This window comes from Actinoplanes flavus, from assembly GCF_017592555.1.
In the GTDB taxonomy this organism is placed as follows: domain Bacteria; phylum Actinomycetota; class Actinomycetes; order Mycobacteriales; family Micromonosporaceae; genus Actinoplanes; species Actinoplanes flavus.
In genome coordinates this window covers 1-109,630 of the sequence record NZ_JAGFNS010000034.1, presented here as the reverse complement: position 1 = coordinate 109,630, position 109,630 = coordinate 1, and the positions used below count along the sequence as shown (strand labels likewise).

General features: G+C 70.8%; 109 protein-coding genes, 1 tRNA gene, 3 pseudogenes and 1 riboswitch. Of the genes and pseudogenes, 51 read left to right on the top strand and 62 right to left on the bottom strand.

The genetic code is table 11. The features are described from left to right. Nucleotides 1-300 precede the first annotated feature (300 nt). Complete coding sequence (locus tag J5X75_RS37140; RefSeq protein WP_208472285.1) at nt 301-915, top strand: hypothetical protein; 615 nt, start codon at nt 301-303, stop codon at nt 913-915. On the opposite strand, the gene J5X75_RS37135 is transcribed toward J5X75_RS37140, so the two are convergent. The 4 genes from J5X75_RS37135 to J5X75_RS37120 all read right to left on the bottom strand — a co-directional run bounded on the left by J5X75_RS37135 (nt 889) and on the right by J5X75_RS37120 (nt 4,725). Continuing rightward, on the bottom strand, nt 889-1,782 hold the full coding sequence (locus J5X75_RS37135; protein ID WP_208472284.1) for a helix-turn-helix transcriptional regulator: 894 nt from the start codon (nt 1,780-1,782) through the stop codon (nt 889-891). The genes J5X75_RS37140 and J5X75_RS37135 overlap by 27 nt on opposite strands. 149 nt (nt 1,783-1,931) lie before the next feature. Beyond that, nucleotides 1,932-2,825: an alpha/beta hydrolase fold domain-containing protein gene (locus J5X75_RS37130; protein ID WP_208472283.1), complete on the bottom strand. Its 894-nt coding sequence runs from the start codon at nt 2,823-2,825 to the stop codon at nt 1,932-1,934. 13 nt (nt 2,826-2,838) lie between these two features. Beyond that, entirely contained in the window at nt 2,839-3,324 is a 486-nt protein-coding gene (locus J5X75_RS37125; RefSeq protein ID WP_208472282.1) for a YfbM family protein, read from the bottom strand. A 180-nt stretch (nt 3,325-3,504) separates the two neighbouring features. Beyond that, nucleotides 3,505-4,725 (bottom strand): DUF6461 domain-containing protein, encoded by a 1,221-nt coding sequence (locus J5X75_RS37120; protein WP_208472281.1) that lies wholly within the window; start codon nt 4,723-4,725, stop codon nt 3,505-3,507. Between the two features lie 136 nt (nt 4,726-4,861). Here J5X75_RS37120 and J5X75_RS45005 point away from each other — a divergent pair. After that, nucleotides 4,862-5,400 (top strand): annotated as a pseudogene (locus J5X75_RS45005) (transposase); the annotation flags it as partial. On the opposite strand, the gene J5X75_RS37110 reads toward J5X75_RS45005, so the two are convergent. The 3 genes from J5X75_RS37110 to J5X75_RS37100 are packed head-to-tail and all read right to left on the bottom strand — an operon-like array spanning nt 5,392 to nt 6,765. Beyond that, complete coding sequence (locus J5X75_RS37110; protein WP_208472280.1) at nt 5,392-5,838, bottom strand: nitroreductase family deazaflavin-dependent oxidoreductase; 447 nt, start codon at nt 5,836-5,838, stop codon at nt 5,392-5,394. The pseudogene J5X75_RS45005 and the gene J5X75_RS37110 sit on opposite strands and share 9 nt — an antisense overlap. A 49-nt stretch (nt 5,839-5,887) precedes the next feature. Continuing rightward, nucleotides 5,888-6,421: a histidine phosphatase family protein gene (locus J5X75_RS37105; RefSeq protein WP_208472279.1), complete on the bottom strand. Its 534-nt coding sequence runs from the start codon at nt 6,419-6,421 to the stop codon at nt 5,888-5,890. Beyond that, nucleotides 6,418-6,765, bottom strand: coding sequence for a DoxX family protein (locus J5X75_RS37100; protein ID WP_208472278.1), 348 nt, complete (start codon nt 6,763-6,765; stop codon nt 6,418-6,420). Before J5X75_RS37100 ends, J5X75_RS37105 begins: the two co-directional genes overlap by 4 nt. A 29-nt stretch (nt 6,766-6,794) precedes the next feature. Between J5X75_RS37100 and J5X75_RS37095 the strand changes: the two genes are divergently transcribed. From J5X75_RS37095 to J5X75_RS37080, 4 genes are all read left to right on the top strand, one after another. Beyond that, nucleotides 6,795-7,652, top strand: coding sequence for a CPBP family intramembrane glutamic endopeptidase (locus J5X75_RS37095; protein WP_208472277.1), 858 nt, complete (start codon nt 6,795-6,797; stop codon nt 7,650-7,652). Further along, a complete protein-coding gene (locus tag J5X75_RS37090) occupies nt 7,624-8,100 on the top strand; it encodes a macro domain-containing protein (protein ID WP_208472276.1) in 477 nt (158 codons plus the stop codon). The genes J5X75_RS37095 and J5X75_RS37090 overlap by 29 nt, the downstream gene beginning before the upstream one ends. Before the next feature lie 44 nt (nt 8,101-8,144). Beyond that, entirely contained in the window at nt 8,145-8,837 is a 693-nt protein-coding gene (locus tag J5X75_RS37085) for an alpha/beta fold hydrolase (RefSeq protein ID WP_208472275.1), read from the top strand. A gap of 61 nt (nt 8,838-8,898) precedes the next feature. Next, on the top strand, nt 8,899-9,450 hold the full coding sequence (locus J5X75_RS37080) for a thymidine kinase (RefSeq protein WP_208472274.1): 552 nt from the start codon (nt 8,899-8,901) through the stop codon (nt 9,448-9,450). Here J5X75_RS37080 and J5X75_RS37075 read toward each other — a convergent pair. After that, nucleotides 9,447-10,178: a Rossmann-fold NAD(P)-binding domain-containing protein gene (locus J5X75_RS37075; protein ID WP_208472273.1), complete on the bottom strand. Its 732-nt coding sequence runs from the start codon at nt 10,176-10,178 to the stop codon at nt 9,447-9,449. The two genes, J5X75_RS37080 and J5X75_RS37075, sit on opposite strands and share 4 nt — an antisense overlap. Before the next feature lie 48 nt (nt 10,179-10,226). Here J5X75_RS37075 and J5X75_RS37070 point away from each other — a divergent pair, with 48 nt between their 5' ends. Beyond that, nucleotides 10,227-10,595, top strand: coding sequence for a winged helix-turn-helix transcriptional regulator (locus tag J5X75_RS37070; protein ID WP_208472272.1), 369 nt, complete (start codon nt 10,227-10,229; stop codon nt 10,593-10,595). Nucleotides 10,596-10,728: 133 nt separating this feature from the next. Here the strand turns inward: J5X75_RS37070 and J5X75_RS37065 are convergent, their stop codons facing one another. Then, nucleotides 10,729-12,198, bottom strand: a complete 1,470-nt coding sequence (locus tag J5X75_RS37065) for a hypothetical protein (RefSeq protein WP_208472271.1) — start codon at nt 12,196-12,198, stop codon at nt 10,729-10,731. 32 nt (nt 12,199-12,230) lie between these two features. Between J5X75_RS37065 and J5X75_RS37060 the strand changes: the two genes are divergently transcribed. Beyond that, a complete protein-coding gene (locus J5X75_RS37060; RefSeq protein WP_208472270.1) occupies nt 12,231-12,617 on the top strand; it encodes a VOC family protein in 387 nt (128 codons plus the stop codon). Nucleotides 12,618-12,633: 16 nt separating this feature from the next. Here J5X75_RS37060 and J5X75_RS37055 read toward each other — a convergent pair whose 3' ends face one another. The 5 genes from J5X75_RS37055 to J5X75_RS37035 form a co-directional block, all read right to left on the bottom strand. Continuing rightward, nucleotides 12,634-13,662 carry an adenosine deaminase gene (locus J5X75_RS37055; protein WP_208472269.1) on the bottom strand — a complete coding sequence of 343 codons (1,029 nt, stop codon included), beginning with the start codon at nt 13,660-13,662 and terminating at the stop codon, nt 12,634-12,636. A gap of 224 nt (nt 13,663-13,886) precedes the next feature. Continuing rightward, nucleotides 13,887-15,233 carry a M20/M25/M40 family metallo-hydrolase gene (locus J5X75_RS37050; RefSeq protein WP_208472268.1) on the bottom strand — a complete coding sequence of 449 codons (1,347 nt, stop codon included), beginning with the start codon at nt 15,231-15,233 and terminating at the stop codon, nt 13,887-13,889. A 39-nt stretch (nt 15,234-15,272) separates the two neighbouring features. Beyond that, nucleotides 15,273-15,779 carry a DUF4240 domain-containing protein gene (locus J5X75_RS37045; protein WP_208472267.1) on the bottom strand — a complete coding sequence of 169 codons (507 nt, stop codon included), beginning with the start codon at nt 15,777-15,779 and terminating at the stop codon, nt 15,273-15,275. Between the two features lie 51 nt (nt 15,780-15,830). Next, the gene (locus J5X75_RS46235; RefSeq protein WP_208472266.1) at nt 15,831-16,235 is read right to left on the bottom strand and encodes an HflX-like GTP-binding protein; all 405 of its coding nucleotides are present in this window, start codon (nt 16,233-16,235) and stop codon (nt 15,831-15,833) included. A gap of 9 nt (nt 16,236-16,244) precedes the next feature. Next, complete coding sequence (locus J5X75_RS37035) at nt 16,245-17,129, bottom strand: class I SAM-dependent methyltransferase (protein WP_238490610.1); 885 nt, start codon at nt 17,127-17,129, stop codon at nt 16,245-16,247. A 63-nt stretch (nt 17,130-17,192) separates the two neighbouring features. Between J5X75_RS37035 and J5X75_RS37030 the strand changes: the two genes are divergently transcribed. Continuing rightward, nucleotides 17,193-17,585, top strand: coding sequence for a VOC family protein (locus J5X75_RS37030; RefSeq protein WP_208472265.1), 393 nt, complete (start codon nt 17,193-17,195; stop codon nt 17,583-17,585). Here the strand turns inward: J5X75_RS37030 and J5X75_RS37025 are convergent. Then, a complete protein-coding gene (locus J5X75_RS37025) occupies nt 17,554-18,195 on the bottom strand; it encodes a hypothetical protein (protein WP_208472264.1) in 642 nt (213 codons plus the stop codon). The two genes, J5X75_RS37030 and J5X75_RS37025, sit on opposite strands and share 32 nt — an antisense overlap. A gap of 17 nt (nt 18,196-18,212) precedes the next feature. Here J5X75_RS37025 and J5X75_RS37020 point away from each other — a divergent pair, with 17 nt between their 5' ends. From J5X75_RS37020 to J5X75_RS37000, 5 genes are all read left to right on the top strand, one after another. Then, complete coding sequence (locus J5X75_RS37020) at nt 18,213-18,677, top strand: hypothetical protein (protein ID WP_208472263.1); 465 nt, start codon at nt 18,213-18,215, stop codon at nt 18,675-18,677. 66 nt (nt 18,678-18,743) lie between these two features. Next, nucleotides 18,744-18,839, top strand: a riboswitch (glycine riboswitch). Between the two features lie 127 nt (nt 18,840-18,966). Next, nucleotides 18,967-20,016 (top strand): glycine cleavage system aminomethyltransferase GcvT, encoded by a 1,050-nt coding sequence (gcvT, locus tag J5X75_RS37015; RefSeq protein ID WP_208472262.1) that lies wholly within the window; start codon nt 18,967-18,969, stop codon nt 20,014-20,016. A 10-nt stretch (nt 20,017-20,026) separates the two neighbouring features. Continuing rightward, nucleotides 20,027-20,389, top strand: coding sequence for a glycine cleavage system protein GcvH (gene gcvH, locus J5X75_RS37010; RefSeq protein ID WP_208472261.1), 363 nt, complete (start codon nt 20,027-20,029; stop codon nt 20,387-20,389). Further along, nucleotides 20,386-21,708: an L-serine ammonia-lyase gene (locus J5X75_RS37005; RefSeq protein WP_208472260.1), complete on the top strand. Its 1,323-nt coding sequence runs from the start codon at nt 20,386-20,388 to the stop codon at nt 21,706-21,708. Before gcvH ends, J5X75_RS37005 begins: the two co-directional genes overlap by 4 nt. A 107-nt stretch (nt 21,709-21,815) precedes the next feature. Next, nucleotides 21,816-23,480 (top strand): fused response regulator/phosphatase, encoded by a 1,665-nt coding sequence (locus tag J5X75_RS37000; protein WP_208472259.1) that lies wholly within the window; start codon nt 21,816-21,818, stop codon nt 23,478-23,480. Nucleotide 23,481: 1 nt separating this feature from the next. Here the strand turns inward: J5X75_RS37000 and J5X75_RS36995 are convergent, their stop codons facing one another. The 8 genes from J5X75_RS36995 to J5X75_RS36960 form a co-directional block, all read right to left on the bottom strand. Continuing rightward, nucleotides 23,482-23,901: a response regulator gene (locus tag J5X75_RS36995; RefSeq protein WP_208472258.1), complete on the bottom strand. Its 420-nt coding sequence runs from the start codon at nt 23,899-23,901 to the stop codon at nt 23,482-23,484. Between the two features lie 8 nt (nt 23,902-23,909). Further along, nucleotides 23,910-25,619: an ATP-binding protein gene (locus tag J5X75_RS36990; protein ID WP_238490608.1), complete on the bottom strand. Its 1,710-nt coding sequence runs from the start codon at nt 25,617-25,619 to the stop codon at nt 23,910-23,912. A 291-nt stretch (nt 25,620-25,910) separates the two neighbouring features. Then, nucleotides 25,911-26,567 carry a PAS domain S-box protein gene (locus tag J5X75_RS36985; RefSeq protein WP_208472257.1) on the bottom strand — a complete coding sequence of 219 codons (657 nt, stop codon included), beginning with the start codon at nt 26,565-26,567 and terminating at the stop codon, nt 25,911-25,913. Nucleotides 26,568-26,709: 142 nt separating this feature from the next. Further along, nucleotides 26,710-27,753 (bottom strand): hypothetical protein, encoded by a 1,044-nt coding sequence (locus tag J5X75_RS36980; protein WP_208472256.1) that lies wholly within the window; start codon nt 27,751-27,753, stop codon nt 26,710-26,712. 223 nt (nt 27,754-27,976) lie between these two features. Beyond that, nucleotides 27,977-28,414: a nitroreductase family deazaflavin-dependent oxidoreductase gene (locus J5X75_RS36975; protein ID WP_208472255.1), complete on the bottom strand. Its 438-nt coding sequence runs from the start codon at nt 28,412-28,414 to the stop codon at nt 27,977-27,979. 124 nt (nt 28,415-28,538) lie between these two features. Next, nucleotides 28,539-29,480, bottom strand: coding sequence for an inositol-3-phosphate synthase (locus J5X75_RS36970; RefSeq protein ID WP_208472254.1), 942 nt, complete (start codon nt 29,478-29,480; stop codon nt 28,539-28,541). A 41-nt stretch (nt 29,481-29,521) separates the two neighbouring features. After that, on the bottom strand, nt 29,522-30,658 hold the full coding sequence (locus J5X75_RS36965; RefSeq protein WP_208472253.1) for a hypothetical protein: 1,137 nt from the start codon (nt 30,656-30,658) through the stop codon (nt 29,522-29,524). A 2-nt stretch (nt 30,659-30,660) separates the two neighbouring features. Next, nucleotides 30,661-30,861, bottom strand: coding sequence for a hypothetical protein (locus J5X75_RS36960; RefSeq protein ID WP_208472252.1), 201 nt, complete (start codon nt 30,859-30,861; stop codon nt 30,661-30,663). Here J5X75_RS36960 and J5X75_RS36955 point away from each other — a divergent pair. After that, complete coding sequence (locus J5X75_RS36955) at nt 30,817-31,266, top strand: GNAT family N-acetyltransferase (protein ID WP_208472251.1); 450 nt, start codon at nt 30,817-30,819, stop codon at nt 31,264-31,266. The two genes, J5X75_RS36960 and J5X75_RS36955, sit on opposite strands and share 45 nt — an antisense overlap. On the opposite strand, the gene J5X75_RS36950 is transcribed toward J5X75_RS36955, so the two are convergent. From J5X75_RS36950 to J5X75_RS36940, 3 genes are all read right to left on the bottom strand, one after another. After that, nucleotides 31,253-32,200, bottom strand: a complete 948-nt coding sequence (locus tag J5X75_RS36950; protein WP_238490606.1) for an SDR family NAD(P)-dependent oxidoreductase — start codon at nt 32,198-32,200, stop codon at nt 31,253-31,255. The two genes, J5X75_RS36955 and J5X75_RS36950, sit on opposite strands and share 14 nt — an antisense overlap. Before the next feature lie 38 nt (nt 32,201-32,238). Beyond that, the gene (locus tag J5X75_RS36945) at nt 32,239-32,571 is read right to left on the bottom strand and encodes a TM2 domain-containing protein (RefSeq protein ID WP_238490605.1); all 333 of its coding nucleotides are present in this window, start codon (nt 32,569-32,571) and stop codon (nt 32,239-32,241) included. 74 nt (nt 32,572-32,645) lie between these two features. Continuing rightward, nucleotides 32,646-33,716, bottom strand: a complete 1,071-nt coding sequence (locus J5X75_RS36940; RefSeq protein WP_208472249.1) for an alkene reductase — start codon at nt 33,714-33,716, stop codon at nt 32,646-32,648. Between the two features lie 81 nt (nt 33,717-33,797). Here J5X75_RS36940 and J5X75_RS36935 point away from each other — a divergent pair, with 81 nt between their 5' ends. Next, nucleotides 33,798-34,214 (top strand): MarR family winged helix-turn-helix transcriptional regulator, encoded by a 417-nt coding sequence (locus J5X75_RS36935; protein ID WP_208472248.1) that lies wholly within the window; start codon nt 33,798-33,800, stop codon nt 34,212-34,214. Between the two features lie 101 nt (nt 34,215-34,315). Here the strand turns inward: J5X75_RS36935 and J5X75_RS36930 are convergent, their stop codons facing one another. The 5 genes from J5X75_RS36930 to J5X75_RS36910 form a co-directional block, all read right to left on the bottom strand. Then, nucleotides 34,316-35,023 (bottom strand): cupin domain-containing protein, encoded by a 708-nt coding sequence (locus tag J5X75_RS36930; RefSeq protein ID WP_208472247.1) that lies wholly within the window; start codon nt 35,021-35,023, stop codon nt 34,316-34,318. Continuing rightward, complete coding sequence (locus J5X75_RS36925; protein ID WP_208472246.1) at nt 35,023-35,946, bottom strand: DUF6807 domain-containing protein; 924 nt, start codon at nt 35,944-35,946, stop codon at nt 35,023-35,025. The genes J5X75_RS36930 and J5X75_RS36925 overlap by 1 nt, the downstream gene beginning before the upstream one ends. Further along, the gene (locus J5X75_RS36920) at nt 35,943-37,043 is read right to left on the bottom strand and encodes a Gfo/Idh/MocA family protein (protein WP_208472245.1); all 1,101 of its coding nucleotides are present in this window, start codon (nt 37,041-37,043) and stop codon (nt 35,943-35,945) included. The genes J5X75_RS36925 and J5X75_RS36920 overlap by 4 nt, the downstream gene beginning before the upstream one ends. Before the next feature lie 124 nt (nt 37,044-37,167). After that, nucleotides 37,168-38,112 carry a TIGR01777 family oxidoreductase gene (locus tag J5X75_RS36915; RefSeq protein ID WP_208472244.1) on the bottom strand — a complete coding sequence of 315 codons (945 nt, stop codon included), beginning with the start codon at nt 38,110-38,112 and terminating at the stop codon, nt 37,168-37,170. 183 nt (nt 38,113-38,295) lie between these two features. Beyond that, nucleotides 38,296-39,333, bottom strand: a complete 1,038-nt coding sequence (locus J5X75_RS36910) for a LacI family DNA-binding transcriptional regulator (protein WP_208472243.1) — start codon at nt 39,331-39,333, stop codon at nt 38,296-38,298. Between the two features lie 97 nt (nt 39,334-39,430). Here J5X75_RS36910 and J5X75_RS36905 point away from each other — a divergent pair, with 97 nt between their 5' ends. Next, entirely contained in the window at nt 39,431-40,465 is a 1,035-nt protein-coding gene (locus tag J5X75_RS36905; protein ID WP_208472242.1) for a LacI family DNA-binding transcriptional regulator, read from the top strand. A 104-nt stretch (nt 40,466-40,569) separates the two neighbouring features. Here J5X75_RS36905 and J5X75_RS36900 read toward each other — a convergent pair whose 3' ends face one another. From J5X75_RS36900 to J5X75_RS36885, 4 genes are all read right to left on the bottom strand, one after another. Further along, on the bottom strand, nt 40,570-40,923 hold the full coding sequence (locus J5X75_RS36900) for a hypothetical protein (RefSeq protein WP_208472241.1): 354 nt from the start codon (nt 40,921-40,923) through the stop codon (nt 40,570-40,572). A gap of 10 nt (nt 40,924-40,933) precedes the next feature. Next, nucleotides 40,934-41,506, bottom strand: a complete 573-nt coding sequence (locus J5X75_RS36895; RefSeq protein ID WP_208472240.1) for a LytR C-terminal domain-containing protein — start codon at nt 41,504-41,506, stop codon at nt 40,934-40,936. Then, nucleotides 41,487-42,002 (bottom strand): SigE family RNA polymerase sigma factor, encoded by a 516-nt coding sequence (locus J5X75_RS36890; protein WP_307798502.1) that lies wholly within the window; start codon nt 42,000-42,002, stop codon nt 41,487-41,489. Before J5X75_RS36890 ends, J5X75_RS36895 begins: the two co-directional genes overlap by 20 nt. 109 nt (nt 42,003-42,111) lie before the next feature. Then, complete coding sequence (locus J5X75_RS36885) at nt 42,112-42,495, bottom strand: hypothetical protein (protein ID WP_208472238.1); 384 nt, start codon at nt 42,493-42,495, stop codon at nt 42,112-42,114. A gap of 79 nt (nt 42,496-42,574) precedes the next feature. Here J5X75_RS36885 and J5X75_RS36880 point away from each other — a divergent pair, with 79 nt between their 5' ends. After that, a complete protein-coding gene (locus tag J5X75_RS36880; RefSeq protein WP_208472237.1) occupies nt 42,575-43,276 on the top strand; it encodes a hypothetical protein in 702 nt (233 codons plus the stop codon). Here the strand turns inward: J5X75_RS36880 and J5X75_RS36875 are convergent. From J5X75_RS36875 to J5X75_RS36860, 4 genes and pseudogenes are all read right to left on the bottom strand, one after another. Next, on the bottom strand, nt 43,266-44,570 hold the full coding sequence (locus tag J5X75_RS36875; RefSeq protein WP_208472236.1) for an aspartate aminotransferase family protein: 1,305 nt from the start codon (nt 44,568-44,570) through the stop codon (nt 43,266-43,268). The genes J5X75_RS36880 and J5X75_RS36875 overlap by 11 nt on opposite strands. 38 nt (nt 44,571-44,608) lie before the next feature. Then, nucleotides 44,609-45,196: a TetR family transcriptional regulator gene (locus tag J5X75_RS36870; RefSeq protein WP_238490623.1), complete on the bottom strand. Its 588-nt coding sequence runs from the start codon at nt 45,194-45,196 to the stop codon at nt 44,609-44,611. After that, nucleotides 45,139-46,536: pseudogene (locus J5X75_RS36865) on the bottom strand (methyltransferase family protein); the annotation flags it as partial. The pseudogene J5X75_RS36865 and the gene J5X75_RS36870, both read right to left, overlap by 58 nt. Next, a complete protein-coding gene (locus J5X75_RS36860) occupies nt 46,533-47,411 on the bottom strand; it encodes a hypothetical protein (protein WP_208472233.1) in 879 nt (292 codons plus the stop codon). The pseudogene J5X75_RS36865 and the gene J5X75_RS36860, both read right to left, overlap by 4 nt. 94 nt (nt 47,412-47,505) lie before the next feature. Between J5X75_RS36860 and J5X75_RS36855 the strand changes: the two genes are divergently transcribed. From J5X75_RS36855 to J5X75_RS36840, 4 genes are all read left to right on the top strand, one after another. After that, the gene (locus tag J5X75_RS36855) at nt 47,506-47,889 is read left to right on the top strand and encodes a hypothetical protein (RefSeq protein WP_208472232.1); all 384 of its coding nucleotides are present in this window, start codon (nt 47,506-47,508) and stop codon (nt 47,887-47,889) included. A 252-nt stretch (nt 47,890-48,141) separates the two neighbouring features. Continuing rightward, entirely contained in the window at nt 48,142-50,223 is a 2,082-nt protein-coding gene (helR, locus tag J5X75_RS36850; RefSeq protein ID WP_238490603.1) for an RNA polymerase recycling motor ATPase HelR, read from the top strand. Nucleotides 50,224-50,232: 9 nt separating this feature from the next. Continuing rightward, complete coding sequence (locus tag J5X75_RS36845) at nt 50,233-50,685, top strand: SRPBCC domain-containing protein (RefSeq protein ID WP_208472231.1); 453 nt, start codon at nt 50,233-50,235, stop codon at nt 50,683-50,685. 208 nt (nt 50,686-50,893) lie between these two features. Further along, nucleotides 50,894-51,343, top strand: a complete 450-nt coding sequence (locus tag J5X75_RS36840) for a hypothetical protein (RefSeq protein ID WP_208472230.1) — start codon at nt 50,894-50,896, stop codon at nt 51,341-51,343. A gap of 55 nt (nt 51,344-51,398) precedes the next feature. Here J5X75_RS36840 and J5X75_RS36835 read toward each other — a convergent pair whose 3' ends face one another. Further along, on the bottom strand, nt 51,399-52,376 hold the full coding sequence (locus tag J5X75_RS36835) for an NAD(P)-dependent alcohol dehydrogenase (protein WP_208472229.1): 978 nt from the start codon (nt 52,374-52,376) through the stop codon (nt 51,399-51,401). A gap of 95 nt (nt 52,377-52,471) precedes the next feature. Between J5X75_RS36835 and J5X75_RS36830 the strand changes: the two genes are divergently transcribed. Together J5X75_RS36830 and J5X75_RS36825 are read left to right on the top strand one after the other, a co-directional pair. Next, entirely contained in the window at nt 52,472-53,128 is a 657-nt protein-coding gene (locus tag J5X75_RS36830; protein ID WP_208472228.1) for a TetR/AcrR family transcriptional regulator, read from the top strand. Then, the gene (locus J5X75_RS36825; protein WP_208472227.1) at nt 53,125-55,443 is read left to right on the top strand and encodes a tetratricopeptide repeat protein; all 2,319 of its coding nucleotides are present in this window, start codon (nt 53,125-53,127) and stop codon (nt 55,441-55,443) included. Before J5X75_RS36830 ends, J5X75_RS36825 begins: the two co-directional genes overlap by 4 nt. A 15-nt stretch (nt 55,444-55,458) precedes the next feature. Here J5X75_RS36825 and J5X75_RS36820 read toward each other — a convergent pair whose 3' ends face one another. After that, complete coding sequence (locus J5X75_RS36820) at nt 55,459-56,010, bottom strand: dihydrofolate reductase family protein (protein WP_208472226.1); 552 nt, start codon at nt 56,008-56,010, stop codon at nt 55,459-55,461. Between the two features lie 30 nt (nt 56,011-56,040). Here J5X75_RS36820 and J5X75_RS36815 point away from each other — a divergent pair, with 30 nt between their 5' ends. Continuing rightward, the gene (locus tag J5X75_RS36815; RefSeq protein ID WP_208472225.1) at nt 56,041-56,472 is read left to right on the top strand and encodes a hypothetical protein; all 432 of its coding nucleotides are present in this window, start codon (nt 56,041-56,043) and stop codon (nt 56,470-56,472) included. Nucleotides 56,473-56,529: 57 nt separating this feature from the next. Here J5X75_RS36815 and J5X75_RS36810 read toward each other — a convergent pair whose 3' ends face one another. After that, nucleotides 56,530-57,411: a DUF4034 domain-containing protein gene (locus J5X75_RS36810; protein ID WP_208472224.1), complete on the bottom strand. Its 882-nt coding sequence runs from the start codon at nt 57,409-57,411 to the stop codon at nt 56,530-56,532. Nucleotides 57,412-57,604: 193 nt separating this feature from the next. Here J5X75_RS36810 and J5X75_RS36805 point away from each other — a divergent pair, with 193 nt between their 5' ends. Then, nucleotides 57,605-58,198, top strand: a complete 594-nt coding sequence (locus J5X75_RS36805) for a hypothetical protein (protein WP_208472223.1) — start codon at nt 57,605-57,607, stop codon at nt 58,196-58,198. Between the two features lie 10 nt (nt 58,199-58,208). Here the strand turns inward: J5X75_RS36805 and J5X75_RS36800 are convergent, their stop codons facing one another. After that, nucleotides 58,209-59,075: an ABC transporter permease gene (locus tag J5X75_RS36800; RefSeq protein ID WP_208472222.1), complete on the bottom strand. Its 867-nt coding sequence runs from the start codon at nt 59,073-59,075 to the stop codon at nt 58,209-58,211. 409 nt (nt 59,076-59,484) lie between these two features. Then, entirely contained in the window at nt 59,485-59,871 is a 387-nt protein-coding gene (locus tag J5X75_RS36795) for a VOC family protein (RefSeq protein ID WP_208472221.1), read from the bottom strand. Nucleotides 59,872-60,114: 243 nt separating this feature from the next. Between J5X75_RS36795 and J5X75_RS36790 the strand changes: the two genes are divergently transcribed. The 3 genes from J5X75_RS36790 to J5X75_RS36780 all read left to right on the top strand — a co-directional run bounded on the left by J5X75_RS36790 (nt 60,115) and on the right by J5X75_RS36780 (nt 62,010). Then, a complete protein-coding gene (locus J5X75_RS36790; protein ID WP_208472220.1) occupies nt 60,115-60,834 on the top strand; it encodes a DUF6348 family protein in 720 nt (239 codons plus the stop codon). Nucleotides 60,835-60,912: 78 nt separating this feature from the next. Continuing rightward, on the top strand, nt 60,913-61,431 hold the full coding sequence (locus tag J5X75_RS36785; RefSeq protein WP_208472219.1) for a barstar family protein: 519 nt from the start codon (nt 60,913-60,915) through the stop codon (nt 61,429-61,431). Nucleotides 61,432-61,521: 90 nt separating this feature from the next. After that, a complete protein-coding gene (locus J5X75_RS36780) occupies nt 61,522-62,010 on the top strand; it encodes a WapI family immunity protein (RefSeq protein ID WP_208472218.1) in 489 nt (162 codons plus the stop codon). Between the two features lie 19 nt (nt 62,011-62,029). On the opposite strand, the gene J5X75_RS36775 is transcribed toward J5X75_RS36780, so the two are convergent. The 5 genes from J5X75_RS36775 to J5X75_RS36755 form a co-directional block, all read right to left on the bottom strand. Then, nucleotides 62,030-62,584: an isochorismatase family protein gene (locus J5X75_RS36775; protein WP_208472217.1), complete on the bottom strand. Its 555-nt coding sequence runs from the start codon at nt 62,582-62,584 to the stop codon at nt 62,030-62,032. Between the two features lie 66 nt (nt 62,585-62,650). Continuing rightward, nucleotides 62,651-63,415 carry a phosphotransferase gene (locus J5X75_RS36770; RefSeq protein WP_208472216.1) on the bottom strand — a complete coding sequence of 255 codons (765 nt, stop codon included), beginning with the start codon at nt 63,413-63,415 and terminating at the stop codon, nt 62,651-62,653. 4 nt (nt 63,416-63,419) lie between these two features. Next, nucleotides 63,420-63,755, bottom strand: coding sequence for a nuclear transport factor 2 family protein (locus J5X75_RS36765; protein WP_208472215.1), 336 nt, complete (start codon nt 63,753-63,755; stop codon nt 63,420-63,422). A gap of 47 nt (nt 63,756-63,802) precedes the next feature. Further along, nucleotides 63,803-65,050: an SUKH-3 domain-containing protein gene (locus J5X75_RS36760; RefSeq protein WP_208472214.1), complete on the bottom strand. Its 1,248-nt coding sequence runs from the start codon at nt 65,048-65,050 to the stop codon at nt 63,803-63,805. A 78-nt stretch (nt 65,051-65,128) separates the two neighbouring features. Further along, nucleotides 65,129-66,322 carry an SUKH-3 domain-containing protein gene (locus J5X75_RS36755; protein WP_208472213.1) on the bottom strand — a complete coding sequence of 398 codons (1,194 nt, stop codon included), beginning with the start codon at nt 66,320-66,322 and terminating at the stop codon, nt 65,129-65,131. A 94-nt stretch (nt 66,323-66,416) separates the two neighbouring features. On the opposite strand from J5X75_RS36755, the gene J5X75_RS36750 reads away from it, so the two are divergent. The 5 genes from J5X75_RS36750 (at nt 66,417) to J5X75_RS36730 (ending at nt 73,789) form a co-directional block, all read left to right on the top strand. Further along, nucleotides 66,417-66,845: a YbaB/EbfC family nucleoid-associated protein gene (locus J5X75_RS36750; protein WP_208472212.1), complete on the top strand. Its 429-nt coding sequence runs from the start codon at nt 66,417-66,419 to the stop codon at nt 66,843-66,845. Further along, a complete protein-coding gene (locus J5X75_RS36745) occupies nt 66,835-67,161 on the top strand; it encodes a hypothetical protein (protein ID WP_208472211.1) in 327 nt (108 codons plus the stop codon). Before J5X75_RS36750 ends, J5X75_RS36745 begins: the two co-directional genes overlap by 11 nt. Before the next feature lie 4 nt (nt 67,162-67,165). Then, nucleotides 67,166-72,847, top strand: coding sequence for a toxin glutamine deamidase domain-containing protein (locus J5X75_RS36740; protein ID WP_208472210.1), 5,682 nt, complete (start codon nt 67,166-67,168; stop codon nt 72,845-72,847). Between the two features lie 2 nt (nt 72,848-72,849). Beyond that, the gene (locus J5X75_RS36735; protein ID WP_238490601.1) at nt 72,850-73,206 is read left to right on the top strand and encodes a hypothetical protein; all 357 of its coding nucleotides are present in this window, start codon (nt 72,850-72,852) and stop codon (nt 73,204-73,206) included. A gap of 262 nt (nt 73,207-73,468) precedes the next feature. Then, nucleotides 73,469-73,789 carry a hypothetical protein gene (locus J5X75_RS36730; protein ID WP_208472209.1) on the top strand — a complete coding sequence of 107 codons (321 nt, stop codon included), beginning with the start codon at nt 73,469-73,471 and terminating at the stop codon, nt 73,787-73,789. 36 nt (nt 73,790-73,825) lie between these two features. Here J5X75_RS36730 and J5X75_RS36725 read toward each other — a convergent pair whose 3' ends face one another. Beyond that, on the bottom strand, nt 73,826-74,488 hold the full coding sequence (locus tag J5X75_RS36725) for a response regulator (protein WP_208472208.1): 663 nt from the start codon (nt 74,486-74,488) through the stop codon (nt 73,826-73,828). Next, a complete protein-coding gene (locus J5X75_RS36720; RefSeq protein WP_208472207.1) occupies nt 74,481-75,464 on the bottom strand; it encodes a HAMP domain-containing sensor histidine kinase in 984 nt (327 codons plus the stop codon). The genes J5X75_RS36725 and J5X75_RS36720 overlap by 8 nt, the downstream gene beginning before the upstream one ends. Before the next feature lie 204 nt (nt 75,465-75,668). Between J5X75_RS36720 and J5X75_RS36715 the strand changes: the two genes are divergently transcribed. The 7 genes from J5X75_RS36715 to mnhG are packed head-to-tail and all read left to right on the top strand — an operon-like array spanning nt 75,669 to nt 81,995. Next, entirely contained in the window at nt 75,669-76,139 is a 471-nt protein-coding gene (locus J5X75_RS36715) for a cation:proton antiporter regulatory subunit (protein WP_208472206.1), read from the top strand. Next, on the top strand, nt 76,133-78,949 hold the full coding sequence (locus J5X75_RS36710; RefSeq protein ID WP_208472205.1) for a Na+/H+ antiporter subunit A: 2,817 nt from the start codon (nt 76,133-76,135) through the stop codon (nt 78,947-78,949). The genes J5X75_RS36715 and J5X75_RS36710 overlap by 7 nt, the downstream gene beginning before the upstream one ends. Continuing rightward, complete coding sequence (locus J5X75_RS36705; protein ID WP_208472204.1) at nt 78,946-79,338, top strand: Na(+)/H(+) antiporter subunit C; 393 nt, start codon at nt 78,946-78,948, stop codon at nt 79,336-79,338. The genes J5X75_RS36710 and J5X75_RS36705 overlap by 4 nt, the downstream gene beginning before the upstream one ends. Next, on the top strand, nt 79,335-80,825 hold the full coding sequence (locus tag J5X75_RS36700) for a Na+/H+ antiporter subunit D (protein ID WP_208472203.1): 1,491 nt from the start codon (nt 79,335-79,337) through the stop codon (nt 80,823-80,825). Before J5X75_RS36705 ends, J5X75_RS36700 begins: the two co-directional genes overlap by 4 nt. Then, nucleotides 80,825-81,355, top strand: coding sequence for a Na+/H+ antiporter subunit E (locus tag J5X75_RS36695; protein ID WP_208472202.1), 531 nt, complete (start codon nt 80,825-80,827; stop codon nt 81,353-81,355). The genes J5X75_RS36700 and J5X75_RS36695 overlap by 1 nt, the downstream gene beginning before the upstream one ends. Further along, nucleotides 81,352-81,630 (top strand): monovalent cation/H+ antiporter complex subunit F, encoded by a 279-nt coding sequence (locus J5X75_RS36690; RefSeq protein ID WP_208472201.1) that lies wholly within the window; start codon nt 81,352-81,354, stop codon nt 81,628-81,630. The genes J5X75_RS36695 and J5X75_RS36690 overlap by 4 nt, the downstream gene beginning before the upstream one ends. Then, nucleotides 81,630-81,995 (top strand): monovalent cation/H(+) antiporter subunit G, encoded by a 366-nt coding sequence (gene mnhG, locus J5X75_RS36685; RefSeq protein ID WP_208472200.1) that lies wholly within the window; start codon nt 81,630-81,632, stop codon nt 81,993-81,995. Before J5X75_RS36690 ends, mnhG begins: the two co-directional genes overlap by 1 nt. Nucleotides 81,996-82,046: 51 nt before the next feature. On the opposite strand, the gene J5X75_RS36680 is transcribed toward mnhG, so the two are convergent. The 5 genes from J5X75_RS36680 to J5X75_RS36660 form a co-directional block, all read right to left on the bottom strand. Continuing rightward, nucleotides 82,047-82,790, bottom strand: a complete 744-nt coding sequence (locus J5X75_RS36680) for a vWA domain-containing protein (RefSeq protein ID WP_208472199.1) — start codon at nt 82,788-82,790, stop codon at nt 82,047-82,049. A 114-nt stretch (nt 82,791-82,904) separates the two neighbouring features. After that, the gene (locus tag J5X75_RS46485) at nt 82,905-83,291 is read right to left on the bottom strand and encodes a ClpX C4-type zinc finger protein (RefSeq protein ID WP_208472198.1); all 387 of its coding nucleotides are present in this window, start codon (nt 83,289-83,291) and stop codon (nt 82,905-82,907) included. Nucleotides 83,292-83,397: 106 nt separating this feature from the next. Next, the gene (locus J5X75_RS36670; RefSeq protein WP_208472197.1) at nt 83,398-84,003 is read right to left on the bottom strand and encodes a hypothetical protein; all 606 of its coding nucleotides are present in this window, start codon (nt 84,001-84,003) and stop codon (nt 83,398-83,400) included. An 89-nt stretch (nt 84,004-84,092) separates the two neighbouring features. Continuing rightward, a complete protein-coding gene (locus J5X75_RS36665) occupies nt 84,093-85,364 on the bottom strand; it encodes an ABC transporter substrate-binding protein (RefSeq protein ID WP_208472196.1) in 1,272 nt (423 codons plus the stop codon). A 6-nt stretch (nt 85,365-85,370) separates the two neighbouring features. Then, nucleotides 85,371-86,462, bottom strand: coding sequence for a GlnX family signal transduction membrane protein (locus tag J5X75_RS36660; protein ID WP_208472195.1), 1,092 nt, complete (start codon nt 86,460-86,462; stop codon nt 85,371-85,373). 326 nt (nt 86,463-86,788) lie between these two features. Here J5X75_RS36660 and J5X75_RS36655 point away from each other — a divergent pair, with 326 nt between their 5' ends. From J5X75_RS36655 to J5X75_RS36640, 4 genes are read left to right on the top strand one after another with little or no spacing between them, the layout of a single operon-like run. Then, a complete protein-coding gene (locus tag J5X75_RS36655) occupies nt 86,789-87,646 on the top strand; it encodes an ABC transporter ATP-binding protein (protein WP_208472194.1) in 858 nt (285 codons plus the stop codon). A gap of 5 nt (nt 87,647-87,651) precedes the next feature. After that, the gene (locus tag J5X75_RS36650; RefSeq protein WP_208472193.1) at nt 87,652-88,305 is read left to right on the top strand and encodes an ABC transporter ATP-binding protein; all 654 of its coding nucleotides are present in this window, start codon (nt 87,652-87,654) and stop codon (nt 88,303-88,305) included. Beyond that, entirely contained in the window at nt 88,305-91,340 is a 3,036-nt protein-coding gene (locus J5X75_RS36645) for an FtsX-like permease family protein (protein WP_208472192.1), read from the top strand. Before J5X75_RS36650 ends, J5X75_RS36645 begins: the two co-directional genes overlap by 1 nt. After that, a complete protein-coding gene (locus J5X75_RS36640) occupies nt 91,337-93,985 on the top strand; it encodes an FtsX-like permease family protein (RefSeq protein ID WP_307798498.1) in 2,649 nt (882 codons plus the stop codon). The genes J5X75_RS36645 and J5X75_RS36640 overlap by 4 nt, the downstream gene beginning before the upstream one ends. An 11-nt stretch (nt 93,986-93,996) precedes the next feature. Here the strand turns inward: J5X75_RS36640 and J5X75_RS36635 are convergent, their stop codons facing one another. Beyond that, on the bottom strand, nt 93,997-98,046 hold the full coding sequence (locus tag J5X75_RS36635; RefSeq protein ID WP_208472191.1) for a CHAT domain-containing protein: 4,050 nt from the start codon (nt 98,044-98,046) through the stop codon (nt 93,997-93,999). A 131-nt stretch (nt 98,047-98,177) separates the two neighbouring features. Here J5X75_RS36635 and J5X75_RS36630 point away from each other — a divergent pair, with 131 nt between their 5' ends. After that, nucleotides 98,178-100,970: an AfsR/SARP family transcriptional regulator gene (locus J5X75_RS36630; protein ID WP_208472190.1), complete on the top strand. Its 2,793-nt coding sequence runs from the start codon at nt 98,178-98,180 to the stop codon at nt 100,968-100,970. A 57-nt stretch (nt 100,971-101,027) separates the two neighbouring features. Here J5X75_RS36630 and J5X75_RS36625 read toward each other — a convergent pair whose 3' ends face one another. Further along, entirely contained in the window at nt 101,028-101,645 is a 618-nt protein-coding gene (locus J5X75_RS36625; RefSeq protein WP_208472189.1) for a calcium-binding protein, read from the bottom strand. 265 nt (nt 101,646-101,910) lie between these two features. On the opposite strand from J5X75_RS36625, the gene J5X75_RS36620 reads away from it, so the two are divergent. Beyond that, a complete protein-coding gene (locus J5X75_RS36620) occupies nt 101,911-102,849 on the top strand; it encodes a S66 peptidase family protein (RefSeq protein WP_208472188.1) in 939 nt (312 codons plus the stop codon). Nucleotides 102,850-102,877: 28 nt separating this feature from the next. On the opposite strand, the gene J5X75_RS36615 is transcribed toward J5X75_RS36620, so the two are convergent. Further along, on the bottom strand, nt 102,878-103,471 hold the full coding sequence (locus tag J5X75_RS36615; RefSeq protein ID WP_208472187.1) for a TetR/AcrR family transcriptional regulator: 594 nt from the start codon (nt 103,469-103,471) through the stop codon (nt 102,878-102,880). An 84-nt stretch (nt 103,472-103,555) separates the two neighbouring features. On the opposite strand from J5X75_RS36615, the gene J5X75_RS36610 reads away from it, so the two are divergent. Then, on the top strand, nt 103,556-104,407 hold the full coding sequence (locus J5X75_RS36610; protein ID WP_208472186.1) for an alpha/beta fold hydrolase: 852 nt from the start codon (nt 103,556-103,558) through the stop codon (nt 104,405-104,407). A 1-nt stretch (nt 104,408) separates the two neighbouring features. On the opposite strand, the gene J5X75_RS46230 is transcribed toward J5X75_RS36610, so the two are convergent. After that, nucleotides 104,409-105,908, bottom strand: a complete 1,500-nt coding sequence (locus J5X75_RS46230) for a GGDEF domain-containing protein (RefSeq protein ID WP_208472185.1) — start codon at nt 105,906-105,908, stop codon at nt 104,409-104,411. 136 nt (nt 105,909-106,044) lie between these two features. Between J5X75_RS46230 and J5X75_RS36600 the strand changes: the two genes are divergently transcribed. Further along, nucleotides 106,045-106,872, top strand: coding sequence for a patatin-like phospholipase family protein (locus tag J5X75_RS36600; protein ID WP_208472184.1), 828 nt, complete (start codon nt 106,045-106,047; stop codon nt 106,870-106,872). Nucleotides 106,873-106,879: 7 nt separating this feature from the next. Here the strand turns inward: J5X75_RS36600 and J5X75_RS36595 are convergent, their stop codons facing one another. Beyond that, nucleotides 106,880-107,560, bottom strand: coding sequence for a maleylpyruvate isomerase family mycothiol-dependent enzyme (locus J5X75_RS36595; protein WP_307798497.1), 681 nt, complete (start codon nt 107,558-107,560; stop codon nt 106,880-106,882). A 112-nt stretch (nt 107,561-107,672) separates the two neighbouring features. On the opposite strand from J5X75_RS36595, the gene J5X75_RS36590 reads away from it, so the two are divergent. Then, a tRNA-Leu gene (locus J5X75_RS36590) sits at nt 107,673-107,755 on the top strand. Nucleotides 107,756-108,154: 399 nt separating this feature from the next. Further along, a pseudogene (locus J5X75_RS44985) lies at nt 108,155-108,283 on the top strand (IS3-like element ISTesp3 family transposase); the annotation flags it as partial. A gap of 253 nt (nt 108,284-108,536) precedes the next feature. On the opposite strand, the gene J5X75_RS36585 reads toward J5X75_RS44985, so the two are convergent. Beyond that, complete coding sequence (locus J5X75_RS36585; RefSeq protein ID WP_208472183.1) at nt 108,537-109,493, bottom strand: hypothetical protein; 957 nt, start codon at nt 109,491-109,493, stop codon at nt 108,537-108,539. Nucleotides 109,494-109,630 lie beyond the last annotated feature (137 nt).

Below are 109,630 nucleotides of genomic sequence, written 5' to 3'. Positions count from 1 at the left end.
CCCGGCGGTATCGACGACCTACTCCGCATCGCCAAGAACCGACTCAAACGCATGCAGTATCGGCCCACCCTCGCCTTCGGATTCCTCGCCACCAGCGGACTGGCACCACCCTGACCCTGACCTCAAAAGCTCAGTAGGCGCGTTTCGTGAGGACAGTGTCGGCGCGGCCATCCTGGACGGCGGCCCGCCTCCTCCGGCCGCAGCCCACATCGAGCGCGGGGGCGGCGGATCTCCGCCACGTCGGTGGTCCGCCACGCCGGCCCGCGCTGCCGGGCAGCTCCGCGGTTTTAGGGTGCGGCTGTGAAGCGAGCGATCATGGTGATGGCGGGGCTGGCGACGGTGGTCCTGGGCGGGTGCCGCAACGATGAGCCGGCCGCGGCCGGAGGCCCCGAAGCGGCCGGGGCGGCCGGCGGGACGGAGGCGGCGCCGAGCCCGGAGCTGACGGGTTCGGCCGAGCTGCGGTGCCTGATCGAGGGCAGCCCGTGGCACGTGTCCACGACGGACCTGGAGACCCAACTGCAGGGCGTGATGCGCGGGATCGACGTGACCGGCGTGCACATGACCGGTGATCAGACTCTGACGGTGACGCCGGCGCTCAAGGCGACCTTCACCGACGGCATCACCACGACGATCACGGCGGATTTGGGCGGCGGGATGACCATGAGGGTCATTCAGAGACACAGCGGGACCGCGTCCGGCGGGTGGCAGGCCGACGGGAACACGCTCACCCCGCAGGGCGCGTGGACCGGCGGCATCAAGATCGACAGCAAGGTCACGATCAACGGGCGGTCGGCGAACGCGCCGATCCCGGTGCCGGAGAACCCGCTCGGCGACGTCCCGATGACGTACACGTGCGTGGACGGCGTCCTCAATCTACAGGCGCAGGGATCACCCTTCGTCTACCTGTTCCGCTGACCAGGCCATCCCGAGCTCGAAGCGGGTGCCGACGGCGTAGTGGGCCATCGCCTCGGCGATCCGGCGCTCGACGGTGCGCTGCGAGGTGCACTGCGCGGTGGCGATCGCCCGGTCGGACATGCCGAGCGCGAGCATGCGCAGCACCTCGTGGAACTCCGGCTTCGGCGTCCGGTACGGCGCGGCGGCCCGCCAGACCGTCTCGCAGTACGCGGCGGTGAGCGCCCGGATCGCCGGATCGTGCACGATCATGATGCTGGGCGGCGGGTCCTCGCCCCAGGTCAGCGGCAGCGCGCACAGCACCTCGGGGTCGGAGTAGAGCCAGCTCTCCACCCGGCGGGCCAGCCGGACGCGCAGGCCCGTCCGGATCAGCACGTCGATCACGGCACGGTCGTCGTCGGTGACCACGGCCGCGGCCGGCAGCACGGCGCGGGCCTGCCGCATGCCCTCGGGGTACGGGCCGGCGACATCGGCGAGGCTCGGGGCGATGACGTCGCGCAGCACCTCCAGCGACGGGTAGAGGTTGATCGGGGCACGCGGCGGGGTCAGCGCGGCGTGCCGGGCCCAGGCCCGCCACTGCTCCTCGTGACCGTGCACGAGTTCGACGCCGACGGTGGTGCGCGGGTGGTTCCGCCACTCCCGGGCCAGGGCGGGCAGCACCGCGATCAGGTCGGCGGTCGCCCGCGCCTGCCGGGCGAGCACCGCGGCGGGCTCGTCGTAGCTGAGCCGGTCGCCCGTCTGCGCGACGAAGCCGGCCCGGATCAGCTCGTCGAGCGGGCCGTCGTCGAGGCCCAGGGCGGGCAGGTCGGCGCGGCGGGCCGGGCGGGCCCGCAGCAGGGAAACCAGCAGGCGCAGGGCCGGTTCGGTCACAGCGTCGGAACTTTAGCCGTTCCCGCCCCGGCGCGCGAGAGTCGCCGCCCGCGGGCCAGGCGCCCCCGCTGCTGTCCACCGGAGAACCGGCGGGCCGGCGCCCGGCCCGCTCGGCGAAACGTGGCGCCGGTCGACGTTCTGCGCGGCGGTCAGGGGTGGGTCAGGCGGGTCGTCGATTGAACATGGGTGACGACGGCCTCGCGGCCGGGGCGGGCCTCGGGGACCGGCAGCAGCGGATAGACGTGCAGGGCACCCGGCTTCTCGTGGTAGGTCAGGGGCACCGACGAGGGCAGCCGGTCACGGAGCAGACGGCAGTCCGGGAGGGTGATGTCGCGGGTGCCGACCAGGATCTGCACCGGCGGCAGGCACGACAGGTCACCGAAGAGCGGGCTCAAGCGCGGATCCTGCAACGACAGCGACCCCGCCCACGCCGCGGCCAGCGGGCGCAGGCCCGGGCGACGGAGCCACGGATCATGCGGCTCGACCGCGTCGATTTCCGGGTTGCTGATCGACAGGTCGAGCCACGGCGCGATCGCCGTCACGCCGGCCACTCCCCCGGCCTCCCCGGACACCGCCTGCGCGGCGAGCAGTGCCAGGCCGCCGCCGGCCGAGTCGCCGGCCAGGTAGCAGCGGCGGCCCTCGGCCACCAGGTCGGCGACCACCGCGGTGACGAATGACAGGGCGGCGAGACCCTGGTGGTCCGGCGCGAGGCCATAGATGGGCACGGCCACCTCATGCCCGGTACGCGCGGCGATGTGCCCGACCAGTGCCCAGTGCTGACTGACGATCTCGCTCGTGTACGCCCCGCCGTGCAGGTAGATGACCGTCACCCCGGTGTCCGGGCCGGACGGGCGCACCCGGTGCAGGTCGAAGCCGTGCGTCTGGGAGGTGCTCACGGCGTACCGTCGCTTGATCGCCGAAGGCGGCCCGGAAGGCCCCTTCGGGCGCGCGAGCGTCCGCAGCCCGGCCTCTTCGCTGATGAATCTGCGCTGGTAGGCGAGCCGCGTGAAGGCCGCCACCACACTCATCTGCCAACTCGCCACAGGTTCTCCCGGCTCAGGTCGCGGTGAAGAGGACGGCGCGTCCCGCGGCGGCGGCGCGCTGGTAGAAGTCGACGACCTCGAGGAAATCGGTCCAGAGGTACTCGAAATCGTCCTCGCCGAGCGGGCCGTCGTAGTCGCTGCCGGGCAGCAGGGTGTCGAATCGTTGTCGCAACCCGGCCCGGTCGATGCCGCGCAGCGCGACGGCCACGTCGCGGACCTGGGCGGTGTCGACGTAGATGACGTAGTACTCGTCGTGCATGTCGCGACCACCGAGGATGGCGTGTGACAGCGGGTAGTCGCCGCCGTCCTGGTCGAGGCTGCCGTCGGTGAGGCAGCGGTGGATCTCGTCCCAGGCCTTGTCGGTGTCGACTTTGAGCCGGTCGTCGTCCCAGTTCTCCTCGATGTCCCCGAGCAGCTCACCGACCGCGTCGTCGTCGCCGTCCGCGTCGAGCAGGACTTTCTCCTGATCCGCGGTGATCGCGAAATGTACCCCCAGCATGGGGCGATCATAGGGCCGACGAATGGCGGCGCCCAGCGACCCGGAGCCTGCCGCAAGGGGCTCGGGAAGGACTACGACGCCGGCCGGTCGGGTGCCGCCGGAGCAGCGCCGGAGGCTGAGCTTGCCGTTCAACCCTCCAGCGACGGTCGGTCTCAGCAGCGACATCCGTACCAGCGTGGGCTACCCGAGTTGAGGGAACCGCGCGCGCAAGTCGGCGAAGAGCTGCTGATCCCGTCCGTTGTTGACTACCACGGCCTTGAAGAGGGCATCACAGGCCGCTGCCAGAGGAACAGGATCCGTGGGGTTGTTGACCAGTTCCCATGCCAGGTGCTGGCGAGATCCCCGGTCCAAACTGCCGTCCGGGAGGTCCTCCGGTGACACCGGCAGTCGATCGAGCCGCTGCTTGGCGTGGTGGCGGGTCAGGTCGTCTGCTGCCTCACCGCGCCGTATCGCTTCGAGGATCGGCGTGAAGAACGGCTTGTCGATCAGCTCCGCCTTCGTGAACGCCCACTCCTGAGCCCACAACCACACCTGCCGACAGACCTCGTCGCCGGCACTGGCGAGCGCCAGGAGCAGGTTCATGTCGCGCCGGGCGAGAAGGGCACCGTTGTAGCCGCTGGAACGGATTCGTTCGTCCGGTACATCGATACCGGCCCACGCTGCTGCCAGATCGGCTTCCTGGTCGTACTCGTACTTGTCGTACTCGTACTCGTCGTACTCGTAATCCTCGACCGGTGGCACGACCACCGGAGCGAGCTTCGCCGGGTCGACGCCCTGCGGCGGCATGGCCACGGCGACGAAGGGCGCGGTGTTCAATGCCGCTTTGGTCAGGCGGATGCCGGTGACATGTTCGGCCAGGGCGAGGGCACGTTTGGTCGCGTTGTCGTCGTACACCCATCCGGGATCGTCGACCCATCCGGGATCGTCGGCTTCGTCCGTGCCGAAGTTGAAGCCCAGCCGCTGCATCTCGGCCAGAAGGGCGTCCGGCTGGCTGCCTTCGCGCCAAGCGGCGTGGAACGGGTCGAAGTCGACACGGCAATCGCCGTCAGCAATCCACATGAAGCGGGCGTCGTTGTTCTCGCTGCTATAGACGACGGCGAGGCTGGTGCCGCGAGACAGTGGGGTGAAGACGGTCTCGTAGGTACCGAGCAGGCCGTATTGCTCGAGAACGAGGACACCGCCGTCGACGTCCGCCACGGCGGCGAACTCTTGGCCGGCATTGGTCACGGCGTCGCGGTATCGGTCCATCTGCCGTAGGCCTGTCATCCCGGCGATCTCGGAGCCGCCGAGCCTGCGAATGACCTCCTGGATGCGGAGGCCGCGGACGAAGGTGAGGCATGACTCTTCCATCAGCCCGTGGAAGGTGCTCTCGAACCAGTTGTAGTCGGAGAATATGGACACCTCAAGATCATGTCGCATGGTAGGCGTTGGTAAGGCGCATATCCGCGGAGAACCGAGGACGGCTGATCTGCATCAGCGGCAATGCCCACTATCGCGTGCCAACTGCGGCTCGCGCATCCGCATCCGACGGCCATCGATGATCGCTGTGGTGATCATGACCGACCGAGTCGACGCGATCGATGTGCTGGCAGGCTTCCGAGAGCGGTTCTACCGGTGGCTGACCGCGCGGGCGGACACATTGTTCGAGCTGTCCGAAGCCCTGTTGGGCCGGTCAAGACCCTGGTCGGGTTGTCGCTAACGCCGGAGCATCGGCGGGGCCACGGCCGTATCGACGTCGAGTCGCTGCGCCGGCAGCTGGCCGGCTTGCCCTTGCCGCGGGCAGCGGACGGCCGCTTGGTCCTCGCAGTGGATGTCTCGCCGTGGCTGCGCCCGGACAGGAACTGCAGTCCGCATCGCTCGTTCCGCCACACCTACGGCCGCGGCAAGGACGAACACCGGATGATCCCCGGCTGGCCGTACTCGATCGTCGCCGCCCTGGAGACCGGCCGGACCTCCTGGACGGCGCTGCTGGACGCCGTCCGCCTGCCACCAGCCGCGGACGTCACGACGATCGCCTGCACGCAGATCCGTCAGGTCGTCGACCGGCTGACCGACGCGGGCCAATGCTCAGGCGGTCCGGCGTTCCAGGACGACCACCGCGGTCGGGGTGGGACGCCGGGCCGCGTGCTCGTCGAGGCTGTCGTCGATTTCACGCCAGCGATCCCAGAGCCGGTCACGTTCCTCACCGACGGCGGCCCGTCCGCGGACCGGGCGGGGGCCGTCGGACAGTTCGACCTCAGCGTCCGGGTGCGCCTGGAGGTTGAGCCACCAGGCGGGCTCGGGCGCACCCCATCCGTTCATGGCCAGGGTGACGAGGTTGGGGCCGTCCTCGAAATAGCCGAGGATGACCGACCGCGGCTCTCCGCTGCGGCGGCCGATGGTCGTCAGCCGGAAGAGGCCGTAGCTCTGGGCTTTGGGCTGGCTGAGGCTGAACCGTGCCCCACCGAACCGATAGAGGGCGCGGTGCACGGCCCAGGCTGTTCGGATGAACCATCGTGGCGGGAGTCTGCGCATGGTCGCCTCCGCGATTCGACTGCCGCCGATGCTATAACCCGGTGGCCAGTCACGAGTTGAAGCTGATCATGGCGGGTGGCCGGTCACTGGACCAGCGCAGCACGGTGATGGCGCAGTTCTCCTGGTAGAGGCTCAGCCATCGCCATTCCGGGGCGTCCATCACGTGCCGGACGAACCAGCCGATCACGAAGTTGTGCGTGATCAGTAGTTCTCGCCGATCGGTGCTGCCGACGACGCCGAGCCGCGCGACGGCGGCCCGCAGCCGCACCGCGTCCGGATCGCGCTCTCCGGCGGGCACCCCGTCGAGCCAGGCGTGCCAGCGTTCCGGGTAGCCCGCCCGGTCCGAGGGGTACGGGGTCCGGTCCCGCATGTGGTCGCAGACGTGCCGGGGTGCGGGAACGTGCCCGCCGATGATCTCCGCCGTGGCGGCGGCCCGGGGCAGCGCGCTGTGGTGGATCGCGTCGAAGGTGACGGCGCTGAGGCGCCGTCCGGCACGGTCGGCCTGCTCACGGCCGAGCGGGGACAGGTCGCCGTCGCCGTCGGCGAGACCGTGCCGGACCAGATAGAGGTCGGTGATCGTCATAGGTGGAGCACGGTAACAACCAGGGTCGAAAGGTTGGTGACGAAGAAGACGGCCCAGCCGATCAGGTTGCGGGATCCGACACGGAGATGGGCGATCAGCGCTCCGCTGAAATAGAGCACCAGGCCGACGGCCGCGAGAAGACCGATCACCGGTACGGCGAAGCCGGTGAGCAGCCCGGCCGTTCCCGCCGCGAGCAGGGAACCGAGCACCGGCACGTACTTGCGTGGGATCCGCTTCATGTCGGCCTGTGCCTTCGGGTACTCGTGGCCGATCAGGTAGAACGTGGCGGCGCTGCCGTTGAACAGGGCGGCGAGGGCGGTGAGAACGATGTAGACAGTGGACATGTCGACGGGACGAGACGGGCGGGTTGACTGTGACAGCTGACGTGCGGGTCTTTCTCGTGATCGCGTTCGGGCTGCCGTGGGTGCTGTGGGGCGTCGAGCAGGCGGCCGGTGTGCGGATCATGTACTGGGCCGTGATGGTGTCGGTGGGGATCGCCACCTGGGTGGCCGTCCGGTATGTGTGGCGCCCGCCGGACCCGGCCGGGGTGACCGGTCTGCGACGGCTGCGGCCCGGCTGGTGTGCGGTGACGTTCGTGCTGTTCCTGGCCATGTCGGCGGCCGCCGTGGCACTGAACGCGGTGACCGGGATCTATCCGGCCGATCTGGACGGGTTCTCGGCGCTGCGGCATGTCTACGCCCCGGAGACGGCCGGGCGGACCGGCGTTCCGTGGGATCTGATCGGGCGGGCGCTGGTCGTGCAGGTGCTCCAGTTCCTGCTGATCCTGCCGCTGGCGTTCGGCGAGGAGTGGGGCTGGCGTGGCTATCTGCTGCCCCGGCTGCGGGAGCGGATCGGCACGTGGCCGGCCCTGATCACGATCGGGGTGATCTGCGGGGTGTGGCATCTGCCGTTCTTCGTCGGTGGCGAGACCCTGTGGGACCTGGCGCCGTTCACCGTGTTCTGCGTGTTCTTCGGGGTGTTGCTCGGCTGGCTGCGGCTGGTGTCCGATTCGGTGTGGCCGGCCGTGGTGGGGCACGCCGTCAACAACACCATCGTGTTCAACTTCGTGCAGGTGGTGGTGGCCGATCAGGCGGCGGAACCGTCGATCGACGGCTGGCTGACGGGGCTCAGCGGCTGGCAGGGATTGCTGATCATGTTTATTCCGATCGCGGTGCTCGCCACCCGTACGCGAAGATCTGTTGATGTTGGAATTGCGGATCGTCAAGGGTGATGCCACCAGCCCGCAGGCGAAGGGTCCGAAGATCATCGCGCATGTGAGCAATGATCTCGGCGGGTGGGGCAAGGGGTTCGTGCTGGCGTTGTCGAAGCGGTGGCCGGAGCCGGAACGCGCTTTCCGGCGCTGGCACCGGGAGCGGGCCGGCAACGACTTCGGGCTCGGGGCGACGCAGCTGGTGCAGGTGCGGCCGGATCTGTGGGTGGCGAACATGGTCGGCCAGCATGGTCTGAAGCCGGGCAGCGGTGGGCCGCCGGTGCGGTACGAGGCGATCGGGAAGTGCCTGGAGACCGTGGCCGCGCATGCGCTGGAGCGGGGCGCGTCGGTGCACATGCCGCGGATCGGGTGCGGGCTGTCCGGTGGGAAGTGGGAGCGGATCGAGCCGATGGTCGTCGCGTCGTTGTGTGCGCGCGACATTCCGACGACGGTCTACGACTTCGACTGAGGAACAGGACGTGGATCGTCCGGAATCCATCCTAGGCTGACCGGGTGACAACGAATCGGATTCTTCTCCTCGGTGGATTGTGGCTCGACGCGTCGGCGTGGGACGGCGTCGTCGCGCATCTGGGCCGCGCCGATGCGGCTCGGCGGGACGCGGTGGCGGTGACGCTGCCCGGGCAGGGTGACGGGAACACCTCGGCGACGTTGGACGACCAGCTGGCGGCGGTGCTGGCGGCCGTCGACGCGGAGCCGGGCCCGGTCGTGGTGGTGGGCCACTCGGGGTCGTGCTCGCTGGCGTGGATGACAGCCGACGCCCGGCCGGAGAAGGTGGCGAAGGTGGTGCTGATCGGCGGCTTCCCGTGGGCGGACGGTCAGCAGTACTTCCCGTTCATCCCGCCGACCGACGGTGCGGTGCGGTTCCCCGGATGGGAGGCGTTCGAGGGGCCGGACTCGGCCGACATCGACGAGCAGACGCGGGCCGCCTTCGCCGCGGCGGCGATCCCGGTGCCCGAAGGCGTCACCGGTGCGACGGTGCGGTTGAGTGACGACCGCCGGTTCGACGTCCCGATCGTGGTGGTCTGTCCCGAGTTCTCCCGGGAGCAGGCGCGCGGCTGGATCGACAGCGGCGACGCCCCCGAGGTGGCCCGTGCCAAGCACGTCGAGCTGGTGGACATCGACTCCGGGCACTGGCCGATGCTGACCCGCCCGGCTGAGCTGGCGCGGATCCTAGCCCAGGTCTGACGGCCGCCGTCCGGGGCCGGTGCTTGTCCTTCGACGGCGAGGATCATGGGACGGTCTAGGCATGGACCTGACCGTGATCCTCGGCCCGATGAAGGGCGGCAAGTCGCTGGAGATGATCAGCCTGCTGTCTCCGCTGCAATATGCCGACATCCCGCACCGCGTCTACCAGTCCGCACGTCATGGCCGGGACACGGCGGTGACGTCACGTTCCGGTGGCAGCCTGCAGACGGTCAAGGTGCACACGTTGGCCGGTGCCGCTGACGGTGGTGTCGAGGTGATCGGTGTTGACGAGATCCACATGTTCACTGTTGACGACATCAATGTGCTCGGGGCCGCTGTCCGCAACGGGGTCAAGGTGGTCGTGGCCGGGATCGACCTGGATCACCGCGGTCAACTGTTCGCACCGGTGCGGGCGCTGTTCGAGCTGGCGCCGGCCGAGGTGATCTACCGGCGCGCGGTCTGTGACGTGTGCCGGTCCCTGGACGCCACGCACACGCAGGTGCTGGAGCACGGCAAGCCGATGATCCGCGAGCTGGCCCCGTCGACGGCGCTGCCGGACGACGGGACCTACACCTACGAGGCGCGCTGCCGCCGCTGCGTCGTCCTCCCCTAGATCATGTCCGCGAGCAGGGCGTAGAGACGGGCCGCGTCCGCGGCTGCCGGCAGCGGGATCGGGACGTTCCTGCGCAACGCGGTCAGGGCCGCGGTGGGCGGCCGGTCCAGCAGCCTTTCCAGGGGTACGGCGGCCGCGGTCGCCTTCTGCGCGAACAGCGCCGCGGTCACCCCGAGCAGGGCGCGCGCCGGCTGGTCCAGGTGCCGGTGCAGGCCGCTGTCGACGAACAGCGGGTTGTAGAGGACGTACCGGATGGGGGTGCCCGGGTAGTGCCCGGCGAAGCCGGCGCCGAGCAGGTCGTTGGCCCGTGCGCCCTGGCGGATCGCCCGGAACATCCGGTAGCCGTCGGTGAGGTGCGGATCGTCCCAGTGGAGGCGGCCGCCGGGAATGCCGCCGACACCGCACAGATTGAGGACGACCGGTCGCTCCGCCCGTTCCAGGGCCGGCCGGAGCCCGTCGGCGAGCAGGTAGCGGGCCAGCACGTTGATCGCGAACGACTGCTCGAAACCGTCGGCGGTGACGATCCGGCGCGGCGAGAACCGCCCGGCCGACAGCACCAGGGCGTCGATGCGTGACGGCAGCCTGCCGATCAGGTCGCGGGTCTCCTTGACCGAGGTGAGGTCGGCGTCGGCGCTACCGAGGCCGATCACGTTCCAGCCGGTGGCGAGCCGGTCGGCGAGGGCCTTTCCGATGCCGCGGGTCCCGCCCGCGATGACCGCTGTGCGCATACTTGGCATCGTCGGCCGCCCGGATCCCGCCGGAAAGAAGGCACATTCATGTCACCGGTCCTGCCCCTGCCCGTGACCTCGGCCGACCGTGAGCTGTGTGTGGCGACCGACATCCTGCGGCGGGTCGGCGAGAAGTGGAGTGTGCTGCTGCTGGCGGTGCTTCAGCACGGCCCGCACAGTTTCAACCAGCTCGATCGTACGGTCGAGGGGCTGAGCAGGCGCATTCTCACCCGTACGCTGCGGGCTCTGGAGGGTGACGGACTGATCAGCCGGCGGCGGGCCGGTGACCGGGTGGAATATGCGCTGACCGATCTCGGTCGTTCGCTCCTGCCGCTGATCGTGGCGATCGGCGAGTGGGCCGTCGAGCACGCGCCACAGATCGAGGCGGCCCGGCAACGGAGCTCGTCCCGCTCGTGAGCCTTCGCCGGTTCCCGGCGGTTCGCCTCGCGAGGGCAGCCGGCAGATCCCGGCTATGTTTGGCGAACCTCCACTCGCCCGGCGGACGCGAGCCAGGTGACCTGCCGGCGGAACGGCATCCGGGGGACGCCGGTCACGGCCCCGGCGGCCCGGGTGGCGGCAGCTTGGCCAACACGGCCGGGATGTCGATCGCGGGATTGGCGGCCGCGTGCCGGGCCAGCTCCGGGTGGTCGAGCAGGCTGGTGATCCGGTCGGCGGGCAGCCGTGGGCAGCGCGCCATCGCCTGGCGCACCCCGGCGTCGGGGTCCTCGGTCAGCGCGGTCAGGACCGACGGGTCCGCGTGCGGGTCCAGGGCGGCGAGCCGCCGCATCAGGGGATCGGTGTGGCCGGCGAACCGGGCCAGCCCGTCGACCGGGAACCCGGGCCGCGACGGCAACGCGCTCTGGCGGGGATTCTCGAGGTGGCAGCGCAGCAGCAGCTCGGCCGGGGCATCCGGATGGTGCAGGGCCAGCTTCAGGCGTACCTCGTCATCGGCATCGTGGGCGAGCGCCGCGACCAGATCGAGTGGCAGGTCGGTGCGTTCCGCCGCCCGGCGGCGCAGCACCGGATGCGCCGACCGCGCCGCCAGCGCCACGTCGGTGAGCGCGCCGTCGAGCATGGCCCGCTCGGCCGCGTTCAGGTGGGCATGGGTCGCGACGGCCGCGCGGACATCGCCGTCGGGGTCGGCCAGCAATCGTGCGACCCACTCCTTGGGAAGGTCGGCCCGGCCTCCGGCCGCGACCCGGACCGCGGCGTCCGGGTCGGTGGCCAGGTGCGCGAACTGGGCGTCGGTCAAACCTTCCCGGTACGCGGCGTGCACCCGGATCTCCGGGTCCGCATGGCGCACGAGAACGTCCACGAGGTCCGGCGGCAGAGTCGGGTTCGGCGACATCGAGACGATCGCCTCCCGGTCACCGGAGGTGAGCACCTGCTCGGCGAGTTCCCGGGACAGCGGCCGGTGCAGGGTGTACCAGAACGCGTGACAGTGCTGAGCGGGCAGGTCCGCCGGCTGCATGATGCGCTCGTGCTCGATGATCGACTCCGCCGCTACGGCCGCGACCTCCGGATCGGGGTCGGTCAGCAGAACCCGCATCTCGTCGCGCCACCAGGTGTCCCGGGCGACGATCCGGCGTACCCGAGGGTCGGGGTGCCGGGCCGCGACGAGGGTATTCTCCGGATCCGCCCAGTGGAGTTCCTCGAAGAGCTCCGCCGGTGTGGGCCTCCGGTCGTCCGCCGGTGGTTCGCACAGCTCGCTCATCACCCGGATCAGGTCCGGGCCGGCGAGCGGCCGCTGCCCGCGGCGCCCGAGCGCGGAAAGCCGGACCCGCCAGTCCGCATCGCCGAGGAGACGCGCCCGGATCCGCGGGTCGACGTCCGGGTGGACGGCGAGGGCCGACCGGAACGCGCGAAGCGGATGCGCCATCATCGCTTCCTGTACCGGCATCGGCAGCGTCGCCCGGCGCCACAGCCCGGCGACCGTCGCCTCCGGCCACCGTCGCAGCAGTTCGTCGACCGGCGCGGCCGGATTCTCCGCCATTCCCTCCAGCACCGCATCCACGATCACCAGACGATCCTAGGATCTGCGAAGATCCGATGATGACCGCCTTCATCTCGCACACCACCGTGGACTGCCGCGACGCCTACACCCTGTCCCGCTGGTGGCAGACCGTTCTCGACTACGTCGAGGACCCCGAGGACCCCAACCTGCCCGGCCACGTGGAGTGCATGATCTCCTCCCGGGACGGCCGGCACAAGCTGCTGTTCATCGAGGTCCCCGAAGCCAAGCAGGTCAAGAACCGGATCCACTTCGACCTGCGCCCGGCCGAGGACTCCCGCGACACCGAACTCGCGCGCCTCCTCGAACTCGGCGCCACTCAGGTCGCCGACCTGCGCAAACCCGACGGCAGCGGCTGGGTGCTGCTGGCCGACCCGGAGGGCAACGAGTTCTGCATCCTGCGCAGCGAGGCCGAGCTGCGGGCCTGACCACCGATCGTGGCCGTCACGGTTCCCGGTGGGCGACGTAGGTGTCGATCTCGGCGAGGATGGCGGCCTTGCCGGGGTCGTCGAGGAACGAGTACCGCACCGCCTGCCGGGCCAGTTCGGCGACGCCGTGTTCGTCGAGGCCGAGCAGGCCGGCGGCCACCTCGTACTCCCGGTTGAGAGTGGTGGAGAACATCGGCGGGTCGTCGGAGTTGATGGTCACCGGCACGCCGGCGGCCACCAGCGCCGGCAGCGGATGCTCGGCGAACGACGGCGCCGACCGGGTGCAGACGTTGGAGGTCGGGCACACCTCCAGCGCGATGTCGTGCTCGGCCAGGTAGGCCATCAGCTCCGGGTCCTGGGCGGCGCCGATGCCGTGGCCGATGCGTTCCGCGCCCAGGTCCCGGACCGCCTCCCAGATGTTCTGCGGGCCGGTCGACTCGCCGGCGTGCGGCACGCTGTGCAGCCCGGCCGCCCGGGCGGCGGCGAAGTGCGCGGCGAACCGGCTGCGGGACACCCCGGCTTCCGGGCCGCCCAGTCCGAAGCTGATCAGGCCCTCCGGGCGGTGTTTGAGCGCGAGTTCGAGTGTCACGTCGGCCGACCGTTCCCACGGCGGCCCGGGAATGTCGAAGCACCAGCGCATCTCGATGCCGTGGTCGCGGGCGGCGCGCCGGCGTGCGTCCTCCACCGCTTCGCAGTACGCCTCGGCCGGGATGCCGCGCTCGACGGACGAGTAGGGGCTGAGGGTGACCTCGGCGTACCGGACCGACTGGGCGGCGAGGCCGGCGCCGATGTCGTAGGTGAGCGTCGCGACGTCCTCGGCGTCGCGGATCAGGTCCACCACGGACAGGTAGACCTCGATGAAGTGCGGGAAGTCGGTGAACGTGAAGTAGTCGGCGAGCAGTGCCGGGTCGGCCGGCACCGACGTCCGGCCGGCGTGCCGTTCGGCCAGGCGGGCCACGGTCTGCGGCGAGGCGGAGCCGACGTGGTGGACGTGGAGTTCCACCTTGGGCAGGTCGGCGATGAAGTCGGTCAGGTCCAGTGCCATTACGTCCGTCCTCACGGTGCGTGTCATCCACCGGGGACCCGCGGCACGGGCGACCTCCCGGTGGGAGGCGCCCTTACGACCAGGCGCGAGCCGAGCGTGGCGGATGTCCATCCGTCGCAGCGCCTCTCGACCCGCCCCCGGACGCTAACAAGGCGACGGCGTGGGTGTCCACTGTCGATCGCGCGAGTCGGCCGGGACGGCGGCGACGCACGTCCCTTCGTCGTTCAGGACGGTTTCGGGGCGGCGACGGGGCTGCGGTGTCCGGCCGTGTCGACCGCTCGTACGCCGAAGAAGACGTTGTCCTTGGACAGGTCGACGGTGACCGTGTCGACCTTGCCCAGCCGCAGGGTGTGCTGCCAGTCGGGGGCGGTCGTCTCGCGCCACACCACTTCGTAGCCGGCCAGGTCCGGTTCGGTGCCGAGCTGCCAGCGCAGGGTGGTGTCGTTGGTGAGCCGGGTGGTGTCGATGACCACGCCCTTCGGGGTGCCGGGCGCCTGGGCGAGCGACCAGAGCGCGGCGGCGTTGACCCGGGCCACCCGGGCGATGTAGGCGAAGTCACAGAACTCGGGCAGGTCGCCGTACTGGATGCCGTTCTCCACCCGTACGTCCTGGTGTTCGTGGTTGAAGTTCTCGCGTGGCTCGGTGAAGCGGGCGGCGGGATAGCCGCGCAGCAGGAACGAGATGTGGTCGCTGCCGCGCAGGTAGCGGTCGCGGCGCCAGACGACGCGGACGTTCATGCCGTCGGGCTCGACGTCCTTGACGAAGCGGCCGAGCTGGCGCGACGGGCCGTCGTTCTCGCCGCCGACGCTGCGGCGGACGCCTGCCTCGGCGGCGGTCTCCGAGGTGGGCACGCCTTCGACGAAGAGCCGGACGGTACGCGGGTCGTTGCGGGTGCCGTCGTGGGCGTCACCGGTGCCGACGATGTCGTTGCTGAACATGCCCTGAATGTCGGCTCCGGCGTCGAAGTACCGCTGGGCCATGTGGTCGGAGCCGTAGAGTCCCTGCTCCTCGCCGGCGACCGCGGCGAACACCAGCGTGGCCTCGGGTCGCCGGGTGGCGAGCACCCGGGCCAGTTCCATGATCACCGCGACGCCGGACGCGTCGTCGTCGGCGCCCGGGGCGTCCTTGACCGCGTCCATCACGTCGGTGACCCGCGAGTCGTAGTGGCCGGTGACCACGTAGATCCGTTCCGGGGTGACGCTGCCGCGCAGGGTGGCGACGACGTTGGTGATCCGGGTCGGCGCCGGGACCCGCGGTGAGACCGGCTGGATGAACGACTGCTGCTCGACGGTCATCCGCCCGTCGCCGGCGGCGGCGTACCCCTGCAACTCGGCGAAGATCCAGTCGCGGGCCGCGCCGATGCCGCGGTTCGGGTCGTCCTGTACGGACAGGGTGTGCCGGGTCCCGAAGGAGACCAGCTTGCGGACGATCGCCTCGATCCGCCGAGGGTCGATCTCGCGAAGGATCCGTTGCAGCTCCCGGTCGGGGGCGGCCGCCGCGGGCGTGCCGGTGACGGCGACGCCGGCGGCCGTCGCCGCGCCCGCCACCAGAATCGTGCGTCTCGTGGACATGCGCCCCACTCTTCCCCGCGGAGCCGCACATGTCCATGATTATCGATGCGTTGCGTGCAGGCGCGGGAGGCGGCGGCGCACCTCGTCATCGTCGTCGAAGTCCCAGAAGTCACCCAGTTTCGGATAACGCACGGTGTCCGGCGGGGCCTCTCCGGCGCGCTCCCAGTAGACGCCGTTGGCGACGCCGAACATGTCCTCCGCTTCGAGGTCCTGGCCCGCCCCGACGCCCGGAACGCCGGCGAGGGTGTCCGGATCGGCGACGGCCCGCTCGAAGACCTCCCGCCCCTGCGCCATCAGCCAGCCGCGGAAGTACTCGAACCCGTCGTCCGAGCAGCCGCCGTTGATCAGGTAGGCGGCACCCCACAGATCCACCCGGTAGGAACGCGCCCGCAGCTCCCACTCGGCCCGCGCCAGCGCGGCCACCTCGTCCAGCGGCAGCTCTTCGAGCAGCTGCCGCGCCCGCGCACCCACCTGGTCGCCGTCCGACGGGTCCTCCACCGAGGCGCGGGCCGCGTCCACCAGCTCCCAGAATCTCTCCACACTCACCCCGCGATGATCTCAAAAATCCCATGGCGGTACGGGGACAGCGGCCGCCCTTCAGGCCGGCGCGGCTCGGAGGTCGTCGCGGGTGAGGACGGGGCAGCCGAGGAGGCGGGTCAGGACGGTGCGCTGGGTGGGTGTCAACGGGTTCACGAAGATGGCGGCAGCCGCGTCCGCCGTCCGGCAGGCCTCGGCGATCTCACGGATCTTGCCGTGGGTCATCAGGGTCCGGCGGGAGAAGGGGTCCGCCATCCGGGCCGCGCCGCCGGGGCGTTGGTTCCAGCGGTCGGAGGCGCCGCGCCGCTGCACGAACCGGGCCACCACCCGGCTGCCGCGGGACTCGGCCAGGGCGGCGAGTTCGTCGAGCTGTTCCTGGTAGCGCTTGTCCCTGGCCGAGAACAGGCCGGCGACCACGACGGCGGCGCCGGCGAGCGGGTCGTCGATGCTGCGGTACCGCTTCACGCCGGCATCTCAGTGCTGGAGGTGTGCTCGGGTGCCGTGGGTCACGTACGGCATGGTGATCTCGTCACGGCCGCGGGTGGCCGGGTGGGTGTCGAGGAGGTCCTCCACACCGGCCAGCAGGTCGCGGCGCTCGGGTTCGGACAGGACGATCACGTAGCTGCGGGAGGCGATCATGTCCAGCAGCGCCTGCCGGCTCAGGGTGTGCCGCCAGCGGATCTCGGTGCGTTCGAGGCCGGCGAACGGCGTACCGATGACGGGGTTGGTGTCGATCTCCTGGCGGCTGTGCTGGTGGAGGATGGTGTCGAGGTGCGCGACCCACTCCTCGGTGTGGTCGCGGATGTTCCAGATGAGGCTTAGCGTGCCGCCGGGGCGCAGGACCCGGGCCGCCTCGGGGATGGCGCGGGCCGGGTCGACCCAGTGCCAGGCCTGAGCGGCGACGATGGCGTCCACGTCGGCGTCGGGAAGCGGGATCCGTTCGGCGGTGCCTTCGAAGATCGCGGCTTTGGGGGCGACGGCGGCGAGCTGGTCGCGCATCTCGGCGGACGGTTCGACGGCGACCACGTCGAGACCGGCTTCGATCAGCGACTGGGTGAGTTTTCCGGTGCCCGCGCCGAGGTCGAGGACGCGGCGGGCGGGGCGGGGAACGGACCATTCGACGGCGGACCGTGGGTAGGGCGGGCGGCCGCGGTGGTAGGCGTCGGCGGCGCTGCCGAAGGAGGCGGCGTGCAGCGTCCGGGACCAGCGGCGGGTGGCGCCCTGCCGGGTCATGCCGCAGGCTTTGCCGATCTCGTCCCAGCTGGCGGCGTGTTCGCGCCGCAGCCGGTTGATGATCTGGGTGCGGCGCGCCTCCGCGTCGGCGATCGATGCGGTGAGGCGCCTCAGTTCATCCAGCATGGAAGCAACATACGTTGCCCGCCTGGCTGATAGCAACAATCGTTGCCTCATAGGATCAAGTCCATGGCGGTCATCGCGCAGATCTCTCTCGGGGTGGAAGATGATGAACGAGCCGGCGCCTTCTGGATGCGGGCTCTCGGGTACGTACGGCGTCCGCCCCGCTGGGAAGGTGACGACTGGATCGTGATCGAGCCGCCGCCGGGAGTGGTGGGCGCGCCGATCGCCATGGATCTCAGTGAGACGCCGATTCAGGAGCAGCCGCGGATCCACTTCGACCTCCAAACCGAGAGTGCCCTGGAAGCCGAGGTGGAGCGTCTTCTCGCGCTCGGGGCGCAACGGGTCGACTGGCCCTACTATCCGGAGCCTGATGAGCGGGAGCCTCCGTTCGTGGTGCTGGCCGACACCGAGGGCAATCGGTTCTGCGTCAGTAGCGCGCCCAGACGTGACGCCGTTTGAACGTGTCGGCGCCGGCCCGGAACTCGACGAGGAGATCCTGCGCCTCGTGATAGTCGGTGGTCCGGCAGTGGAAGTGCTCGCCCTCGCGGTATTCCAGCAGGTAGGCGCCTTTCTCGGAGGCCACCTGCACGAACGGTCCGTCGGCGCGGGAGAGGGTCACCCAGCGGTTCTTCGTGCCGACATATCGCATGATCCACTTCAGGCGGTTCTCGTCCGGGTCCGGCATCACCGGATAGGCGTCCGAGGTGAGGGTGAACTGCGGCGCGTAGCCCGGCGCGTTAGGGTTGACGATCGCGTAGCCGGGCTCGTAACACACCAGGCCGTGACGCGCGGCCAGTTCCAGGATCGCGGTGCCGACCTCGTCCGCCCGCGACCACACGCAGGAGGCGGCCACGATCATGTCGTCACGGTCGGGAGTTGCGCTCCACACGCCGTCCTCGTCACTCTCCAGCGCGGGGAACCGGTCGAGCAGTTCGTCGTAGAAGCGCAGGACGGCGGGGTGGGCGGTGAAGACGCCGGGCTCGTCGTCCGCCCACCGCTCCAGTTTGGCGTCGGCGACGGCCGGGGTGATCGGCTTCGGCTCGTGCCACACGTAAAGATCAAAACTCACGCGCTACGTTACCGCTGATGAACGACAACTGGGCGATCCGCCTGAAGAATGCGACGAGCCGAGCGACCTTCCCGTACGAGGTCGAGGAGCAGCAGGTCGGCCCACCGGCGCCGGACCTCGACCGGGCCATGCCGTGGATCCCGGGCGATCTGATCACCTTCTTCCGTGAGGTCGGTCCGCTCTCCCTGCCGGACATCGGCAACGGCTACTTCCTCTACCCGCCGACGCCCGTCGACCGGCCGGACCGCCTCGACGACGAGGAGATCGTCGTCTTCGGCAGCAACGGCGGCGGCGACCAATACGTCCGCATCCTCGCCGACGGCCGCATCCTCCGGTTGCAGGGTCTCGCGTACATCGACGGGGTCTACTTCTCGAACGACGTCGGCGTCAAACGGGTGGGCGACGACCTGGTGGATTTCCTCAACCGGCTGGTGGTGGCGGTGGAGGCGTTCGCGGACCACGGTCACATCACCGATCTCTGACGCCCCGGGTTGACCGTCGCGCCGGGGGCCGGATAGGTTCGCGAGACAACCGAACACTTCGCCGCTGCAACCGCCGCGGGAGAGTCCCCACCCTGGTGGCGGGGCGCCGAAGGAGCAACTTCTCCCTCAGAATCTCTCAGGCTCAGGTACCGCGACCGGTCAGGCGACTCTGGAAAGCCGGTCCGCCGCCAGCGGTCCGCGCCCACGGTGCAAACCGCTCCGGCGGTGAACCTCTCAGGCCCCATGACAGAGCGAGGGAGGCCCACCCGCTACCACAGGAGCCTCCTTCGTGCGACGCACCGCGCTGTTCGACGTCCATTCCCACCTGGGCGCGGCCTTCACAGATTTCGCCGGCTGGTCGATGCCGCTGCGCTACGGCAGTGATCTGGCCGAGCACCACACCGTCCGGGAGAGCGCGGGCCTGTTCGATCTGAGCCACATGGGCCGGATCCGGGTGTCCGGTGATCCCGCGTTCCTCGACTGGGCGCTGGTCGGCCGGATGTCGGCGGTGAAGGTGGGTCGCGCCAAGTACACGATGCTGTGCCACACCACCGGCGGGGTCCTCGACGACCTGGTGGTCTACCGGCTGGCCGAGCGGGAGTTCCTGGTGGTGGCGAACGCGGCCAACGCCGCGGTGGTGCGGGCCATGCTGGGTGAGCATGCCAACGGGTACGCCGTACGCATCGACGAACAGCCCGGCGCCCTGATCGCGGTGCAGGGCCCGATGGCGCTGGACGTGCTCGGTACCGGTGCCGACCTGCCCTACTACGGCATTCGCCCGGACCGGCTGGACGGCCGGGAGGTGCTGCTGGCCCGTACCGGCTACACCGGCGAGGACGGCTTCGAGATCTACTGCTCGGCCGGGGACGCTCCGGCGATCTGGGAGTGGGCGGCCGCGCGGGGTGCCCGTCCGTGCGGGCTGGCCTGCCGGGACACGTTGCGCTTGGAGGCCGGAATGCCCCTGTACGGCCATGAGCTGTCGGTGCGCTCGACCCCGTTCCACGCCGGGCTGGGCCGGGTGGTGGCACTGGACAAGCCGGACTTCGTGGGTGCCGCGGCGCTGCGGTCGGTGGCCGCCGCCGGCCCGGAGACGCTGCTCGCCGGGCTGGTGACCGAGGGCCGCCGGGCGCCCCGGGCCGGTTACCGGGTGCTGCACGAGGGCACTGACGTCGGTGTGGTGACCAGTGGCGCCCTCTCCCCCACGCTCGGCCATCCGGTGGCGATGGCCCAGGTTCCGGCCACTCTGGCCGAACCGGGAACCAAACTCGCGGTCGACATCCGCGGCACCCGGGTCGACGCCGAGGTCGTCGCCCTGCCCTTCTACCGCCGTACCCGCTGAGGAGCCGACCATGATTCCCGAGAACCTGCGCTACAGCCGTGACCACGAGTGGCTGACCGAGGGCTCGCCGGCGACGGTCGGTGTGACGGCGTTCGCCGCCGACGCGCTGGGTGACGTCGTGTTCGTCGAGCTTCCGGAGCCGGGCACGCTGGTCAAGGCCGGTGACCCGTGCGGCGAGATCGAGTCGACGAAGTCGGTGAGCGAGGTCTACGCCCCCGCCGACGGTGAGATCATCGAAGTCAACGTCACCCTGAGCGACGAGCCGGGCCTGATCAACACCGATCCGTACGGCGCGGGCTGGCTCTTCAGGCTCCGCGTGACCGGCGACCCGGATCTGCTGGACGCGGCCGGCTACACCGCCCTGGTGTCATGACGGTCTCGGTCTTCGACCTGTTCTCCGTCGGGATCGGGCCGTCCAGTTCGCACACGGTCGGCCCGATGCGGGCGGCGAGCATGTTCGCCGCCCGTCTGGCCGGTGTGGACGGGGTGACGCGGGTGCGGGCCGAGCTGTTCGGTTCGCTGGGTGCCACCGGTCACGGGCACGGCACGCCGAAGGCGGTGCTGCTGGGGCTCACCGGCGCCGATCCGGAGACGGTCGACGTGACGACCGCCGACGAGCGGGCCGCCCGCATCCACGCGGAGGGCCGGCTGACGCTGCCGCACGGTCCGGCGGTCGAGGTGGATCTGGTGCTGCACCGGCGGCGGACGCTGCCGGAGCACCCCAACGGGATGGTTTTCGCCGCCTTCGGCGCCGACGGCACGCAGCTGTTGGCCAAGACCTATTTCTCGGTCGGCGGCGGCTTCGTGGTCCCCCAGGAGCACTCCGGCGTACGGGATACGCGCGCGCGTGTCCCGTACGCCTTCTCGTCGGGTGCGGAACTGTTGTCGCTCACCCGGACCACCGGTCTGTCGATCGCCCGGCTGATGCTGGCGAACGAGGCCGCCGCGCGGCCAGAGGCCGAGGTCCGCGCCGGGCTGCTGCGCATCTGGCAGGTGATGCGCGACTGTGTGGCGGCCGGCCTGGACGCCGAGGGTGTGCTGCCGGGCAGTTTGAAGGTGCGCCGCCGGGCGGCCGGGATCGCCCGGCAGCTGCGGGCGTCGGGTCATCGGGACGAGCTGGCGATGGAGTGGCTGACCGTCTATGCGATGGCGGTGAACGAGGAGAACGCGGCCGGCGGTCGGGTGGTGACCGCGCCGACGAACGGTGCGGCCGGGATCATTCCGGCGGTGCTGCACTACTCGGGCGCGCAGGGCGACGACGTGGTGCGGTTCCTGTTGACGGCGGGCGCGATCGGGCTGCTGTTCAAGCGCAACGCCAGCATCTCCGGCGCCGAGGTGGGCTGCCAGGGCGAGGTGGGCTCGGCGTGCGCGATGGCGGCGGCCGGGCTGGCCGAGGTGCTCGGCGGCACCCCGGAACAGGTGGAGAACGCCGCCGAGATCGGCATGGAACACAACCTGGGCCTGACCTGCGACCCGGTCGGCGGGCTCGTGCAGATCCCGTGCATCGAGCGCAACGGCATGGCCGCGGTCAAGGCGGTCACCGCCGCGAAGATGGCGCTGCGCGGCGACGGCCGCCACCACGTCTCCCTCGACAAGGTCATCAAGACCATGAAGGAGACCGGCGCCGACATGAAGATCAAGTACAAGGAGACGGCCCGGGGCGGACTGGCGGTCAACGTCATCGAGTGCTGAGGTCCGGAGACGGACGGCGGGTGCGTTTTCCGGGACAGGGATGCCTCATTCTGTTCGATGTCCGTTGAAATTGGCCGCAGATGGACTTCGCGCGTGATGGGAGATCGATGTCGACGGTGATGGTTGTCGATGACGACCCGGCCTGCCGGGATTTCCTGCGCACGTTGCTGGGCTATCGGGGGCATCAGACGTGTGAGGCCGCCGACGGCGGCACCGCGTTGTCACTGGCCCGGCGGCGCCCACCGGATGCGGTGATCACCGATGTCATGATGCCGCATCTCGACGGCTACGAACTGGCTCGCCTCCTGCGTGTCCAGCCGGCGACCCGCCACATTCCGATCGTGTTCAGCACCGCGCACTACGGCCACGACGAGATCGAGCCGATGGCCCGTGCCTGCGGCGTCCGGGATGTCATCTTCAAACCGGCGCAACCGGGCATGGTGCTGGCGACGATCGACGCCCTCCTGGGATCCGGAAACGCCGCGGAGCAGGCGGCCGGGCTCGCCGGACCGGTCGAAGCGGCCGGGGGCGTGCCGCTGGGCCGGCAACCGGCCGACGATCTGTCGGATCACTGGCGGGATCTGGCCACGGACTGCGCCGACCGGTTGGCCGAGACCCACCAGCTCACCAGATCCGGCCTGTGGGATGTCGACCCGGATTCCGGCGTGATCGTGCTGTCCAGCGGCTTGTGCGACCTGCTCGGGCTTCCGTCCGCCAGGGTGCCCCTCGAACAGTTGCGGCAGCGTGTGCATCCGGACGATCTCGCCAGGTTGCTGACCATCGCCGGGAAGGTTTGGCGGACGGGAGAATCCGACCGGACCGAGATTCGCGTCGCGGCCATGGACGGCGTCGTCCATGAACTGATCGTGTCGTGCCGGGCGACCGCGCCGGGCCGGCGGCCCGGCCAGCCGCCGCGGACCATGCGGGGGGTCGCCCAGGACGTCACCCAGATCCGCCATGCCCAGCGCGCCGCCCAGCAGACGCAGGCGCAGTGGCACGCGGAGCGCCGCGCCGCCGACTCGTTCCACCGGGCCGTGCTACCGAGGGAACTGCCCGCGGCGACCGGTGTGGAGCTGGGCGCGATCTATCTGGCCGCCCCGGAACGGCTGGACATCGGTACCGGCTGGTACGACGTCCAGCAGGTGCACGGTGGCCGGATCCTGCTGTCGGTCGGTGAGGTGGCCGGCCACGACCAGCCGGCCGCGGCGGCGATCGCCTCGATTCTCGCGGCGCTCCGGGCGTACGCCCACGAGGATCCCGATCCGGGCCGCCTGCTGACCCGGCTCAACCGGCTGCTGATCGCCAGTCTTCCGGGCGACACGTTCGCCACCGCTGTCGTCGCGATCTACGATCCGGAGACCGGCTGTCTGTGTCTGGCGAACGCCGGTCATCCCGTACCCCTGCTGCTCATGCCCGGCGAAGCCGGTGATCCGGCGGTGGTCGCGCTGCGGCGGGAGGACCCGGCGCTGGGCGTCTTCCCGGACGCGGAGTTCTCCGGGCAGCACCTGGCCATGCCCGCGGGTACGGTGCTGTGCGCGTACACCGATGGTTTGACCGACCGTCACAGCGGTCCGCAGGTGTCCGACGCGCGACGGCTGCCGCAGGTCGTCGCGCGGGCCTTCGATGAGCTCCAGGCTGACCGCTCGTGGCAGCTGCCGGACGCCCAGGAGTTCGCCGAACGGATCGTCCGGGAGATGCTCGGCGGAGGCTCCCCCGACGACGACGTCTGCCTCGCCGTTCTCTGGGTGCCCGGGCAGGCCGCCGGACGATAGGTCAGCGCCGGCCCGCTCCGAGCGAGTGGTCCACGAGCCGGAGCAGGTCCTCGACGTCGTACGGCTTGGTCAGGCAGCACAGCGCGCCTTGGGCCAGGACCCGTTGGTGGACGGCGTCGTCGGTTTCGCCGCTGACCACGATCACCGGGATGGCACGGGTGGCCGGTTCGGCCCGCAGCCGGGTGAGCACCTGTTCCCCGCTGATGTCGGGCAGAGTGAGGTCGAGTAGCACCAGGTCCGGGTGAAGCCGGGCGACGCTGTCCAGTCCGGTACGGCCGTCCGGCGCGGAGTCGAACACCACGGCCGGGCGGCTGCTGAGGATGCGTTCGACGAGGATGGTGTTGATGACGCTGTCGTCGATGTAGAGCACGGTGCCCGCCACCGTGGCGTTCTCGGCGTTCCAGGGCTGGTCGGCTGACACCGGAAACCTCAATTCGTCGGGGTCGAAGCGGCACGGGCGTCGAGCACGGCGCGGACCTTCTGGGTGATGCCGGTGGCCGTGTACGGCTTCTCGAGGAAAGCGACGGTCGGGTCGTCCGGGTTGAGGGTGAGCACGCCGCGGGTGTGCGCGGACGTGAAGATCACCGGCAGGCCCGGGCGCATGGCGGTGATCCGGTCGGCCAGTTGCCGGCCGTTCATGCCCGGCATGATGACGTCGGTGACCAGCAGACTGATGTCCGGGTTCCCGCGGACGATCTTGAGGGCCTGACGGCCGTCGGCGCCGGACAGGACGTGATATCCGGCGGTTCGCAGAATCCGTTCGGTCAGCATTCGTACGGCGGCGTCGTCCTCGATGAACAGGATCGTCTCGGTCCCGGTCGCCAGCTGCTGCGGCATGGGCTGAGCGGGGATCTCGACGGCCGGCGCCGTGGTGATCGGCAGGTGCACCTCGACGACGGTGCCTCGTCCCGGTTCCGAGTCCACCCGGATGTGCCCGTCGGCCTGGGACACTATGCCGTACACCGTGGACATTCCCAGGCCGGTGCCCTTGCCCTGCTCCTTGGTGGTGAAGAACGGTTCGAAGATCCGGGCGGCCACCTCGGCGGACATGCCGTCACCGGTGTCGGCGACGGTGATCAGAGCGTATTCCCCGGGCTTGCCGCCGAGCTGAGCGGCCAGTTCCGGGCCGACGTCGACGTGGTCGGTGGCGATGGTCAGAATGCCGCCGCCGGGCATCGCGTCACGGGCGTTGACGGCCAGGTTGACGATCACCTGCTCCAGCTGACCGGGATCGGCTCGTACCGGCAGCGACGGCACCGCGGTCGTCACCACCAGCTCGATGTCCTCGCGGATGAGCCGGTGCAGCATCTCCTCGAGGCCGGTGACCAGGCCCACGACGTTCACCACCCGGACCTCGGTGGCCTGGGTCTGGGAGAAGGCCAGCAGCTGCCGGGTCAGCGCCCCGGCCCGCGTCGCCGCTTCCCGGATCATGGTGAGGTCGCGGGAGGACGCCTCGTCGGCCCGGGCCATCAGCAGGGCCGCGTAGCCGTCGATGACGGTGAGCAGGTTGTTGAAGTCGTGCGCCACCCCGCCGGCGAGCTGGCCCACCGCGTCCAGCTTCTGCGCCTGGCGTAGCTGTGCCTCGACGTTCTTCTGCTCGGTCACGTCGGCGACCATGGCGAGGACACCGTGGTCGCCGGCCCGCGCCGTCAACGCGATCTGCGCCCACATCACCCGGCCGCCGTCGCGGAGCAGCCCGACCTCGAGCCGGCGGGTTCCGCCTTCCACCGCCGCGGCCAGCTCCCGCTCGGCGACCTGGCGGTCCGCCTCGGCCACCAGGTCCACCACAGCCGTTCCCGGCAGCCCGGCGGCCGGCCGGCCCAGCATCTCGGCGAACCGGCTGTTGGCGTAGCCGATCCGTCCGTCGCCGTCGAGGAGCAGCACCCCTTCGCTGGTGGTCTCCACGATGCCGCGGTAACGCTCCTCGCTGGCACGCAGCGTCGCCTCAGCGGCCTGCCGCAGCCGGAGATCCTCGAACACCGCGGCGCCGCGCACCAGCGCCGGGAACCGGCCACGTAACGTCCAGTACCACACCGCGACCGCGGCGGTCGCGAGGTCCCAGCCGACGTTGAAACTCGATCCGAACGCGTGGCGCATGGCGATCCCCGAATGCATTCCCCAGCCGAAATAGGGAAGCATGAGGTGCACCGTATGGGAGCCGTGGTGCACCGCACAGCTGAAGAAAATCGCCGCGGTCGCCAGGCCGAGCGGATTTCTGCGCCATTGCCGTGCGCGCCATAATCCGCGCCCGATAGCGAGCGAGATCGCCAGATAGGCCACGAGAATGATCGCGTTGGCCGAAGCGGCCAGTTGCCAGGGCTCCACGATTCACACACCATCCGACCGCATCGATCGGCCAAGGCCAAACCATATCCACAGGCGAGCGCGGCCGGCTATCGCTCGATCGGGGTACGCCCGTTTCCGGCGCTGTCAGTTCGCCGCCGGGCGGGACAGTTCGTTGATCATCTCCAGCAGCTGCCGGGCGCTCTGCTGGACGAGTTCGAGCTGGCGTTCCTGTTCGTCGTTGAGTGGTCCGGGCAGGCGCAGCAGCAGCGTGCCGGTGAAGCCGATGACGGCTTGCAAGGGGGTACGCAGCTCGTGGCTGGTGCCGGCGGGCAGGACCACCCGGGTACGGTCCGCCGTTTCCGGCCCGGCCGGCGGCCGGCGGGTCTCCCGGACATTCACCGTGGCGCCGCGAACGTCGCGGGAGATGGCGGCGACGCCGACGATCTTGCCGGTGCCGTCGGCGATGGGCGAGACACTCAGCCGGACGGTGAGGGTGCTCCCGTCGCGGTGGATCCGCTCGGTCACGTACTGGTCCAGCTGTTCGCCGCCGGCGATCTGGCGGAGAACCGCCGCCTCGCGGGCCCAGCACCAGCGCGGATAGAGCCTCTCGGCACGCCTGCCGATGATCTCCTCGGCGTGGTAGCCGTAGAGCCGTTCGGCCGCCCGGTTCCAGGCGGTCACCACGCCGTCGAGCGTCCCGCCGACGATCGCGTCGTGCGACGACCGCACGATGTCCGCGAGCCGGACGTCCTCTTCATCGGCCGGTCTTTCCCGGCCCGTGTCCTCGCCGGGAGTGGTCATAAAGGAATCCGCCAGATGCGTTCTCGTGGCAGGGCCGGTGGAATGACCATGCACCAAAACCTTCCGCTGAGGTGACCGACAATTCTCGGCGAATACGCTAGCCCGCCGGCTTCGTCGGCACAATCAACGATCGGCGATGAGATCACCGCAGGATCAGGTGAATACTCGATCCGAGATGGGTGACGACATCGGCCAGGTCGGGTTCGCCGATCAGCAGCCGGGCGGAGAGTTCGGCGCCGGTCGTCTCCAGGGGTTGTGCGCGGCTCCAGCGCCACACCGAGGCGAGGTCCTCGCCGGCGCGCTGCCAGCGGCCGGTGGCGTCCATCCGGTGCACGAAGTCGACCTTGGCGGGCGGCAGCGACAGGACCGTGTCGATCGGCTCGAATCGTCCGGCCCGATAGCGGTCACCGTCCTCGCGGACCAGGATGCCGGCGGCCGCCATGAAAGTCAGCACGTCCCGCTTGCGGCGCACCGGCGGCACGCCGAGCTGGGCGGCGTAGGCGTCGATCTTCGCGCCGGCGGGCAGCGGGTCGTCCATCCAGCCCGGTGCGAACAGGTGCGGCACCACGTACCCGGCCTGCACCTGGTCGGCGGTGACCGGCCCGCCGTGCGCCTCGGCCGCGTTGATCACGACATAGGCCACGGACATCACGTCGTACGGCAGCATCGCGTGCCAGCCGTCGTTGCGGGGCCCGATCGCCGACGTGCCGCGGGCCAGCCAGACCGGCGGTTCGACGTTCCGGTCCGGCCAGAAGCTGATCAGCCAGTCGTAGCGGCGCTCGCCGGCGCCGGGGGCGGCCCGGCGGCGTACCCGGACGCGGAACCACTCCTCGTGCCCGATCTCGAAGTCGACCGGCCCGACACCGCCGGTCAGGGTGGTCAGCGACAGCCCGCCGGAGCTGGACCGGTAGGGCGTCTCCATGGCGTCCGCCCAGTCGGCGTGGTCCTGGGGCGGGGCGGTGTCGTGCAGTTCGAGGACGACGCGGTGGACACCGTCACCGGGCGCCTGCCCGGCGAGCCAGCCACCTCCGGCCCCGGCGAACGTGCCGGCCGGCTCGTCCCCGCGATCCCGGTGCCGCGGCAGGTCCGGATCCTCGTCGCTCCACTCGACGCTGGTGTCACGCAGCACGAGAAGGCTGTACTCCGGCAGGTAGTCATCCTGTTCGAACACCCGCACAACGGCCACGACCCGGCAACTTACCCGAACCTCCCGAAACCCGCCGCCCCGCCGGCGGGGCGGCTCAGCGTCTGGCGATCTTGGACGCTTTCCCACCGGATCGGGTGGCGAACCGCCCATGATCGCGCCATCCGCCGCCCCGGTCTCGCCCATGCTTCTGCGCGTCGTGCCGCGGGCGCATCGGAAGGCGGGGCGCCCCGGCGTGGCTGCGAGAGATGGCGGTGCCGGGTGGTCAGCGGGTGATGACGCGGAAGACCGGGAAGCCGGGGGCGGCGGCCACGATGTCGGCCTCGGGTGAGTCGGCTTTCAGGCCGTCGAAGAAGGCGCCCGTCTCCCACGCCCATTTGCGCAGGTAGAGGCGGATCAGCGGCGGCTTGGCGGCGTCCTCGACCTCGACCGCGGTGAACGGTTCGGTACGGCGGCCGAGGCGGAGTTCCCCTTCTCCGGCGGCTCGCAGGTTGCGTACCCATTGGGTGTGTCCGCGCGGCGCGAGCAGATAGCGCTCGCCCTCGTGGGTGAAGAGATTGACCACCGTCGTGCGGACTTCGCCGCTCGTGCGGCCCCGGACGGCCAGGACGCGGCTGCCGAGCAGGCTGATCCCCCGGGCGGTGAGCCACTTGGCGAAGTCGTTGAACACGTTGCTCGCGCTCTTGGGTGCCAGGTATCGCATGGTTCCTCCCGGATATGTGAGAGCACTGCTCTCGCTTGAGAACAGTGAACAGCAGACACCCGCTCTTCGTCAAGAGCAGTGCTCTCATAATGAGCGAGCGCCTCGATCCCCGCCGGGTGTCCACTCAGACGGCGGTCCCCGGGGGCGATTTCAGCAGCGACGCCACCTCCGGCGGGTAACCGCCACGGCCGGCCCGCTTCGCGGACGCGGCAAGACGAACCAGATCAATGTTGACGCCGGCGGCTCCACTCGGGTCATGCACCTTCAGATGTACGTCAAGATTGACGGAAGTCTCGCCCCACCCTTGCGCCTCAATGTTGATGTGAGCGACCTTCTGTGATCCCAGGTGTGGCAGGTAGCCCAGCGGCGCCATCTGCACCCGATCCGATCCGAGGGCGTTGAGTTTCGACTGCTTCTTCGTGCTCGGGTTCTCGACCAGGTTGCGGAAGTCCTCCGTACCGCCGAGGTTGACCTGGTAGGAGCTGATCAGGGTGAGCCCCCGCTCGTCCAGCAGCCGCAGCAGCGCCCGGTGCACCACCGACGACCCGAACTGGCTGGCCAGGTCGTCCCCGATCAACGGGAGCCCGGCCGCCTCGAACCGCCCGAGCAGCTGCGCATCCCGCGCGACCGGATCGGCGGTGGTGTTGATGAACGCGGCACCCGCCCGCAGCGCGGCCTCGGCGTAGGCAAGCGCCGTCCCGGGCCGCCCGCTGGGCGCCGAGTAGAGCACCACCTCGACCCCGTCGAGCGCGGCCGCCACCTCGTCGATCCCCTCGGCGCCGACCAGCCCGCGGCGCACCGTCACGCCGGCCGGCGGCAGTTCCGCCTCCAGCGGCCCGAAATTGTTGGGCGGCACGAAGATCGCCTCGTGCAGGTCCCGCCCGACCTTGCCGTCCGACAGGGCGAAGGCGGCCACAATGTCGATGTCCCCGACGCCGAGCCCGTCGACCTCCGGGTGCCGGACTCCGACCAGCGTCCCCGTACGCCGATGAAGGTTGACGCCCTGAATCAGGGCCGAGGTGTTGTTGCCGACGCCGACGACCGCCAAGGTAACGTTCTCGATCATGGACGCGACGGTACCCGTCCACAAAGGCGTCGCCGGGTCGTCTACCGCGCCGTGAACGCCTGGGAGAAGAGCGCGTGGTGAGACATACCGATATCGTGCAGGAACTTTTCCGGGCCGTCGCAGGCGGACACCCTGTTCAAATACTTGCGCCATCTCTGGAGGTCGGCGCTCCAGAGATCAACGAAGTCGTGGCACAAGCCGCTGGTGATGTCGGCGCTGCGCCCGCGGGCGGCCAGCAGTGAAGGGCGCATTCGATCGTGGTCGGGCCCGGTCATTTTTCCGATGAGGCTGTCGATGAACTTGCGGCGCCGGTAGAGAACATCGCCCCAGAATCCGGTCCGGCCCGCCTCGTCGATACCCTGCCCGCTGTCGAGCAGCCAGAACAGTCCTTCGGCGAGCGTGTCGCCGAGTTCCTCGGCGACGGCGCGGGCCGGGTTGGCGAAGGGGTCATAGGTGCGCTGCCACATCGTCCCCGCCCGGGCCGCGGTGAACGGGACTCCGTCGCCGAGCAGGAACAGCCAGTCCTCGTTGTAGATGTTCGGGAAGAACGACTTGGTACGGGCGGTGTCGACGATCATCGCGCCGCCGCCGATGAAGGTGTCCTGCGCGCCGCCGACCGCCCGGTACGCGTGACAGACCACCGAGTTGTCCGCGAACCCGTGGTTGGCCAGCCCCACGGCGCGATACCGGTCGGCCAGCCCGGCGATGTGGTGCAGGCGTTTCGGTTCGTCGATATGGATGTCGTCGTCGAGGAAGAGCACTCGCCGCCAGCTCGATCCGCGGGCGAGCACCAGCCCGAGGTTGCGTTTGAGGCTCAGGTCGCTGGCGCCGGCGAACCCACCGGCGCGCAACTGGTGGTCGGTGGCGAAGGACGGCAGCTTCCCGGCGAGCGTACGGTCGACGTCCACCGCCATGAGCGCGGCGCCCTCATGCTGGGCGATCCACCACGCCTGGACGGCGGAGGCGTCCCGGCTGCACAGGGCGACCACCGGGCAGTCGATCTCCTGCCCCACCTGGACGGCGTGCCGCAACGCGCCGGTCTTGGAGGCGGTGGGCACGATGATGGCGTCCAGCCCATGGTCGGGTGGGTCGGCCGGGACGTCCTCGTCGTCGAGTAGGGCGGCGTGCGACGCGTGGTGCATCTCCCCGATGTCGGGGAGAACGGCCAGGCTGGTCACGGTCAGTCCTCCGGCCAGGTGTGCAGGACGGTGCCGGGCGCCGTCCAGTCCGGTGTGGCGGCGACGCCGTTGAGCACCTGGACCCGGAAGAGCAGGCTGAACGTGTCCCCGGTGAAGCGTTGCGCCAGGTAGTCGGCGTTCTTCTCCCGGAAGACGTCGTGGGTGAGGGTGCGAACCGCGCCGTAGACCCCGCTACCGTACATTCCATTGCATACGGTGATCGTCCGTTCCCGGTTCATCGGATTGGGCGCGCGGAAGACGTCTTTCTCCGGCTGGGACCGGCCGAGGAACCGGAACTGCGCGCCGGCCTGCCGGGTGTCCCCCTCCTGCAGCACCTCGAGGTCCTGGAGGGCCACAAGCGCGGCGGCGTCGCCCGGCGGCTGCTCACCGAGGCGGAACAGCATCTCTACACCCTCGGCCACCGGCAGGTCGCGCTCGGCGTCAGCCCGGACAACGAGCCGGCCATCGCCCTCTACCGCAGCCTGCTGTTCACCCTGTGGCGGGCGCAGCCCCTGAAGACCTTCCGTGAGGACCTGCTCGACGACGGCCGGATCGAGCGCGTACCCGAGCTGTGCCTCGTCTTCATCAAACCGCTCAGCCGTCCGTGACCTGGTGGGCGCTGCCCGCCAGCCATTCGCCGAGCCGGCGGCGGAGCCGGCCGCGACGGTAACCGCCGTGCACCGCCCCGGCCGGCGGCGCGTCGAACAGCGATCCCCGGCTGGCCGGCGCCGCCGTGGGACCGGTCACCAGTCTCCTGCTCCACTGGGCCACCGCCGCCTCGGTGGCACGCGGCGCCACCCGGGAGGCGACCAGCGCCAGGTGGGAGACGACTCCGGTGGTGGCCTGCCTGCGCGGGCGGCGGGCGCAGGCGATGATCGTGGCGGCGACACGCTCCGGCGCGTACGCCGGTGGAATGGCCCGCAGCCGGCGGCCCGTGTGGTTGGCGGCCCGCTGGAAGAACGGTGTGTCGATCGGCCCGGGCAGCACGAGACTCACGTGGATGCGGCGGTTTCCGGCGACCGCCTGCCGCAGGTTGAGCGCCAGGCCCCGGATCGCGAACTTGCTCATCGAGTAGAGCGGCACCATCGGGTTCGGGAACAGCGACAGCAACGACCCGACCATCACCAGCGTGCCGTGGCCCTGGGCCTGGAAGGTGGTGACGGCGGCGCGGGCGCACAGCGTGGCGCCGAGGACGTTGGTGTCGATGAGGCGCCGGATCTCGTCCACCGATTCCGAGCCCAGCGGCCCGGCGATGCCGACGGCTGCCGCCTCGATCCAGGTGTCGATGCGCCCGTACCGTCGCACCGCCGCGGTGACCAGCCGTTCGACGGCGTCCGGATCGGCGATGTCGGTCGGCGCCACCAGCACGTCGGCCCCGCGCGCCCGGCACCGTTGTTCCACCTCGGCCAGCGCCTCGCCGCTGCGCGAGACGAGGACCAGTCTGGCTCCTTCGGCGGCGAGCGCGAGCGCGGTGGCACGGCCGACCCCACTCGACGCTCCGGTGACCAGCACCACGGAGTCACGTAGTCGACGCCCGGCCATCACACCTCCCATGACGCTCGGTAGACGCGATCAACGGTCTACCCAGCCGGGCCGGGTTCACTCCCGAACGAGACGTCGACGATGCCGTGCCGGGCCATGACGGCGGCGCGGCGGGACCGGTTCACCGCGCGGACCCGGCCGCGGATGAGGAACAGGTCGATCAGCGTCCACACGCCGAGGCCGCCGAGGGTGAACAGCATCGCGATCGACCGCCCGGTGTCGCCCAGGTAGAAGCGGTGACCGCCGAAGATCCCCGAGAAGACCCAGATGAGGTACGCCACGCGCGCTTCCTTCTTCACCGAGTCGTACTCGGATTCGGCCCGTAGGACGCTGATCCGCTCCCATTCGGGAAGGGCCCTGCTCTCCGTCAACGCCACCTCGTTTCGCGTGAGGAACCACCGCGGGGCGTCCCGGCGAAGGGAGCGCCCCGCGAGCGGAGGATAGGTCAGGCGGACAGCGCCGGGTAGTCGGTGTAACCGGTGTGGTCGCCGCCGAAGGCCTTGCTGTAGTCGGGGGTGTTGTAGGGGCCGCCGGCCGCCAGCCGCGCCGGCAGGTCCGGGTTGGCGAGGAAGAGCCCGCCGAAGGAGAGCAGGTCGGTGGTGCCGTCCTCGATGAGGGCGAGGTCCTCCGGCCCGGTGTACCGCGGGAGGGTGGCCGGGTTCAGGATGAAGGTGCCCGGCCACTGGGCGCGCAGCCGCCGGGTGAGTTCGCGGTCGCCGCTCTCGACCAGGTGCAGGTAGGCGAGCCCGAGCGGGGCGAGCCGTGCGACGAGGGCCGGGTAGATCTCGCCGGCGTTGGTCTCGGTGATGTCGTTGTACGGGTTGTTCGGCGACAGCCGGATGCCGACCTTGTCGGCGCCGATGGCGGCGGCGATCGCGGTGGCCACCTCGACGGCGAACCGGATCCGGCCGTCGGTCGTGCCGCCCCAGCCGTCGGTGCGGTGGTTCACGTTGTCGGACAGGAACTGGTGCACCAGGTAGCCGTTGGCGCCGTGGATCTCCACCCCGTCGAAGCCGGCCGCGATGGCGTTGCGGGCGGCGGCCGCGAAGTCGGCGATGGTGCCGGCGATCTCCGCCTCGGTCAGCTCGTGCGGGGTGACGAAGTCCTGCATGCCGTCGTAGGTGTGCAGTTGCCCGGCGGCCCGGACGGCGGACGGCGCCACCGGGATCAGATCGTCCGGAAGCAGGCTGGGATGGCCGATCCGGCCGCTGTGCATGAGCTGCGCGAAGATCACGCCGCCCTCGGCGTGGACCGCGTCGGTGACCTTGCGCCAGGCGGCGACCTGCTCCTGGCTGTGCAGGCCGGGCGTGTCGGTGTAGCCCTGGCCGACCACCGACGGCTGGATGCCTTCGCTGACGATGAGCCCGGCCGTGGCGCGCTGGGCGTAGTAGGTGGCGGTCAGGTCGGTCGGGCTGTTGCCGGGACCGTGGGCGCGGCTGCGGGTCATCGGCGCCATCACGATGCGGTTGGCCAGCTTGGTGCCGGCGAGGTCGTAGGCGTCGAATGCGTCGGTCATGGGACTGCCCTCCGAGAGAAAGTTCGTGGCGCGAACGAAACTAGTTCGCGGCGCGAATTTCCGCAAGGTAGGATGACGCGCATGACAGCTAGCCCGGGTTTCGGCAACCACCTGGTCTGCCTGTCCACCCTGATCCAGCGGCGGTTCGCACAGATCTGCGCCGAGCACGACCTGACCACCGCGCAGGCCCAGCTGCTCTGTCTCGTCAAGGACCAGCCCCGCGGCATGACCGAGCTGGCCCAGTTGCTCGGTCTGGCCAAACCCGGGCTCAGCGGCCTGATCGACCGCACCGAGCGCCGCGGCCTGGTCCAGCGCACCAGCCAGAACAACGACCGGCGCCTCTGCACCCTGGTCAGCACGCCGCCGGGCAAGGAGATCGGTGACGCGCTCTACGCCGACGTCGCCGCCCGGCTGCCGGAGATGTTCGCGCACCTGTCCCCCGCCGACCGGTGCGCCTTCGAGAAGCTGATCGACGCCGCACTGCACGAGCAGCGATGACGCGCGAGTGGTCCGCCCGGACAACGATTCCCGGCCGGCCGCCCTCGACGCCTACCACCGGCCGTTCCACCAGGCCCGGCACGGGGTCCGGTTCGCGCCGGTCACGGCCGGCTGAGACCGTCCGGGTCGAGCGTCACCCCGTTGCGTACGTCATAGGTTCGTAGCCGCCCGCACATGCCGAGCCGCTCCGTCTCGCTCTGCGGCGCGGTGACCAGCTCGGACTCCCGCAGGTGACGGCCGTCGCCGCGGGCGAGGGCGTCGATCACCGCGCCGGTCCGGCGGGTCTGCGCCTCCACGGTCGACGCCCAGATCTCCCGCCAGCCGCCGGCTCTCGGGCGCACGAGAGCCACCGCGAGGTCGTAGAACTCCTCCAGCGCCGCGGGATCGGCGGCCAGCCGCAGAAAGCCCCGCACGGCGAGATCCCGTCGCTCGTCGACCGGCAGCGCCACCGACGCCCGATAACGATCAGCGTCGGCGACCACCTCGGGCGGGAACGTCATGACCGCGTCGCCGGCTTCCGGCAGCCCCGCGTTCGCCATCACCACCACGATCTGGAGATCACCGTGGTTGACCGCCCGGTGGATCACGCCGGGCGTGAACCACAGCACCGACCCGGCCGACAGCGGCGTCCTCCGGTGACCGGCGGCGTTCAGGGTGTGCAGCTCCCCCGACCCGCCGATCACCACATACGCCTCGGTCGACGCGAGATGCAGGTGCGGGGTGCCGCCGGCCAGCCCGTCCGCGGCGCACACGCCCGGATAGACCGACAGGCGCGTCACCGAGGCGCCACCCGGGAAGACCGCGCCCATCAGGCCGTCTTCCGGGGCGCGCTGAGCGCTTCCCGGCCCATTTCGGCGAGGGTACGGGTGCCCGCGTCGCCGTGATCGCCGGCGGAGACGACGACCGCGTACCGGAAGGAGAGGCTCTGCCCGCCGGGCAGGTCGACCTCCTCGCTGAAGAACGGCGCCGGGTTGAGGCAGGCGAACTCCTGGCTGCGGGTGAACCACTGCGGCGGGTGCCGCGGGTTGGTGGTGTCGTCGACCATCAGCACGGTCGAGGACCGGCCGGACCCGTCGTGCCTGCCGCGGAACGCGAACCAGTCGGCCCGTTTGCCGCGCAGGTCGTCGGCTCCGACGCCGTCCGGCGACTGCACGGTCCCGCCGGTGAACGAGCGTGGCCCCCGCCAGAACAGGCCGCCGTACCCGGCGTTCTCCCGGCCCTTGGTGGTCGGCGACCCGAACGCGAGGGCGCCGCCGGACACGTTGGTCATCCGGGTCTCGAAGACGAGCACCCAGCTCGTGTCGTCGACGACCGTGGCGGTCAGCGCCCGCTGCTCGCTGATCACCGGTTCGCCCTGCTGGGAGGTCCAGTCCAGGTCGTGGACCAGGGTGGCGGTGCGGTCGGTGGCGGACAGTTCGGTCAGGGCCCGGTGCGCGGCCGTGCCGTTGTTCTCCTTCTGCACGTAGAACCGGCCGTGCACGTAGGTGGGGCCGCCCCAGAAGTTGTGCTCGCCGACGTGCGGCAGCGACCAGGCGATGCCCTTGTGCCAGACGTGGTCGTGCGGGCGGTACAGCGACACCAGATCCCCGGCCAGGGTACGGATCGGGTGCAGGTAGGGCTTCGGCGACTCCCGCTGTGGGGTGTCGGGCGCGTACACGTACGAGAAGAGGGGTTTGCCGGAAACGGAAACCGTGACCGACACGCCCAGCCGGTGATCGACGGAGATGGTCATCGGCTGCGTACCGCCCGCCAGGGAGCGCCGGCGCCGTCCATGCGGGCGAAGAACGGGCTGTCCGGTCCGATCTGGCCGGCACGCACCGGGGCGCCGGTGAACGCGGAGGCGTAGATCGCGGCGACGAATTCCATGGTCTGGCGGGTCTCCTCGAGGGTGACCGGTGGTGGGGCGCCGTCGTCGAGCGCGTCCAGAACGGCGGCCAGCTGACCGCCGTGGCCACTCTCGACGGTCGACGGTGACGCGGCCCAGTGGGCGGCGACGGCGGCGTGCCCGGGCGCGGGGGTGACCATCCAGTCGGCGTCGGTGTAGCCGTAGAGGTGCGACAACTCGACCGTGGCGTGGCTGAAATCGAACCGCAGCGCGGAAACCTGCCGCGGCGAGATCACCGAGTTGACCACCGAAGCGACCGTGCCGTCGGCGAACGTGACGAGTGCCATCGACACGTCCTCGGTGTCGACGTCGCGGTCCCGGCGGGCGGCGACCGCGGTGACCTGCTCCCACGGTCCGAGCACCGACAGCAGCAGGTCGAACTGGTGGATGCCGTGGCCCATGGTCGGGCCGCCGCCCTCGGTCTCCCACCGGCCCCGCCACGGCACCTCGAAGTAGGCGGCGTCGCGGAACCAGAGGGTCTCGCAGGTGGCCAGAAGCGGGCGGCCGAGGTCGCCCGCCGCGGCCATCGCCCGCAGCCGGACCGCGCCGGCGCCGAACCGGTGCTGGAAGACCGTCGCCACGTGCGCGCCGGTCGCCCGGGACGCCTCGGCGAGAGTGTCCAGTTCGGCCAGCGACAGGGTAGGCGGCTTCTCCAGGATCACGTTCACGCCGGCTCGCAGGCACTGGAGGGCGAGCGGGGCGTGCGTGGACGGCGGCGTGCACAGGTGCACCAGATCGACGTCACCGGTCTCGAGCAGGCCGGTCAGGTCGGGCGCGACCGTCGGCGCGTCCCAGGCGTCGGCGAACGTGCGTGCCCGTACCTCGTCGAGGTCGACGACGGCGGTGAGGCGCGCCCGGGCCCGGTGCTCGTTCAGGGCTTGCGCATGGGCGGCGGCGATGGCGCCGGTTCCGACGATGGCCGCGCGATAGCGGGATGGCGACATGACCCTCCTTCGCGGGGAGATCGGGTAAAACGTTTCAAGCCGCGGCGGCACACTGTCCCACCGCGGATGGAAAACGTATTCCAGAGTCTGCGGCCGATCACATCGACGGTCAAGCATTTTCGGCCTATCCGCGGCCTCGGTGGCGCGGCGTCAGGTCCGCGACGGCGGTTCGCCAATCCGGATAGCCGAAGGTGAATCCCGCCTCGGCGAGCCGGCCGGGCACCACCCGCCGGCTCTTGAGCAGCAGTTCGGTGTCCGACTGGAGGACGAACGCGCCGATCTCGGCCATCCAGGTGGTGGCCGGCAGCCCGACCGGCATCCGCCAGGCCGACCGCAGCTCCCGCATGAACTCCCGCTGCGGCAAGGGACCGGGCGCGGCCAGATTCACCGCCCCCGCGAGGTCGTCACGGTCGATCAGGAACCGGATGGCCCGGACGAAGTCGTGGTCGTGGATCCACGAGACGTACTGTCCGCCGCCGGCCACCGGTCCGCCCAGGCCGAGGCGCGCGAGCCGGCTGAGCACATCGAAGACGCCACCGCGGTCCGGGCTCATCACCATGGCCGAGCGCAGCGCGACCTTACGCGTACGGGGAGTGGCCGCCCGCTCCTGGGCGGCCTCCCAGTTCTGGGCGATCGCGATGCTGTAGGCCCAGTAGTCGGGCACCCCCTCCTCGTCGCCGCCGATCAGACCGCCGCGCTCGTCGTTGGCCGCGTCGAACCGGTGCGCATAGATGGTGGCGGTGCTCATCTGCAGCCACACCCCGGGTGGCCGGGCCGCCCGGGCGATGGCGTCACCGACGACACGTGCCGACTCCACCCGTGACCTCATCATGGCTTCGAGGTTCTCCGCGGTGTACCGGCAGCTCACGCTGCGTCCCGCCAGGTTGATGACGACATCGCTGCCGTCGATCTCGCCGGCCCAGTCGCCGAGCGTCGAGCCGTCCCAGTAGACCTGGCGCGTGCCCTGTGGGGAACGCGTCAGCACGACGACGTCGTGACCTTCCGCCGTCAGCGCCCGGTTCAGAACCGTGCCGACCTGCCCGCTCCCGCCGGGAATGACGACCTTCATGTGATCCCCTCGCCCATGCCGACCCGCAGTATTGAGCAGTTGCTCAAAACGAAGAGTACGGGCTCTTGAGCGACCGCTCAAGTCTTCGGCGGGCCAGGACCGCCCCTCGGGTACGGCGAAGCATCGAACCCCCATACGACCAGCGCCGCGCCCTGGAATGAGCCCGACGTCACCGTGCTCGGATCAGGCGCCGCCGGAACTCCGGCGGACCACGAGGCGGCCGCTGACCGTCTGGCGGACGCCGGGGCGACCCGGCTGACCGGACGTCAGCGCCAACCGGATGCAACGTTCGCCGATCTCCGCGAACGGCAGGGCGACCGTGGTCAGCCGGGGCGTCACATCGACCGCGAGGGGGATGTCGTCGAAGCCGGTCACCGACAGACGGCCCGGAACGTCCACACCGGCGGCACGGCACGCGGACAGGGCGCCCACCGCGATCGTGTCGTTGACCGCCATCAGCGCGTCGAACTCGCCGGCGTTCTCCTCGAGGAGCCGGGCGGTCGCCGCGTAGCCGCCGGCACGGCTGACCGGGCAGTCCAGCACCCGAATGTCGTGCGGGTGGACGCCGCCGCCGATCAGCCCCTCGAGGAACCCGGCGGTGCGGGCCACCGCGAACGTGCGCTCGCGGGTGCCGGCCAGGACGGCGATCCGGCGGTGACCGGTGGCGGCCAGGTGCTCGCCCATCAGGCGGCCCGAGTCGCGGTCGTCGACGTCGATGGCGTCGAACGGGGCCTCCATGTCGCCGTAGATCACCACCCGTCCGCCGCGCCGCTCGTAGGCGCGCAGTTCCTCGGCGAGCCGCGTCCCGTACGCCGTGGTCGCCCGCCAACTGGACGTGATCACGAGCGCGCGGGGCCGGAACGCGCACACCGTCCGTACCGTCTCCAGCTGCCGCCCCGGATCGCCGCCGGTCGCCGACACGGTGACGAACGCGTCGACGGTCCGCGCCTGCCGTTCCATCGCGGCCACCACCTGCGCGATCGACGGTGTGGTCAGGTCGTCGGCGACCAGCGCGATCGCGTCGCTCTCGCGGCGCATGGCCCGGGCCGCCACGTCGGCGGTGTAACGCAGTCCGGAGGCGGCTTCCAGGACCTTGCGGGCGTTCTCCGCCGAGACCGTACGGGCGCTGCCGCCCAGCACCCGCGAGGCGGTCGCCACCGACACCCCGGCGGCCGCCGCCACCTCCCGCAGGGTGACGGTCGGCCTCGCTGGATGCGGCATGCGGACACACTCCCTGGTGGCGCGAGGGCTCATCATACTTTTCACCCCGGGTTCCGCCCTCCCTTGCGGACACCGAGCGCCTGGCACAATCACACCGGTGGAACGCGAGCACATCACGCTGCGCGACGTCGCCCGCGAGGCAGGCGTCTCGTACGCCACCGCGTCCCGGGCACTCAACGGCAGCGACCGCACCGTCCGCAAGGAGAACGCCGACCGCGTCCGCGCCGCCGCCGACCGCCTCGGCTACGCCCCCGACCTGTCCGCCCAGGCCATCGCCCGCGGCTCGAGCAGCACGGTCGCCCTGGTCGTCAACGACATCGACGACCCGTACTTCTCCTCGATCGCCGCCGGCGTCACCGAGGCCGCCCAGGAGGCGGGCCTGATCGTCACGATGGCGATCGCCGACCGCTCCCCCGGGCTGGAACTCCAGATCGTCCGCACGCTACGCGGCCACCGCCCCCGCGCCGTGATCATCGCGGGCACCCGCACCGTCGGCTCGGACGCCCACACCGCCCTGATCGACGAACTGTCCGCCTACCACCGGTCCGGCGGCCGGGTCGCCCTGATCAGCCAGCCGGAACTCCCGTTCACCACGCTGTCCGTCGACAACTACGGCGGCGCCCACCGCCTCGCGACAGCCCTGGCTGGCGCCGGTTACCGCCGTTTCGCGATCGTCCACGCCGGCGACGACATCCGCACCTCCGCCGACCGCCGCCAGGGTTTCACCGACGGCATCCACGCGTCCGGCCTGACCGTGGACGCCGCCGACCAGATCGTCGCCGACTTCACCCGCACCGGCGGAAACCAGGCGGCCGCCGCGATCGCGTCACGTCGTCCCGAGGCCGTCTTCGCCGTCAACGACGTGATGGCCATCGGCCTGATGAGCGGCCTCCGCGACGCCGGCCGCACCCCCGGCGCCGACATCGCGGTGGCCGGCTTCGACGACATCGCCGCCGCCGTCGACGTCCTCCCACCCCTCACCACGGTCCGCGTCCCCCTGCACGACCTGGGCCGCCAGGCCCTGGAACTCGCCCTCGCCAGCGCCACCGCGTCCCGCGTCGACATCCCCGTCGAACTCGTCCTCCGCGAAAGCACCCCCCAGGCCCACGCCATCGCGCCCGGCCAAGGGTGAGATGCGCGCCCTGCGCGATGGTGAACGCCTTGCCACCGAAGGCGGTGGTGAGCCGTCCACGATCGGCGCCCGAAGGTCGCGCACCTCGGCCGTTGCCCGATTCCCTACCCGTCACCGAGGGACGCCGCCGCGCCCTGGTCGATGATCGCCTCGCAGGGGCAGGTGGAGGCGGCCTGCCGCATGACCGGATAGACGCGGACCGTCAGCAGGGCCGTCAGGAGCAGGCCCGCCACCATGCCGGCGAGGGACGCGGCGATCGGCTGCCCGGTCCGCTGCCGCCGCCAACTGGTCACGAGCACGGCCACGGTGGCGAGCAGGGCGATCAGGAGGGCGGCAGCCAGCCCGGCGGCGAGGGAGTCCCCGGGATCGGCGCCCCCGGTCAGGATGCCGATCCACAGGAAGGCGACGAGCGCCGCCAGGTATCCGAACAGTCCAGTGATGAATCGCGTGACCGACATGTCGATCACTCTATGGACACTCCGGTGGTGCGGTCGGCATGCCGACGGAGACCAGATTCTGGTTGAGTTCGGTGGCGGTGGCGAGACGGTCGAAGTCCGGCCCCGGGGCCAGGTCGATGGCCGGACCGGGGCGGCCCGGCTCGAACCGCATGGTGACCTCGCCGTGTACGGCCGCCCGCAGCAGCGTCGCCCGGCCGATGGCCGCGGGCCCGTAGGTCAGGGTGGTCGCGGCCTCGGACGCGACCGCACCGTCGAGCACCGTGAAGCCCCGTTCGCGCAGCTCCGATGCGATTCCGGCGTCGGGCACCCGGACCTGGACGTCGGCGGGGCTGTCCGGGAGCAGGAGCTCGCAGGTGAGCGGGGCGGGCCCCGCGGGCGGTATCGAGGTCTCGCCCTGCCGCGGCCACGCGACCGCGACGCCCGCCGACACCGCCACCACGGCGGCGGCCGCCGTCGCGGAAGCGGCCAGTTGGCGGCGGCCCCGGGCACGGCCGCGGGCACGGACCTCGGCGGCCGGTTTCATCCTCAGATCCTGTACGTCGTCGGCCAGCTCCCGCACGCGTTCAGGCACCCCGTGTGACATCGCTGTTCTCCTTCTCGTCGAGTAGTGCGCCGAGTGCCGTCCGAGCCCGGGAGAGCCGCACCTTGATCGTGCCGACCGGGACGCCGGTGCTCGCGGCGATCTCGTGGACCGGCATGTCCAGCAGGTAGTGCATGGCGATGGCCTGCCGCTGTGCCGCCGGCAGGCGCTGGAGCGCGCCGGTGACGGCCACCCGGTCCGGGGACGGGCCGCCGACCGCCTCGTCGGGGCGGCCCATCCGGGCGCGGGCGGCGAGCCGGCGCCGCAGGCCGCGCCACCGGTTGGCCATCAGCCGCCAGGCGACCGACCGCACCCAGGCTTCGGGGTCCTCGTACCGGGAGACCCGGGACCAGTGTTGCCAGGCGCGGGCGAAGGCCTCCTGGGCGAGGTCCTGGGCTTCGGCCCGGTCGCCGCAGGCGGCGTACAGGTAGAGCACGACGCGGCGGCCGGTCGCTAGGTAGAAGGCGTCGAAGTCGGCGCTTCCCGTCTGTGTTCGCACACCTATAGACACACCGTTGACCGCCATCGGGTTACATACGATTTTTCGCGAGCAGTTCCGGGACTTCGCCGAGCGAGTCGATGACGTCGACCGGCCGCCTTGATCATCATCATCGGCCCAGCGGCTTGAGTTGTTCGGCCGCTTCGTCGCTAACGTCGGCGTCGTGATCGGCCGCCAGCGACCGCAGCTGCGTGATCAGCCGGTCTGTTCCCTCCTCCGTCGTCCATTCCGGGTTGCAGTGGAGAGCGGCTTGAAGTTCTTCCGCGGTGCAACTTTCGGCGGCGTTGTTCCTGGCCCGCAGGACATGGCGCAGACCGGCGGTGTCTCTGCGTTGCAGGAGGGCGGCGGCCGTCTCCCCGGTCACGCCCGTGTCGTGGGGGTCGAGAAGGAGTCGGTGGAGGAGGTCCGCGACCTCATCGAGGTCGTCCGAAGCCGCGAGCTGTCGCCCGGCCGCGGCGCGAACCGCCCAGTCCGGAGAGTCGGGGAAGATCACGTGGCCAGCTTGCCCGGCCCAAGTCCGCTACGCGAGCCGGATACCGCTGTCCTTGCGCTGATCTTCCAGAATCGCGTGTGTGGATCCGACTCTTGTCCGGCGTCTTCGGCTGCTGGCCTGCATGATCGCGCCCGCCCTGGTGGCGGCGGTCGCGGACGTCCGCGGCTGGCGGCTCTGGCTGCTGGTCCTCACGCTGGCGGTGACGCTGCTGGTGGTGGGGCTGCTGATTCCGGCCAGGACGTGGAAGCGGGAGGACGAGGACGACAAGGTCCCGATCGCGGGGATGGTGGTCGCGGCGCTCGTGCTGTTCGCGTCGACGAACTGGGGCGCGAGGCTGATCGTGCTGGGCGTGTTCGGCCACCCCGAGACGGCGCACGTCAGCAGCGTGACCATCAGTCTGGACACGGAGAACCGCGGAGGCCGGATCCTGCGGGAGAACTGTTACCGGCTGACCCGTCTCGACGGATCGCCGTTGCCGGGCACAATCTGCCGGCGGGACGAATATCCCAGCAACGACGATTTCGGGGTCGGCGACGACATCACGGTGCTGCTGGACCCGACCGGCCTGGTCGCCCCGGAGACACCCGACCATGTGCGCTGGGGCTGGATCCCGGGCGGTCTCGCACTGGCGTCGTTCGCCGCGCTGGCCTGGGCCGTCTGGCGTAACGCGGGCCGGCCGGTGCCGGAGCCGCTGTGGCAGCCCCGGTACGTCCGTCAGGAGGCGCGCCCCCGTAGGCGGCGGGTGCCGAAGGCGAACCGGAAACGGCCTCCTAAGCGGTGAGCGCCGCCTCGCCGATCGCCTGGTCAAGGATGGTCAGGCCGAGTTCCAGTTCCTCGAAGGACGAGGTCAGGGGCGGGGCGATCCGGAACACGCCGCCCATCGCCGGGAGCTGGACCACGTTCATGTGCAGGCCGAGTTCCAGGCAGCGGCGGGTGACGGCGGCGCCGAGTTCGTTGGCGGGCTGCTTGGTGGCACGGTCCAGAACCAGTTCCAGACCGATCAGGAGACCCCTTCCCCGTACGTCGCCGACCACCGCGTGTTTCCCGGCCAGTTCGGTCAGCCCTTTGCTCAGGTAGGCGCCGAGTTCGGCGGCCCGCCGGTCGAGGCGCTCGGCTTCGAGCACGTCGAGGACCGTGTTGCCGACCGCGGCGACGAGCGGGTCGGACACGTGGGTGGTGAAGAACAGGAAGCCCCGTTCGTGGGCGGTTCGTTCGATCTGTTCGCTGGTGACGACGGCGGCCAGCGGCAGGCCGGCGCCCAGCGTCTTGGACAGGGTGATGATGTCCGGTACGACGCCGTCGCGCTGGAAGGCGTACCAGTCTCCGGTGCGGCACAGTCCGGTCTGGGCTTCGTCGAGGATGAGCAGCCCGCCGCGTTCGTGGCATTTGGCGCGCAGGGCGGCGAGGTAGCCGGGCGGCAGGTCGATGACGCCGCCGGAGCTGAGGATCGGCTCGACGATGCAGGCGGCCAGGCTGCCCACCGATTGGGCGTCGATCATCTCGAAGGCGTGGTCGAGTTGCCGCTGCCAGTCGAGGTGCCCGTCGGGTGTGGTGAAGTCCGGCCGGTACGCGTTCGGTGTGGGGATGGCGTAGTTTCCGGGCGCCGCGGGCCCGTACCCCTTGCGTCCTGAGCTGTAGGTGGCACTGGCCGCGGCTTGCGTCATGCCGTGCCAGGACCGGGCGAAGGAGATGATCTCGTGGCCGCCGGTCACGAGTTTCGCCATCCGGATGGCGGCCTCGTTGGATTCGGCGCCGGTGGTGAGCAGCAGGACTTTGCTGAGCGGGTCGGGCAGCGACGCGGCGAGGCGGCGGGCGAGGTCGACGACGGGCCGGCTGAGCATGCCGCTGAACAGGTGGTCGAGGGTGGCGGCCTGCCGTTGGACGGTGGCGGTGACGGCCGGGTGGGAATGCCCGAGGATGGCGCTCATCTGACCGGAGGTGAAGTCGAGCAGCCGGCGGCCGTCGGCGGTGTGGACGAAGCTGCCCTCGGCGCGTTCGATGATCTCCGGGACGAAGCCGCCGGCGCCGGAGTAGCGGATGAGGTGACGCTCGGCGTCTGTCCAGAAGTCGGCCATGCCCCGACGTTAGGAAGGCGCCGAGTGTCCCGTCCAGCTCACCGCGGCGCGGACGCCTTCTTGATCTTCGATTTGAGGGCGCGCCGGGCCAGCGGTCCGAGTTCGTCGACCACCTCGACCAGGACGGCGAGCTGGTCGAGAGCCTCCAGGGCGCGGTAGGCGCCGTCGCGGTCGACGCCTTCGTACAGTTCGATGCCGACGAACGCGGCGCCGACCGCGCGGGCCAGGCCGGGGATGTCGGCGACCTCGGCGACCGGTGACGCGGCCAGCAGCCGTTGCAGGATCGTCTCGATCTCGTCGGTCCACATCCGCAGCGCCGCGGCGATCGGCGCGGCCAGCCGCTCGCCGGTCTGGGCGGCCGCCAGCATCTGGGCGAGCACCGACACGTTGCCCAGGGCGAGTTCCTGGTCGTGCAGGTCGCGGCCCACCTGGAGCAGTTCGCGCAGCGAGCCGACCGCCGCGAACCGTTCCGCGAACGCTTCCACCCGCTGCCGGGTCGCCTGTTGGCAGGCCGCGCCGAGCAGCTCGTCGACCGACCCGAAGTGGTAGAAGACGAGCGCCTGGTTGGCTCCGGCGGCGGCCGCGATGGTCCGCGCCGACACGCCGGTGACGCCGTGTTCGCGCAGCGCGACAAGGGCTCCGTCGAGCAGTCGCTGCTTGGTGTCGCTCATGGTCCTCCCTTTGCCTCCGCGCGGTCATTCTGCCGCAGGGGTCCGCCGCCGGCCGGGTGCGGGGGCGCGATCAGCGCGTCGGTGATCAGCTGGGCGAGCCGGTCCAGGCCGGGGAGCAGCAAAACCATGGAGAGGTACGCGGGAAGCGCACCGATGTGTTCGAAGGAGTGGGCGACGGCTGCCACACCGTCGGCGGTGTGCCCGTCGGCGGCCTCGTAGCGGGCGCGCCACAGTGTCTCGGGGTGGGTGGAGGCGGGCAGAATGGTCAGCCCGGCCGGGTGGCGTCGTTGCAGGGCGTCACGGATGGTCGTGCACGGTCCGCAGTCGTCGTCGAGCCAGAGTCGTGCGGGCACGGGCTCGTAGGGTGTCCTCCGGGGTCGCCAGTCCCGGACCCGGTCGCGGTATTGCCGCCAGCTGCGCCCGTACCGGAGATGGAGGTCCTGTCTTTCGTGCGGCCCGGCGACCGCGGCGGCGAAGGCGGTGGTGCCGAGGGCGACCGCGGCCAGCGTGGCGCTGTGCGTCGCGGCAGCCAGCAGCAGTTGCAGCAGGACCGCGCTGACCTGCATCGGGTTGGCGAGGTAGCCGTAGACGCCGGTGGTGACCAGCCGCACCGGCGGGTCCCACGGGTAGGGGGTGCCGCCGCCGCGGAGCGCGAACTCGCGGACCCCGGCGAGTGCGGGAACCGCGACCGCGGCACCCAGCTGGCCGAGGACGATGATCGCGGAGGTGGGCAGGTCGAGTAGCCGGTCCCAGCCGCCGTCACCGACGGTGAACGCCACGGTGGGGGTGAGCCACAGCAGCAGGACCGCGAACGTGGCGCATTGCAGCAGCACCCGTGGGACGAGGTGGCGGCGGTCGGCGGTCCAGCGGCCGAGCAGTTGGGCGGGCAGGGCCACCGCGATCAGGCCGAGCGTCTCGCCGAGCAGCCAGTGCGGGCCGAGGTCGATCAGTGGGGCGAGCCGTGGCATGGCTGTCGCGTCGAGCCAGAGCAGCAGGCCGAGGGCGACCGGGAGGGGCAGCCATCGGCGCAGCAGCACCGGGATCGGGCCCCAGAGGATCGCCCAGCCGAGCCAGAGGTCGATCGGGAGACCCCGGTAGGTGCCGTCGACGGTCGCGAACCCGTGCCATCGGGCGGCCGTGGCGGTCTCGTGCAGCACGGCGATGCCGGTGATCGCGGTGATGAAGGCCAGGGACGCGCCGGCCCGTGCCTGCCGGTCGCGATCGGCGCGGGCGGCGGCGAGCAGCGCGGCGACCGGAAGGATCAGGCACAGGTAGCGGGCGGCGGTGACGGTCATGTCAGGGCCAGCATGTCCAGGACGTGGTCGGCGCCGGCGTGCAGGAAGCCGTCCTGGAGCGGTCCGAAGTACCAGGACGGGTCGAGGCCGCGCCGGTAGTCGATGCGCAGCGTGACCTCGGTGCCGGTGCCGGCGGGCCGCCAGCTGACGGTGGCGTCGCGCATCCGCACCCAGCGGCCGGTGATGGAGGTGTCCTCGAGGACGGCGAAGGTGATCTCGTGGTCGCCGGCGGCGCGGACCTCGGTGACGATCTGGCCGCCGGGTCCGTGGGCGCTGCCGTGGTAGCCGAACATCCACCGGTCGCCGACGGCGAGTCCGGTGCCGTGCACGTGTTCGGGGGTGGGGACGCCGAGCAGGCGCAACGCGATGGGGCGGGTGGCGACCGGTCGCGGTCCGGCGGCGAGGCGGGCGGCGACGTCGGCGGGCGCGGCCGCGACGACCCGGCTGACCTGAACGGACTGGTCGGGGTAGACGCGCCACTCGGGGTCGACGCCCTCGACCCCGGTGAGCAGCAGCGGGAGTGGCAGCAGGGCGGGAATGATCTTGTCGCGGTCCTGGAACATCCGGCACAGGGCGGTGACGCCGTGTGCGACGCCGTAGACCAGCGGCGCGGCGAGCACGACGCAGATCGCGCCTTCGTGCAGCGCCACGGCCGCCAGCAGCAGGCCGACGGTGGTGAGCCGGAACACCGTGCCGTGGGTGCTCTTGCCCGGTGTGAGGGTGAGCGCGGCCGCCAGGGCGGTCGGCAGCACGACGAACAGCAGCGCGCTGTCGGCCTTGCCGGCGCGGACGGTCAGGGTGAAGAACACGACCCCGAACGCGACGACGATGCCGGTCAGCGCGATGTTCGCCGACCGTATCCGGAACTTCCCCACCTTCGACCTCCCCCGTTGAGCGATTGCTCAATTGGACGATAGCCCCTGTTTGAGCAATCGCTCAAGTCGGGGGGTGTGGCTATCCTCGGTGGCTGTGAGTGATCACTACGAGGTCGTCTTCAGCTGTCTGCTCCGCGACGACGTCCCGGCGGAGGTCCTCGACGTGCTGCACTGGCACCTCGGCGAGCTCGACGAGCGGCCCGCGCTGATCGAGGACGAGTACGCCTACCGGCTGCTCGAACCGGACCCGGACACCTACCTGCCCGGCGGCGAGTTCGCCCACCTGGTACGGCAGCGGAACCAGTGGGGACTTTACGCCCGCATCCACGTCCTCGATGACGCTATCGGCTATCCGCATGAGCTGTTCGGGTTGCTCGCGCCGCACGTCGCCGAGGCCGGGTACGGCGGCCACATCCGCGACGTGAACGACCACCACGACCTCAGCGTGATCGTCTTCGACGGCGTCGGTTACCGCTGACGGGACTGAACGCGGCGCCGGAACGCCCTCGCCCGGCCGATCATCGCCTACCTCTGCGGCGCCGGACAGCCACCGGCGGATGATTCCCAAAGACGGATTTCCGGGATTCGGAGGTCTGGCCACTCCCCTTCCCTTTCCAAGGTATATCGCACCCCGGGGCTTGCGGCAAGACCCGGGTGAGGGCGCAAAATCGCTGCTCATGGGGCTGACGTTCGTCGTCCCTCGTCGCGATCGAGGATCGGATCCCGCGTTTTGAACTCCGTGTTTCACCTGCCCGCGCATCGTGCCGCCAAGGCCGACCCGGCGCTGATCGCCGCCGACGAGAAGCATTTCGCCGCGCTGGCGGAATCGCTCGAACAACGACTGTCCGAACTCTCCGACCGGCTCGGCACCGCGCGCCGGGCCCGGGCCGGGATCGGTCAGCAGGCGCTCGACCGCGACCAGGAGGTCCGGCGGCTCACCGCACAGGTGCGGTCGCTGCGCCGGTTCGGTGTGGACCTGTGCCTGGGTCACATGGTCGCCGCCGGCGATCCGGAGCCGGTCTACATCGGGCGGCAGGGCCTCACCGACAGCACCGGCCGTCAGTTGCTGATCGACTGGCGTTCCCCGGCGGCCGAGCCCTTCTTCGGCGCCACGCACGGTGATCCGATGGGGCTGGTCAGCCGTCGCCGCTACCGGTGGACGCGGGGACTGATCAGCGACTACTGGGACGAGGTGTTCGCGGCGGACGACTTCGCCGGGCACGCCGCGGCGCTCGACGACCAGTCGGCGTTCATCGCGAGTCTCGGCGCCGAGCGCTCCGGCCGGATGCGGGACGTGCTGGGCACCATCCAGGCCGATCAGGACGCGATCATCCGGGCCGGTTCGCGCGGGGCGCTGGTCGTCGACGGTGGGCCGGGCACCGGCAAGACGGTGGTGGCGCTGCATCGGACCGCCTATCTGCTCTACTCGGATCCGCGGCTGGGTCACCGTCGCGGCGGGGTGCTGTTCGTCGGGCCGCATCAGCCCTATCTGGCGTACGTCTCCGATGTGCTGCCCAGCCTCGGCGAGGAGGACGTCCAGATCTGTACGCTGCGTGACCTGGTCGCCGAGGGCGCCACGGCGACCGTGGAGAGCGATCCGGAGGTGGCCCGGCTCAAGTCCTCGGTGGACATGGTGGCCGCGATCGAGGCGGCGGTCCGCTTCTACGAGGAGCCGCCCACCGAGCCGATGATCATCGAAACCGATGCGGCGGACGTCCGGGTGACCGCCGCCGACTGGGCGCGGGCGTTCGAGGCGGTGGAGCCCGGGACCCCGCACAACGAGGCTCGCGATCAGATCTGGGCCGAGCTGCTGGCGGTCCTGGACGTGCCGGCGCATCGTGACCTGCGGGCGGCGTTCCACCGGGTCTGGCCGGTTCTGCGGCCCACCGATCTGGTGGCCGATCTCTGGTCGGTGCCGGCCTACCTGCGCCGATGTGCTCCCTGGTTGAGCGTGGACGAGGTCCGCCGGTTGCAGCGCGCCGACGCGCGGGCGTGGACGGTGTCCGATCTGCCGTTGCTGGACGCGGCCCGGCAGCGGCTGGGCGACCCGGGCGCGTCCGCGCGGTCGCGGCGGCGGGAGGCGACGGCGGCCGCCGAACGTGAGCGCATGTCCCGGGTCGTCGACGATCTGATCGAGGCGGCCGACGACGAGTACGGCACCGGCCTGGTGACCATGCTGCGCGGCGAGGATTTCCACGACGCGCTGGTCGACGAGGCGGCCCTGGGCACGGTGGACCCGGATCGGCTGGCCGGGCCGTTCGCGCACATCGTGGTCGACGAGGCGCAGGAGTTGACCGACGCCGAGTGGCGGATGGTGCTGCTGCGCTGCCCGTCGCGCAGTCTCACCATCGTCGGTGACCGGGCGCAGACCCGACGCCCGTTCACCGAGTCGTGGCGGGAGCGCCTGAACCGGGTCGGTGTCGACCGGGTCGAGGTGGCGTCGCTGACCGTCAACTACCGCACTCCGGCGGAGGTGATGGTGGAGGCGGAACCGGTGATCCGGGCGGTGCTGCCGGATGCCAACGTGCCGGCGTCGATTCGGCACAGTGGTATTCCCGTCGTCCACGGTGCCGTCGCCGACCTGCCCGCGGTGCTGTCGTCGTGGGAGGCCGCCCATCCGGAGGGGGTGGCCTGCGTGATCGGTGACCCGTCGTTCGAGGGCACGCCACGGATCCGGTCGCTCACCCCCGAACTCGCCAAGGGTCTGGAGTTCGACCTGGTGGTCCTGGTGGAGCCGGAGGCGTTCGGCGCGGTGGACCGCTATGTGGCGATGACCCGCGCGACCCGGCAGTTGGTCGTCCTGACCGCATAGGATCGTCGCGTGTACACGACGACGGTGTCCCAGCACGTGCCCGCCACTCCGGCCGAGGTCTACCGGGCGCTGCTGGACCCGTCGGCGCTCGCGAGGTGGCGGGTGCCGTCCGGCATGACCAGCGAGGTGCACGAGTTCGACGCGCGCGAGGGCGGTCGTTTCCGGATCTCGCTGACCTATGACTCGCCGGACGGTTCGGGGAAGTCGTCGGCGCACACCGACACCTACCACGGTTGTTTCCGCAGGCTGGTGCCGGACGCCGAGGTGGTCGAGGAGTTCCGGTTCGAGTCCGGTGATCCGGCGCTGCGCACGGTGATGACGATGACGACCACGTTGACGGCCGTGCCCGGCGGGACCGAGGTGGTGATCGTGCACGAGAACATCCCGGACGCGATCCCGGCCGCCGACAACGAGCTGGGCACCCGGATGGCCTTGAGCAACCTGGCCGATCTGTTCGTATAGGTCTACCGGCCGGGAATTCGTTCTCCCGTTTCGTGTCTGTCTCTCCATCACCCTCTCCATCGCCGTAACGGCATTCTGGGACGAATGTCCTTCATCGGGTTCTGCGGATTCGGTGAGCGCCCGCCAGACATGGACGGGATACTTGAGAACGACTCACGGACGGCGGTTATCGCCTCCGTATTCGCGATCTTGTGAAGGGGATTTCAGCATGACCCTGTCTCGTTTCCGTATATCGGGTATGCGCGCGGCGGGTGCTGCCGTGCTGGCGGCCGGCACGCTCACCGCAGGGCTGCCGACCATGGCATCCGCCGATCCCGGCGACTACACGACCAAGGTCATTGTCAAGAACCGGACCGGTCAGGTGCTGGTTCTGACACATTCGCAGGTTACTGATGGAGAATGGATTCAATATCCGCCGGAAACGATCGCAAGCGATGGTATCGGCCGGATGAGCACGGCGTCGAGCGAGGATGAGGGTGGCACCGGGGGGACCGTCACCTATGAAACTGATTACGGCGATGTGGTGATCTATTGGAATGACCCGGACACGTCGGATAAAAATGATTTCAAGTGCGATGCGCCGGACGAGTTCACCTGTTCGACGATCGGCTCGCCGAATGGCCAGCACCCGATACTGAACGTCGACATCTTCGACTGACGCCCACGACCCACGTCCCGTGCCAGCCCGGTGCGGGACGTGGGTGTGCTGGTGATCAGCCTGGCTCGCCGGTCATCGCGATCACGATCTTGCCGGCCACCCGGCCGCGGTCCAAGTGGTGGAGGGCTGCGGCCGCCTCCGGGAAAGGGTAGACCCGGTCGACGACCGGGCGCAGCTCGCCGGCGGCGGCCATCTCGGCGATCTCGGTGAGGTCCTCGCGGCTGGGGCGCGCCAGGAGGGTCCGCACCGGGCCGCGGGTGAGCTTGCCGGCGAGGATGCGCCGGGCCGGGCCGAGCCAGCGGCCGCCGGTGCCGACCGACAGCACCACGACGCCGCCGGGCCGCAGCGCCCGGCGCAGCTCGGCGAGGGTGTGGTTGCCGGCCAGGTCGAGGATCGCGTCATAACCCTCCCCCGGCGCGGCGAGCGGTTCGCGGCGCTCGTAGTCGACGACCGCTGCCGCGCCGAGCGCCCGGACCAGGCCGGCGTTGCGCCCGGCGCAGGAGGCGGTGACGATCGCGCCGCGGGCGGCGGCCAGTTGGACGGCGAAGGTGCCGATGCCGCCGGAGGCGCCGGTGATGAGCACGCGGCGGCCGGCGCGCGCTCCGACGGCGTCGCGGATCGACTGCAACGCGGTCGTCCCGGCCAGCGGCAGTGTCGCCGCCTCGGTGAAGGTGAGAGCGGCGGGTTTCGCGGCGGCCAACCGGGCCGGGACGCGGACCAGCTCGCCGATCGCCGCCGGGGTCTCGGCCAGGACGTCGTCGCCCACCCGGTGGTCGCGCACGCCGTCACCGACCGCCTCGATCCGGCCGGCGAGCGCTCGGCCGACGACGAATCCGGGGCGGGGTCTTCGCAGGCCGCCGGCCACGACCCGGATCCCGAACGGCTCGCCGCGCAGGGTCATCCGGTCGGCGGCGTTGAGACCGGCCGCGTGAACGCGCACGACCAAATCGCCCGGACCCGCGACGGGGTCGGTGACCTGCTGCAACGCGACCCGGCCGGGTGACCCGAACGCGATCTGGACCAGTGCTCTCATCCGCACTCCACCTCCTGATTACAGCGTAAGCTTACGACGTAAGCAAGGATGCGGTATGGTCGAGCGGTCCCGCAACCCCATCGAGAGACGAGAAGATGCCGAAGTCCCGAGAGCCCCTGAGCACGCGACGAGTGCTCCAGGCCGCCCTGGCGCTGGCCGATTCCGGGGGCGCCGACTCGCTCTCCATGCGCCACCTCGGCCGCGAGCTGGGTGTCGAGGCCATGTCGCTGTATAGGCACGTCGCCAACAAGGAGGCCGTCCTCGACGGCATCGTCGACCTGGTGGTCGACGAGATCGACCTGCCCGGCGACGACGGCGACTGGAAGGCCGCCATGCGCCGCCGCGGCGAGGCCGCCCACCGCGTGCTGACCCGCCACCCCTGGGCGCCGGCGCTGCTGATGTCGCGCACGAACACCGGCCCGGCGATGCTGCGCTACATCGACTTCACCCTCGGCGTGCTGCGCGGCGCCGGCTTCTCCTGGCGGCTCGCCGACTACGCGTGGAACACGATGGACAGCTACGTCTACGGTTTCACCCTGCGCCGCCTGAACTTCCCGATCGCCGCCGCCGACTACGCCGACACCGCCGCGGCGTATGAGTATCTGCTGGCCGGTGGGCGGTATCCGCACATGGCCGAGCTCACCCGGCAGGTCGCCGAGGGCAACCACCCCGGCGACCCGGACATCACCTTCGGCCTGGACCTGATCCTCGACGGTCTGGAGCACCTGCGCGACCGGGAGGCCGGCTCATGACCGATCCGCGGCGTCTGCTCGCCGCCGTCGACCGCCGCATCCGCGCGTTCCTCGACGACGGTGACCGGTTGCCGCTGTTCGAGCCGCGGGCGACGGCCGACGCCGAGGCGCTGCTGGAGGTGTTCATGGCGGCCGGGCAGCCGGTTCCGGTCGAGGTCGTCGAGGCGGTGGCGTGGCTGCACTGGTCACGCTGGCGGGCACTGCCGACCGGCGACGACCTGTCCGCCGCCCGGGAGCTGTTCGCCGTCCTCGGGCGGGCCCGTCCCGACCTGGTTCCGGCGGAGTTCCGCGGCGACCTGCTGACCGACGCCGCCCGCATCCTCGACGGCCTCACCGCCGATGACGACCCGGCCCGGCTCGACGCGGCGATCGCCATGCTGGAGCACGGCATCGGCGCCACCCCGGCCGACGATCCGCATCGCGGCGTGCACCTGCTCAACCTCGCCAACGGCTACCGCATGCGGGGCCGGCTCGACGCGGCCGTCCAGGCCGCCCGCGCCGCACTGGACACCGGCCGTTTCGCCGGCTTCGGCGCCGACACCTTCCGGCACACTCTCGAATTCGTTCTGGACGAACGCTACCGGCTCACCCAGCGGCCGGAGGATCTCGACGACCTCATCGAGGTGATGCGGGCCCCATACGCGTCGACCGCCGCCGACGACCCCGAGTGGCCGCTGCGCGCCGGCCGGCTGGCCGAGACCATCCTGATCAGATACGGCGGCACCGGTCAGGATCGTGACCTCGACGAGGCGATCACCGTCGGGCGCGCGGCCCTGGCCGGTGGCCACGACCGGCTGCCCTGGTTCGGGTCCAACCTCGCCGCGTCGCTGGTCTGGCGGTTCGAGCAGTCCGGCGATCCCGCCGACCTGCGGGAGGCGATCACGGTGTTCCAGCGCACGGCGGACGCCCTGCCCGACGGCGATCCGGCGCGGGTGACCTGCCTGTCCGGGCTCGGTGGCGCGCTGACCACCCTGTTCAACGCCGACGGCGACCCCGGCCGGCTGACCGAGGCGATCACGGTCGGCCGGGCCGCCGTCGCGGCCGGACCGGCCGACGCCACCGCGCACGCCAACCTCGCACTCAGCCTGCGGACCCGGTTCCTGGCCACCGGCGACCCCGCCGACCTGGACGAATCCATCCGGCTGGCGCGGGTCGCGGCCGCCGACACCAACGGACACGACCCGAACCACGGCATGTTCGTGTCGGCGCTGGGCGTGTCGCTGCAGATCCGGTTCGAACAGTTCGGCCGAATCGGCGACCTGGACGACGCGGTGGCCGCCGGCCGGTCCGCCGCCGCGATCCTGACCACCGGCCATCCGGGCCGCCACACCACACTGATCAACCTGGCCAACGCCCTGCGGACCCGGGCGAGCCTGCGCGGAGAGCTGGCCGACCTGCACGAATCCGTCGACGTCTGCCGGACGGTGCTGGCCGGGCTCCCGACCCGCCACCGGCAGCAGGCCACCGCCCTGGCGAATCTCGCCCTGGCCCTGCGCGACCGGTATCTCGCCCTCCACGACCCCGCCGACATCGACGAGGCGGTCGACACCAGCCGGGCGGCCGTCGCCGCCCTCGGCGCCACCGACCCGGAACGACCGGTCTACCTGATGGGGCTCACCCGGATCCTGCGGACCCGGCACAAACACGAGGCCGCCCACGACGACGTGGACGAAGCCCTGCAAGCCGCCCGCGCGGCCGTCGCCGCGGGCGGCGGCTCCCCCCCACCAGCCGATCTCCATCGAGGAGCTGAGCCTCACCCTCCTCGAGCGGTACGAGGACAGCGGCGCCGCACCGGACCTGGACGAGGCCCTGCACCACGCCCGCCGCGCCGTCGACGCCTGCCCGCCCGGCAACCCCAACCGGGCCGGATACCAATTCCACCTCGGCTACCTGCTCGACCTGCACGACGAGCACGACAGCGCCGTCGCCACGTGGACCGACGCCGCGGCGGCCGGCGCCGGCCCGCTGGGCAACCGCATCGCCGCGGCCCGGGCCTGGGGCGACTCCTGCGCCCGCCGGGAGCGGTGGCCCGCCGCCTGGCGGGGCTACTCCACCGGGATCGCGCTCATTCCACTGCTGAGCTGGCGCGGCATCCAACGGACCAGCCGGGAACGACTACTCAGCGACTGGGCCGGCCTGGCCACCGACGCGGCCGCGTGCGCGATCCTCACGCGCCCGCCCGGAGAAGCGGCGACCGTGCTGGAATCGGGCCGGGGCGTCCTCTGGGGCCAGCTGCTGGAAAGCCGCACCGCCGCCACCGGCGCACTGCGGGAACGCGCGCCCGGCCTCGCCGACCGGTTGTCCGAGATTCGTGAGTCGCTGGACACGGCTCAGGTGGTGTAACGGATGCGGACCACACCGGCCGGCCACGTCTCGGTCTCCCGCAGCCGCAGCGGAAGCGGAGGGTCGCCGCGTTCCAGCAGCGGCGTGCCGTCACCCAGCACGACCGGGGCGACGAACAGCTCCAGCTGGTCGACCTCACCGGCGGCGAACAGCGCCCGCATCACCGACGCGCTCCCCCACACGATGGTCCGGCATCGCTGCTCGCGCCGCGACCGCACATGCTCGACGGCGTCCGCCACGATGCGGGCCGGCGCGTGCGAACCCCACGGCGCCTCGGTCAGCGTGGTCGAACAAACCGTCTTGGACAGGGCGTTGACCTGCCGGGCCATCGGCTCGCCGGCCGCCGTCGGCCAGAACGCGGCGAAGGACTCGTAGGTGCGGCGTCCCAGCAGCACCTCGTCGACCGACTTGAGCAGCGCCATGTTGTGCGCCTCGGAGGCGGAGAAATCCTGGACGGCGGCGAAGACGTCCCGCTCACCGGCCGGTCCGGCGAGGAACCCGTCCACCGAGACCCATTGCTGGACGATCACACAACTCATGTGCACTCCCCCGGACGGAAGGAGACCGGTTTGAGCAACCGGCTGGCAGCGGTCACCACCACGACGCTACTTGACCACCGGCTCTTCGGCATCGCCGACGACGGCGCCGAGGAGGAGGATCTGCCGTTCCCGCACGAGGCCGGCGACTGGGTCAGCGCCGGCCGGTCGTCGATCCTGGTGGAGACACCGTTCGACAACGACGAGGCGGTCCTGCGCCTGGAGGAGTGGGACGGTGAACCCGGCGAGGACCACCATGTCGACGACGTCGTCGACGTCACGATCGGCTGTCCCTCCGGGACCATTCGGCTGAACCAGGTGACCGCCGGCTGGGCCGATTCCGGGTTCGTCCTCACCCGTCCGGGCGACCAGCACGTGCGGCTGTCCTGCCGCTTCGGCGACGGCGACGATCCCGCATTCCTCATCCGCTTCTGGCGCACCGTCTCGGCGAGGACCACCCCATAGCCTTTGCGGCGACGGTGGCGTCCTCACGACGCAGGAGGCCCGGCCGCCGCGCGGGCGTCACCGGCCGAAAACGTACGCGTCCTTGCGGGCCGATACGAACATCCTGGCGGGGTCGCCCTGGTAGTACCACGGCCATTCGGTCACATGGCGACCGATCACGTCGAAGACGCGGGCCGCCCACCCGAACTCCTCGCTCAGGTACAGGGCCAGCGCGAAGGTGTTGGCTCGCGACGGCCAGCCCGGAACGGAACGGAACGAGGGATGCAGCACCGACTGGTTCGCCGCGGCGATCAGCTCCTGCCGTACCTGCGGGTTGCGCATGTGGTCCTGATCCTGACCCGACGGCAGGCTGAGCCAGTACTCGAGGTGGGCGGCGGCCAGGACGTTGTGCAGCTGGCTGCCCGGGGTCGCCCGGACGGCGGCCTCGCGGGCGAAGGCGAACATCTCGGCGTGGCTGCCGGACCACTTGGCGCAGAGGTACTGAAGCCGCTGCTCGTGGGCCATCACGTGTTCGGGCGCATACTTGACGACCGCGTCGAACCGGGCCGCGGCCTCCTCCGGGCCGACCTGCCGGCCCCGCGCCGACGTGGTGAGGAAGGCCCACGCCGTGGTGTCCTCGGGCGTCCTGCGGGTGACCTCGTCCAGGCAGTCCTCGGCGAGCCGCAGCCGCCGGAAGAACTCGTCGAACTGCTCCCGCGAGGTGTACTTGGCGTAACCGCCGCCGCGGGCCTCCCACGCCCACGAGACCGCATGGCAGCCTCGCAGCAGCAGCGGCAGCGTGGAATCCGGCTCCTCCTCGACCCATCGGGGCACCCAATCCTGTACGCCGGGCACGTCGGCCGCCAGCGAGAACAGGAACGCCCGGGCGTCCGGGTCGTGCACGTCGGCGAGGCAGGCACGGACGGTGTCCCGGTCCTGCGCCGCCAACGCTTTGATCAACGCACGCGCCCGCGGGTCACCGTGCGTCGGATCGATCTTCGGAGTCCGATCGAATGGCCACATGCCCCATGCCTCCCCGGGTAAGGGTGCAGATCTTATGATCTTGCCCGGCGCACATCGAGGTCGGCACCCTCCGGCGGCTGACAGCGGCCCCACCGCCACCTGTCCGCAGCGTCGGTGAAACCATGAATCAATGCTCTGGCCGGTCCTCCTCGACACTGCTCCGCGTGACACCACGTGGTCACTGGGTGAGCAGGTGTCGACCCGCCTCAGATGGCTCGACGCCCCCGACCTCCCCGAGAACCTGGCGTTGCACCAGATCGCCGTACGGGCCGGAACGTTGCTCGATGCCGACGGGCAGCCCTGGACCCAACTCATCGAGGCCGGTGACCTGCACGCGGTCCGGGACGGCGATCATCGGGCCGGTGCGATCACGCTCGACGGGTGCCTGGGCTTCGACGCCTACCTGGGAGTCATCGGTGAACTGCCCGTCACGGTGGGCATCGTCCGGCGGGTTCGAGCGCTGCACGACCTGCACGATCGCGGCGTCAGCGAGTGGATCCGCCGGCCCGGGGCCGTACGCCTGACCGACGTCCCCGATGCCTGCCCCGCCCGCCTGCGCGACGAACCGTCTTTCGACGAACCCATGCCGGACGACGGGGATCCCGACCCCGGCACCCTGCAGATCATGAGCCCCGAGGAGTACTTCGAACTGGCCCGCGACCAGCTTCCCGCAGAGCAGTGGCAGGCCCGGGGCTTCCTCGTCGACCTGGAGGTCGCCGGCTGACCCGGCGCGGTCACAGCGAGGCCACCTTCCGGTAACGGGCGAGCAGGAGCAGGAAGCACGCGGCGACCAGGCACGCCGCCTCGATACCGTAGACCGGGCCGAACGTGCCCACGCCCACGTCGAGCTGGCTCTCCCTCTCGGTGAGCCACTCACCGACTCCTCCGATCAGGAAGGTCGGGCTGGCCAGCCCGGACAGGCGGTTGGCGGTGGTGCTCGGCAGCGAGGCGAGCACGCCGACGACCGGAACCGTCACCATGAAGACCGCCACGATGCCCCCGGCGGCGAACGCCTGCTTTCCGGTGAGCGACGCGATCAGCAGGCTTACACCGGCGAACATCACCGCCCAGAGCAGGCTGTAGGCCCAACCGGGAAGCAGATCCCAGAGCTCGTTGAACACCCCGCCGACGCCGGTCTTGGTGGTGAACGCGGCGCCGAGGAACATGATGAACTGCGGCACGCCGACCAACAGCCAGGTCGCGGCCGTCATGGCGGCGAACTTGGCGATCACGTAGTCGGCGGCCCGCAACGGGCGGCTGAAGTAGAGCGGCAGCACCCCGGCCCGCAAGTCACGGGAGACCAGCTGCGGCGCGACGATCGCCGCGAAGAAGACGATCAGTAGGCTCATCTGGTCGGCGTACTGGAAGTAGGTGAAGAACACCTCTCCGGTGATCGAGCGGGCGGCCGCCACGATGACGGCGACCAGCAGCATGATGCCGGCCACGAGCCAGGGGAAGATCTTCGCCTTGGCGGAGCGGCCGAGCCCGAAGGCGGCGCGCAACCCGTGCACGAAGAGGGCCCGCTGCATCGCGACGCGGCCCAGCCGGGGGCCGGAGTACCGCTGGTACCCGATGTCGTGGATGACGCCGGTCTCAGACATCGGCGGTCTCCTTCGTGGTGAAGAACAGACGTCGTTCGTAGGCGTCACCGTAACGGAAGCACGATCGCGGGGGACCCTGGCCCGCCGATCACGACCCACGCCACCTGCGAAACGGGTTGAGAACACCCAGCACGCTTGTCCTTCGACCTCCCGGCACCTCTACTCTTGGCGCGGGTGCGCCCGGCATCCGAGGGATCCAGCTCCGTAAAGCAGCTGCCTCCCCGGCCTGTCTGGGGGTGGATTCCGGCCGGGACCGGGACCCTAACCGACGACCGGGCTTCGCCGAGGGCTAAGGGCGGTCCTGCCAGCGCCGGGCGCGCCCCCTGCGAACGCGGTCTACGACGCCATCGGGGGCCCGATCAGCGGCACATCCGGGTCTTCTTTGCCCGCATCGAGATCGGCTTGCCGACTACCGATGATGTTGTAGCGGTGATTTGTCTCCCACGAGCCAGAGGTGACCGTACGGATCGAAGAAGCCGCCCTGACGGTGCGTGCCCCACGGCGTGGTGTGGTCGCGGATCGGATCGTGGTAGTCGGCTCCCGCCTCGGCGGCGCCACCGACGACGGAATCCGGATCATCGACGAACACCTCGATGCGTGCTGTGGTGCTACCGAGAACCGTTGGGCTTTCCCAACCGTTGTTCGCCGGCTCCGCGACGAAGAACGGCGCCCCGTGCAGCTCCAGGCCGATGACCGAACCCAGGTTCCACAGCTCAGTGGCGCCGAGGGCTCGCTGATACCAAGCGGAGGCTGCTGCGGCGTCCGGCACGGCGAGCATGACGGAGATGGCGGTCATGAGTCGCAGCGTAGTCGGACGTGCAACGCGAAACGACAAGACGCTGTGGCAGCCGTCATCCAGGCCACCATCCGTATGGCGCAGGCCGTATCCGACGACAGCGCCGGAGACGGTTACGGCGGCATGTGGGGGAGACCGTCCCTTCCCGGTGAGGGAACTCGAGGCGCTGAAGCAGGGCCCGAACGCCTTAGGGTCGGCAACCGCCGCGGGCCATTGAGGATCATGGCGGTAGCCTCACCCACCATGATCGACCCGCAGGCGTCGCAGGCCCTCTCGCCGCGACGCATCCTGGAGATAGCCGCGCCGATGGTCGCCGAACTGGGTGGCACGTGGCGACTGACCGACCGCGGTCGCTGGCGGCCCGGTCGCCGCCGCGGACCGATGCTGCGCTCGGGGTCCCTGGGCGTCCGTGTTCTTCCCCCGCACAGCGACGACCACCGCCACTTCGACCTGGAAATCCTGCTGAATGCGAACCTGTTCTACGTGCCGAGAATCGCCGACTGCACGGTGGGCCTCGCCGACGATCCGGTCGAGGCGGCCCAGCAGGCGATCCAGGCCTGGATCGATACCTGCCTGGTGACAGTGCTGGAGATGATCGAGCAGAAAGGCCGGTTGGCGACCCACTTCTCGTCCAGCGATGAGGGTGGATTCGCCGGCTGGCACGCGATCGTCGGCGGCGTTACCGGCTGGTCCGTCGACGGCTCCCACGCGAAGCAGGAATGGTTCGCCGAGACGATGCCGTGGTCGGAACTCGCGCCGGTCATCACGGCCGGCCTCGACCGGCGGTTCCTCAACGGTGTCCGGATGCTGGTGGGCCAGGGCGGAGATTTCACGGAATGTGAGGTCCGGATCAATGGCCGACGGCACGAGGCGTCCAGTGCGGCGCTCGCGGCCCTGGATTGGCCGCGAACCGATGGTTTCGAGCTCGCCCGCACCTTCATCCTCCTAGTCGGCCGAGATTAGCCATCCGCCGGGCCCCTGACCCGACTTACGGCCGCCGCGAGATCCGGGCCGCATGGCCCGTCACCGTAGGCTGCCGGAATGGCTTCTTTTACCGAGGCGGAGACAGAGCGGCAGTGGGATTACGAGCTGCTCTACGACGGCGCGGTCACTGGTTTCCGTAGTGAGATGATGCTCGACCATGTGATCGCCGAGTTGGCGGCTCTGGGGTACGGCATTGCCGAGGTGCGTGGAGGAACCGGTGCGTCGATGCTGCTCCAGTTGCTCGACCCGATCCCGTCGTACTACGACTACGCGGTCGGCAACCTCAGCGCGACGATGGACGCCCTCCGCTATCTCGACCTGGGCGGGCGCACCGGCTGGGCGCTCGTCATCCGGCGCTTCGACGAGACGTTCGCGGCCGACCCGGAGTGGGCTCGTGGACTGTGCGACGTGGTTGCCCGGGCGTCGTATGAGCACCTGCTGCGGGGCGGCCGGTTCCTGATGCTGGTACAGAGCCCGGTCGAACTGCCGATCGGTGTACTCGGGGGCGAGAGACCAACCTGGATCGCACGCGAACCTGGCCCGCGGCACGTGGTCGACCCGGAGAAAGACCGGTAGCTCGGAATTCACAAGGCCGGGCGACGATCGGATCGCGGTTCATCTCACCCCGCGGTTCGCCGGAGGTCCTTCTTGCCTAGTATTCGACACGTGAGACTCGAGTCCTTGAACGGCCTGTTTGTGGACATCACGGTGACCGGCTACCAGTTCGCGAGCGGCCGATCGGGGTCCGAGCAGGTCGACTGGGACGCCAACTGGCTGATGATTCGCGGCAAGGTCTGGGATGGCACTCAGTCGTGGGAGTTCCACCATCCGTGCATGACCACGTGGGAGGCACGAGAACTTGCGACGTGGCTCCGCGGACTCAGCGAAGCGAGTCCCGCGACGGTGGCAGCCGCTGACCCCAGCGAGCTTCGGCTCTGGCTCACCGAACCGAATCTGATGTTCGCCTTGAGCGAGGCGGCACAGGGTATAGCGAGGTTGGGCGTCTACTTCGAATCGGAGTCGCGCCCGCCCCACGGCTCGGACGACGATGATGAGGGTCTTGGACACCGAGTTCGATTGACGATCCCACAGGCCGACATCACGGCAGCCGTGACCGACTGGGAGCAGGAACTCATTCCGTTCCCGATGCGGTGAGCGGTACGCGAGGCGGTTTCTACCCGAGGGGAACGGTGTCGTGGGTGGCGACGGCGAAGGACTGGTGCGGGTAGCGCAGCGTCGAGGCGTACAGGTTGGTGTGGGCGATGATCTGGGCGGCGCTGATGGTGACGCCGTCGTGGTGGGCGTCGGTGGTGGTGTGGCAGTCGCCGACCAGGGTCACGTCGTAGCCGGCGGCGGCCGCGTGTTGCATCGTCGCGCGTACGCAGAAGTCGGATTGTGCCCCGGCGATGATCAGCCGGTCGGTGCCGAGGCGGGTGAGGGTGGTTTCGAGGTCGGTGGCGGCGAAGCCGTCCCGGTAGTTCTTGGCGACCACCGGTTCGCCCGGCGCGGCGCGCAGTGGGGCGGCGAGTCGCCAGCCGGCGCTGCCGTGTTCCAGGCCGGGGCCGTCGTGCTGGATGTGGACGACCGGCGTGCCGGCGGCGCGGGCCCGGTCGACGAGCCGGGCGGTGCGGTGCAGGACGCCGTCGCGGTCCAGGCAGTCGGCGACCACCGCCTCCTGTAGGTCGATCAGCAGCAGGCAGCTGCGCCCGTCTCGGCCGAGTGTGCTCACCGCGGCTCCTCCAGTAATGGCCGATCTTCTCAACGGACCTTACCAAGATGATCTACGGGCGGAGCGTCACGCCCCGGGGAACAGCCAGGTGAGGCTGTTCCGCGCGGCGCGAACGTAGGGTTCGTGGCCGTAGGCCAGGTCCTCCAGCGCGGCGCACCGGGCGAAGTACACGATGCGCTCGGGGTCCGGCAGCGGCCCGTAGGCGTCGGCCACGCCGGCGAGAAAGCCGGCGCCGAAGTCACGGTAGAGGCGCGCGAAGTCGAGGGCCGGGTCGGTGACGGCCGCATCCGTCCAGTCGATCACGCCGGTGATGCGGCCGTCGTGTTCCAGCAGGTGTTCGGCACCGAGGTCGGCATGGGCGAGCACCAGCCTCTCGCCGGCCGCCGGCACCGTGTCCCGCAGGAGCCGCAGCAGGTCGGGCGGCCCGTCGAGGTCCTCCAGCCACTCCCCCGGCTCCGCGGGTTCGACCGGCCCGGCCACGTCGATCGCGTGCAGTTCCCGCAGGAACCGGCCGATCGCGGGCGCGAGCCCGGGTCCGGCGGGCCGTCCCAGCAGCGGCCGGCCGGGCAGCAGCGGATAGGCGAGCACCCCGGCTTCCTCGTCGGCGAACCGGATCTCGGGCACCGGCAGCGACACCCTCGGGCGTACGCGGGACAGCAGTTCCGCCTCACGCCGGACGTCGTGCCCGTCGGCCACCCGCAGGACCAGGTCGCCGGCGAGGAAGGCCGTGTTGTCCAGTCCGGACCCGAGCCGGCCGAGTTCGTGGCCGGCGTGTTCGGGGGCGTGGACGTGCAACGCGTCCCGGGCCCGCTGTTCGGGGGTACGTCGCATGCCGTCAGCGGATTTCCATGGCCGCCACCAGACCGTCGCTGAAGCGGTAGACGTGGGTGACGGTCTGGTCGGCGAGGGTGGTGCCGGCCCGGTCGCGGACCACCTGGTGGACGGTGACGGCGATGCGGCCGTCGGGTTCGGTGGTGAAGGCGGTCGGTGTCACGGTGGGGTCGACTTCGGCCCATTGGCGGCGCCAGTAGGCGGACACCTGGTCGTGGCCGTGCACGACGCCGCCTTCCCAGCCGTTGGGCCAGGACACGTCGGGTGCGAGGGCGTCGAGGACGGCCGGGATGTCACGGCGGTTGAACGCCGCGTACAGGTCGGTGAGCATCTCGTTCATCGTACGAGTGTCGATGCTCGCCGCCCGTGCCGCCGCATTGGTCTGCGCTAGGCAGAAGCGTCCCAGGTGCCGTCGTCGCGGACGCGGTAGGTGCGTTTGCCGAGCACCAGCGTCTCCAGGGCCTCGATGTAGGTGTCGGCGATGAACCACTCGCCGGCCTGGTCGAGGTCGAAGACCCGTCCGTGTTCGTCGATCGCCAGGACCGACTCGTCGTTGACCCGGCCGAGCGGGAACAGTCGCGCCCCGATGACCTGTCCGAACTCGTGGAGCAGGTCGGCGGTGTGGGCGGCATCGGCGGGGTTGATATGCGCCATCCGGGAGCGCTGTTCCAGGCCGGGCGCCCGGCGCGACAGCACCAGCAGGTTGGTGTGCCCGAACGCCTCCGCAACCGCCGGGAACCATTCGTGCCGATGCTCCTGGCCGTGGACCGGGAGCACCTCGTTCTCCACAAAGGTCTCCATCATCTCGGTGTTGTACTCGTTCGGCACGTCCGGGAACCAGCCGCCGTCGAGCATCTCCGACGCGAGGGTGTCGGAGAACCGGGCCGGATCCGGGTTGGGCTGGGGCGGGGCGACGAAGTGGTGCAGCGCCCCGGTCTTGCCCCACGGCATGAGCCTCAACTGGGTGAGCACGTAGGTGCAGGTCTCGCACGGGTCGTTCGGCTTGCCGGCGAGCGGGTCGCCGGGCGCCTGGATCTGGAACGTCTGGAATGGGGAGGCCCACAGCAGCTGCCGGGCGTCGTCGAGCGTCAGCGGGGCCTGGCCGGCCATGTGCCGACGGCGGTCGACGTCGTGCAGCGCGTCCGAGCAGGCGATCAGTTCGGCGTGCCGTTCGCAGCCGCGGACCGTCTCCTGCGGTGACTGTTCGGCGAGCCGTTCCAGGACCAGCCGGTGGTGGTTGAGTTTCTGGTCGCCCTTGGCGCCGCGGGCGATGTAGACGCGGCCGTCGACGGTCGCGTGGGCGGCGATGCTGGGGGCGGGCCGGCGGTGGATCTCGCGGCGGAACTGGACCTCGGGGTCGGCGGTCTTCGGCGGGCCGACCACCTCGGGGCGGCGCTCCTCGTACACCTGCTTGAGGGTTTCCGACGGCCAGGCCGGCCAGGTCGAGACGCGGCCGGTCTCCCGGTCGATGACGGTCACGCCGGCGCCCGGGTCGGCTGGGCCGTCCGTGACGGTCCGGACGATGAACCCCTGGTCGAACTCCTCGACGGTCGCCCGCCACTGCTGCCCGCGGGTCAGCGTCTCGGCGCGCGCCCAGGTGGCGGCGGCCGCTTCGGCTTCGGTACGGCTGATCACGACTGACTCCCTGTGCCGACGTCACGAAGGCGGATGTTCATGACTGACTCCCCATGCCGATGTCACGAAAGTGAATGATCATGGCAGGCTCCAGGTGCCGTCGTCACGGACCCGGGCGGCCGGCAGACCGGTGAGCAGCGCGACGATCGCCTCGTCCAGGGTCTCGCCGATGAACCACTCACCGCCCTGATCGAGGGAGAACACCCGGCCGTGCTCGTCGATCGCGAGCACCGCCTCCTCATAACCCTCGGTGCCGAGCGGGAACATCCGGGCACCGACCACCCGGCCGAACTCGCCCAGCGGGTCGGCCAGGTGACGCGGCGACCCGGTGCCCAGCTGGAACCAGCGGACCCGCTGCGCGACACCGGGACAGTTGCGGTTCGGGGCCACGTCGTAGAACTCCAGGAACGCGGCCTCCGCGGCGGGGAAGCGCCTCAGCTCGTACTCCGCGCCTTTGCTCTCCTCGATGGCCCGGAGCACCGCGGAGGCGCGACGTTCCCGCACGGGTGAGGGTTCCCAGCCTTCGGCGGCGAGTTCCCACGCCACGTCCGGCGGAAATCGGCCCGGCTGCGGATCGGCGCCCTCGGTGCGGCGGCGGATCTTGCGGTACGTGCGGTCGCCCTCTCCCAGCACACCCAGCGCCACGAGCACGTCACAGCAGGTGAAACACGGTGTCGTGGGCTCGCCGCCGCGCGGGTCGCCGCTCTCCCGGATGTGGAACGTCTCGAACCGCCCACCGTCGAGGCTGCCGGTCTCGTACAGGACGTCGGAGACGACCAGCAGCTCGGCGTGCCGTTCCGCGCCGCGGACCATCTCGCCCGGCGCGATCGCGGCCAGCCGTTCGGCGACCAACGGGTGGTGCCGCAGCTCCTGGTCGCCCTTGGCGCCGCGGGCCCGAAACAGCCGCCCGTCGGCGGTGGTGACGTGCGCGGCGACCGAGGGGCTGACCCGCCGGTACGCCTCCCGCCGCAGCTCAGCGACCGGATCGGAGGTCTGGTGCGACCCGACGGCGGCATTCCGGCGGGCGGTGTAGCGCTGGTCGAGCTCCTCGGACGGCGCGGGCGGCCAGTGCGAGAGGCGGCCGGTCTCCCGGTCGATGACGGTGATCACGTCCTCGCCCGGCCCGGTCCGCGCCTCCGGCGGCAGCCGCATCCAGACCGCGTAGCCGAGCGCCAGCTCATCGACCTGCGGTGTGCACGGGTAGCCGCGCCGGACTGTCTGCCGGTGAGCCCATCCCGTGGCGATCTCCCGCGCCTCGGCGAGCGTGATCATCCAGCTGCCTCCTTCAACCTCGAGAGGGGAGCTTAGAGCAGAGGGCTGCTGGTAGGTTGCTCCAGTCAATTCGCGAGTCCTCGGGGAGACAACCGTGAGCAGACAGGCCGACCGCGACCCGAACCATGCGCTGCGTGCGCGTTTCGACGACGTGGTGTCGCAGTACCAGCGTCTGCGGCTGGGCCTCGACGACATCCAGGACCGGCTGGCCAGGCTTTCGGTCACCGCGGAGTCGCCGGACGGTCTGGTGAAGGCGACCGTGGGCGCCCGCGGCCAGCTGGTGGATCTGAGGCTGGACCGGGAGGTCTACCGCCGTCAGGATCCGGACCAGTTGTCCCGGACGATTCTGCGGACCGTCGAGAAGGCTGTCGCGAAAACGACAGACCAGGTGCAGGCGATGGTCGGTGAGTATCTTCCGGCCGACTCGCCGGGGGCGCGGTTCATGCGTGACGGCGACTTCGGTGGCCTGCTGGCCCGCCAGGACCGGCTGATGCGGGAGGCGGGTGACGACGATGACCGGTGAGCTGTACCTGGATCCGCACCGGGCCACCGCCGCCGGCCGGGACCTGTCGGCCGCCGGGAAACAGTTGGTCAGCCTGAACCACAGCGCGGTGGCCGAGGTGGCCGCGGCGAGTCAGGGCCAGCCGTGGGGCCGCGACGACATCGGCGCCGCCTTCCAGCAGAACTACGGGCCACTGTTGCAGCAGTTCACCGACGCGTTCGGCAAGATCTCCGGGTTCGTGCAGGGCCTCGGCGACGCGGCGATCGCCTCGGTCGAGGACAACCTGGGCGCCGACGCGCGGTCGTCCGACACCGTCACCAAGTCGTACGGGGCCTGATGCCGTGACGATCCTGCCGAGCCCGATTCCGCATCCGTTCGACTACTCGCCGTGGGACCTGCCCGGGTGGGCGTACGACGCTCTCGAATGGGTGGTCGGTTTCGACTGGCCCGAGGGCAACGAGAAGCTGACCTGGGACGTCGCCGACCAGTGGTACAGGCTGGCGGAAGCGCTGGTGACACCGCGGGAGGACGCCGCCGAGGCGGCGCAGCGGTTCATCGACGCGTACGGGGGCAGCGGCACCACGATCGAGGCGTTCATCGACGCCTGGCACAAGGTCGCCAACGGCGAGGACGCACCGCTCAACGCGCTGATCACGTTCGCCGACGCGATGGGCGACATGGTCAAGGAGTGCGGCGCCGACATCGAGGCCGCCAAACTCGAGGCGTGGATCGAGCTGGGCCTGTTCGTCATCGAGCTGATCGGCCTCGGCATCACGGTGGTCCTCACGCTGGGCGCGGCGTCGCCGGCGGCGGGCGGTCTGATCGCGGCGACCCGGTTCGCGATCCAGCAGATCTTCAAGAAGCTGGTGGCACAGCTGGCCAAGAAGGGCGTCAAGCAGGCGCTCAAGGAGGCCGGGCAGCGGGCGCTCAAGGAGATCGCCTCCAAGAAGGGCCTCAAGGATCTCGGCAAGAAGGCGCTGCACGAGGCCAAGGACGAGGCCAAGGAGGAGGCGCTCACCAACCTCGGCGTGCAGGCCTATCAGGACGCGGCCGGGCACGACGACTTCTCGGTCGGTGACCTGGTCCAGTCGACGGCGGCGGGTGCGGCCGGCGGCGCGACGTCCACGCTCGGCGGCATCGGCGCGGGTGGGAAGAACAACCTGTTCCGCGGCGCCGCCGGTGAGGTCTTCGGTGAGCTGGGCGGATCCATGGTCGGCGGGGACATGCCGGGCTGGGAGGACCTCGGCAAGGCCGCCACGTCCGGCGCGGCCGGGTCGGCGGTCGGCGGCACCCGCCAGGAGTTCAAGGATCTCGGCGGCAGCCTCGACGGCGCCGGAGGCCTCACCCTGGGCGATGCGGCGCCGGGTTCGTCCTCTTCTTCAAACCCCTCCTCCGGTACGGGGGTGAGCACCGCGGTCGGTGATCTGTCCTCGGGTTCGGGGTCGTCGGAGGGTGGTTCTTCCGCTTCGTCGTCCTCACCGCCCTCGCACTCCTCGCCGTCTTCGCACTCCTCGTCCCCCTCCCTGTCCTCCTCGTCCCCCTCCCTGTCCTCCTCGTCTCCCTCGGACGGGAGCGTGTCCAGCGGCGGGTCGTCCCCGTCGACCCACAGCTCCACCTCGTCGCCCTCCCCCTCCTCGCACTCGCCGTCGGCCGCCTCCACCTCGTCGCCTTCGCCTTCGCACGACACCGTTCAGGCCTCGACGACCACCCATTCGCCACAGGTCAGCGCCTCCACCTCCAGCAGCGGGGTCACGCTGTCCGGGGTCACGCCGACCGTCGAGGCGCCGGCCAACACCGGTCCGAGCGTCTCCACCTCGTCGCCGTCGCCTTCGGTGCACACGGCCCCGTCCAGCACGGCTTCGAACGGGCCGGTGGCGTTCGCCCCGAACAACGGCAACTCCGGGCCGGTCGGTGGACCGTCGGTGGCCACGAGCGGCCCGATGAGTTCGCCGAGCCCGAACGTGTCGCTCGCGAGCGGTAACCCGACCGCTTCGACCAGCCTGAACACTGGCCCGTCGCCGTCACTGTCGCCGTCCACCTCGCCGTCGCCGTCCACGTCTCCTGCGCCGTCGTCCCCGGCGACGGTTTCCACCTCGCCGGCTACCACCAGCACCGCACCGGTCACCGCGACGACCAACACCACGCCCACCACGTCCCCGAGCGCTACGACCACGGCCGCCAACGGGACGCCGACCGCGCCGACCTCAACATCGACGTCGTCCTCAACATCGACGTCAACATCAACACCTGCATCAACATCGACGTCGACATCTGCATCGACATCCGTATCAACGTCGACTCCCGCTTCGGCTTCGGCGAGTGTGACGAGCCCGAGTCAACCCGGTACCGGCACACCCGGCGGCCCGTCCACGTCGATTCCTTCGCAGACCGGGCCGTCCACCTCGCCGGACCAGCGGCCCGGTTCGCAGGATCAGGCGCGCCAGGACGCCGGTCGCAACGATCTGCCGCTGGCCGGCGCGTCCCACGGTGCTCCGCACCTGACGCAGCGGACCCCGCAACAGCAGCAGGCCGAGCAGGCGTACTTCGACCAGCGCGACCAGAACAAGCTGGACGTCCAGAACGACATCGTCCAGCGCACGCTGACGCGACTGGACCTGAAGATCGCGGACACCCGGAGCCGGCAGCGGACGGCCCGGCAGCGGGCGGACCAGGCCGCACAGGCGCTCGACATCAGGCGGCGCGACTTCTACCTGAATCAGGAGTTGCAGTACCGCAAACAGGAACTCGACGTCCTCAAGCGCCGGGCCGACGCCGTGAAGTTGCTGAGCAACCCGTACTCGATCCAGCTGACCGGCACGGACTTCGACCGGGCCAACTTCGATCAGGGCACCCTGTCCGACAACCCGATCTGGAGCAACGACCAGTCGGCGCTGACCGGCACCACGAACCCGCCGAACGCCCGGACCGAGCGTCGGTACCACCAGCCGGGTGGCCTGCGGATGCCGCTCGCGATGCACCAGGAGGACCTGGAGCGCCTGGTGCCCCGGGACCAGAACGGCCGCCCTCTGCGCACCCCCGACCCGCGTGGCCAGTGGTTGCGGCTGATGAACGACGGTGGTCCGGCCTCGGACCCGACCCGTGGCGTCAACTGCCTGGACTGCTCGCTGTCGTTCCTGGAGACCTACCTGCACGGCCGCCCGACCGTGGCGGCGGCCCGAACCGTCGACACCTACAACTACGGTCTCCCCGACCGGCACGTGGGTGAGACGGACGGCCACTACCGCGCCGAAAGGGTGACCGGCAGCGGCTTCACCCAGGTCACCCCCCATGTCGGCAACAGGTCCGACGCCGACGCCAAGAACGACATCGACGAGGGATTCGCCCGGATCGCCCGGACCCTGCTCCAGGGCGGCCACGGCTCCACCGCGATCATCCTCAACCAGTGGTCGGGCGGTTCGGCGCACGCCTGGAACGCCGTCAACCACCACGGCGTCCTCTACTTCATCGACCCGCAGAGCGGCGCGTGCGTCGACGCCACGAACTTCGCGGGCGGCCCCGGCCACCGAACCCTCTACGGCCACAACGGCACGAACGACCCGTCCAACGTCATCCAGATCAACGCCCTGCTGGTCGACGGCCAAGGCAACCCGATGGCCGTTCCGAACACCCCGCCGGCCCCGTATTACAGCAGCCGGACCACGCCGCCCCCGCCGCCGCTGGCCTACCAGCAGCAGCAGGCCCACCTCCAGCAGCAGCCCCCGGTCACCCAGCCGTCCCCGCCGCCCGCTCCCCCGGCCCCACCGGCCCCGCCAGTGCCCCCGGTCAACACGGCTCCGCCGGCGCCACCCGCGCCCCCGGTCACCCAGCCTTCCCCGCCGCCCGCTCCCCCGGCCCCACCCGCGCCGCCGGTCAACACGGCACCGCCGGCACCGCCAGCGCCGCCGGTCGACACGGATCCGCCGGCACCGCCCGTCGACACCCAACTACCCGCACCGCCGGTGGACTCTCAGCCACCCGCGCCGCCGATGAACACGGATTCGCCGGCCCCGACGGTCAACATCCAGCAGACGGTGACGCCCTCGCCGAGTGTCGAGCAGTCGACGACGGTGGACAGTCCGGACGATGAGTCGAGCGTTCAGGCGCGCGCCGAGGAGGGGCCGACCGTTCGGACGTCCGTGGAGGACGGTGCGCCTTCGCCGGAAAATGAGCGCGTCACGCGTACGGATGAGAAGGAAAGCTCGCCGTCGACGGAGGCCGAACCGGACCGCGGGGTGTTCGATCCGCTGGCGGTGCTGGATCCGAAGTCGATGGACGCGCCGACGGAGAACGATCCGCTGTCCGTTCTTGATCCGGGGCCGCGGACCGAGCCGGAGGTCACGCTGGCGCAGACGCCGAGTGTGGACGAGGTGGCCGACCAGCGTGCCCGGGAGAATTATCAGTACGAGAACGAGCGGTCCCGGCGTGAGTTCGACGAGAACCATCGTCAGGAGATGGGTCGTGACCTGCGCAAGCAGGCCGAGTCCAAGCGCGTAGAGGCGGACGATCTACGCGGCTCCCTGAGGGCCGCGGACGAGCGCGGCGATCTCACCGAGGCCGACCGGATCGTCGCGGACCGCCGTCGGCTCGAGGTCGACGCCGACGACCTGGAGACGCGGGCGTCCGATATCGAACGTGGTGGTGACATCGGCGACGTCGAGGTCACCGGGGCGGAGTGGGAGCGGCTCAACGAGAGCACCAGCGACCTCGCCCCCGGCCCGGTGGAGACCGGTGACCGGTCGGCGCTGACCGGCGACGACAGCCCGCGTTCGATCGACACGACGCGCCGCTACCACCAGCGGGGTGGCCTGCGGCCGCCGTTGCGGGTGCACCAGACCGACCTGGAACGCGCCGTGCCGCGCGACGAGGACGGCCACCCGGTGCGGCAGGCCGACCCGCGTGACGGCGAGTGGTTCGGCCTGGTCAACGACGGCGGCCCGGAGGCCGACCCGACGCGGTCGATTAACTGCGGTGACACGGTGCTGTCGCTGTTCGACACGTACATGCACGGCCGCCCGCGGGTGTCCGCGCCGCGCACGTTCGACGGTTACCGCAACGGTGATCCCTCCCGCCCGTACGGTGCCGAGCGTGGCGTCTCGGCCCGGATCGAGGCGACGACGGGCGGCCGTTTCGAGGGCCTCACCGACGTGGGCGCCCTGGATCCGGACGACGCCCGCAACGAGGTACGCCTGGCCGAGAGCCGCCTGCGCAACCATCTGCTGGGCCTGGGCCACGGTTCGTTCGCGTTCGTCACGACGCAGGACCAGGCGGGTCGCACCCACGCGTTCGCCGCGGTGAACCAGAACGGCACGATTCTCTACCTGGACGCCCAGACCCGCCAGATCAGCGAGTCCGGCCCGATGCACTCGGGCCGCAACGTCCCGTGCGACGTCATGCGCTTCGACGCCCTCACCGTCGACGGCGAGGGCCGCCCCCGCCCCATGACAGCCGGCGACCCGCCCCACATCGCCACCGACCCCTCCGGCGCTCCCGACCCCAACGACACGAGGTCGGAGGATGAGCAGCTCGCGGACATCATGCGGCGACACGATCAACTCGGTGAGGCACCGCCGAGGTTGAACATGACCGATCATGACGAGAAATACAAAGACAACGGCGCACACACGATCAAACGGCACAGCCCTGACATTCCGTTACGCCGGGACCTGAACCTGAAAACCATCGAGGGTCGGATCTACGGCGACAAGGGTTGGAATGGCTGTACCAGTGGCTCGTATCAGTGGACCGATTCATCCACCATGAATCGGGAGATCAACAAATACCTTCGGGACAACTGGGAAGAGATCCGGAGCGACCTCGCGATGGAGGGCGAGCACGTCCGCTTGTTCGATGCCGGGCATCGCGTCGGCCAGGGGTTCCACAACAAAGGCATGCACGGTGTCGGTCCTCGCCAAGCAGAATACGGCGAGACCAGTATTGTCAAAATCGTCATCAGCCTGGTTGAGGACTCCGATCCAGCAGAGTTCTTCATCGTTTCGACATATCCAGCCGGACTAGGGTACTGATCATGGACATCTCCAAGCTTCCTGAACCGCTCCGATCCCGGGCGGAGGAACGCACAGCCCTCCCGTCCATCGATAAGGTTCGGCACTTCCTGCACGGCTATGTTGCCGACGCGGAGGGTTCGGAGGAGATCAGGCAGCATGTTCGGCGGACGGCACGGCGGAACACCTTCTTCCTCCGGCAGTATCTGGCCGCCCTCGAGGAGATCCTGAACGAACCACAGCCTCCGGGAACGCTCCTGCGCCTGGTCGAGGTCGACGCGAACCGGGGCATCGATCACGACCAGACCGATCGCGGCGCTGCGGTCTTCCTTCGGGAGATCGCCGACCTTCTTCGCTCGGTGCTCGAAGAAGTAGAGTAATTGATCATTCGAGTGAGGCAGGCGACGTGCACGGTCGAAATGTCGACGGCCAGGTGGTTCTGACACTCAGCCGCGATGAGGTTCGACATCTCGCCGCGGTGCTGAGCCAGGTCGGCGTGGCCATGTCCCGAGCTGAGTTCTTCATCTGCACCGGCGGCTCGCAACCGAACATCGAGGCAACGCGACCGACGAGGCTGCCGCGGTCTTCCTGCGGGAGATAGCCGGGATGATCCGGACAGCGATCCGGGGGACGGAGTAGACGATGACGCCGGCCGAGCAGAACCTCGTCTGGTTGGGGTACGAGGACTACACCGGACTCTGGCAGGCCGCCCTCGAGGTGGAGGATCGGGATGTCGCGCGGCGGATCGTGGCGTCGTTGTTGAGCCGTGGCTGGATCGAGCTCTATTTCACCGATGGGCTGTGGGACAACGAGACGATCGCGGTGGTTCCGGTGCGGGATCGGATGACGGTCCTGGAGGACGTTGCTTCGTGGTCCGTCGAGGGCGGCGGGAGACTGATCTGGTTCGCGACGACCGACGAGGGCTACGACGCCTACCGCAAGGCGGAGGCGGCCCGCCGTTGAGGGTGGCGGGGTCGTGGAGTGGGCCGGGATCGGGTGTCAGGGTTCGATGAGGCCGGCGCGGATGGCGTAGCGGGTCAGTTCCAGGCGGTCGCGGAGGCCGAGTTTCTGCAGCAGGTTGGAGCGGTGCCGTTCCACGGTCTTGACGCTGATCACCAGTAGGTCGGCGATCTCCTTGGAGGAGTGGCCCTCGGCGACGAGTTTCAGGACCTCCTCCTCGCGGTCGGTGATGGTTCGCCCGGAGGTGGGGTCCTCGCCGTCGGCGACGCGTTCCAGGTAGTTGCGGATGAGGGCGTTGACGGCGCCCGGGTAGAGGAACGGTTCGCCGCGGACGGCGGCGCGGCAGGCTTCGACGAGGTCGCGGTCGGCGACGGATTTGAGGACGTATCCGGAGGCGCCGGCTTTGAGGGCCTCGAAGAAGTACTGCTCGTTGTCGTACATGGTGAGGATCAGGATGCGCAGGTCGGGCAGGATGCGCGACAGTTCGCGGGCCGCCTGCAGGCCGGTGAGGCGGGGCATGGCGATGTCGAGGATCGCCAGGTCGGGGCGTTCGGTGCGGGCCTGGGCGATGGCCTCGGCGCCGTCGGAGGCTTCGGCGACGACGGTCAGGTCGGGTTCGCTGTCGAGGATGAGCCGGACTCCGCGGCGGACCAGGGCGTGATCGTCGGCGAGCAGGATACGTGCCGGTTCTCGGTCAGTCATGGGGCTTCTCCTCGCCGAGGGGGACTCGTAGCAGGACCTCGGTGCCGTGGCCGGGCGCCGGGCCGAGGGTGAGGTCGGCGCCGATCAGCAGGGCGCGTTCGCGCATGCCGCGGATGCCGGCGCCTTCGGGTGCTCCGGCGATGCCGCGGCCGTCGTCGCGGATGCGCAGTTCGATCCGGGTGTGGGGCGGCTGGTGGGAGAGGCTCAGGGTCACCTGGCGGGCCCCGGAGTGGCGGGCCGTGTTGGTCAGTGCCTCCTGGGCGACCCGGTAGAGCACCAGTTCGGTCTCCTTGCCGAGGTCGGGCAGGTCGGCGTCGATGGTGCGGCGCACGGTCAGGCCGGCTGTCGAGAATTCGCCGGCGAGTGATGTGAGGGCGCTGGCGAGGCCGAGTTCCTCGAGGACGCCCGGTCGTAGGCGGCGGGCGATGCGGCGGATCTCGTCGAGTCCGTTGCGGACGGTCTCCTGTACCTGGCGGACCTCGCCGGCGACCGGGTCGGGCGCGTGGTCGGCGACCCGTTTCAGTTCGAGCAGTACGGCGGTGAGGGTCTGCCCGACCTCGTCGTGCAGTTCCTGGGCGATCCGCTGCCGTTCGGCCTCCTGGGCGGACAGTGCGCGGGCGGCGCTGGTGGCGCGTTCGGCTTCCAGGCGGTCGAGCATGGTGTTGAAGCTGCGGATCAGGTCGGCGATGCCGTTGCGGCCGGTGACGGTGAGCCGGTGTCCGGGGCGTAGCAGGTCGACCGTGTTCATGGTGCGGGCGAGGCGGTCGAGCGGGGCGAGCCCGAGGCGCAGGAGTGCGGCGTTGGCGGCCAGCATCACCGCCAGCACGCCGCTGAGGATGATCGCCTCGGTCAGCAGGACCGGGGTGGAGACGGTGAACGGCCCGACCATGAGCAGGGCGAATGCCGCGGTCACCACGGCCGCGTTGAGCAGGAAGATCCGCCAGAACAGGGACAACCGCTGTGTTTCGTCCACCATCGCACCCATCCTCGACTGCTTGCCGGCCCAGCGTCGCCGATCCGGCCGTGAGACGTCCATCCGGGCCGCCACCCATTCGCTGTGCGCGGGGTGGAGGCGAAATGGGTGGTGGCCCGCCCCGGGAATGGAGGGCGGCCCCGATGGTCGCCGGGAGGCGGCGCGGCTTGGATTGAGGTTCTGCCGGAACGAGTGGGAGGTGCGGCGATGACACTGGAACGGATCGGTCTGCCCGGGGTTGGCGTGTCTCACCTGCTGACCACGCGGGACGGGGCCCGTCTCGGTATCGTCGTGCGCCCGGACGGCGGCCGTGACCTGGCCGTCTACGATCCGGCGGACCCTGATCGGGCGGCCGGCTCGGTGGTGCTGTGCGCCGAGGAGGCGCATCTGGTGGCCGATGTGCTGCACACGGTGGTCACGCTCGATCACGTCGACGGGCCGGGGGCGGCGGCGGACGGGATGCGGGCGGTGCGGATCCGGGTGCCCGCCGGCTGCGGCTGGGTGGACCGGCCGTTGGCCACCTCCCACGGCGCCGAGGTCGTGGCCGTGATCCGCGGGGCCCGGGTGCTCCCCCATCCGGGCTCCGCCTTCTCGCTGCGGGCCGGTGACGTGCTGATCGCCGTCGGTGGGCCGGCGGCGCTGGCCCGGCTGCACGATCTGCTGGCGGCGCCGTGTTGATGCTGCTGGGCGCGCACCTGGTCGCCGCGGTGCTGGCGCCGGTGCTGGTCCGGTGGGCGGGGCCGCGTGCGTTCTATCTGTTGGCGACCGTTCCGGCGGCCGTCGTCGGGTGGGCGGTGACGCATCGTTCCGGGCAGTGGTCGCAGCCGTGGGTTCCCGGTCTCGGGTTGAGCCTGGCGTTCCGGGTCGACACGCTGTCGTGGCTGCTGGTGCTGCTGGTCGGCGGGGTCGGTGCGCTGGTGCTGGTCTACTGCGGTAGCTACTTCGCGCCGGGTACGGAGGGTCTGGGCCGGTTCGCGGCGGTGTTCACCGGGTTCGCGGGGGCGATGCTGGGCCTGGTGGTCAGTGACGACCTGCTGCTGATGTACGTGTTCTGGGAGTCGACCACGGTCCTGTCGTACCTGCTGATCGGGCACACCGGCGTGGATCGGCCGAACCGGCGGGCGGCGTTGCAGGCTCTGATCGTGACGACGGCCGGTGGGCTGGCGATGCTCGTCGGTCTGGTGATCCTGGGTGAGCACGCGGGCGGTTACCGGTGGTCGCAGGTGGCGGCGGCGCTGCTGGACGGTCCGCTGCTGACGGTGGCGGTGGTGTTGATCCTGGTCGGGGCGCTGTCGAAGTCGGCGGTCTTCCCGTTCAGTTTCTGGCTGCCGGCGGCGATGGCCGCGCCCACTCCGGTGAGCGCCTATCTGCATGCGGCGGCGATGGTCAAGGCGGGTGTGTTCCTGGTGGCCGGGTTCGCGCCGATGGTCGTGGCGGCGGGTGGGGCGGCCGCGACGGTCTGGCGGGTGTCGGCGGTCGGGTTGGGCCTGGTCACGATGCTGGTGGGTGGCTGGATGGCGCTCTTCCAGAACGATCTGAAACTTCTTCTCGCGTACGGCACGGTCAGTCAGCTGGGACTGTTGACCGCCGTTCTGGGGTTCGGGACGGCGGGGACGGCGCTGGCCGGGGTGGCGATGGTGGTCGCGCACGCCCTGTTCAAGGCGGCGCTGTTCCTGGTGGTCGGGGTGATCGACAAGGCGGCGGGCACCCGGGATCTGCGGCGGCTCGACGGGTGGGGGCGGCGGGCGCCGCTGCTGGTGGCGGTCGCGGTGCCGGCCGCGATGTCGATGGCGGGTCTGCCGCCGGCCATCGGGTTCGCCGGTAAGGAGGCGGTGTTCGCCGCTCTGCTGGACGCGGGCGTGGTGGGCCGGCTGGTGCTCGCCGGTGTGGTGGCCGGTTCGGTGTTGACCGTGGCGTATACGGCCCGGTTCCTGTGGGGTGCGTTCGCCGGCAGACCCGCCGCCGACGATGCCACGGTCGCGGCGGGTGCGGACGGGTCGCTGCTGGTCGCTCCGGCGGTGCTGGCCGCTGCCGGGGTGGCGGCCGGTTTCGGGGCGCAGGGCGTCGGCCGGGTGCTCAGCCCGTACGCCGACGGTTTTCGCGGAAGCGCCGATCACCTCGCGCTGTGGCACGGGCCCGGTGTGCCGCTGGTCCTGTCGGTGCTGGTCGTGGCCGGCGGGTTGCTGTTGTTCCGGCTGGTGCCGGCGGGCCGGTCCGGGCCGCGGCCCGGCGGCCGGGGCTATGAGCGGGTGATGACCGGCACGGACCGGCTCGCGGTGGAGGTGACCGGGGCGACGCAGCGTGGCTCGTTGCCGTTCTATCTGGCGCTGATCCTGCTGGTGCTGATCGCGACCGCGGGCCCGGCGATGGTGGCCGGCTGGCCGGGCTCGACGGCGGTCCGGCTGTGGGAGACGCCGTCGCATCTGCTGCCGGTGGCGGTGCTGATCGTCGCCGCGGTGTTCGCGGTGCCGGCCCGGCGCCGTCTCACCGCGGTGATCCTGGTCGGGGTGACCGGCTACGCCAATGCCGTCGTCTTCCTGTTGCACGGCGCGCCGGATCTGGCGCTGACCCAGTTCCTGGTGGAGACGGTCACGCTGGTCATGGTGGTGCTGGTGCTGCGCAGGCTGCCCGGTCACTTCTCGCAGCGGCCGGGGGCGTGGCGGCGCCGGATCCGGGTCGGGATCGGGGTGGCGGTCGGCACGGTGATGGCCGGGGTGGGCCATCTGGCGGTGTCGGCGCGGCAGGCGGCGCCGGTGTCGCAGGCCTATCCGGAGCTGGTGGTGCCGTGGGGTGGCGGCCACAACATCGTCAACGTGATCCTGGTCGACATCCGGGCGTGGGACACCATGGGCGAGGTGGCGGTGCTGGTCGCGGTGGCGACCGGGGTGGCGAGTCTGATCTTCCGGCGGGCCGGGCGGCTGCATCGGCGCGGGCCGGTGGAGACGCCGTCCGATCCGCCGCGGGACGAGCCGGTGTGGCTGATGGCCGGGCACACCGTGGAGGCGGGGCGGCGGTCGACGATGGTCGAGGTCGTCACCCGGCTGCTGTTCCACGTCATCCTGCTGCTGTCGGTGTATCTGCTGCTCACCGGCCATGACACGCCGGGTGGTGGGTTCACCGGTGGTCTGGTGGCGGGATTGGCGCTGACCGTCCGGTATCTGGCCGGCGGCCGGTACGAGCTGGCCGCGGCGGCGCCGGTCGACGCGGGGGCGGTGCTCGGGGCGGGGCTGCTGGTGGCGGTCGGCACCGGGGCGGGGGCGCTGGTGCTGGGTGGGCAGGTGTTGCAGAGCGCCGTCCTGGACCTGCATGTGCCGTTGCTCGGTGAGGTGCATGTGGTGACGTCGACGTTGTTCGACGTCGGGGTGTATCTGATCGTCGTCGGGCTGGTGCTGGACGTGCTGCGCAGTCTCGGCGCGGAGGTGGACCGGCATGCGGCCGCCGCGGTCGCCGGGGAACCGGCTCCGGCGCGGAAGGAGGAGCTGGTATGAGTGTCTCGTTGCTGGTGGCGGTCGGTGTGTTGTTCGCCGCGGGGACGGTGCTGTTGCTGGAACGTACGCTGACGCGGGTGTTGCTGGGCGTCATGCTGCTGGGCAACGGGGCGAATCTGCTCGTGCTCGCGGCCTCCCGGGCCGGGGCGCCGCCGATCGTGGGTGTCGCCGACCCGGAGCGGATGACCGATCCGCTGCCGCAGGCGATGATCCTGACCGCGATCGTGATCACTCTCGGGATGACGGCGTTCCTGCTGGCTCTGGCGTATCGCAGTTGGCTGTTGACCGGCCATGACGAGGTGCAGGACGACGCCGAGGACCGGCGGGTGCGGGAGCTTGCCGACCGTGACGAGGGATCCGACGCCGAGGCGCTGGAGGCTCCGCGATGACGTGGCTGGTGCCTCTTCCGGTGGTCATGCCGTTGCTGGGTGCCGCGGCGACGTTGCTGATGTTCCGGCGGCCGCGGGTGCAGCGGGCGATCAGTGTGAGTGTGCTGACCGCGACGCTGGTGGTGTCGGCGGCGCTGCTGGTGCTGGCCGCCGGCGGGCCGCTGGTGGTGGCGGTCGGTGGCTGGCCGGCGCCGTTGGGGATCGTGCTCGTCGCCGACCAGCTCGCCACGCTGATGCTGGTGGTGTCGTCGGCGGTGACGTTGTGTGTGCTGCTCTACTCGATCGGGCAGGGTGGCGCCGACGGTGACGAGGAGCATCCGCTGTCGGTGTACCACCCGACCTATCTGATCCTGACCGCCGGTGTGACGAACGCGTTCCTGTCCGGTGATCTGTTCAATCTGTACGTCGGGTTCGAGATCCTGCTGGCGGCCAGCTATGTGCTGATCACTTTGGGCGGGACCGAGACGCGGATCCGGGCGGGGACGACGTACGTGGTGGTCAGCCTGCTGTCGTCGGTGATCTTCCTGGCCGGGATCGGGCTGATCTATGCGGCCACCGGGACGCTGAACATGGCGCAGTTGGTGGAGCGGCTGGACGCGCTGCCCGACGGTGTGCGGCTGGTGTTGCAGGGCATGCTGCTGCTGGCGTTCGGGATCAAGGCGGCGATCTTCCCGCTGTCGGCGTGGCTTCCGGACAGCTATCCGACGGCGCCGGCGCCGGTCACCGCGGTGTTCGCCGGGCTGCTGACGAAAGTGGGTGTGTACGCCATCATCCGGACCGAGACGCTGCTGTTTCCCGGTGGGCGGGTCGCCGATCTGCTGATGGTCGCGGCGTTGTCGACGATGGTGGTCGGCATCCTGGGCGCGGTGGCGCAGTCCGACATCAAGCGGTTGTTGTCGTTCACGCTGGTCAGTCACATCGGCTACCTGCTGTTCGGGGTGGGCCTGGCGTCGCGGGCCGGGCTGTCGGCGGCGGTGTTCTACACGCTGCACCACATCGTGGTGCAGACGACGTTGTTACTGGTGGCGGGGCTGGTCGAGCGGCGTGGTGGGAGCACCGCGCTGGATCGGCTGGGTGGGCTGGCGCGGACGGCGCCGGTGCTGGCGGTGCTGTTCCTGCTGCCGGCGCTGAACCTGGCCGGGATACCGCCGTTCTCCGGGTTCCTCGGCAAGCTGGGGCTCATCCAGGCCGGCGCCGGCGAGGGTTCGGCGCTGGCGTGGCTGCTGGTGGCCGGGTCGGCGGTGACCAGCCTGCTCACCCTGTACGCGCTGGCGCGGGTGTGGAACCTGGCGTTCTGGCGCACCCCGGCCACCGATCCGGCGGCCGCGCCGCTGCGGTCGTCGCGGCTGATGGTGACGTCGACGGCCGTGCTGGTGGTGGCGGGGATGCTGTTCACCGTGGCGGCCGGGCCGCTGTATGCGCTGACCGACACGGTGGCCGCGGATCTGCTGGCGCGCAGCCCCTATGTGCGGGCGGTGCTGCCGTGATGGCGGGCGCCCGGGACCGGCTGGTCGCGGTGGCCGCGCTCACCGTGGTATGGATGCTGCTGTGGGGTGTGTTCTCGTGGCTGACGCTGGCCGGTGGCCTGCTGGTGTCGGTGCTGGTGCTGGCGGTGTTTCCGCTGCCGCCGGTGACGTTCGCGGGACGGCTGCGGCCGGTCGGGCTGCTGCGGTTCGCGGTTCGGTTCGTCGTCGATCTGTGGGTGGCGAGCTTTCAGCTGGCGTGGACCGCTCTGGCGGGGCGGCGGGCGCCGCGCAGTGCGGTGCTGGCGGTTCGGCTCGCGGTCCGGTCCGATCTGAATCTGACGATGTGCGCGGAGGCGGTGTCGCTGGTGCCGGGAAGCCTGATCGTGGACCTGGACCGGGCCGCCGGGGTGCTGTACGTCCATGTGTTCGATGTGGCCGGGCCGGCGGACATCGCCCGGTTCCGGCGGGAGGTGCGCGGGATCGAGCGGCGGATCGTCGAGGCGGTCGGTTCCGACGCTGAGATCGCCGTCGTCGGGGGAGGTGAAGGATGATCGTCGTCGCTGTGTTCCTTGCTGCTGCGGCGGGGATGACGCTGATTCGCATCGTCCGGGGGCCGTCGACGCTGGACCGGATCGTGGCCATGGACGTGCTGCTGGCGATCACGGTGTGTGCGATCGCCGCGGAGGCCGCGTGGAGCCGGGACGCGACCGGGCTTCCGATTCTGCTCGGGTTGTCGCTGCTCGGTGCGGTCGGCTCGGTGGCGGTGGCCCGGTTCGCCGACCCCGCGGCGGCGCGGAAGTCCGGCACCGGGGTGGGAGAGTCGTGATGGGTGTGACCGCGGTGCTGGACGCCGTCGCCGGGCTCTGCCTGCTGGGTGGGGCGCTGCTCAGTCTGGCCGCGGGTGTCGGGCTGCTGCGCTTTCCGGACCTGTTGTCGCGCATGCACGCGGCGACCAAGCCGCAGGTGCTGGGCCTGCTGCTGATCCTTTCCGGTGCGGCGATCCGGCTCGGCACCGTCGTCGACATCACCACGCTGGTGCTGGTGGGCGTGTTCCAGTTGATCACGGCTCCGGTGGCGGCGCACATGGTGGGGCGGGCCGCCTACCGGGCCGGGTTGGTGCGCCGTGAGCTGCTGCTGGTCGATGAGCTGGCGGCGGCCCGCGGCCGGGAGCACGGCTCAGGGGGTGAGTGACGCTGCGTGCCGTGGCGGGGTGCCATCAGACGGGTCGCGTCCGCGTCGGTTTCACCGCCGCTGCCCGGGGTCGCCCTTCTGTTGCAGGTAGCGGCGGACCGATCCGCCGCCGAGGTCGTGGACCTCCTGCGCGACCTGTGGCAGTTCGTGGGCCAGGGAACGGAGGTACGCCAGAATCTGTGTGGTGTCCATCCTCTGGCCGATCTCGTACCATTGGCCGCCGTTGGCATCGGCCCACCGGCGGTAGCCGGGCCGGTCGGGCGACGCGACGAAGCAGATCGCCTCCTTGATCGTGATCTGCTCGCCCACCTGCGCCTCGTTCAGATTCTCGGTGAGGGGCGGTTCGTCGGTCAGCACGACCAGGACCGGCACGGCGTGGGGCCGGTAGGGTTTGCCGAGCGCCGCGGTCACCGCCTCCAGGGTGGACTCTCCGTAGTTGTTGCCGCCGCTGAACCGGGGCATCGTGCGAAGCTGCCGCACCGCGTCGTCATGGCTGCGAACGAACGGCAGGTCCGCGACGACCTTGTCGCCGCTGACGGTCAGGTCACCGTACGGCACGGTGGTGATCCGCCAGTTGAGCTGCAACTCGGAGAGCTCACCGACGAAGTCGACCATGCAGGCGACGAGCCCGGTGATCTTGTCCGACATGGAGGCTGTCGTGTCGAAGACGAAGCACACGTCGACCGCGCGGCGGTTCTCGTCGTCGGGATTGTCGTCCGGTCTGACGGTCTTCGGGATCGGCTCGCTCGGTGCGGAGCGCCGCCTGCGGAACCATGACCGCTTGCCTGTGTCCATCTGCGGATCCTCATCGGCCGTTGCTGGTGCACGCTTGCCCGGTCACTTCCCGAGGCTAACCGGGCGACGCACGTGTGCCGCCCGGGCAGGCGACGCTCCAGGCGGTCGCGGTTTCTACTCCTCGCCGGAGAAGCGTTCCCATGCCGATTGCCGGGTGATGCCGAGTGCGCCGCCGATGCGGGTCCAGGTGATCTTGCGGCCGCGCAAGGTGGACACCAGCCGTTGGAGGTTCGCCTCGATCTGGGCGCCTACCGCGGCGACCCGGGGCAGCAGGTCGAGGAGTTGTTCGTCGGTCATCGACTCTTCCCAGGCCGGCAGTGGGGTCGGCTCGGTCGGGTTCTGCCGCTCGATCTCGAGGATGTCGTTGCACAGTTGGACGCATTCGTTGCAGATGTAGACGCCGGGGCCGGCGATCACCTTCTCGACCTCGGTGTGGGGTTTGGCGCAGAACGAGCAGCTGAGCTGGAGCGGGGTGGTGGTGGTGCTGGCTTCGCCGGTCATGGTGGCCTCCCAGCCTGACTCGGGCGTCAGGGCCGCCCTGACGCTGTCAGGTGCCACCTTACGGCAGGGGCCCGGGGCGACTAGCGTCCCCGGGCCCCCGGATGCGCTAGAGAGCCAGGATGGCCAGGACCTGGTTCAGCAGGTCGGCGAGCTGGGCCAGCGGGAACGGCAGGCCGCCGTCGAGCAGGCCGGCGATCGCGCAGAGCAGGTTGCCGAGCAGATTGCCGGGCCCGGAGTGCGCGGTGATGTCGAGGACCACGGTGTTGAGGTGCACGGTCAGGCCGAGCAGGTTCAGGTCCAGCGGGCCGAGCACCAGGTGCAGGATGTTGCACGCCGCCAGGGCGCCGACGTCGCCGGAGCCGGGAAGCTGCACCGGCAGGGTCACCGTCTCGTCCGCGGCGCCGACGGGAGCGCCGGCCGCATCGGTCAGCACCGCGTGCAGGGTGCCGACGGCCACCAGCTGGTCGCCCTGGACGGCGAATTCGGTGGGGACGAAGGTTCCGGTGACCTGCCCGATACCTCCCGTCGCGTCGGTGAAGGTGCCCTGGACGCTGGACGTCATCGTTCCCTCGGCGGCCTTCACCGCGGCGGGCGGTTGAGCGGGCGCGGCGGCGGCGGGTGCCGCGACGGCACCCACGGTGGTCAGTGCCAGCGCGCCGGCCAGCAGCATCTTCGGGATGGTCGTCAGGCGCACGATCGATTTCCTTTCCATCGATGAACGTTGTCGCGCCCACCGGTGCCCGGGCAGAGATCCGTAAAACGGATGGCCGGGTCATGGGAATACAAATGGTGCAATGTGGATCAGTTTCCCCCGGTGCCGCACGGCACCGTCAGCCAGTCGGTGGCCGGTACGGCCGCGCGGACCTGGTCGAGCCGGCCCAGGATCTGGTCGAGACGATCGGGCGATTGCAGATATTCCAGGACCGCCCGGTAGAAGGCGTTCGTCATCGCGCTGGGCATCAGGTCGGACGCGTCGAAACACAACGCCGCCGGCCCGGTGAGGATCTGCGCGATGCGCCGGTTCACCGCATTGCCGTAGATCGCCGGGTCGACGCCCCGGTTGGCCGAGAACACCGACCCGCGGCTGACCGTCGGCCAGATGCTCTGCGCCTCGTCGGTGGCCAGGAACCGCATCAGCTCGCGCGCCTGCGGCTTGTCGGTGAACAGGCCGGCCAGGTCGGCGGAGACCTCCCACGCCCGGGCACCGTTCGACGGGAACGGCACGAAGTCCAAGTCGCCGCCGTCACCGGCCACGAAGGACGCCTGGTGGTGCAGGAAGCACCCGGGCGGATCGGTGTGCATGGCCCGGCCCGCGTCACCGAAGTCGGTGAACAGCAGGCCCCGCACGTGGCCGGGCCGCAGCGCGACCTGGCCCCAGGCCGTCCATGCCCGGCGGATCTCCGGCGCGGTCCAGGCCACCTGCCCGGCGCTCCAGCGCTGATACACCGCGGTCCCGGCCTGATGCAGCACGAGGTCCTCGATCCAGTCGGTGCCGGGCCACCCGGAGACCGGGGTCGAGCCCATACCCATGCACCACGCGGCGCCGCCGGCCGAGCTCAACCGGTCGCTCAGCCGAATCAGCCCGTCCCAGGTCGTGTCGCCGGACAGGTCCGGGACCCGGCGTGGGTCGTACCAGATGAGGCTCTTGAGGGATGTCGTCACCGCCACCGCGTAGCGGGCCCGCCCGTTCGCGTTCTCGATCTGTTCCAGCCGTAACCACTGCGGGCTGTGCGACTGCTCCGCGCCCGTGCCGATCACGTCGTCCAACGGGCGGACCGCGCCGCGGCGCACGAAGCTCGCGAGGTCGCCCGGGCTGGGCAGCACCGCGATGTCCGGGGGCGTGCCCTTCTGCACTTCCGTGGTCAGCACCTGGTTGAGCGCCCGGGTGCCCTGATAGTCGACGCGGATGCCGGTGCGGGCGGTGAATCGGTCCAGCACCTCCCGGAAGGCCGTGGCCTCGCGTCCGGTCCACGACGCGAGCACGGTCACGCCCGCGTCGTCTCCCCCGGCGGCGCATCCCCCGCTGCCGGTGAGCAGGGCGGCCACGGCGGCCAGCGCAACGGCTCGTACCATCGTCGCCTACCGGTACTCGTTGATGCGCGGGACGAGCCCGAACGGAATCAGTGCCATGGCGGCCAGCGCCGCGAGCACCAGCAGGATCAGCTGGCCGGTCGTGTCAGCGGCCGCTGCGGCATGCCCGTCCACGTCCCTGATGCGGGCCGTCAGCACCTGCTCGCCCGGCGCCTCGCGGGGGCCGGCGACCCCGGCCGCGATGCGGTCGAGCGTTTCGCGGCACCCGTCGGGGCAGGCGCCGGCGATGAGTTCGCGAAGCATCGTCTGCCCGCTACGGTCGGCGGCGTCGATCCGCGCCTGCCACACGTCCACGAGCGTGTCACCTGCCCTCTGGGTCGCGGCGAGTTCGCCGCGAGCGGCGAAGTCCGACGACATCGCGGCGGTCGCGGCCAGCACGGCGATGGTCGCGGCGAGCAACGGCGGATTGAAGGTACGGCGGAAGCGCCGGCTCAGAAACACCTGGATGGTCACCAGCAGCGCGAGCAGCACGACCGCCGGCACGATCCAGGTGACCACCCAGCCCGGCGCCATCCGGCCGGTGCTCAGCTGCCCGGCCAGCGCCTGCCGTTCGATGGTCAGCAGGTCGTCGAGTTGCGCGAGGATGCCGCCGTCGGGCATGTGCAGCAGGCGTGAGGCGTACCAGAGGTCGGCCCTGGCCAGCGCCGAAGCCGGATCCTGCCGGTAGTGTGCGTCGGCCTGCTCGATGAGCCCGGAGTAGGCGGCCAGCTGCCCCTGCACGAGCTGGATGTTCTGGCCGACCACAGCGCCGGCGATGCTGTCGACCGCGAGCCGGGTGAGGCTCTGGGCGGCGACGGCGATCTGGTTCTGATAACGCTCCCCGGGCCCGGTCAGTCCCACCGCCCCGCTCCGGAAGCTGCCGACGGCGGCCTCGTCGGCCTCCACGAGCGCGGCATGCGCGGCCAGGATGTGCATGATGGACGGCACCGAGTGGGTGCCGACCCGCTCGGCGGTGGCTCGGGTGCCTTGCATAACCCACGCCGACATGCCGAACACCGCGACCAGTGCCAGTTCCAGCACGACCATCGAACGCCACAGCGTGGCCCGGGTCGTGCTACCACGAATCCCGAACTCGGTCACCGTCTCGTCCTCCCATGCAGCGCCACACCCGCCATGCACGGTAGCCCAATGTGCCCACATCGCCACCCAGGGCCATGATCGGCGCGGTCCACTCAGGCTTGACGGACATCGCCGGGCGGTGCCGCCCTCTTCGGCCCGCCGCGGTGGCCCAGGGGTGTCGCCGGGCACGGCGGAGGCGCACCCCACAGCGAGCCCGATAACTGTTAGCGTTCACAGCACCTGTCGATTCACCGCTCCCCCAGCCGTTCGACGACGGGCTGGTTGACCGCGGTCGCAACGGAGGGTTACATAGGCTCGCTCATGATCCGTCAGAAAGATGAGATGCCGTGATCGTCTGCGAGAGTCTGGTTCGGATCTATCAGACCGGGTCGATCGAGGTGCAGGCGTTGCAGGGGCTGGACCTGGCCGTCGACGAGGGTGAGATGGTCGCCGTCGTGGGGGCGTCCGGGTCGGGCAAGTCGACGCTGCTGTCGATCCTCGCCGGCATCGACGCGCCGACCGCCGGGCGGGCCCGGGTCGCCGACTGGGATCTGCTGGCCATGTCGCGCGGCGACCGGGTGCGGTACAGGCGGCACACGGTCGGGTTCGTGCGGCAGCAGACCGCCGCGAACCTGGTGCCCTATCTGACGTCGCGGCAGGTGGTGGAGCTGCCGATGGCCGCGGCTCGAATGTCCGGAAAGGAACGCCGGATCCGCGCCGACGAGCTGCTGGCCGCGCTGGACGTGGCCGACTGCGCGGACCGGCGGCCGGCGCAGATGTCCGGTGGGCAGCAGCAGCGGGTGGCGATCGCGGTGGCGCTGGCCAACCGGCCGCGGGTGCTGCTGGCCGACGAGCCGACCGGTGAGCTGGACACCGCCACGTCGGCGGGGGTGTTCGAGGCGATGCGGAAGGTGAACCGGGAGTTCGGGGTGACCGTCGTGGTCGTCACCCACGATCCGGAGGTGAGTGGGCAGGTGGAGCGTACGGTGGCGATCCGCGACGGCCGCACCAGCAGTGAGGTGTTGCGCCGCACCGAGACCGGCGCCGACGGGGACACTCTGGTGATCGCGGAGGAGTACGCGGTGATGGACCGGGCGGGCCGGGTGCAGATTCCCCGCGAGTACCGGGAGGCGCTGGCGCTGACCCGGCGGGTGCGGCTGGCGCTGGAGGCCGATCACGTGACGATCCGGTCGGACCCGTCGTGACGGCGATGGTGCGCATCCGTGGGGTGCACCGCCGGTTCGGGCCGGTGCACGCGCTGCGCGGGGTGAGTTTCGACGTGCCGGCCGGCAGCATGGTGGCGCTGGTCGGGCGTTCCGGTTCGGGCAAGACGACGCTGCTGAACGTGGTCGGCGGTCTGGACCGCCCGGACGAGGGCACCGTCGAGGTGGACGGCGCCGATGTCACCGGTCTGGACGAGGACGGCCTGTCGCGGCTGCGCCGGGAGAAGGTGTCGTACGTGTTCCAGACGTTCGGCCTGATCCCGGTGCTGTCGGCGGCGGAGAACGTGGGCGCCCCGCTGCGGCTGGCCCGGATGCCGGCCGCCGACCGGGAGAAGCGGGTGGCGCTGCTGCTGGACCTGGTCGGTCTCGGTGAGCACGCGAAGCAGCGGCCGGGTGAGCTGTCCGGCGGGCAGCAGCAGCGGGTGGCGATCGCCCGTGCGCTGGCGTCGTCGCCGCGGCTGCTGATCGCCGACGAGCCGACCGGCCAGCTGGACGCCGAGACCGGCCGGTCCGTGATGGCGCTGCTGCGGGCGGTGGTCGAGTCGGAGAAGGTGACGGCGCTGGTGTCGACGCACGATCCGGTGATGATGGCGCTGGCGGACCGGGTGGTCCGGATCAGCGACGGACAGGTCGACGGGTAGTGCTCGCGCTGGTGGGGCGCCGGGCGCGGGCGCAGTGGCCGCTGCTGGCGGCGTTGCTGGCGGTGGTGACGGCCGGGGCGGCGCTGCTCGGGGTGTGTGCGCTGCTGGTGACGGTGAGCGCGGACCGGGCGCGGGAGAAGGCGGCCGCGGCGGCCACACCCGCGCAGACCGAGGTGACCGGGTACGCGGTGACGGTCGCCCGCGCCGCGGTGCCGTCGGTGGCGGCCGACACCCGGCGGGTGCTGGCCGAGGCGCTGGCGCCGTTCGCGGTGGCCACGTCGGGGCGGGCGTCGTCGGTGATGCGGCCGCTGTCCGCCGGCCGGATCGGCTATCTGTCCGGGGTGGAGGATCTGCCGCAGCGGGCGTCGCTGGTGTCGGGGCGCTGGCCCGGTGCCGGCGGTGAGGCGGCGGTGCTCGAACCGACCGCGCGCCTGCTGGGTCTGGCTGTCGGCGACCGGGTCGTTCTCGGCACGGAGCAGGCCCGCGATCCGGCGCCGCCGGTGACGGTCGACATCACCGCGATCGTACGGACGAAGCCCGGCGCCGGCTGGGATCGGGACCCGCTCGGCGGCACCGGATTCGACCTGGCGTACCGGGGTGCGAGCGCGTTGCAGCCGGCCGAGGCGTACGGGCCCTTCCTCGTCGACTATCCCGATCTGCTGTCGGGTTCGTCGGCGCTGTCCCGGCTGGAGATCACGGCCCGGCCGGATCTGTCCGATCCCGACCATCGCGCGCTGGCCCGGATCGAGGCCGGCACCCTGGCGGCCGACCGGCGGCTGTCGGCGGTGCTCGGTGAGCGGGTGCAGATCGAGCGGGTGGGATCCGCCCTGCCCGGGGTGCTGGCCGAGGCCCGCCGGCAGCAGCGGGTCACCACGGCCGCGGTGCTGGCGGTCGCGGTCCTGGCGGTGGCGCTGACCGCGGCGGCTCTGGCGCTGGCCGGCCGGCTGACCGCGGACGTGCGCGGCGAGGAGACGGCGCTGCTGTCGGCGATGGGGGCGAGCCGCTGGCAGCTGGGTGGCGTCGCGGCCGCCGAGGCGGGGCTGCTCGCGCTGGCCGCGACGGTTCTGGCGGTGCCGTTGTCGTCGGCGGTGCACGTCTGGCTCGGCGGGGACCTGACGGTCACCGGTGTGCAGGTGGGTGCGGTGGCGGCCGGGACGCTGCTGGCCATCCTGGTGACCGCCGGTGGGCGGCAGCGGCCGGCGCCGCTGGCCCGGTCGGGCGCCGACCTGCTGCTGGTGGCGCTGGCGGCGGCCGGCTGGTGGCAGTTGACGTCGCAGCCGGACACCGCCCAGACCCGGGTCGACGCGGTCCGGATCCTGTCGCCCGCGCTGCTGCTGGCCGCCGGTTGTGTGCTCGCGTTGCGGCTGGTGCCGGCCGCCCTGCACGCCGCGGACCGGCTGGTCCCGCGCACGCGTGGCCTTCCGATGCCGTTGGCCGTGGTCCAGGCCGCCCGCCGCCCGACCGCGGCCGCCCTGCTGATCGCGCTCGGATGTGCGGCCGCCACGTTCGGGGTCGCTTTCGGCGCCACCTGGCAGCGGTCCCAGCGGGACCAGGCCGACCTGTCCGTCGGCACCGATCTCGCGATCACCCTGGGCGGCGCGCCGGTCGCCGGGCAGGGCGCGGCCGTGACGGCGGCGGTCGGCGGGACGGTGGCCCCGGCCGTGAACCGTGGCGTCGCCGTCGGCCAGTGGCTGGGTGGCAACAGTGAACCGCCCCGGCTCGTCGCGGTCGACGCCCGCCGCGCCGGAACCCTGCTGCGCGGCGGTGGCGAGAACTGGGCGGCGGTCGGCGCGGGCCTCGCCCCGGCCACCGCGGTGGAGGGTCTGGCGGTGCCGTCGGGCAGCCGGATCACGGTGACCGGCCGGGCCACCGGGACGGCGCCGCTGACCACCACGCCGCGGCTGATCCTCGAGGATCCGACCGGGCTGCGGACCGTGTGCCCGGCGGCGGCCGTCGCGTTGGACTCCCGGCCGCACGAGCTGGCGGGATGCGCCGACGGTGACGGGTTGCGGCTGGTGGCGGTGCTGCTGCCGGTCACGTCCGACGCGTTCGGCTGGGATGCCACCGGTTCCAGCCGCATCGACGTCACGGTGACGATCCCGGGCGCGGCCGGCGGTGCGACGTGGACGGCCGGGTCGTCGCAGCCGTATCCGGACCAGCTGCGGGAGCCCACGGTCACGGTTGCCGGCGCGACCCTGCGGGTGACCGCGACGGTGGAACTCGGCGGTCCGGCCGAGGCCGCCCGGCAGGTGGTCGCGACGTCGTTCGCCGATCCGGGGGTGGTGCCGGTGGCGGTGTCGCGGCGGCTCGCCGAACAGCTGTCGGTGTCGCCCGGATCGGAGTTGCAGGTGACGGTCGGCAACACGCCCGTACCGGTGAAGGTCGCCTCGATCGTGCCCGGTGTGCCGTCGGCGCCCGGGTCGGTGGCGCTGCTCGCCGACCTGGACACGCTGTCGCGGGCGCTGCTCGTGCGCGGTGACCCGCAGATGCCGGTCGACGCGTGGTGGGTCGCCCATCCGTCGCACGCCGCGGCTTCCGCCGGGCTCCATCTCGGTGAGATCAGCACGCGTACGGGTGAGGCCAGGCGATTGACCACCGGCCCGGTTGGGGCCGGGCTGCCCGCCGTGTTGCGGCTGCTGGTCCCGGCCGCGGTCCTGCTGCTGCTCGCCGGAGTGATCCTGCACGTGACCGGTGACCTGCACGCCCGGGCCGTGGAGGTGGCGCGGCTGCGGGGTCTGGGGATGCGGCGGCGCGACATCCGTTTCGCCCTGCTCGGTCAGCACGGCATCGTCATGGTGCCGCTGCTGGCGGCCGGGGCGGCGGTGGGCGCGCTGGCCACGTGGGTGGTGGCGCCGCTGATGATCCGTTCGGAGACCGGGGCGGCGCCGGTGCCGGCCGTCGCGCCGGTGTGGCCGTGGCCGGCCGAGCTGGCCGTCGTCGGTGTGCTGACGGCCGGGTGCCTGATCGCCGTCGCCGGGGTCGTGATCGTCCAGTCGCGGCGCGCCGACGCCGCCCATCTGCGGGTGAGCTCGTGACCGCCGTGCCGGCGGGCCGGCTCCAGGCCCTGAGGGTCGGTCTGCACTGGCCCAGCGTGCGGGGGCGGGCCCGCGCCGACGCCGGCCCGCTGATCCTGTCCGCGCTGGTGGTGGCGCTGGTCAGCGTGCTCGCCGGGGCGGTTCCCGGGCTGATGCGCGACACCGCCGACGCCGCCGTCCGCGATGCCGTGCGGCGGGCCGGGACCAGCGCCGACGTGACGGTGCAGGCCCGCTGGGAACCGGACGACTTCACCAGCGACGGCTCGCCCGGCCGGATGCGGATGCCGTACCTGGCCGCCGACCTCGCCGACCTTCGCGGGCGGTCGCTCGAACAGCTCGGGCCCGATCTGCGGGCGGCGCTGCGGCCGCCGGTCGCGTCGGTGATCACTCCCACGTTGCGGTTCACCGACGGCAGCGTGCTGCGGACCTTCCGGATGGCCTATCTGGACGGCGGCGACGGCCCGAGGGTGGAGTGGATCGACGGTTCGGCGCCTTCGGCGACCGTCGACGGCGAGGCCGACGTGCCCTACTCCGGGCCGGCGTGGCGGGTGCGGGTCGGTCTGAGCGAGTCGGCGGCGGCTTCCTCAGGGGTACGGCCGGGAGCCGTCCTACAGGTACGCGACGAGCGCGGCGCGACCAAGAACGTACAGGTCAGCGGCATTTTCCGGCCGGTTGACCGGAACGATCCGGCGTGGCGTCTCGCGCCGTGGCTGCTGGATCCGGCCACCGGCGCGGACGGCGCCGGAACCACCCGGTTCGGTGGCCTGCTGACCGCCGAGTCGCTGCCGGACGCACGGCTGGCGTTCCGACCGGACGAGCTGCGGCGGGTCGTCACCTTCTCCCCCGACCCGTCGGTGCTCACGTGGGAGACGGCGCACGCCATCGCGGCCACCGCGATCACCTTGAAGGCGACGTCGGCGACGTCCGGCAGCCTCGACACCACGTCCACCTGGAACACCCAGCTCGACGCGGTCCTGCGGGACGTGACCGAGCAGGTTTCGGCGGCCCGGGTGCAGGCGTCGGTGCTGCTGTTCGCGGTCATCGCCGGGGCGGTGCTGATCCTGGCGCTGGCCGCTTCGCTGCTGGGCCGCCGTCGTACCGCGGCGCTGGCGCTGGCCCGTCAGCGGGGCGCCACCCTGCCCGTGCTCGGCACCGAACTGCTTCTCGAATCGGGGCTGGTGACGTTGGTGGCGGCCGCTCTCGGCTGCGCCGGCGCCTACCTGGTCACCGGCAGTGTGGCCGGGTGGTGGGTGGCGCCGGTGGTTCTCGCCGCGGCGGTCGCCGGTCCGGCGTACGGGATCATCGCGGCGGCCTCGGCCACCCGCGACCGCAAGGTGCCCGCGAACCGGTCCGCCCGCCGCTGGTTGCGTCACACCGCCGCGCTGCGCCGAGCCGCCGCCGAGGTCGCGGTCCTGCTGGCCGCGTGCGCCGCCGTGGTGGCCCTGCACCAGCGTGGTCCCGCTCCCGGGCTGCCCGTCTTGGCGCCGACACTGGTGGCGGTCACCGCTGCGATCGCGCTGCTGCGAATCCTGCCGCTGGTGGCCGGGCTGGTGTTGCGGCGGTTGTTGCGGTCGCGGCGGCCGCTCGCGGTGTTCGGCGCGGCGCAGGCGGCGGCGGGTTCCGGGCGGCCGCTGCCGGTGCTGGCGCTTGTCACCGCGGCGGTGCTGGCGGTGTTCGCGCTGGTCCTGGGGGCGACCGTGCAGCGCGGTCTGGTCGACGGCGCACGGGAGACGGTCGGCGCCGACGCCCGCATCGACGTGACCGACGATGCCGCCGCCACGACCGGTTCGGTGGCGCGGCGCATCGCCGCCGAACCGGGGGTGACGTCGGTGACCACCGCCGAGGTGGCCGACGGCGCCCGGATCATCGCCGACGAGGCCCTGGTCCCGTCCCGCTTGATCATCCGCTCCGGTGGGGTCGCCGATCCGTCGGTGCCCGCGCTGGTCCGCTCGGCCTCCGGCCAGTTACGTCCCGGCATGACCCTGGAGCTGCGCCGCGACGACGAGCCGCCGGTGCGTTTGACGGCGTCCGGGGTGGCCCCGGTGGTGAGCGGCGCCGACGAGGTGGTCATCGTGGACGCCGCGGCCCTGGCGGCCGCCGGCGTCGAATCCGTCCCGAACACGATCTGGGTGAACGGGCCCGGCACCGAAGCCGCCGTCACCGGAACCGGCGCGCTCCTGCGCTCCGACGTGCTCCGCGACCGCCGGACCGCCCCACTGGTCAGCGGCCTGCTGTGGCTGTCGTGGGCGTCAGCGGTGTTGCTGGTGCTGCTCGGGTTGGCCGGGTTCGCGCTGGCCGCGGCCGCGGGCGCGCCACAGCGGTGGCAGACGTTGAGCCGCCTGCGCACGCTGGGCCTGACTCCGCTCGACGCCCGGCGCGTCGCCGCCGGTGAGCTCCTGCCGTGGGCCCTGGCCGCCGCGGTGGGCGGTGTCCTGGCCGGAGCCGCCTCGACGGCGTTGTTCGACGCGCTGGAGTTGCGGCTGCTGACCGGCCAGGAGGTCGACCCGCCGGTGGTGTGGCCGTGGCCCGGCCTGGCCGTCGTGACCGCACTCTTCGTCGCAGCGGTCCCGGTGATCGTCCGCTTCGAAGCCGCGGCCCGCCGCCGACGCCAGCTGGCCGAGGTCCTCCGCGTCGGTGGCCAGTAGCGTCCCTACGTTCACTGGCTTCCATCGATCAGCTGATGGATGTCCTGTACCAGTGTCGTTGCGCCGATCTTCTCAGCGGCGGACAGGCTTGCTTCCAGAACCGGTCTTGCCTGCTCCTGCCGTCCGACGGCAAGGAGGATCTGTCCAAGAGCGCTACCGACAATCGCGATACCGTCGGCTTGCCGAAGTTGCTGAAAAATTCGGTAGGACTCGACGATGCGAGGGAAGGCGGCCTCGTAATTTTTCCGGACGATGTCGATCTGGGCCAGTTCCCACTTTGCGGCCGCAATTCCATCCAGCACACCCAACCGCTCGTTCACACGTAACCGTTCGGTTTGCAGGGAAGCTGCTTCATCGTATTCTTCCCTCTGGAAGAGGATGTCAGCGATCCGGCCCCAGGCGACCGCAGCCGAACGCGCGTCACCGAGCCGCTCATAGACCGGCAACTCGACCTCACGACGAATACGCAAGACCTCGTCGTGCTCGCCACGCCAGTAGAGGATGTCAGCGATCTTGCTCCAGGCGACCGCAGCCGAATACGCGTCACCGAGCCGCTCATAGACCGGCAACTGCACTTCTCGGCGAATACGCAGGGCCTCCTCGTGCTCACCTCGCCGAGACAGAATTTCGGCGATCTGGCCCCAGGTGATCGCAGCTTCACGGGCTTCCCCGAGCCGCTCATAGACCGGCAACTCGACCTCACGACGAATACGTAAAGCCTCCTCGTATTCACCACGCCGAAGGGCGATTTCGGCGATCTGACCCCAGGTCACCGCAGCCGTATGCGCGTCACCGAGCCGCTCATAGACCGGCAACTCGACCTCACGACGAATACGTAAAGCCTCTTCGTACTCACCACGCTGAAAGATGACGTCAGCGATCTTGCCCCAGGTGACCGCAGACTCACGGGCTTCCCCCAGCCGCTCATAGACCGGCAACTGCACTTCTCGGTGAATACGCAAAGCCTCGTCGTACTCACCACGCTGAAAGAGGATGTCAGCGATCCGACCCCAGGTCACCGCAGCCGAACGCGCGTCACCGAGCCGCTCATAGACCGGCAACTCGACCTCACGACGAATACGCAAAGCCTCGTCGTACTCACCACGCCGAAAATGGACGTCAGCGGTCGTGCCCCAAATGACCGCAGACTCACGGGCCTCCCCCAGCCGCTCATAGACCGGCAACTCGACCTCACGACGAATACGCAAGGCCTCGTCGTACTCACCACGCCGAAAAAGGACGTCGGCGACTACTCCTTGACATCTGGCTGCTTCGTATTCGGATCCTCCGGCGGTGAACAGTTGGTGGGCTTGCCGGACGAGTTGTTCGGCCTGCTGCAGCTCACCACGGCCGACCAGGTAAATGGCGTGTTCGGCCATGACGCGGGCGCGATCGAGCGAGTCACCCAGTTCGGCGCCGTCGGCTTGGGTCTGCCGGATCGCCCGGCTGTGCAATCTCCCGGCCGTCTCGCCGTCTCCGCTGACTTTTGCCACCTCGGCGACCCGCCGAAGCAGCAACAACGGCACCGGCGCCCGGTGCCGGTCAAGCAGTGTGATGGCCTCCTCGCCGAGCCGGAACGCATGGACAGCCGGCCCGGAACGCAGCGCCGTCACCGCACCGGGGGCACAGTCGGCGACGACATGCGGGGTGTCGGCGCGCAGGGCGATCCCGGTCAACTGCAGGTCCAGGACTGTGTCGCGGTGGCCTTCCCTATCGCCGCCCCAGGCGGTGTACAGCGGTTCAACGATCACGCCGGCCAGATCGATGATCTCGTCGGCGGTGAGTGGTTCGAGGCGCCCGGCGGCCAGGGCATTGGCGGCCAGAGCCGGCCGTCGCGGGTCATAGGCGTCCGGGAAGACGTCGAGCAATCCGAGCCCGAGCAGCCGGGTTGTCGATCCTCCGGTGCGTTGGGCCAGGCTGACAGTCACGGACTCGGGCACCGGTAGGTCGAACAGGGTGAGGTCCCGCAGCAGCGCGCGATGCGCCGGCCCGGCCTGGTCGATCAGCGTGTCCAGGGCCAGGTTCTCCAGGAACTCGCGCAGTTGGGCCTCCGCGGGCGGCTGGCCTTGATGGAGGTACTCCTCCATGCCGGCGACCGCGCTCTCGGCCCGACCGAGGTCGATCTGATCGCTGTAGACCAGGCGCAGGCCGATGAGGTCCTGGAGACCAGGGTTGCCGCGGCTGACCGTCATCGCGCGCTCGGCGAGCACGTCCCGCTCCTCCCGGCTCTGTGGGGTGACTTGCGCTTGTTGCCGGTTCAGCAGCTTGCGCTGAGCGACCGGCGACAGTGGGCGCAGCGGTACCTGTTCCAGCCGGCACTCCAGACCATCGAGGGTGAACCGGAAACGGCTGGTCATCAGGAGTCTGCTGTCGGTGAGGCTCGGGTCGAACGCCCGCAGCACGCCAGCCAGCACGGGAGCCACCCGCGGATCGACGCGGTGCGGGCCGTTGGGGTCCGGCAGTAGGATCTGTTCGAGATCGTCGATGACGAGCAGGAGCGGTCGCCGTCCGTCGGTGGCCTGCGCGCACGGGCCACTCAACAGGTCGATCAGCAGTTCTTCCAGCGCCTCGAGCCGGTCACGGACGTCGGGCCGCCGCCGCTTGATGAGTTCTCTGGCCTCCGCGTTGGTTCGTACCGCCTCGTCCACCGCCTCCAGGATCGCGGCGGCGCTGTATTCGCCGAAGACCACCGCCGGTGCCAGCTGCGGGCAGCGGTCGGCGATCCGGGCTGCCAGGCTTGATTTGCCGAGGCGGCCCTGCCCGTGCAGCAGCACTCCCGCCTTGTCCTGCCCGCGCAAGGCCCGCAAGGCGCGTTGCAGTTCGGGGCGACGGCCGACGAACATGGCCGGAGCCGCGACCGGAACATGCTGTTTTCGGTCGAGGAAGACCTTGGTCCCGTGCACCGCCGACACGCGCGACCGCCGGTTGGTTCCGGTCACGAGCGGTCCGCCGCCGGTCGGCCCGAGCCACAGCCGCGCCAGGTGCCAGTCCGCGCGTACCCCACGGTCGTCGGAGTTCAGGAGGGCCCGGCGGGCGTCACCGACGGCCATGGCAAGGTCAGCGCGGTTACTCAACTGCTTGTACAAATCTTCGGCGAACAAGGTCGCCGCCCGGTCGCCGACCGAGCCGTCCCAGCCCAGGACCGCCGGGACGCCCGCCGTGACCAGCGCCGTCGACATCGAGTGGGCCGGCATCGCGTCCGGCTCGCCGTCCACGGTTCCGGCGCGGCGCCCGGCGCCGGCCGGCAGATGCCCGGTGGCGCCCGCTGCCGTCGCGGTCAGGCACGCCGACACGAACAGCAGCCTCGGCGGCGTGGTCATCAACCGTACGAGATCGGCTGCCGTGGTCGGCAGGTCGTCGCCGACCTCGTCCTCCATCATCAGCACCGGCTCGACGGGCTGCCCCGCCCGTACCGGATATTTGTTGACGCCGTGGCAGGAGAGGTGGACCACCGGCATGCCGCCCAGGTCCGCGAGCCGCCGTCCCAGTTCCTCGGGGTTGCCGGTGTCCTCGACCACCAGATCGACGCGGGTGTCGTCGACCGCGTTGAGGATCGCCGCTTCCTCGGCTTCGAAGTCGAGTTCGTGCTGGCGCCGTGGTGACGAGGCCATGAACGCCAGGCCGAGCCGGTACCCGTCGGGTTCCGGCGGATTCTCGGGTGAGCCGAGCCGTCGCAGCACCCCGAACCGCTGCACCGCGTTGGCGGCCAGGAAGCCGCCGCCGCTGGGCGGCGCCAGCAGCTCGAACGGGGCCCGCAGCAACGCCCATGCCCGCTCCGATGGCGACAGTTCGGCCCGGATCTCGAAGGTCACCGGTGCCGGGACGCGCGCCAGCAGTGCTGTCAGTTCGCCCTGGTCGCCGTCCAGCCAGGACCACAGCTCCTGGCCCAGCGTGCGGAAGACGTCGTCGGCGGCATCCGACTGCACCGCTCGCACGTAGCGCGCCGCGAGGTCGGACAGCAGCCTCTCGTCGGCCGCGGTCAGCGTCCGGCGCGGCCCCATCCGCTCGTTTCCGGCCACGATCTCGAAGCTGGAGCCGTTCACCACCACACCGGTCGCCACGAGCCACCTCCTACCGGATAACCGACGGACAGCACCTCACATCCCCTAAATCATCCTAGGAGCCTGGGTTGAAAGCGTCCTGGCCCGCGGCATTCTCCACTTGGGAGAATCGGCCGGAGGCGGTGGTCAATGTGGCGGTCGAGTTCCGGGTGCTCGGTGCGATCGAGGTGTGCGTCGACGGCCGCCCCGCCGACATCGGTCATGTCCGGCAGCAGTGCGTGCTCGTCGCGCTGCTGGTGGAGGCGGAGCGCGCGGTGCCGATCGATCAGCTCGTCCACCGGGTGTGGGGTGACCATCCGCCGCAGCGCGTCCGCAGCACGCTGCACAGCTATCTCTCGCGGCTGCGCCAGGTCCTGGCCCCGGTCCCGGAGGCCGTCATCGAGCGGCGCGCCGGCGGCTACGTGCTCGCCGTCGACCCGATGACCGTGGATCTGCACCGTTTCCGCGATCTGGTCACACGGGCTCGCGCGGCCGGCCGCGACGAACCGGGCGTGTCGCTGCTCACCGATGCCCTCGGGCTCTGGCGCGGCGAGGCGTTCGCCACGCTGGACACGCCCTGGCTGAACTCCGTACGCGAGGGTCTCGACGCCGAGCGGCTGGCGGCGGAGCTGGACCGCAACGACCTTCTGCTGGGCATCGGCCGGCACGCCGACCTGTTGGCCGGCCTGTCGGCCGCGGCGGCCGCGCATCCTTGGGACGAACGCCTTGCCGGACAGCTGATGCTGGCGCTGTACCGCTGCGGGCGCCAGGCCGCCGCCCTGGATCTCTACCAGCGGCTGCGGCTGCGGCTGGCCGACGAGTTGGGCGCCGATCCCAGCCCGCCGCTGCGCCGGCTGCACCAGCAGGTCCTGACCGCCGACCCGGCTCTCGACGCTCCCGAGGCCGCCACGGCGGTGTCGGCCGGCGTACCGCCGGCCGGCCGGCGGTTGCCCCTGCCCCGCCAGCTGCCGGCGTCACCGAGTACGTTCACCGGCCGGGCCGCCGAGCTCGCCCGGCTCGACGAGATCATGACCGCCTCCGCCGGCCGGGGCGCCACCGTCGTGATCTCGGCGATCGGCGGCAGCGGCGGCATCGGCAAGACCTGGCTGGCCCTGCGCTGGGCGCACGACAACGCTCACCGGTTTCCCGACGGTCAGCTGTACGTGAATCTGCGCGGCTTCGACCCGACCACCGACCCGGTCGCCCCGGCGGTGGCGCTGCGCGGATTCCTCGACACCCTCGGCGTGGCTCCGGCCGACATCCCGGCCGACACCGACGCGCAGGCCGCGCTCTACCGCAGCCTGATCGCGCACCGGCGCATCCTGATCGTGCTGGACAACGCCCGGGACACCGCGACGGTGACGCCGCTGCTGCCCGGGACATCCGCCGGCGCGGTGCTGGTCACCAGCCGGCATCAGCTCGGCGGGCTGGTGACCACGCACGGCGCCCGGCCGCTCGCCCTGGACGTGCTGCCCGACGCCGATGCGCGCGACCTGCTCCTGCGCCACCTCGGCCGGCAGCGGGCGGCGTCCGACGAGCGCTCGGTCGCCGAACTCGTACGGCAGTGTGCCGGCCTGCCGTTGGCGCTGGGCATCATCGCCGCCCGCGCGGCGTTGCAGCCCGGTCTCTCCCTGGCCGCGCTCGCCGGGGAGTTGCGAGCGGCCGGCACCCGGCTGGACGCGCTCGACGCCGGTGAGCTGGCCGTCAACTTGCGGGCGGTGCTGTCCTGCTCCTACCGGGCGCTGACGCCCGAGGCGGCCCGGCTGTTCGCCCTTCTCGGGCACACGCACGGGCCCGACCTGAGCCTGGCCGCGGCAGCCAGCCTGGCCGGCACCCCGATCGGCGCCACCCGCTCGGTTCTGCACCAGCTCACCGCCGCACACCTGGTCCACGAACACGTGCCGGGCCGCTACCGGATGCACGACCTGGTGCGGCTCCACGCCGTCGAGCTGGCCGCCGGTGCCGAGCCGGGCCGTGAGGCGCTGCACCGGCTGCTGGATCATTACCTGCACACCGCGTACCGGGCGGCTCTGCTGCTGTCGCCGCATCGCGACCCGCTCACCCTGACGGCGGCCCGGCCCGGCACCGTCCCCACGGACCTGGCCGATCTCGACGCGGCGATGCTCTGGTTCACCACCGAGCATCCGGTGCTGCTCGCGACCATCGTGCATGCCGGCGCGGCCGGGTTCGACGTGCATGCCTGCCAGCTGCCCTGGACCCTGGCAACCTTCTTCGACCGGCGAGGGCACTGGCACGACTGGGTCACCGCGCAGCACGAGGGGCTCGAGGCCGCCCGGCGCCTCGGTGCCCGCGCCGATCAGGCACAGGCGCACCGGCTCCTCGCCAACGCCTACTCCAACCTGCGCCGGTACGAGGACGCGCACGGCCACCTCGGGTGCGCGCTGACGCTGTTCGGTGAACTCGGCGACGATGCCGGGCGCGCCCACGTCCATCTCGACATCGCCATGCTGTTCGACCGGCAGGGGCTACCCCGCGAGGCGCTGCCGCACGCCCACCGGACGCTGGAGCTGTACCGCGCCGTCGGCACGCCGCTCAAGCAGGCTGTGGCCCTCAACGCGGTCGGCTGGTACCACTCGCAGCTGGGCGAGCACCGCGAGGCCCTCGGCTACGGCGAGGAGGCGCTCGCCCTGTCCCAGCAGGCCGGCAGCCCGTACGGGCAGGCGAACACCTGGGACAGTCTCGGCTTCGCCCACCACCACCTCGGCGAGCACCGGCAGGCGATCGCCTGCTACCGGCAGGCGCTGGATCTGTTCCGGGACATCGGCGACCGTCACGCCGAAGCCCTCGTCCGCGACCACCTCGGCGACACGCACCACGCTGTCGGCGACGCGGCGACCGCCCGGGAGGAATGGCGGCAGGCCTTGGACACGCTAGAGCGGCTCGGCCATCCGGCTGCCGGCGAGCTGCGCGCCAAACTCCGCTGACGACGATGCGAGGGACGGGAAGTCATTCCCGTCCCTCGCATCAGCCACGGTCGTTGCTCACGGCAGGCAGTTCAACGGCCCGACCTCGAAACCTCTGCACGAGTTCCCGACGGCGGAGATGGCGCCCCCGTCGCCGAAGTCGTTGTCGCTGCCACCGGCGCCACCCGAGAGCGTGTCGTCCCACGGCCCGCCGAACAGGCTGTCCGAGCCGCTGCCGCCCTCCAGGGTGTCCCCGGTGTCGAAGCCGGTCGGGATCACGTGGTCGCCCCAGATGGCATCGTTGTCGTCGCCGCCGTGGATGGTGTCCGCGTTCTCCTGGCCGCTGAGCGTGTCGGCACCGGTGCCGCCGAAGATCACGTCGTCACCCGAGCCGCCCTCGATTTCGTCGCCGCCACCCCGGCCGCAGAGGATGTCGTCGTTGCCTGAGCCTCTGACATAGTCGGCGAAGTTGCTGCCGACGACGATCGGGTCGTTGACTTGAGGTACCGGCCAAAGCGCGCCGGGGGCACCGACAGGCCCACCCGCGGAGAAGTCGAAGAGCTGGTTTGCGTTCACCATCATGCCCGAGTACTGCCCGCAGCCGGGCGGCACGACAACGAGGGCAGCCGCCGATGCCGGTGTGGCGGCAAACGCGGAAGCCAGCAGCAATAGTGCCGGGCCGGCCCAGAGGGCCACCCGACGGAACCGGTTGGTACGAACGTCGATGTGCATGATCGGTCCTTCCCCCGAGAGTGCGTGGCCGGACGGATCGGCGATCCGTCCCCTTCACCACACTCGCCAGAGTGGACGGCCCGTCCTGGACGATCCTTGGACGATTGTTGAACGCGCTGGTAGGGCGGCCCGCCCGGGTAATTCCGTGGCGGTCGGTCACCCTCGCGGGGACGATGCCGGCATGCTTCCCACGCTGCGCCCGCGTGCTTTGAGGCCCGGGGATCTCATCGTGATCGCGGCCCTTTCCGGCCCGCTTCCCGACATCCACGAGCCACACGTGGAGCAGACGGTCGTCGTGCTCGAGCGGATGGGTTTCCGGGTGCGCCGGGCCCCGCTGCTCGAGGTGGGACGCCGGCACTGGTGGAGCGCGGCCACCCCGGCGGAGATCGCCGCCGAGCTCAACGGCTTCCTGCGCGATCCCGAGGTACGCGCGATCGTGGCGAGCGACGGCGGCCAGACAGCACTCGGCTATCTCGATCTGATCGACGTCGAGGCGATCAGAGCCGACCCCAAGCCCCTCCTGGGATACAGCGACATCTCGCTGCTGCATCTGGTTCTTCATGCGCGTACCGGTCTGGTCGGTTTTCATGCCGACATGGCCGTTCCCGGCTTCGGCGGCCATTGGCAGGCGGCGCCGCCGGGCCGCCGGGCCGAACTCGAAGACCTTTACCTCCGTTTGCTGACCAGCACCGATCCGATCGGCGCCCTGCCCTCGCGCCCGTCCTGGGAGTGCTGGCGTCCCGGCCGCGCGGAGGGCCCCCTGATCGGCGGGGTGATCAACCGCGTCGTCCTGGCCCAGGCGACGCGCTTTGCGCTTCCCCCCGACCGGTACGAGGGAGCCGTACTGTTCTGGGAGGAGATCGGCGGCGCGGCCGCACACGTGTGGAGCTATCTGCAGGTGTTGCGCCACGCCGGCGTCCTCGACCGCATCGCCGGGATGGTCGTGGGAGTCCCGCGCGACATTCACGGCCTGGAGCCCGGCGTCTCCCCCACACTGGCCGAGATCGTCCTCGAGGTTCTCGGCGACCGCGACATCCCGGTCCTGGGCAACGTCGACATCGGGCACGCCGGCCCGAACCTTCCGATGCCGGTCGGCATCCGAGCCGCCCTCGACGCCGACCGGCGAACCGTGTCGTTGCTCGAACCTGCGGTGCGACCGGCGGGCTGACGGGTGATTCCGGCGGCTGCCCGGCCGGTCAGCGGAACAGGCGGTCGAGGTGGTCGTCGATCAGGGACATGGCCTCGGCGGGCTGGTAGAGGCCGATCAGGATCGGGCCGACCAGTCCCTGGGTGAGGAAGTAGAGGGCGGGCGCCTCACGATCGGGGTCGATGCCGTCGCGTAGTTCGCCGAGGCGGGCCGCCTCGCGGAGGTTGGCGGTCGAGACGGTGAGGATGCGCTCGTACCCGTCACGTAGTTGCTGGGCGTATTCGGGGGTGACCGTCGCGGCGGAGAAGAAGGCGATGTTGACGCACGCCTCCTCGCGGCCGGGTTCGTCGACCGGGAGCATCACCGCGGTGGCGGCGCGGATCACGTCGCGGCGGGTGGGGCTGTCCAGGGCGGCGAGGGTGGCCTGCATGCGGGTGAGGACCCGTTGGCGCATGTGGCCGAGGGCGAACAGCAGCATCTGGTGTTTGGTCGGGAAGTAGTACTGCACGGTGCCCATCGAGACGCCGGCTTGTACGGCGACGTCGCGCAGGCTGACGGCCTCGAATCCGCGGGTTCCGATGACGGCGAAGACCGCTTCGGCGAGGAGGCGGCGGCGCTGTTCGTGGTCGACCTGCTTCGGCACGGCACCGAACCTATCTCATGCGGGCGCATTGCAAGGAGTGGCCAAACCTCGTTATCATGCGAGTGCATGAAAAAGGAGGCAGGCATGACCATCCAGTACGTCACCAACGGTGACGCCCAAATCGCGTACGAGACGTTCGGCACCGCCGGAGAGCCGCTGCTGCTGGTTCTGGGCATCGACTACCAGATGGTCTGGTGGAACGACGCGTTCTGCGAGCGCCTGGTCGAGGCCGGCTTCCACGTGGCCCGCTACGACAACCGGGACACGGGCCTGTCCACCCACTATCCGGAACCGGTGAAGGGCACCCGCGGCCCTCTCTACACGATGAACGACATGATCGACGACGGGCTCGCGGTGATGGACGCGCTCGGCTGGACCGAGGCGCACGTCCTGGGCGGCACGTCGGCGATCGCGCAGGGCATGGCGCTGCTGCACCCCGGCCGGGTCCGCGGCCTCACCCTCTGCATGAGCAGCCCGGCTACCGCCGGTGTGCTGCGAACGCTGCGCTACCTCAAGTTCGGCCTGTTCAAGGAGTTCCGCAAGCTGCCGAAGGCCACCACCGAGCAGCAGAAGATCGAGAACGAGGTCACCATCTACCGGGTGCAGTCCTCCCCCGGCTATCCGTTCCCGGAGGAGTGGGTCCGGGCGGCGGCGACCCTCGGCCACCAGCGTTCGCCGCGCGATCCGCGGACCACGCGGCGGCACCTGGCCGCCGCCCGGGCGGTGAAACTGCCGCCGCTGTCCGGCATCACCGCGCCGACACTGGTCGTCTCCGGCGCCGACGACCCGATGCTCAAGCCGAGCGCGGGCCGCGATCTGGCCGCCCAGATCCCCGGCGCGCAGTTCGTCGAGTATCCCGGTGTCGGCCACGAACTGCCCGAAGGCATCTGGGACGACGTGATCGCCCGGATGCCCCGCGGCGCCCGGATCGCCTGACCTATCCGGCGGCGACCTCGACACGGCCGCGGCCGTGGTGTTTGGCCTCGTAAAGGCTGCGGTCGGCGTCGGAGAGCAGGGCCGGCAGCTCGGCCCGGCCGCCGTGGTGGACACCGATGCTGACCGAGACGGTGAGGCCGGGCGCGATCTCGCTCCACGGATGTGTGCGGACCGCGTCCAGGATCTGTCCGGCCCGGGCCTCCGGCACACCCGGCAGCACCTCGGCCAGGATGACCACGAACTCGTCCCCACCGAGCCGGGCGGCCAGGTCGGCGGGCCGGACCTGGGCGGCGAGGATCTGCCCGAGCCGCACCAGCACCAGGTCACCGACGTCGTGGCCGAACCGGTCGTTGACCTTCTTGAAATGGTCCACGTCGATCATCATCACCGCGTAGAACCCGTGGCCCGGGGCGGCGCCGAGGGTGTCCAGATAGGCCTGGTATCCGCGACGGTTGGCCAGTCCGGTCAGGTCGTCGACGACGAGGTCCCGGCTGAGCCGTTCGTGTTCCTGGCGGCGGCGTTCGACGGCGATGGCGTCGCGCATGGCGGCCATCCGGTCGAGCCGGTCGTTCCAGTGCAGTCGGGCGAGCTCGTCGCCGTACCGGATCGCGGTGGGGTTGGTCCCTGGCCGTTTGGCGATGAGCGCGAGTTGCAGCAGGTACACGCGGGTCGGCAGCTGGTAGGGGAAGTCCTCGGTCGCCTGTTCGGCCAGGTGCGCGGCGCGGGCGGCGTCGCCGGCGCGGGCGGCCCGGATCGCGTCGCCGAGGGTGGCGATGCGCTCGTCGACCGGCACGCCGGGGTCGGCGGGCTGCCCGGCGACGGCGGCGAGCAGGTGGCGATTGCCGTGGAACTCGACGACCCAGACGGGCGGCCACGCGGCGTCGGTCAGGTCGTCGACGTCCTCGGTACGGGTGGGCCAGTCGCCGACCGCGGCGAGCCCGGCCGCCCAGTCCAGCGACAGGTCGAGCCGGTTGACGGCCACGACGCGCCGCTGGCGTACCGCGGTGGGGCTGGTGTCGCCGGCCATCAGCTGCCGGGTGCGTTCGTAGTATTCGAGGGCGAGTTCCCAGAACCCGAGTTCGTGGGCGACGCAGCCGACCTCGATCAGGGCAGCGGCCCGGTGCGCGGCCGGCTCGTCCGAGGGCTGGTCGAGCAGCACCACCGCCTGGGCCAGCAAGCGGGACGCCGAATCCCCGTCGGTGCTGGTGCGATGGGTCCTGGCGCGCCGGTCCGCCTTGACGGCGAGGGCGAGCGCGAGCAGGGCCGGGCTGCCGAGAGCGACGGCGGCGGCGAGCATGGCGTCGACGTGCTCGGTGTCGTCGAGACCGGCTTCCAGGCAGGCCAGAGACCGGGCGAAGTGCAGGAGCAGGCGTACGTCGTACCAGCCGTGGTCGATGGCCTCCCGGTCGGCGGCCTCCACCCGGACGGCGTCGTGGTGCCCCTGAGCGGCCTCGATCAGCAGGTACGCCTCTTCGATGGCGGCCGTGTGCCGATCGGTCACCGCATCTCACCATTCTCGATCTCGGATGGCAGTTCTCCAGGTATATCGTCTGCCGGCCGGAAAACCTGGGAACTTCTCGCATGTCGGCGTACGGAGGATTCTTGACCTCTGGCGCCGTGTCGTTACCGTTCGGTACGTGACGAAGGCTCTCGTTCTCGGCGGCGGTGGCGTGACCGGCATCGCCTGGCATCTCGGCGTCCTCTGCGGCCTGCAGCGGGCGGGCGTCCCACTCGGCGACGCCGACACGATCATCGGCACGTCCGCGGGGTCGGTCGTCGGCGCGATCCTCGCCGCCGGCACCGACCTGGAGGCGGCGGTCGCCCTCCAGCAGCAGGAGCAGGAACGCACGGGCGGCGGCCGCCGTGGCCGGGACACCGGCGCCGCGATGGCCGCCATGGCGGTGCTGGCCGATCCGTCGGTGCCGCCGCGGGAGGCGCGCGCCCGGGTCGGCGAGTTCGCGCTGGCCGCCTCCACAGTCGACGAGCAGGCGTACCTGGCCCGGATGGAACCGCTGCTGCCGGTGCACGAGTGGCCCGCCCGGGACCTGCGCGTCCTGGTGGTGGACACGGCCGACGGTCAGGATGTGCTGTTGGGCGCGGCGTCCGGCGTACCCCTGCTGAAAGCGATCTCGGCGAGTTGCGCCGTGCCCGGCCTGATGCCGCCGGTGACCATCGACGGACGCCGCTACATGGACGGCGGCGTCCGGTTCGGCGCGGGCGCCGACCTGGCCGCCGGCGCCGAACGCCTCGTGGTGATCGCGCCGCTGGCGTGGCTGGGCCGCGACCGGATCGTCGCCGAGATGACCGCGTCCGGCGCGGCGAAGACGCTGCTCATCGAGCCGGACGCGGCCGCGCTGGAGGCGTTCGGCCGCGACTTCATGGACCCGGCGGCCCGCCCGGCGTCGGTGCGTGCCGGCTTGCGGCAGGGCACGGAACTCGCCGAGGCGGTCCGCGCCGTCTGGTGACAATCGGTCAGGGCACGAGGGGGCCGGTCAGCGCCGCACGGGCGGCCGCCTCGTCGCCGGTGACCGTTTCCCACGGCAGCGGGCGGCGGTTCCACAGCGCCAGCATCAGCTCCTGCGCCGTACCGGTCAGGGTGGCGACCGGCTCCCCCGGTCCGAGCACCCACGATGCGCCGACATCGGTGGCGGTGAACCGGACGGCCGCCTGCGGTTCGGCGGCGAGTCCGCGTTTGATCATCCGAGGGACGAACACCTCGATGACCTCCGCGATGCCGTCGGCGCACAGCTGCGGGCCGAGTACACCGGCGCGGCCGAGAGCGTGTTCGGCGTCCCAGCGGTGCACGACGGTCTCCAGGCAGCGGCGGCGCCGCCAGAAGGCGACGGTCCGCGGCGGGGCGAAGGTCCAGGCCTCGGCGGCGGGGTCACGCTCGAGCGCCTTTTCGAGGGTACGGGCAGTGCCCTCGAACCATTCGGCCAGATCCTCCGGCGGCGGCTCCGGCTGGTAGTCGCCGCGCAGGTCGGTGATGGCGGTGGCGGCCCACAGGTTGCCCTGCCCGAGGTGAATCGTGAGGTCACGCAGCGTCCAGTCGCCGCAGTGCTCCACCGGCGCGGTCAGGTCCCCGTCGAGGCAGGCCTGGAAGGCGGCGAACTCGTCGTGCAGCAGGGCGAGGTAGTCCATCAGGCCTTCCACGGTTCGATGATGAGACCCACTCGATGTCGTCGATCTCTCCGATGTCACGCCCGTACGGTACCCACCCCCGATCAACACCTCGTGCCGGCGGGTTGTTATGTTGTTCGGGCAGGTCCGGGTGGCGGAATGGCAGACGCGCTAGCTTGAGGTGCTAGTGCCCGCAAGGGCGTGGGGGTTCAAGTCCCCCTTCGGACACGTTAACCCACACCAAGATCATTCACGTTTTGGATGATTCTGGTGTGGGTTGAATGCTTTCCGCCGCTGGTGCGGAATGACCGACAGGCCTGGCAGCGGCAACTGCCCAGACTCTCCGGCAGTGTCTCCGGCTCATCTTCCGCTCTCTTGCATGCGTCGCCTGGCTGGGATGCCGAGACATTGAAACTCACGGAAGCCGTGTCCTCGCCGGTGTCAAGGTGATGCTGACCGGCGTGCACAGGAGCGTGTGCCCGCGCCACCGCAACTGCCGGCGTCGATCGCCGATGACCTGGGCGTCAACCGGGAGACCCTGCGCAGCTGGGGTGCGGCTTGGCGACGAACGTCGTGGCGCCGGTCCACGGCCGGCGCGTGCGGTCACGGTCGGCATTGAAGCGGCCGGCTCGGCGCCTGGCTGGGTGGGCGATCGCCGATCACATGCGCATCGACCTGGTCATCGACGCCCTGCACGCCGCGCAGCGGACCCGCGGCAACCTCGACGGGGCCATCATGCACACCGACCACGGAGCCCAATGCTGGCTACACCGCTACAACACCGTCCCACGGTCTTGCTTACGGTGGGGATGCCACGTCCGCGAGACGGACTCAGGGTCGCGCGGATGTCGGTGGCGACCTGGCGAGTGTGGCCCGACCGGACGCCCTGCATCGCATCCAGCGAGGGCTCCAGGCGGCACAGCCTGTTCGATCTCGCCGAGGCCGCCCAGGCGACACGCCCCACCTCGATCCCGTCAAGCTGCCGAAGGTGGGGCTTCGGGAGCGGCTGTCACTGCATCATGGGTGAGAACGGGTGGTCGGGGGAGACGGGGCAGTGGAGGATGTACCAGTCGAAGCCGCGGCCAATAAAGATTCCGGTTAGGGGGTCGGACAGGTCGACTGGGTCTTCGAGGGGGCACCAGTAGCCTGCCTCATCCCATTCGCCGTGGCCGACGGCGAAGAGCAAGGACATTTCGGTGTCGCAGGTTTCGCAGGTCATCGATATGGGGCCGCTCATCCGGAAGGAGGGGAAGCCGCCCACCTTCCAACCGGGGACCGCGGACCATTTCGAATAGTCGGGGCCGCCGGTTTCCTTCTCCCAGGCGGAGATTCGGGCTTGCAGATCCCGGGGGAGCATCTCGAAGTACCGGTAGTCGACGAAGTGTTCCGGATGCACGACGCATGCGTTCGGCAGGTAAGCCTCCTCGACCGCGGGTGGTTCGGGAGCGGTCTGGAGCGGCCGGGTGATGTCGGCGGTGTGTCGCCAGAACAGCTCGATCTTGGGGGCGTCCTCGTCGGCGTGGCCCAGCGGGCACCACAGCACCTGGAACAGGTCCGTATCGTCGGGGCCGATGAAGCCCGGCACGTCCCGGCGGTACACCTGAGCCACCGGGATCAGCGGCACCGGCCGGTGAACCAGTTCCTCCGGCTCGGGGACTTCCAGGGACGCCAGCTCGGCCCGTTCCTCGTCGGTAAAGCTGGACCGGTGCTCGGCCGCCTCGTAGATCTCCCGGCTGCGGCGGACCGCCGCAGGCTTCATCAGCTTGTCTAGGAAATGGCCGTCGCCGTCGCTGCACATCGGCCACGGCTCGTCGGCCGGCCACAACAACGGGCCGCCGACCGAGCTGTCGGCGCTGGTGGGCGTTCCCGTGCGGGGGTGCAGCCGGGTGGTCGTCCCCCGGTGCTCCCTGAGCTCGGGAAAGACGTCGGTGATGTCGAACGGGCGCGGTGGTGTGGTCCGGACCATGACCGAAGATCCTAGGCCGTGTCTTCAAAGGATCATGGCCATGGATGATGTACGGCGTGATCCGCCGCTATGAGTTGACCGACGCCGAGTGGGAATCGCTGTCACCGCACCTGCCGTCGGTGATCACCGGCGGCCGT

Excerpts from the sequence above, each read along its gene's own strand:
- gcvH (WP_208472261.1), top strand. The coding sequence starts at position 20,027 with ATGATTCCCGAGAACCTGCGCTACAGCCGTGACCACGAGTGGCTGACC.
- J5X75_RS36915 (WP_208472244.1), bottom strand. The coding sequence starts at position 38,112 with ATGAAGGTCGTCATTCCCGGCGGGAGCGGGCAGGTCGGCACGGTTCTG.
- J5X75_RS36690 (WP_208472201.1), top strand. The coding sequence starts at position 81,352 with ATGATCGTCGTCGCTGTGTTCCTTGCTGCTGCGGCGGGGATGACGCTG.
- J5X75_RS36935 (WP_208472248.1), top strand. The coding sequence starts at position 33,798 with ATGACAGCTAGCCCGGGTTTCGGCAACCACCTGGTCTGCCTGTCCACC.
- J5X75_RS36730 (WP_208472209.1), top strand. The coding sequence starts at position 73,469 with ATGACGCCGGCCGAGCAGAACCTCGTCTGGTTGGGGTACGAGGACTAC.
- J5X75_RS36930 (WP_208472247.1), bottom strand. The coding sequence starts at position 35,023 with ATGGGCGCGGTCTTCCCGGGTGGCGCCTCGGTGACGCGCCTGTCGGTC.
- J5X75_RS37080 (WP_208472274.1), top strand. The coding sequence starts at position 8,899 with ATGGACCTGACCGTGATCCTCGGCCCGATGAAGGGCGGCAAGTCGCTG.
- J5X75_RS36700 (WP_208472203.1), top strand. The coding sequence starts at position 79,335 with ATGACGTGGCTGGTGCCTCTTCCGGTGGTCATGCCGTTGCTGGGTGCC.
- J5X75_RS37070 (WP_208472272.1), top strand. The coding sequence starts at position 10,227 with ATGTCACCGGTCCTGCCCCTGCCCGTGACCTCGGCCGACCGTGAGCTG.
- J5X75_RS36735 (WP_238490601.1), top strand. The coding sequence starts at position 72,850 with ATGGACATCTCCAAGCTTCCTGAACCGCTCCGATCCCGGGCGGAGGAA.
- J5X75_RS36800 (WP_208472222.1), bottom strand. The coding sequence starts at position 59,075 with ATGTCTGAGACCGGCGTCATCCACGACATCGGGTACCAGCGGTACTCC.
- J5X75_RS36830 (WP_208472228.1), top strand. The coding sequence starts at position 52,472 with ATGCCGAAGTCCCGAGAGCCCCTGAGCACGCGACGAGTGCTCCAGGCC.
- J5X75_RS36840 (WP_208472230.1), top strand. The coding sequence starts at position 50,894 with ATGACCCTGTCTCGTTTCCGTATATCGGGTATGCGCGCGGCGGGTGCT.
- J5X75_RS46485 (WP_208472198.1), bottom strand. The coding sequence starts at position 83,291 with ATGACCGGCGAAGCCAGCACCACCACCACCCCGCTCCAGCTCAGCTGC.
- J5X75_RS36705 (WP_208472204.1), top strand. The coding sequence starts at position 78,946 with ATGAGTGTCTCGTTGCTGGTGGCGGTCGGTGTGTTGTTCGCCGCGGGG.
- J5X75_RS36820 (WP_208472226.1), bottom strand. The coding sequence starts at position 56,010 with ATGAGTTGTGTGATCGTCCAGCAATGGGTCTCGGTGGACGGGTTCCTC.
- J5X75_RS36720 (WP_208472207.1), bottom strand. The coding sequence starts at position 75,464 with ATGGTGGACGAAACACAGCGGTTGTCCCTGTTCTGGCGGATCTTCCTG.
- J5X75_RS37090 (WP_208472276.1), top strand. The coding sequence starts at position 7,624 with ATGTTGGAATTGCGGATCGTCAAGGGTGATGCCACCAGCCCGCAGGCG.
- J5X75_RS36695 (WP_208472202.1), top strand. The coding sequence starts at position 80,825 with ATGGCGGGCGCCCGGGACCGGCTGGTCGCGGTGGCCGCGCTCACCGTG.
- J5X75_RS36765 (WP_208472215.1), bottom strand. The coding sequence starts at position 63,755 with ATGAACGAGATGCTCACCGACCTGTACGCGGCGTTCAACCGCCGTGAC.
- J5X75_RS36755 (WP_208472213.1), bottom strand. The coding sequence starts at position 66,322 with ATGATCACGCTCGCCGAGGCGCGGGAGATCGCCACGGGATGGGCTCAC.
- J5X75_RS36670 (WP_208472197.1), bottom strand. The coding sequence starts at position 84,003 with ATGGAAAGGAAATCGATCGTGCGCCTGACGACCATCCCGAAGATGCTG.
- J5X75_RS37000 (WP_208472259.1), top strand. The coding sequence starts at position 21,816 with ATGTCGACGGTGATGGTTGTCGATGACGACCCGGCCTGCCGGGATTTC.
- J5X75_RS36975 (WP_208472255.1), bottom strand. The coding sequence starts at position 28,414 with ATGCGATACCTGGCACCCAAGAGCGCGAGCAACGTGTTCAACGACTTC.
- J5X75_RS36970 (WP_208472254.1), bottom strand. The coding sequence starts at position 29,480 with ATGATCGAGAACGTTACCTTGGCGGTCGTCGGCGTCGGCAACAACACC.
- J5X75_RS37035 (WP_238490610.1), bottom strand. The coding sequence starts at position 17,129 with ATGCTGGATGAACTGAGGCGCCTCACCGCATCGATCGCCGACGCGGAG.
- J5X75_RS36650 (WP_208472193.1), top strand. The coding sequence starts at position 87,652 with ATGGTGCGCATCCGTGGGGTGCACCGCCGGTTCGGGCCGGTGCACGCG.
- J5X75_RS37030 (WP_208472265.1), top strand. The coding sequence starts at position 17,193 with ATGGCGGTCATCGCGCAGATCTCTCTCGGGGTGGAAGATGATGAACGA.
- J5X75_RS36795 (WP_208472221.1), bottom strand. The coding sequence starts at position 59,871 with ATGACCGCCATCTCCGTCATGCTCGCCGTGCCGGACGCCGCAGCAGCC.
- J5X75_RS36680 (WP_208472199.1), bottom strand. The coding sequence starts at position 82,790 with ATGGACACAGGCAAGCGGTCATGGTTCCGCAGGCGGCGCTCCGCACCG.
- J5X75_RS36835 (WP_208472229.1), bottom strand. The coding sequence starts at position 52,376 with ATGAGAGCACTGGTCCAGATCGCGTTCGGGTCACCCGGCCGGGTCGCG.
- J5X75_RS37075 (WP_208472273.1), bottom strand. The coding sequence starts at position 10,178 with ATGCGCACAGCGGTCATCGCGGGCGGGACCCGCGGCATCGGAAAGGCC.
- J5X75_RS37050 (WP_208472268.1), bottom strand. The coding sequence starts at position 15,233 with ATGTCCACGAGACGCACGATTCTGGTGGCGGGCGCGGCGACGGCCGCC.
- J5X75_RS36785 (WP_208472219.1), top strand. The coding sequence starts at position 60,913 with ATGGCTTCTTTTACCGAGGCGGAGACAGAGCGGCAGTGGGATTACGAG.
- J5X75_RS37005 (WP_208472260.1), top strand. The coding sequence starts at position 20,386 with ATGACGGTCTCGGTCTTCGACCTGTTCTCCGTCGGGATCGGGCCGTCC.
- J5X75_RS36825 (WP_208472227.1), top strand. The coding sequence starts at position 53,125 with ATGACCGATCCGCGGCGTCTGCTCGCCGCCGTCGACCGCCGCATCCGC.
- J5X75_RS36940 (WP_208472249.1), bottom strand. The coding sequence starts at position 33,716 with ATGACCGACGCATTCGACGCCTACGACCTCGCCGGCACCAAGCTGGCC.
- J5X75_RS36895 (WP_208472240.1), bottom strand. The coding sequence starts at position 41,506 with ATGTCACACGGGGTGCCTGAACGCGTGCGGGAGCTGGCCGACGACGTA.
- J5X75_RS36875 (WP_208472236.1), bottom strand. The coding sequence starts at position 44,570 with ATGGCCGACTTCTGGACAGACGCCGAGCGTCACCTCATCCGCTACTCC.
- J5X75_RS36770 (WP_208472216.1), bottom strand. The coding sequence starts at position 63,415 with ATGCGACGTACCCCCGAACAGCGGGCCCGGGACGCGTTGCACGTCCAC.
- J5X75_RS37100 (WP_208472278.1), bottom strand. The coding sequence starts at position 6,765 with ATGTCCACTGTCTACATCGTTCTCACCGCCCTCGCCGCCCTGTTCAAC.
- J5X75_RS36960 (WP_208472252.1), bottom strand. The coding sequence starts at position 30,861 with ATGTACGGTAGCGGGGTCTACGGCGCGGTTCGCACCCTCACCCACGAC.
- J5X75_RS37125 (WP_208472282.1), bottom strand. The coding sequence starts at position 3,324 with ATGCTGGGGGTACATTTCGCGATCACCGCGGATCAGGAGAAAGTCCTG.
- J5X75_RS36745 (WP_208472211.1), top strand. The coding sequence starts at position 66,835 with ATGACCGGTGAGCTGTACCTGGATCCGCACCGGGCCACCGCCGCCGGC.
- J5X75_RS36950 (WP_238490606.1), bottom strand. The coding sequence starts at position 32,200 with ATGGCCGGGCGTCGACTACGTGACTCCGTGGTGCTGGTCACCGGAGCG.
- J5X75_RS36910 (WP_208472243.1), bottom strand. The coding sequence starts at position 39,333 with ATGCCGCATCCAGCGAGGCCGACCGTCACCCTGCGGGAGGTGGCGGCG.
- J5X75_RS36925 (WP_208472246.1), bottom strand. The coding sequence starts at position 35,946 with ATGACCATCTCCGTCGATCACCGGCTGGGCGTGTCGGTCACGGTTTCC.
- J5X75_RS36715 (WP_208472206.1), top strand. The coding sequence starts at position 75,669 with ATGACACTGGAACGGATCGGTCTGCCCGGGGTTGGCGTGTCTCACCTG.
- J5X75_RS36665 (WP_208472196.1), bottom strand. The coding sequence starts at position 85,364 with ATGGTACGAGCCGTTGCGCTGGCCGCCGTGGCCGCCCTGCTCACCGGC.
- J5X75_RS37060 (WP_208472270.1), top strand. The coding sequence starts at position 12,231 with ATGACCGCCTTCATCTCGCACACCACCGTGGACTGCCGCGACGCCTAC.
- J5X75_RS37055 (WP_208472269.1), bottom strand. The coding sequence starts at position 13,662 with ATGGCACTGGACCTGACCGACTTCATCGCCGACCTGCCCAAGGTGGAA.
- J5X75_RS36900 (WP_208472241.1), bottom strand. The coding sequence starts at position 40,923 with ATGTCGGTCACGCGATTCATCACTGGACTGTTCGGATACCTGGCGGCG.
- J5X75_RS36610 (WP_208472186.1), top strand. The coding sequence starts at position 103,556 with ATGACCATCCAGTACGTCACCAACGGTGACGCCCAAATCGCGTACGAG.
- J5X75_RS36725 (WP_208472208.1), bottom strand. The coding sequence starts at position 74,488 with ATGACTGACCGAGAACCGGCACGTATCCTGCTCGCCGACGATCACGCC.
- J5X75_RS36805 (WP_208472223.1), top strand. The coding sequence starts at position 57,605 with ATGCTCTGGCCGGTCCTCCTCGACACTGCTCCGCGTGACACCACGTGG.
- J5X75_RS36790 (WP_208472220.1), top strand. The coding sequence starts at position 60,115 with ATGATCGACCCGCAGGCGTCGCAGGCCCTCTCGCCGCGACGCATCCTG.
- J5X75_RS37110 (WP_208472280.1), bottom strand. The coding sequence starts at position 5,838 with ATGCGCAGACTCCCGCCACGATGGTTCATCCGAACAGCCTGGGCCGTG.
- J5X75_RS37105 (WP_208472279.1), bottom strand. The coding sequence starts at position 6,421 with ATGACGATCACCGACCTCTATCTGGTCCGGCACGGTCTCGCCGACGGC.
- J5X75_RS37020 (WP_208472263.1), top strand. The coding sequence starts at position 18,213 with ATGAACGACAACTGGGCGATCCGCCTGAAGAATGCGACGAGCCGAGCG.
- J5X75_RS36920 (WP_208472245.1), bottom strand. The coding sequence starts at position 37,043 with ATGTCGCCATCCCGCTATCGCGCGGCCATCGTCGGAACCGGCGCCATC.
- J5X75_RS36585 (WP_208472183.1), bottom strand. The coding sequence starts at position 109,493 with ATGGTCCGGACCACACCACCGCGCCCGTTCGACATCACCGACGTCTTT.
- J5X75_RS36985 (WP_208472257.1), bottom strand. The coding sequence starts at position 26,567 with ATGACCACTCCCGGCGAGGACACGGGCCGGGAAAGACCGGCCGATGAA.
- J5X75_RS36990 (WP_238490608.1), bottom strand. The coding sequence starts at position 25,619 with ATGCTTCCCTATTTCGGCTGGGGAATGCATTCGGGGATCGCCATGCGC.
- mnhG (WP_208472200.1), top strand. The coding sequence starts at position 81,630 with ATGGGTGTGACCGCGGTGCTGGACGCCGTCGCCGGGCTCTGCCTGCTG.